General features: G+C 58.6%; 85 protein-coding genes, 3 tRNA genes, 6 pseudogenes and 2 riboswitches (1 of these 96 running past the window's edge). Of the genes and pseudogenes, 56 read left to right on the forward strand and 38 right to left on the reverse strand.

The annotated features are described in order from the left end of the window. A protein-coding gene (locus tag JAO82_RS09140) for a glycosyltransferase family protein (protein ID WP_198686076.1) crosses the window boundary here: on the reverse strand, positions 1 to 317 show its 5' portion. It extends 550 nt beyond the left edge of the window; 317 of the gene's 867 nt are visible here — the first part of the coding sequence; the start codon lies at positions 315 to 317; its stop codon lies off the left edge, out of view. A gap of 128 nt (positions 318 to 445) precedes the next feature. Here JAO82_RS09140 and miaB point away from each other — a divergent pair, with 128 nt between their 5' ends. From miaB to metK, 7 genes are all read left to right on the forward strand, one after another. Then, positions 446 to 1774 (forward strand): tRNA (N6-isopentenyl adenosine(37)-C2)-methylthiotransferase MiaB, encoded by a 1329-nt coding sequence (gene miaB / locus JAO82_RS09145; protein WP_198686077.1) that lies wholly within the window; start codon positions 446 to 448, stop codon positions 1772 to 1774. A gap of 149 nt (positions 1775 to 1923) precedes the next feature. Continuing rightward, entirely contained in the window at positions 1924 to 2682 is a 759-nt protein-coding gene (locus tag JAO82_RS09150; protein WP_198686078.1) for an outer membrane protein, read from the forward strand. A gap of 146 nt (positions 2683 to 2828) precedes the next feature. Next, positions 2829 to 3839 carry a PhoH family protein gene (locus JAO82_RS09155; protein WP_232897315.1) on the forward strand — a complete coding sequence of 337 codons (1011 nt, stop codon included), beginning with the start codon at positions 2829 to 2831 and terminating at the stop codon, positions 3837 to 3839. 66 nt (positions 3840 to 3905) lie between these two features. Next, positions 3906 to 4394: an rRNA maturation RNase YbeY gene (ybeY, locus tag JAO82_RS09160; protein WP_198686080.1), complete on the forward strand. Its 489-nt coding sequence runs from the start codon at positions 3906 to 3908 to the stop codon at positions 4392 to 4394. A 39-nt stretch (positions 4395 to 4433) separates the two neighbouring features. Further along, positions 4434 to 5321 carry a hemolysin family protein gene (locus JAO82_RS09165; protein WP_198686160.1) on the forward strand — a complete coding sequence of 296 codons (888 nt, stop codon included), beginning with the start codon at positions 4434 to 4436 and terminating at the stop codon, positions 5319 to 5321. Further along, the gene (gene lnt / locus JAO82_RS09170; protein ID WP_198686081.1) at positions 5321 to 6844 is read left to right on the forward strand and encodes an apolipoprotein N-acyltransferase; all 1524 of its coding nucleotides are present in this window, start codon (positions 5321 to 5323) and stop codon (positions 6842 to 6844) included. Before JAO82_RS09165 ends, lnt begins: the two co-directional genes overlap by 1 nt. A gap of 30 nt (positions 6845 to 6874) precedes the next feature. After that, a riboswitch (SAM-SAH riboswitch) is annotated at positions 6875 to 6923 on the forward strand. A gap of 5 nt (positions 6924 to 6928) precedes the next feature. After that, positions 6929 to 8110 (forward strand): methionine adenosyltransferase, encoded by a 1182-nt coding sequence (gene metK, locus JAO82_RS09175; protein WP_198686082.1) that lies wholly within the window; start codon positions 6929 to 6931, stop codon positions 8108 to 8110. 98 nt (positions 8111 to 8208) lie between these two features. On the opposite strand, the gene JAO82_RS09180 is transcribed toward metK, so the two are convergent. From JAO82_RS09180 to chrA, 5 genes are all read right to left on the reverse strand, one after another. Continuing rightward, on the reverse strand, positions 8209 to 9228 hold the full coding sequence (locus tag JAO82_RS09180; RefSeq protein ID WP_198686083.1) for a ribose-phosphate pyrophosphokinase: 1020 nt from the start codon (positions 9226 to 9228) through the stop codon (positions 8209 to 8211). A 267-nt stretch (positions 9229 to 9495) separates the two neighbouring features. After that, entirely contained in the window at positions 9496 to 10548 is a 1053-nt protein-coding gene (locus JAO82_RS09185) for a YeeE/YedE family protein (RefSeq protein WP_198686084.1), read from the reverse strand. A gap of 332 nt (positions 10549 to 10880) precedes the next feature. Further along, positions 10881 to 11360 carry a dihydrofolate reductase gene (locus JAO82_RS09190; protein WP_198686085.1) on the reverse strand — a complete coding sequence of 160 codons (480 nt, stop codon included), beginning with the start codon at positions 11358 to 11360 and terminating at the stop codon, positions 10881 to 10883. A 192-nt stretch (positions 11361 to 11552) separates the two neighbouring features. After that, positions 11553 to 11629 (reverse strand) — tRNA-Arg (locus JAO82_RS09195). Positions 11630 to 11848: 219 nt separating this feature from the next. Then, complete coding sequence (gene chrA / locus JAO82_RS09200; protein WP_198686086.1) at positions 11849 to 13216, reverse strand: chromate efflux transporter; 1368 nt, start codon at positions 13214 to 13216, stop codon at positions 11849 to 11851. Positions 13217 to 13409: 193 nt separating this feature from the next. Between chrA and JAO82_RS09205 the strand changes: the two genes are divergently transcribed. The 3 genes from JAO82_RS09205 to JAO82_RS09215 all read left to right on the forward strand — a co-directional run bounded on the left by JAO82_RS09205 (position 13410) and on the right by JAO82_RS09215 (position 15763). After that, a complete protein-coding gene (locus tag JAO82_RS09205) occupies positions 13410 to 14675 on the forward strand; it encodes a DUF3422 family protein (RefSeq protein ID WP_232897326.1) in 1266 nt (421 codons plus the stop codon). 118 nt (positions 14676 to 14793) lie between these two features. Beyond that, the gene (locus JAO82_RS09210) at positions 14794 to 15051 is read left to right on the forward strand and encodes a transposase (RefSeq protein ID WP_198686088.1); all 258 of its coding nucleotides are present in this window, start codon (positions 14794 to 14796) and stop codon (positions 15049 to 15051) included. Positions 15052 to 15673: 622 nt separating this feature from the next. Then, positions 15674 to 15763 (forward strand) — tRNA-Ser (locus JAO82_RS09215). Between the two features lie 489 nt (positions 15764 to 16252). Here JAO82_RS09215 and JAO82_RS09220 read toward each other — a convergent pair. The 3 genes and pseudogenes from JAO82_RS09220 to JAO82_RS09230 form a co-directional block, all read right to left on the reverse strand. Continuing rightward, a pseudogene (locus JAO82_RS09220) lies at positions 16253 to 16697 on the reverse strand (IS5/IS1182 family transposase); the annotation flags it as partial. A 354-nt stretch (positions 16698 to 17051) separates the two neighbouring features. Further along, complete coding sequence (locus tag JAO82_RS09225; protein WP_198686089.1) at positions 17052 to 18125, reverse strand: linear amide C-N hydrolase; 1074 nt, start codon at positions 18123 to 18125, stop codon at positions 17052 to 17054. A gap of 265 nt (positions 18126 to 18390) precedes the next feature. Next, positions 18391 to 18486 (reverse strand): annotated as a pseudogene (locus tag JAO82_RS09230) (IS5/IS1182 family transposase); the annotation flags it as partial. Between the two features lie 30 nt (positions 18487 to 18516). On the opposite strand from JAO82_RS09230, the pseudogene JAO82_RS09235 reads away from it, so the two are divergent. Next, positions 18517 to 18738 (forward strand): annotated as a pseudogene (locus JAO82_RS09235) (ISL3 family transposase); the annotation flags it as partial. Positions 18739 to 18858: 120 nt separating this feature from the next. Here the strand turns inward: JAO82_RS09235 and JAO82_RS14465 are convergent. Then, positions 18859 to 18924 carry a hypothetical protein gene (locus JAO82_RS14465; RefSeq protein ID WP_408635527.1) on the reverse strand — a complete coding sequence of 22 codons (66 nt, stop codon included), beginning with the start codon at positions 18922 to 18924 and terminating at the stop codon, positions 18859 to 18861. On the opposite strand from JAO82_RS14465, the gene JAO82_RS09245 reads away from it, so the two are divergent. Together JAO82_RS09245 and JAO82_RS14285 are read left to right on the forward strand one after the other, a co-directional pair. Beyond that, positions 18907 to 19863 (forward strand): haloacid dehalogenase type II, encoded by a 957-nt coding sequence (locus JAO82_RS09245; protein ID WP_232897316.1) that lies wholly within the window; start codon positions 18907 to 18909, stop codon positions 19861 to 19863. The two genes, JAO82_RS14465 and JAO82_RS09245, sit on opposite strands and share 18 nt — an antisense overlap. A 327-nt stretch (positions 19864 to 20190) precedes the next feature. Continuing rightward, positions 20191 to 20310: pseudogene (locus JAO82_RS14285) on the forward strand (integrase); the annotation flags it as partial. Positions 20311 to 20411: 101 nt separating this feature from the next. Here JAO82_RS14285 and JAO82_RS14290 read toward each other — a convergent pair. Beyond that, positions 20412 to 20558, reverse strand: a pseudogene (locus JAO82_RS14290) (IS3 family transposase); the annotation flags it as partial. Then, positions 20546 to 21201 (reverse strand): annotated as a pseudogene (locus JAO82_RS09250) (transposase); the annotation flags it as partial. The pseudogenes JAO82_RS14290 and JAO82_RS09250, both read right to left, overlap by 13 nt. A gap of 469 nt (positions 21202 to 21670) precedes the next feature. Here JAO82_RS09250 and JAO82_RS09255 point away from each other — a divergent pair. The 8 genes from JAO82_RS09255 to JAO82_RS09290 all read left to right on the forward strand — a co-directional run bounded on the left by JAO82_RS09255 (position 21671) and on the right by JAO82_RS09290 (position 29222). Beyond that, complete coding sequence (locus JAO82_RS09255; protein ID WP_198686092.1) at positions 21671 to 22825, forward strand: transporter substrate-binding domain-containing protein; 1155 nt, start codon at positions 21671 to 21673, stop codon at positions 22823 to 22825. Next, positions 22822 to 23478 (forward strand): ANTAR domain-containing response regulator, encoded by a 657-nt coding sequence (locus JAO82_RS09260; RefSeq protein WP_198686093.1) that lies wholly within the window; start codon positions 22822 to 22824, stop codon positions 23476 to 23478. The genes JAO82_RS09255 and JAO82_RS09260 overlap by 4 nt, the downstream gene beginning before the upstream one ends. Position 23479: 1 nt before the next feature. After that, positions 23480 to 24727 (forward strand): urea ABC transporter substrate-binding protein, encoded by a 1248-nt coding sequence (locus JAO82_RS09265; RefSeq protein WP_332872511.1) that lies wholly within the window; start codon positions 23480 to 23482, stop codon positions 24725 to 24727. A gap of 73 nt (positions 24728 to 24800) precedes the next feature. Beyond that, the gene (locus tag JAO82_RS09270; protein ID WP_198686094.1) at positions 24801 to 25673 is read left to right on the forward strand and encodes an ABC transporter permease subunit; all 873 of its coding nucleotides are present in this window, start codon (positions 24801 to 24803) and stop codon (positions 25671 to 25673) included. Further along, the gene (locus tag JAO82_RS09275) at positions 25670 to 26755 is read left to right on the forward strand and encodes an ABC transporter permease subunit (protein ID WP_198686095.1); all 1086 of its coding nucleotides are present in this window, start codon (positions 25670 to 25672) and stop codon (positions 26753 to 26755) included. Before JAO82_RS09270 ends, JAO82_RS09275 begins: the two co-directional genes overlap by 4 nt. Further along, complete coding sequence (locus JAO82_RS09280; protein ID WP_198686096.1) at positions 26752 to 27474, forward strand: ABC transporter ATP-binding protein; 723 nt, start codon at positions 26752 to 26754, stop codon at positions 27472 to 27474. Before JAO82_RS09275 ends, JAO82_RS09280 begins: the two co-directional genes overlap by 4 nt. After that, positions 27464 to 28177, forward strand: a complete 714-nt coding sequence (locus JAO82_RS09285; RefSeq protein WP_198686097.1) for an ABC transporter ATP-binding protein — start codon at positions 27464 to 27466, stop codon at positions 28175 to 28177. The genes JAO82_RS09280 and JAO82_RS09285 overlap by 11 nt, the downstream gene beginning before the upstream one ends. 58 nt (positions 28178 to 28235) lie before the next feature. Next, entirely contained in the window at positions 28236 to 29222 is a 987-nt protein-coding gene (locus tag JAO82_RS09290; protein WP_198686098.1) for an acetamidase/formamidase family protein, read from the forward strand. Positions 29223 to 29854: 632 nt separating this feature from the next. On the opposite strand, the gene JAO82_RS09295 is transcribed toward JAO82_RS09290, so the two are convergent. Both JAO82_RS09295 and JAO82_RS09300 read right to left on the reverse strand, forming a co-directional pair. Further along, complete coding sequence (locus JAO82_RS09295; protein WP_198686162.1) at positions 29855 to 30241, reverse strand: ArsR/SmtB family transcription factor; 387 nt, start codon at positions 30239 to 30241, stop codon at positions 29855 to 29857. Then, a complete protein-coding gene (locus JAO82_RS09300) occupies positions 30241 to 30543 on the reverse strand; it encodes a hypothetical protein (protein WP_408635528.1) in 303 nt (100 codons plus the stop codon). Before JAO82_RS09300 ends, JAO82_RS09295 begins: the two co-directional genes overlap by 1 nt. Positions 30544 to 30745: 202 nt before the next feature. Here JAO82_RS09300 and JAO82_RS09305 point away from each other — a divergent pair, with 202 nt between their 5' ends. From JAO82_RS09305 to JAO82_RS09345, 9 genes are all read left to right on the forward strand, one after another. After that, positions 30746 to 31486, forward strand: coding sequence for a cytochrome c biogenesis CcdA family protein (locus JAO82_RS09305; RefSeq protein WP_198686100.1), 741 nt, complete (start codon positions 30746 to 30748; stop codon positions 31484 to 31486). 550 nt (positions 31487 to 32036) lie between these two features. Continuing rightward, entirely contained in the window at positions 32037 to 32516 is a 480-nt protein-coding gene (soxX, locus tag JAO82_RS09310) for a sulfur oxidation c-type cytochrome SoxX (RefSeq protein ID WP_198686101.1), read from the forward strand. A gap of 48 nt (positions 32517 to 32564) precedes the next feature. Then, positions 32565 to 32981 (forward strand): thiosulfate oxidation carrier protein SoxY, encoded by a 417-nt coding sequence (soxY, locus tag JAO82_RS09315; RefSeq protein ID WP_198686102.1) that lies wholly within the window; start codon positions 32565 to 32567, stop codon positions 32979 to 32981. Positions 32982 to 33003: 22 nt separating this feature from the next. Further along, positions 33004 to 33333, forward strand: coding sequence for a thiosulfate oxidation carrier complex protein SoxZ (gene soxZ, locus JAO82_RS09320; protein WP_198686103.1), 330 nt, complete (start codon positions 33004 to 33006; stop codon positions 33331 to 33333). 106 nt (positions 33334 to 33439) lie between these two features. Beyond that, entirely contained in the window at positions 33440 to 34294 is an 855-nt protein-coding gene (gene soxA / locus JAO82_RS09325; protein WP_198686104.1) for a sulfur oxidation c-type cytochrome SoxA, read from the forward strand. A gap of 98 nt (positions 34295 to 34392) precedes the next feature. Next, a complete protein-coding gene (soxB, locus tag JAO82_RS09330) occupies positions 34393 to 36090 on the forward strand; it encodes a thiosulfohydrolase SoxB (RefSeq protein WP_198686105.1) in 1698 nt (565 codons plus the stop codon). Between the two features lie 28 nt (positions 36091 to 36118). After that, positions 36119 to 37402, forward strand: a complete 1284-nt coding sequence (gene soxC, locus JAO82_RS09335; protein WP_198686106.1) for a sulfite dehydrogenase — start codon at positions 36119 to 36121, stop codon at positions 37400 to 37402. Next, a complete protein-coding gene (locus JAO82_RS09340; RefSeq protein WP_198686107.1) occupies positions 37386 to 38426 on the forward strand; it encodes a c-type cytochrome in 1041 nt (346 codons plus the stop codon). Before soxC ends, JAO82_RS09340 begins: the two co-directional genes overlap by 17 nt. Positions 38427 to 38517: 91 nt before the next feature. After that, positions 38518 to 38952: a DUF302 domain-containing protein gene (locus tag JAO82_RS09345; RefSeq protein ID WP_198686108.1), complete on the forward strand. Its 435-nt coding sequence runs from the start codon at positions 38518 to 38520 to the stop codon at positions 38950 to 38952. Between the two features lie 465 nt (positions 38953 to 39417). Here JAO82_RS09345 and JAO82_RS09350 read toward each other — a convergent pair whose 3' ends face one another. The 3 genes from JAO82_RS09350 to JAO82_RS09360 all read right to left on the reverse strand — a co-directional run bounded on the left by JAO82_RS09350 (position 39418) and on the right by JAO82_RS09360 (position 41962). Further along, positions 39418 to 40362 carry an MBL fold metallo-hydrolase gene (locus JAO82_RS09350; RefSeq protein WP_198686109.1) on the reverse strand — a complete coding sequence of 315 codons (945 nt, stop codon included), beginning with the start codon at positions 40360 to 40362 and terminating at the stop codon, positions 39418 to 39420. Then, on the reverse strand, positions 40362 to 41270 hold the full coding sequence (locus tag JAO82_RS09355) for an MBL fold metallo-hydrolase (RefSeq protein WP_198686110.1): 909 nt from the start codon (positions 41268 to 41270) through the stop codon (positions 40362 to 40364). Before JAO82_RS09355 ends, JAO82_RS09350 begins: the two co-directional genes overlap by 1 nt. 230 nt (positions 41271 to 41500) lie before the next feature. Beyond that, positions 41501 to 41962 carry a DsrE family protein gene (locus JAO82_RS09360; protein ID WP_232897317.1) on the reverse strand — a complete coding sequence of 154 codons (462 nt, stop codon included), beginning with the start codon at positions 41960 to 41962 and terminating at the stop codon, positions 41501 to 41503. A gap of 652 nt (positions 41963 to 42614) precedes the next feature. Beyond that, positions 42615 to 42809: riboswitch (cobalamin riboswitch) on the forward strand. Between JAO82_RS09360 and JAO82_RS09365 the strand changes: the two genes are divergently transcribed. Genes JAO82_RS09365 through JAO82_RS09380 form a run of 4 tightly spaced genes read left to right on the forward strand, consistent with a single transcriptional unit; the run spans position 42810 to position 47873 of the window. Next, positions 42810 to 45098, forward strand: a complete 2289-nt coding sequence (locus JAO82_RS09365; protein WP_332872512.1) for a TonB-dependent receptor — start codon at positions 42810 to 42812, stop codon at positions 45096 to 45098. 1 nt (position 45099) lies between these two features. Beyond that, on the forward strand, positions 45100 to 45876 hold the full coding sequence (locus JAO82_RS09370) for an ABC transporter ATP-binding protein (protein ID WP_198686111.1): 777 nt from the start codon (positions 45100 to 45102) through the stop codon (positions 45874 to 45876). A 10-nt stretch (positions 45877 to 45886) separates the two neighbouring features. Continuing rightward, the gene (locus JAO82_RS09375) at positions 45887 to 46837 is read left to right on the forward strand and encodes an ABC transporter substrate-binding protein (RefSeq protein ID WP_198686112.1); all 951 of its coding nucleotides are present in this window, start codon (positions 45887 to 45889) and stop codon (positions 46835 to 46837) included. A 7-nt stretch (positions 46838 to 46844) separates the two neighbouring features. Continuing rightward, entirely contained in the window at positions 46845 to 47873 is a 1029-nt protein-coding gene (locus JAO82_RS09380) for a FecCD family ABC transporter permease (RefSeq protein ID WP_408635524.1), read from the forward strand. A gap of 122 nt (positions 47874 to 47995) precedes the next feature. On the opposite strand, the gene mntR is transcribed toward JAO82_RS09380, so the two are convergent. After that, a complete protein-coding gene (mntR, locus tag JAO82_RS09385) occupies positions 47996 to 48475 on the reverse strand; it encodes a manganese-binding transcriptional regulator MntR (protein WP_198686113.1) in 480 nt (159 codons plus the stop codon). A 143-nt stretch (positions 48476 to 48618) separates the two neighbouring features. On the opposite strand from mntR, the gene JAO82_RS09390 reads away from it, so the two are divergent. The 3 genes from JAO82_RS09390 to JAO82_RS09400 all read left to right on the forward strand — a co-directional run bounded on the left by JAO82_RS09390 (position 48619) and on the right by JAO82_RS09400 (position 50826). After that, positions 48619 to 49152: a DUF2753 family protein gene (locus JAO82_RS09390; protein ID WP_198686114.1), complete on the forward strand. Its 534-nt coding sequence runs from the start codon at positions 48619 to 48621 to the stop codon at positions 49150 to 49152. Positions 49153 to 49183: 31 nt separating this feature from the next. Next, positions 49184 to 49786: a superoxide dismutase gene (locus JAO82_RS09395; RefSeq protein WP_198686115.1), complete on the forward strand. Its 603-nt coding sequence runs from the start codon at positions 49184 to 49186 to the stop codon at positions 49784 to 49786. A gap of 536 nt (positions 49787 to 50322) precedes the next feature. After that, positions 50323 to 50826: a CAP domain-containing protein gene (locus JAO82_RS09400; RefSeq protein ID WP_198686116.1), complete on the forward strand. Its 504-nt coding sequence runs from the start codon at positions 50323 to 50325 to the stop codon at positions 50824 to 50826. On the opposite strand, the gene JAO82_RS09405 is transcribed toward JAO82_RS09400, so the two are convergent. Together JAO82_RS09405 and mgtE are read right to left on the reverse strand one after the other, a co-directional pair. After that, on the reverse strand, positions 50795 to 51379 hold the full coding sequence (locus JAO82_RS09405) for a 5-formyltetrahydrofolate cyclo-ligase (protein WP_198686117.1): 585 nt from the start codon (positions 51377 to 51379) through the stop codon (positions 50795 to 50797). The two genes, JAO82_RS09400 and JAO82_RS09405, sit on opposite strands and share 32 nt — an antisense overlap. Further along, the gene (gene mgtE, locus JAO82_RS09410; RefSeq protein WP_198686118.1) at positions 51376 to 52752 is read right to left on the reverse strand and encodes a magnesium transporter; all 1377 of its coding nucleotides are present in this window, start codon (positions 52750 to 52752) and stop codon (positions 51376 to 51378) included. Before mgtE ends, JAO82_RS09405 begins: the two co-directional genes overlap by 4 nt. 127 nt (positions 52753 to 52879) lie before the next feature. Here mgtE and guaD point away from each other — a divergent pair, with 127 nt between their 5' ends. Further along, positions 52880 to 54178, forward strand: a complete 1299-nt coding sequence (gene guaD / locus JAO82_RS09415; protein WP_198686166.1) for a guanine deaminase — start codon at positions 52880 to 52882, stop codon at positions 54176 to 54178. Here the strand turns inward: guaD and hisN are convergent. Together hisN and JAO82_RS09425 are read right to left on the reverse strand one after the other, a co-directional pair. Further along, positions 54165 to 54959, reverse strand: coding sequence for a histidinol-phosphatase (gene hisN, locus JAO82_RS09420; protein WP_198686119.1), 795 nt, complete (start codon positions 54957 to 54959; stop codon positions 54165 to 54167). The two genes, guaD and hisN, sit on opposite strands and share 14 nt — an antisense overlap. 74 nt (positions 54960 to 55033) lie before the next feature. Beyond that, entirely contained in the window at positions 55034 to 55414 is a 381-nt protein-coding gene (locus JAO82_RS09425) for a helix-turn-helix domain-containing protein (protein ID WP_198686120.1), read from the reverse strand. A 323-nt stretch (positions 55415 to 55737) separates the two neighbouring features. Between JAO82_RS09425 and JAO82_RS09430 the strand changes: the two genes are divergently transcribed. From JAO82_RS09430 to JAO82_RS09440, 3 genes are all read left to right on the forward strand, one after another. After that, the gene (locus JAO82_RS09430) at positions 55738 to 56697 is read left to right on the forward strand and encodes an NADPH:quinone oxidoreductase family protein (protein ID WP_198686121.1); all 960 of its coding nucleotides are present in this window, start codon (positions 55738 to 55740) and stop codon (positions 56695 to 56697) included. Between the two features lie 200 nt (positions 56698 to 56897). Then, the gene (locus tag JAO82_RS09435) at positions 56898 to 57647 is read left to right on the forward strand and encodes a Bax inhibitor-1/YccA family protein (protein WP_198686122.1); all 750 of its coding nucleotides are present in this window, start codon (positions 56898 to 56900) and stop codon (positions 57645 to 57647) included. A gap of 420 nt (positions 57648 to 58067) precedes the next feature. Continuing rightward, complete coding sequence (locus JAO82_RS09440) at positions 58068 to 58391, forward strand: hypothetical protein (protein WP_198686123.1); 324 nt, start codon at positions 58068 to 58070, stop codon at positions 58389 to 58391. Positions 58392 to 58435: 44 nt separating this feature from the next. Here JAO82_RS09440 and JAO82_RS09445 read toward each other — a convergent pair. Next, positions 58436 to 58525: transfer RNA gene (locus JAO82_RS09445), tRNA-Ser, on the reverse strand. A gap of 475 nt (positions 58526 to 59000) precedes the next feature. Here JAO82_RS09445 and JAO82_RS09450 point away from each other — a divergent pair. Genes JAO82_RS09450 through JAO82_RS09470 form a run of 5 tightly spaced genes read left to right on the forward strand, consistent with a single transcriptional unit; the run spans position 59001 to position 66108 of the window. Further along, positions 59001 to 59573, forward strand: a complete 573-nt coding sequence (locus tag JAO82_RS09450) for a helix-turn-helix domain-containing protein (protein WP_198686124.1) — start codon at positions 59001 to 59003, stop codon at positions 59571 to 59573. A gap of 49 nt (positions 59574 to 59622) precedes the next feature. Beyond that, positions 59623 to 62070, forward strand: coding sequence for a GcvT family protein (locus JAO82_RS09455; RefSeq protein WP_198686125.1), 2448 nt, complete (start codon positions 59623 to 59625; stop codon positions 62068 to 62070). Continuing rightward, positions 62067 to 62960, forward strand: coding sequence for a homocysteine S-methyltransferase family protein (locus JAO82_RS09460; RefSeq protein ID WP_198686126.1), 894 nt, complete (start codon positions 62067 to 62069; stop codon positions 62958 to 62960). The genes JAO82_RS09455 and JAO82_RS09460 overlap by 4 nt, the downstream gene beginning before the upstream one ends. A gap of 19 nt (positions 62961 to 62979) precedes the next feature. Beyond that, on the forward strand, positions 62980 to 65418 hold the full coding sequence (locus tag JAO82_RS09465) for a GcvT family protein (RefSeq protein ID WP_198686127.1): 2439 nt from the start codon (positions 62980 to 62982) through the stop codon (positions 65416 to 65418). Positions 65419 to 65454: 36 nt separating this feature from the next. Beyond that, on the forward strand, positions 65455 to 66108 hold the full coding sequence (locus tag JAO82_RS09470) for an RluA family pseudouridine synthase (protein ID WP_198686128.1): 654 nt from the start codon (positions 65455 to 65457) through the stop codon (positions 66106 to 66108). Between the two features lie 30 nt (positions 66109 to 66138). Here the strand turns inward: JAO82_RS09470 and JAO82_RS09475 are convergent, their stop codons facing one another. Further along, positions 66139 to 67578 (reverse strand): aldehyde dehydrogenase family protein, encoded by a 1440-nt coding sequence (locus JAO82_RS09475; RefSeq protein WP_198686129.1) that lies wholly within the window; start codon positions 67576 to 67578, stop codon positions 66139 to 66141. Between the two features lie 170 nt (positions 67579 to 67748). Between JAO82_RS09475 and JAO82_RS09480 the strand changes: the two genes are divergently transcribed. Beyond that, the gene (locus JAO82_RS09480) at positions 67749 to 68396 is read left to right on the forward strand and encodes a peroxiredoxin (RefSeq protein ID WP_198686130.1); all 648 of its coding nucleotides are present in this window, start codon (positions 67749 to 67751) and stop codon (positions 68394 to 68396) included. 107 nt (positions 68397 to 68503) lie between these two features. On the opposite strand, the gene pnp is transcribed toward JAO82_RS09480, so the two are convergent. The 6 genes from pnp to rbfA all read right to left on the reverse strand — a co-directional run bounded on the left by pnp (position 68504) and on the right by rbfA (position 73972). After that, complete coding sequence (gene pnp / locus JAO82_RS09485) at positions 68504 to 70639, reverse strand: polyribonucleotide nucleotidyltransferase (protein ID WP_198686131.1); 2136 nt, start codon at positions 70637 to 70639, stop codon at positions 68504 to 68506. Positions 70640 to 70947: 308 nt separating this feature from the next. After that, positions 70948 to 71217: a 30S ribosomal protein S15 gene (gene rpsO, locus JAO82_RS09490; protein WP_198686132.1), complete on the reverse strand. Its 270-nt coding sequence runs from the start codon at positions 71215 to 71217 to the stop codon at positions 70948 to 70950. A gap of 152 nt (positions 71218 to 71369) precedes the next feature. Further along, entirely contained in the window at positions 71370 to 71879 is a 510-nt protein-coding gene (locus tag JAO82_RS09495) for a DUF1643 domain-containing protein (protein ID WP_198686133.1), read from the reverse strand. After that, a complete protein-coding gene (gene truB, locus JAO82_RS09500; RefSeq protein ID WP_198686134.1) occupies positions 71879 to 72784 on the reverse strand; it encodes a tRNA pseudouridine(55) synthase TruB in 906 nt (301 codons plus the stop codon). Before truB ends, JAO82_RS09495 begins: the two co-directional genes overlap by 1 nt. Positions 72785 to 72836: 52 nt before the next feature. Beyond that, positions 72837 to 73580 (reverse strand): phosphodiester glycosidase family protein, encoded by a 744-nt coding sequence (locus tag JAO82_RS09505; RefSeq protein WP_198686135.1) that lies wholly within the window; start codon positions 73578 to 73580, stop codon positions 72837 to 72839. Beyond that, positions 73577 to 73972, reverse strand: a complete 396-nt coding sequence (rbfA, locus tag JAO82_RS09510) for a 30S ribosome-binding factor RbfA (RefSeq protein ID WP_198686136.1) — start codon at positions 73970 to 73972, stop codon at positions 73577 to 73579. Before rbfA ends, JAO82_RS09505 begins: the two co-directional genes overlap by 4 nt. 85 nt (positions 73973 to 74057) lie before the next feature. Between rbfA and dapB the strand changes: the two genes are divergently transcribed. Beyond that, positions 74058 to 74867, forward strand: coding sequence for a 4-hydroxy-tetrahydrodipicolinate reductase (dapB, locus tag JAO82_RS09515; RefSeq protein ID WP_198686137.1), 810 nt, complete (start codon positions 74058 to 74060; stop codon positions 74865 to 74867). Positions 74868 to 75212: 345 nt separating this feature from the next. Here the strand turns inward: dapB and cobS are convergent, their stop codons facing one another. Next, positions 75213 to 76199, reverse strand: a complete 987-nt coding sequence (cobS, locus tag JAO82_RS09520; RefSeq protein WP_198686138.1) for a cobaltochelatase subunit CobS — start codon at positions 76197 to 76199, stop codon at positions 75213 to 75215. A gap of 84 nt (positions 76200 to 76283) precedes the next feature. Then, complete coding sequence (locus JAO82_RS09525) at positions 76284 to 76916, reverse strand: J domain-containing protein (RefSeq protein ID WP_198686139.1); 633 nt, start codon at positions 76914 to 76916, stop codon at positions 76284 to 76286. Between the two features lie 89 nt (positions 76917 to 77005). Here JAO82_RS09525 and JAO82_RS09530 point away from each other — a divergent pair, with 89 nt between their 5' ends. Further along, positions 77006 to 77281, forward strand: coding sequence for a BolA family protein (locus JAO82_RS09530; RefSeq protein WP_198686140.1), 276 nt, complete (start codon positions 77006 to 77008; stop codon positions 77279 to 77281). Here the strand turns inward: JAO82_RS09530 and JAO82_RS09535 are convergent. From JAO82_RS09535 to pepN, 4 genes are all read right to left on the reverse strand, one after another. Further along, the gene (locus JAO82_RS09535) at positions 77278 to 77664 is read right to left on the reverse strand and encodes a DUF4177 domain-containing protein (RefSeq protein ID WP_198686141.1); all 387 of its coding nucleotides are present in this window, start codon (positions 77662 to 77664) and stop codon (positions 77278 to 77280) included. The two genes, JAO82_RS09530 and JAO82_RS09535, sit on opposite strands and share 4 nt — an antisense overlap. A gap of 109 nt (positions 77665 to 77773) precedes the next feature. Continuing rightward, a complete protein-coding gene (locus tag JAO82_RS09540) occupies positions 77774 to 78268 on the reverse strand; it encodes a thioesterase family protein (protein ID WP_198686142.1) in 495 nt (164 codons plus the stop codon). Positions 78269 to 78279: 11 nt separating this feature from the next. After that, entirely contained in the window at positions 78280 to 79791 is a 1512-nt protein-coding gene (gene gatB / locus JAO82_RS09545) for an Asp-tRNA(Asn)/Glu-tRNA(Gln) amidotransferase subunit GatB (RefSeq protein WP_198686143.1), read from the reverse strand. Between the two features lie 82 nt (positions 79792 to 79873). Next, positions 79874 to 82429 carry an aminopeptidase N gene (pepN, locus tag JAO82_RS09550; protein WP_198686144.1) on the reverse strand — a complete coding sequence of 852 codons (2556 nt, stop codon included), beginning with the start codon at positions 82427 to 82429 and terminating at the stop codon, positions 79874 to 79876. A gap of 107 nt (positions 82430 to 82536) precedes the next feature. On the opposite strand from pepN, the gene JAO82_RS09555 reads away from it, so the two are divergent. From JAO82_RS09555 to JAO82_RS09575, 5 genes are all read left to right on the forward strand, one after another. Beyond that, complete coding sequence (locus JAO82_RS09555; RefSeq protein ID WP_198686145.1) at positions 82537 to 82782, forward strand: hypothetical protein; 246 nt, start codon at positions 82537 to 82539, stop codon at positions 82780 to 82782. Between the two features lie 233 nt (positions 82783 to 83015). After that, on the forward strand, positions 83016 to 83792 hold the full coding sequence (locus tag JAO82_RS09560; protein ID WP_198686146.1) for a gamma-glutamyl-gamma-aminobutyrate hydrolase family protein: 777 nt from the start codon (positions 83016 to 83018) through the stop codon (positions 83790 to 83792). 245 nt (positions 83793 to 84037) lie between these two features. Next, complete coding sequence (locus JAO82_RS09565) at positions 84038 to 84487, forward strand: methyltransferase family protein (RefSeq protein ID WP_198686147.1); 450 nt, start codon at positions 84038 to 84040, stop codon at positions 84485 to 84487. 156 nt (positions 84488 to 84643) lie between these two features. Then, positions 84644 to 86218: a Re/Si-specific NAD(P)(+) transhydrogenase subunit alpha gene (locus JAO82_RS09570; RefSeq protein ID WP_198686148.1), complete on the forward strand. Its 1575-nt coding sequence runs from the start codon at positions 84644 to 84646 to the stop codon at positions 86216 to 86218. A 13-nt stretch (positions 86219 to 86231) separates the two neighbouring features. Continuing rightward, positions 86232 to 87728 carry an NAD(P)(+) transhydrogenase (Re/Si-specific) subunit beta gene (locus JAO82_RS09575; protein ID WP_198686149.1) on the forward strand — a complete coding sequence of 499 codons (1497 nt, stop codon included), beginning with the start codon at positions 86232 to 86234 and terminating at the stop codon, positions 87726 to 87728. A 66-nt stretch (positions 87729 to 87794) separates the two neighbouring features. Here JAO82_RS09575 and JAO82_RS09580 read toward each other — a convergent pair whose 3' ends face one another. Then, positions 87795 to 89099, reverse strand: a complete 1305-nt coding sequence (locus tag JAO82_RS09580) for a 3-deoxy-D-manno-octulosonic acid transferase (RefSeq protein WP_198686150.1) — start codon at positions 89097 to 89099, stop codon at positions 87795 to 87797. Continuing rightward, positions 89099 to 90106 (reverse strand): GTP 3',8-cyclase MoaA, encoded by a 1008-nt coding sequence (moaA, locus tag JAO82_RS09585; protein WP_198686151.1) that lies wholly within the window; start codon positions 90104 to 90106, stop codon positions 89099 to 89101. The genes JAO82_RS09580 and moaA overlap by 1 nt, the downstream gene beginning before the upstream one ends. Between moaA and JAO82_RS09590 the strand changes: the two genes are divergently transcribed. Together JAO82_RS09590 and JAO82_RS09595 are read left to right on the forward strand one after the other, a co-directional pair. Continuing rightward, positions 90105 to 90593, forward strand: coding sequence for a hypothetical protein (locus JAO82_RS09590; protein WP_198686152.1), 489 nt, complete (start codon positions 90105 to 90107; stop codon positions 90591 to 90593). The two genes, moaA and JAO82_RS09590, sit on opposite strands and share 2 nt — an antisense overlap. Positions 90594 to 91645: 1052 nt before the next feature. Then, on the forward strand, positions 91646 to 91886 hold a 241-nt coding region (locus tag JAO82_RS09595), incomplete at its 3' end, for a hypothetical protein (protein WP_198686153.1).

Raw genomic sequence — 91886 nt, forward strand, 5'->3', positions numbered from 1 at the left:
AAGAACAGATATTCTGCATTATAGCAGTAGTAAAGCCATGTGCCCGGTGCCGCGCGGATCACCTGGTTCACCGCATTGCACACGGCCATGGGCGGGCTGCAATCAAAGCCGATCCGATACAGGTTATCTGGCAACTCATCCGGCAACTCAAATGCGTCGGGCATCAGCGCGAGAACGGCTTTGAAGCCGCACTTCAGATGGTGGTGCAGGGTCGAGCCGATTTCGGTATCATCCTCGACAAAAACCATCGCAACCGGACCTTGGTTCAGCACCGGCTTTGCAGTCTTCAGAAAGCTGTCGATCGAGTCAAATCTCATATCCTTGCCCCTGTCGGATCGCGATCTTCTGGTTCTCCGCGGTAGAATCGGTTAACTGCATATGGAAAGCAAGCAGGCGCGGATCGGTCCCGACCGCCGTGCCGCTCCCAAGTCGGAAGCCCCTAAATATGACCACGTCCAAAAAACTGTTCATCAAGACCTATGGCTGCCAGATGAATGTCTATGACAGCGAACGCATGGCCGAAACGCTGGGCGGGCAGGGCTATGTGCAGACTGACACTCCCGACGATGCGGACATGATTCTGCTTAATACCTGCCACATCCGTGAAAAGGCAGCCGAAAAAGTCTATTCCGAACTGGGCCGGTTTAAAGGGTTGAAGTCGGCCAATCCCGAACTGAAGATTGGCGTCGCCGGTTGTGTGGCGCAGGCCGAGGGGCAGGAGATCATCAATCGCGCGCCGCTGGTTGATTTGGTCGTTGGGCCGCAAAGCTATCATCGATTGCCCGAGCTGGAAGCAAAGACTCAGAGCGGACAGAAGGCGCTGGATACCGACTTTCCCGAAGAGGACAAGTTCGAGCGGTTGAAAGCCCGCCCGAAGGCACCCCGCGGCCCGACCGCCTTTCTAACTGTTCAGGAAGGGTGCGATAAATTCTGCGCTTTCTGCGTTGTGCCCTATACCCGCGGAGCCGAGGTGTCGCGCCCGGCTGCGCGCATCATCGACGAGGCGCGTGATCTGGTCGAACGGGGCGTGCGGGAAATCACCCTGCTGGGCCAAAACGTCAACGCCTATCACGGAGTGGGGGAGGGTGGCGAATGGGGCCTTGCCCGGTTGATCCGCGCGCTGGCGGAGATCGACGGCTTGGCGCGAATCCGCTTCATGACCTCGCATCCCAATGACATGGATGATGATTTGATCGCCGCGCATGGCGATTGTGAGAAACTGATGCCCTATCTGCATCTGCCGGTGCAGTCGGGCAGTGATCGCATTTTGAAGCGCATGAATCGCAACCACACCTCCGAAAGCTATCTGCGCCTGATCGAGCGTATCCGAGAAGCACGCCCTGATATCCTGATTTCGGGAGATTTTATCGTCGGTTTCCCCGAAGAGACCGAAGCGGATTTTCAGGCCACGATGGATTTGGTCGCGGCAGTTGAATACGGGCAGGCCTATTCGTTCTGTTATTCTCCGCGGCCCGGTACGCCGGCGGCAGAACGCCCGCAAGTGCCCGCAGACGAGGCCTCAGAGCGGTTGCAGCGGCTGCAGGCGCTGCTGGCGCAGCAGCAGCGACAGGTGCAGGAGTCGATGGTCGGACGCGAGGTCGGAGTGTTATTTGAGAAACCAGGCCGCGAACCCGGCCAGATGGTTGGCAAATCTGATTACTTGCACGCGGTTCATGTGACTGACAACGATATAGAGGCTGGTGGGCTGCGCCGGGTGCGTATTACCGGGTCTGGCCGAAATTCGCTAAACGGCGAATTGGTTGACTGCAAGTGAGGATTGTCGGCAACGAACTGCGCTGAAAATAGGCAGGTTGGTACGCAAACACCTATATGGACTGGACCTTGCGCCCTGCCACTGGCTTGATAGGACTCGATCAAACTCTGGATCCGTGACACCGGACACAGACACCGAGGTGCACCCTTTTGAAACCCGCACGTTACGCATCATCTGCAATCCGCAACTGTCTGACAGCCGCCGGTTCAGTCATGGCAATTGCCTGTACCCTCGGCGGGACCGCGCAAGCCGGCAATGTCGAGCCGGTGATTGTTGAGCCTGTCGTGACAGCCCCTGCAAATCCGAATTGGGAAGGGTTCTATTTGGGCGGCAAGGTCGGTTATGCGTTTGGGGGGGAGGACCGAGTCGGATTTAGAGATCCATCGGGTACTCTGGTGGAACGCTCGGTAGGGACGCTGGAATATAGCGGTTTTAATTACGGATTGCGGCTGGGATGGCGTGGCCAGCACAATATGGCAGAACGGGCCTTCGTCTACGGCGCCGAACTAGGCTATGACCGTGGCAATGTGAAGGATTCCTTTAGCAGAGGATATTCCGCTTCTGTGGACACGAACCATGTGCTGGGGTTACGTCTGAAAAGCGGTTTCACCAACAAGTCTGGCAATACGCTATTTTACGGTATCTTGGGCTATGTACGCGGCGATTTCGATTACGCGGTTAATGGTACAACAGGTGGCGATTCCATCGATCTGGATACTTCGTTCAATACCGATGGGTATTCGATCGGTCTGGGCGTTGAGCATATGCTGAACGAGCGCTGGTCGGTCAACGCCGAATGGGAATACCTTGAGTTCGACCGCAGGCGACTTGACGACGACAGTGGCGACTTTACAACCGCGACCCCGAAATATAACAACTTGCAACTCGGCGTGAATTTTCGTTTCTGATCAGTGGCCATTCTGCTTCCGAATGTTTTCCACCAGAGGCGGTTGGGAATTTTTTGCTTTTCCGGCCGGGAATCCCCATGTCGCGTCTTGCGCTGCGTCAAGCATATTGGCACGGTCAATTAATACCATCAGAACAGGAGAGCGGATTGGCCATTGGTGCCCTGACCCCACCGCAACAACCGGACGCACCGCGTGATGTGCAGATCGAATTTCCCGACAACCGCCTGTTGATCGACCTGTGCGGCGAATATGACCGCAATCTGGCCGATATCGAACAGAAGCTGGATGTACAGATCATGCACAAGGGCAACGTGTTGTCGATCATAGGCGAGCCCGAGAAGCAAAAGCAGGTTGCCGACGTGTTGCAGGCGCTCTATGCGCGGCTTGAAGCTGGGCGCGATGTCGAAAGCGGTGACATCGACCGCGAAGTGCGCATGGGCAATGATGAGCCACAGCCGCCCAAGTATATTCCAGCCAACCAGCTTGAGATGTTCAAAGGTGACAGGGTTGAGATCCGAACACGCAAGAAGCTGGTCGAGCCACGGACCGAGGCGCAGCGTACCTATGTTAAATCTTTGTTTGCCAACGATCTGGCGTTTGGGATTGGGCCAGCCGGCACGGGCAAAACCTATCTGGCGGTGGCGGTGGGCGTAACGATGTTCATCGACGGCCATGTCGATCGGATCATCTTGTCGCGCCCTGCGGTCGAGGCGGGCGAGAAACTTGGCTATCTGCCCGGCGACATGAAGGATAAAGTCGATCCCTACATGCAGCCGCTTTACGACGCATTGAACGACTTTCTACCGGGCAAACAGCTCGCCAAACTGATTGAGGAGCAGCGGATCGAAATTGCGCCTTTGGCCTTTATGCGCGGACGCACCCTGTCCAATGCCTTTGTGGTGTTGGATGAGGCGCAAAACGCCACGACGATGCAGATGAAAATGTTCCTGACCCGTCTGGGCGAGGGGTCGCGTATGGTGGTGACAGGTGACCGCACGCAGGTCGATCTGCCGCGCGGCGTGAGTTCCGGACTGGCCGACGCCGAGCGTCTGCTAACACATATCCCGCAGATCGGATTCAACTATTTTACCGCGCGCGACGTGGTGCGCCATCCGCTGGTCGCCGCGATCATCGACGCCTATGAGGCCGATAATTAAGATGCGACTTCTTGACGCTCTCACAGCTATCTTGTGTAGCGGGTGTTTCCCGGTCACATCGCTATCATGACTGTTGAGATTGTAATCGAAGATACGCGCTGGCAGGCGCTTGATCTGCCGCGTCTGGCTGAAACCGCCGCCGACGCCACACTGATGCACCTCGGCATGGACCCGGAAGCGTGGGAAATCGCGCTGCTGGGGTGCAATGATGCACGTATCGCAGCACTGAACGGTGATTTTCGCGGCAAACCTGAGCCGACGAATGTGTTATCTTGGCCATCGCAGAACTTCGCGGCCGCACCAGATGGCGCGATGCCCGTCGCTCCCCGGGGGCCGGACCCGGAACTGGGCGATATTGCCATCGCCTATGAGACCTGCCGAAGCGAAGCGCGGGAACTGGGCAAGCCGCTGAAGGCGCATGTGACCCATCTGGTTGTGCATGGGGTGTTGCACCTACTGGGGTTCGACCATGAACGCGACGCCGATGCGGTGCTTATGGAGCGGATCGAGACGGAAATCCTTGGCAAATTGGGTCTGGATGACCCATATGTGTGATAACGGGGCGTCGATGACGCTCGATTCTGGACAGGAATGATGGAAGACGACATAGACGGAAGTTCTGGCGCGGCGCGACGCGCGCAGCCACAGGACGAAATTACCGACAGGCCCGAGGAAAAAACGGGTTTATTGGGACGGATTTTCGAGGCTTTCACACAAACCGAGAACGGTAGCGGCGACCCGGTCAACGGCGGTCGTCTGGACAACCCGTCCCACGGCATGATCAACCTGCGCCGGATGCGGGTCGAGGATGTGGCGATCCCCACTGCCGATATCGTCGCCGCTGCGGTGACGATCACCAAGGATGAACTGGTCAAACTGTTCCGCGATAGCGGCATGAGCCGGATACCGGTTTATGACGGTACACTTGATACGCCGCTGGGCTTCGTGCACCTGAAGGATCTGGCGCTGAGCCACGGGTTTAATGGCAATACCGCCGAGTTCGACCTCAGATCGATGGTGCGTCCGGTTCTGTTCGTTCCGCCCTCGATGCCGATTGGCGTGTTGCTCACCAAGATGCAGACGGAACGACGGCACATGGCTCTGGTGATCGATGAATATGGTGGCGTCGATGGCTTGGTAACGATCGAGGATCTGATCGAACAGGTCGTGGGCGAAATCGCGGACGAGCACGACACCGACGAGGACCAGACTTGGATCAAGGAGCGGCCCGGCTGCTATGTGGCCCAGGCGAAAACCCCGCTGGAGGAGTTCGAGGCCGAAATCGGCCTGTCGCTGACCGATAGCGACACCGTCGACGAGGAGGAGATCGACACATTGGGCGGTCTGGTATTCATGTTGTCGGGGCGCGTCCCGACACGCGGCGAAGTTGTGCAGCATCCTGACGGTACCGAGTTCGAAGTGATCGACGCCGACCCGCGCCGGATCAAACGGATGCGCGTGCGCCTGCCGGAACCGCGCTGATGGTCTCGATGCCGTCGCGGCGGCTGCTTGTACGGCTGTTGTTGGCGGTGCTGGCCGGGGCGCTTGCGGCGCTGGGGCTGGCGCCTGTCGGCTGGTGGGGCGTCACGCTGGCGGTGCTGCTGGGACTGCCCGCGCTGGTCTCGGGCGGCCTGAGCGCGCGGCAGCAGGGCGCGGTCGGCTGGGCGCTGGGGCTGGGCTATTTCCTGCATGGCCTGTTCTGGATCATGGAGCCGTTTCAGGTCGATGCGGCGCGCCATGGCTGGATGGCCCCCTTTGCACTGGTGTTCATGGCTGGCGGGATGGCGCTGTTTTGGGGCGCGGCCTTTTGGGGTGCGGCGCGTATCGGACGTTCCAGCGCGGGCCGAATCTGGGCGCTGGTGTTGCTATGGGCGCTCGCCAGTTTTGCGCGGGCCTATCTGTTCACCGGATTCCCTTGGGGCGCGCTGGCGCAGATTTGGGTTGATACCGATGTGGCACTATTGCTGGCATGGCTCGGGCCGCACGGTCTGACCCTATTGACACTAGCCGCCACGCTGCCGACGGGAATGGTCCTATGCGGGCTGGCAACGCCACACAGACGCGCGAACATGCCCCATTCTCTGCCGGTGCTAGCGCTTGTCCTATCGGTCGGGGCGGTCACAACGCTGCCCCCGACGGTGACGATGACCGATCACGTCGTTAGGCTGGTCCAACCCAATGCGCCGCAGAACGAGAAATGGGATCCGACGCGCATCCCTGTATTTTATGAGCGCCAGCTTGCTTACACCGCCGCGGCGCCGCGCCCCGATCTGATTGTCTGGCCCGAAACCGCGATTCCGTGGCTTCTGGATGATGCGGGCCCGGCACTAGAGGAAATTGCCGCCGCGGCGGCGGGCGCACCGGTTGTGCTGGGGGTGCAGCGCGATGAGCGTGCGCGCTACTATAACGCGATGGTCTATCTGGACGCGACCGGCGCAGTGGCCGGGGTTTACGATAAACACCATCTTGTGCCCTTCGGCGAATATATCCCCTTTGGCGATCTGGCCGCACAATTCGGTCTGCATGGATTCGCTGCGCAAGAGGGCGCCGGGTACAGCGCCGGGCCGGGGCCGGTTCAGATGCCGTTTGGAGCGTTGGGGCAGGGCGTACCGCTGATTTGTTACGAGGCGGTCTTTCCGCAGGATGTGGGCGGTGCCGGTGGGCGCGCCGATTTCCTGATCCAGATCACCAATGATGCATGGTTCGGCCAGAACAGCGGCCCCTATCAACATCTGGTCCAAGCGCGGATGCGCGCGATCGAACAAGGGCTGCCGATGATTCGCGCGGCCAACACCGGCATTTCCGCAATGATCGATCCGCTGGGGCGGGTATCGGAAAGTATTCCCCTAGGGCAGGCGGGCTATCTTGACGCCAAATTGCCGGCGCCGTTGGCGCCGACGCTTTATGCTCGACTTGGCGATATGCCAATATTGGCGCTGTTGTCGCTGGCGCTGGCGGCACTCTGGTTTCGGCAATTGCGCAAAGGGGGCGTCGTTCTGCATTGACGTCGAAGGTGAGCACGCGTAACCATTTACAACCCGTCACAACGGCTTCCTGACGTGACGGGCTAAACCCAATGGAGCACTCTCATGTCACGCGATAATTATGTCTTCGCCTCGGAATCGGTTTCTGAAGGGCACCCCGATAAGGTCTGCGATCGTATTTCTGACGCCATTCTTGATGCCATGCTGCGCGAAGAGCCCGAAGCGCGGGTTGCCGCTGAAACCTTTGCGACCACCAATCGCGTGATCATCGGGGGCGAGATCGGGTTGGCTGACAAAACCAAACTGCATCAGTACCTGGAAGGTATGGAAGACATTGTTCGCGCCTGTATCAAGGATATTGGATACGAGCAGGACAAGTTTCATCATGCCACCTGTGAGATAACCAACCTACTGCACGAACAATCTGCCCATATCGCTATGGGCGTGGACGCGGCAGAGGACAAGGAAGAAGGGGCTGGCGATCAGGGGATCATGTTTGGTTTCGCCACGCGTGAGACCGAAGCGTTGATGCCCGCGCCATTGCATTATGCCCATGCGATCCTGCGGCGTCTGGCCGAGGTGCGCAAGGATGGGACCGAGCCGGCCTTGGGCCCAGACGCCAAAAGCCAGCTTTCGGTGCGTTATCGCGACGGCAAGCCGGTCGGGATCGATTCGATTGTGTTGAGCACGCAGCATCTGGACCCGACGCTGAGCAGCGGCGACGTGCGCGCGATTGTCGAGCCTTATATCACCGAAACCTTGCCCGCGGGCTGGCTGAACGGCGACACGGTATGGCATGTCAACCCGACCGGCGCCTTCGTGATTGGCGGACCGGATGGCGACGCGGGGCTGACCGGGCGCAAGATCATTGTCGATACCTATGGCGGCGCAGCGCCGCATGGCGGCGGTGCATTTTCCGGAAAAGACCCCACCAAAGTGGACCGTTCGGCGGCCTATGCCGCGCGCTATCTGGCCAAGAACGTGGTGGCCGCAGGGATGGCAGACAAGTGCACGATCCAGTTGAGCTATGCCATCGGGATCAGCGAGCCGCTGTCGATCTATGCGGAAACTCACGGCACCGGCGAGGTGGCGCCCGAGGCGATCGAGGCCGCGATTCGCAAGGTCATGTGTCTGACCCCGCGCGGCATCCGCGAGCATCTGGAACTCAATCGCCCGATTTACGAGCGGACCGCCGCCTATGGTCATTTCGGGCGCGAGCCGGACGCCGATGGCGGATTCAGCTGGGAGCGCACCGATCTGGTAGAGGCATTAAAAGCGGCGGTTTAACCGACCGGCGCGGCTGCGCCGCACATATTTACCGGGGGTGAGGGGCACCGCCCCTCACACTCCCCGGGATATTTTCGGCAAGAAGATACAGAGGCGGTTCAGGTCGCCGAGTAGAGCGATTCGTAGATCGGGGTGAGGGTATCATCCTCGAACAGCGAGGACACCGAGGTGCCGTTCCAGATGTTGAGGATTGCCTGGGTGAAGATCGGCGCAGTCGGTACGATGCGGATGTTAGGAGCGTCCAGCACAGTCTGACTTGGCTGGATCGTGTCGGTTAGCACCAATGATTTCATCACTGAATTGCTTACCCGTTCCACCGCTGGACCGCTCATCACGCCGTGGGTGATATAGGCGTGGACCTCTTTCGCGCCATTGGCCAACAGAACCTCAGCAGCTTTGCACAGGGTCCCTGCAGTGTCGCACATATCGTCGACGATCAGGCAGGTCTTGCCCTCGACATTGCCGATGATGGTCATCTCTGAGATCTCGCCTGCCTTTTCGCGACGCTTGTCCACGATGGCAAGGGGCGAAGCGATGCGCTTGGCGAGTTCGCGAGCGCGCGCCACGCCGCCCACATCCGGCGACACCACCATCAGATCCTGCATCTGGTCCTTGAAATGGGTCTTGATGTCGAGCGCGAAGATTGGCGAGGCATAGAGGTTGTCCACCGGGATGTCGAAAAACCCTTGGATCTGTGCCGCATGAAGGTCCATGGTCAGCACCCGCTCGATTCCGGCCTCGACGATCATATTCGCCACCAGTTTGGCCGAGATCGGCGTGCGGGCCTTGGTGCGCCGGTCTTGGCGCGCATAGCCGAAATAGGGCAGCACGGCGGTGGTTCTTGCGGCGCTAGAGCGGCGCAACGCGTCGGCCATGATCAGCAATTCCATGAGGTTGTCATTGGCCGGGTTCGATGTCGGCTGGATGATGTACATGTCCTCGCCGCGCACGTTTTCGTACACTTCGACAAAGATTTCGCCATCGTTGAAACGCTCGACTCGTGCATCGACCAGACCGGTGTGAATACCACGATGGGTGGTCATGCGCTCTGTTATGGCTTGCGCAAGTGGCAGATTGGCGTTCCCGGAGATGAGTTTTGGTTCGTTGGTATTAGGCATGTGTCAGGTTCCCGGGGTAGCTGGGCGATCCTTAAGGGAATCGCGAGATTGACACCGCTTAGCACGAGCGTACGGCGGCGCAAAGAACGTGGTTCAGGGAAAGTGCACATATGGCGTGAGTCCCGGACAAGCTGAGCTTGTGGGCTCGCCAGTTGGCATTGGAATATGCTGTTCCGTTATGTCCCGAATGGCCGTTGGGGTCGTCTCAGAGGGGCCGTTGAGATTGGCCACAGTGGCAATGAGAATCTCCTTGGCATACGAGACGGGTTACTCCGCAGACGCGAAGCCTACGATCAACTGCCGCAACCCGATATAGGCACCGACAAAAATCGAAACCAGCGTGAGCGGAGCGCTGAAAGCCAGCAGCGACATGGCAGACAGGCCTTGACCCACGCTGCAGCCGGCGGCCACCACCGCGCCGAAACCCATGAGAACTGCGCCGCCGATTTGACGCCGCAATTCGCGCGGGTCGTCGCAGGCTTCCCAACGGAAATGCCCCTTGATGAGCGAACCGACAAACGCGCCTGCGAGCACGCCCAACACCGACCCGACGCCAAAGCTTGGCGCCAGTCCCGACGCCAGCATCGCATAAAGGATTGTGTCGCCCAGCGGCGCCGAGAAGGTATGCGAAACTATTGGTACGGCCTCCCAACCTTCGCGCGCCACCCACGCTGTACCGGCCCAGCCGGCGGTGATCGCAAGGCCGACGACCGCCCCCCAGAATAATGTCGAACCGGAACGCCGGACATGTCTGGGGGCCACCACCAAGGTGAGCACCAGCAGGCCGATGGCAAAGCCCAGCGGGGCCGGGGCCAGCCCGGTCATGCGCGAGAGCGCGTGTGCCAGACCCGGAAGGGCATCACCGTCGCTAAGTGGAAACATCCAGACACGTAGCTCGGCAAGGGGGCCGGAGAGGGCCACGTAAGCTGCAATACCGGTCACGAGAACGATCACAAAGCTGCGCAGATCGCCGCCGCCGAGCCGGGCCAGCGCACCGAAGCCGCAATTGCCACTGATCGCCGTGCCATAACCGAAGACCAATCCACCCAATACTGCCGCCCAAGGGTTCCAGCCTTGGGCCAGATAAGCGGGTCCGGACGCGTCCAGCCAGCCGGCCCAGATCAGGCTGAAGGTACCCAAAATCGCGACGCCAATAGCCACCCCCCACATGCGCAGGCGCAGATCGCTGCTGGAATAAAAGTAGTCTTCAAGGGCGCCTAGCGTACAGAACCCTCCAAGGCGCGCTGCAAGGCCGAGTAGCCCGCCACTTAGGAGGCCTATAAGGGCTACGACCAGCGGCTCGCCCAATATTTCAATCATGGATCTTCTCTGTCTTAGTGCCGATTAACCCGAACTTGTGATAAGCGCCATTCACGCGCCGATTCCGCAAGGGGACACTAGACCAAGTACAACCAATTGTCGCGTATGTGAAACGCTGTGCGGTAACAACTGAGAATGTTCGCGCCCAAGCCGGTGAACCCGCCAATCAATCCCATTTATCACCGAATCTGCCGGCGCTCTGGAGGTGGAGGCAGTCCAGAATACCATGAAGATTGCGCAGTTGACGATTGGGTCGCATGACCTTGAGAACCTTACGTCACTTGGCCAGCAGATCTTTCGACTGACGCGCCGGGATATGGAGAAATAGGCGTCTAAGTCCGCCTCAGGTATTCATGCAAGCGGCAGGCCGGCTTGTCGCTCCGGAGCGGTTGCACACTGATCGCGTCCCACGCGGTAAAATCGACCTTAGGGAAAAATGTGTCGGCATCGTCGATTTCGATGTCCACTTCGGAAATCAGCAGCCTGTGTGCCAGCGGCAGCATCTCTTTGTAGATACGCGCGCCGCCAATACCGTAAATACGCCGGTGGCCTTGGCCGTGCGCAAGCTCAATAGCCGCCGTGATCGACGGAACCACGACCTCGGCAAGCTCTGGATCGGAGGAAACCACGATATTGAAGCGTCCGGCCAATGGCCGCACCGGCAGGCTATGCCACGTATTCCGCCCCATTATGACCGCTCCGCCCAATGTTTCGCGCTGGAAAAACTTCAGATCTTCGGGAAGATGCCAAGGCATGACACCATCGCGACCGATGGCTCCGTTTCTGGCGCGCGCGACAATAAGTGTAATCATTATTCAGACCGCTACTGGTGATGGGATTGTTGGATCAGGATCAAAGCCGTTGTTCTCGAAATCGTCATAACGGACGTCAAAGGTGATGGCACGTTACGTTTGATTCTCAAAGTCGACAGGGGCAAAAATTGCAATCTTACGTATGGCGAAATCCGGCGAAAGGGATGGTATAACTAAAAACAGATCGGAAAATGGCGACCCGGGGAGGACTCGAACCCCCGACCAAGAGCTTAGAAGGCTCCTGCTCTATCCAGCTGAGCTACCGGGCCGTGCGCGTTCTACTACCACCATGGTATAGGGGTTGGAAGGTGGAAAAAATGCAAAAAACACTCGGATTTATCCGCCCTTGAGCTTCACTTTGCCGGGCGGACTCAGGTCCGTTCCGGGCTGTTGGGTGCTTCGTATCTGTTCTCATCGTGCCGCTGAAAGCCGCGCCACCCTTGTCGGTTAACTTTACATTCCAGTTCCGGGCGATAGCCTTAGGTGCTTCAGCTGAGGCCGATCAGCGAAAGCGCCATGCCGAGTAACGCCGAGCCAACAAGGACCGTGACTGGACCCAGCCCGAAGCGAAGCACCGCTACAAGTGCAGCCAATACCATTGCCGCAGCCGCCAGATTCACCGTAGCCCAGACCGGCACATCAAGTTTCAGACCAAAGGCCGTGAGGGGGCGCATCTCGTCGAAAATCACGTGCAGGCCGAACCAGACGGCAAGGTTCAGGATGACGCCGACTACGGCTGCGGTAATCGCGGTCAGGGCGGCGGTCAGCAACGCGTTGCCCCGCAGCCGCTCGATGAAGGGAGCACCGAGGAAAATCCACAGGAAACAGGGCGTGAAGGTCACCCATGTTGTCAGAAGCCCGCCCAGCATTGCTGCAAGCAAAGGGGGCAAGCTGCCTGCTTCGCGGAAAGCGCCCATGAATCCGACGAACTGCGTCACCATGATGAGCGGTCCCGGCGTGGTTTCGGCCATGCCAAGCCCGTCCAACATCTCGCCCGGAGCAAGCCAGCCGTAGTTCTGCACCGCCTCCTGCGCGACATAGGCGAGCACCGCATAGGCACCCCCGAACGTCACCACGGCCATTACGCTGAAGAAGCCTGCGATCTGGGCAAAGACATTGGCCGGACCCAAGCCTGCAAAGAGCATGGAGACCGGCGCCAGCCAGAGCACGAGGAACACCGCCGAGATGCGAAACGCCCAGCCACGGTTGACCTGCGTGTGCTCCGGCGACTCTTCACCCAGAAGCGTATCGGCGTCATCGACCATCTTCGCGCCCAGTTTGCCGTGGCCGCCGCCGGACTGAAACGCAGGCAGGCCTGCACGCGCACCGAAAAACCCGATCAGGCCCGCCCCCAGTATGATCAGCGGAAAGGGCACGGCGAAACCGAAGATCGCCACGAATGATGCGGCGGCGATGGCGACCATCGCCCCATTTGTCAGAGCGCGCGCACCGATGCGGATGACCGCCTGCACGACGATGGCCAGCACCGCAGCCTTGAGCCCGAAAAACAGCGCCTCAACCGGCCCCACATTGCCATAGAGCGCATAGATCCAACTGAGCGCCATGATCGCCACGACGCCGGGAAGAACAAACAGGACGCCGGCAATGATGCCGCCAAGCGTGCGATGCATCAACCAGCCGATATAAACCGCGAGTTGCATTGCTTCTGGCCCCGGCAGCAGCATGCAATAGTTAAGCGCATGGAGGAATCGCTTTTCCCCAAGCCAGCGTTGTTCCTCGACGAGGATGCGATGCATGAGTGCAATCTGTCCGGCGGGCCCGCCAAAGCTGAGCAGGCCGATGCGGGCCCAGATGCGGGTGGCCGCAGCCAGGGTTGGATATTCATGTTGCTGCATCAGTCTGCCTTTGGCTTATTGGTGGGCCAGGTGCGGATTCCTCGCCGGTATCCCGTACCCAGTGACAGAAGTCGAACTGGCGCTGTATCCCAGTTTCCAACTGAGGTGCAAAGCTGCCTTTGAACCGCCAGCATTAAGTCGTATCGGGGGAGTCCACCTCGTTCAATAACGAAAGATAGGAATGGTCATCGTGATGGAACCGCAGCGCCCAATTGAAGAACCCGCGCCCAACTGGTCTTTTCACGACGATCGCGAGACGGTCGTGACGGAACCGCATGCGCGCCCATCGATCCCGGTCGGCCCGCAGGATCTGGTTTTGCACCTTGGCCTCAAGTGCGGGGAGGCCGCGCAACTGCGATTGTTCGAAATCCTTAAAATCGACCCAGAAACGATAAACGCGCGGCACTGGATGAAGCAATGTGCGGTGTTTCGCTCGAAAGTGGAACAGCACACCGAATTTACCTCGATCACACTCCTGTTTCCGCAAACGGGTGACGATGCAAGCTGGACCGGCCTTCTTGCGGAAATAGCGGCTGTCAACGAGGTTGAGATCATCACCCTTACCAAAGTGGTGATGGAGGGGTCCTCTTGGAACGAAGATCCGTCTTCACCATCCGACAGACGGTATTACGGCGGCACGATGCGCGGCGGGATGGCAGTCCGCTCTACGCTTATTCCGGACCGGGCGGGTTTTATCACTTATCACGTCCATTCTCCCGGTGGCACCCCAGAAGCAACCGGTCGGCGGGTCCAGCGCCTCATTGAAATGGAGACTTACCGGACATTATGCTTGCTGGGTTTGCCACTGGCGAGACGGACTGGTGACCGGCTTGCGCAAAACGAGAGTCGGCTGATCAACATCGTCAGATCCATGGGCGCTGAGGGTTCGGACGATGATGAGAGGCTTTTTGAAGCGCTCTCGCGCTTACTGCAAAGCAGCAATGCAGAGCGCGCTTCGACACGGTACCGCTTTGCAGCCAGTCTCGCCTATTACAATCTGGTTCAGCACCGGTTGACCTCGCTGGAAGAGATGGAACTAGGCAGCTTGCAAACAATCACCGGCTTCGTCCGTTCCCGACTGGACCCGAGCATGGCCACCATCGAAAGCGTCGCGGAAAGGCAAAAAGTGCTGATCAATGATCTATCGCAAGCCTTATCGCTTTTGCGTACACGGATCGATCTGGGACTGAACCGGGACAATCAACAATTGTTGAAATCTCTCGATGCGCGCAACCGGCAACAGGTCTTGATTGCGCAAACCGTTGAGGGCCTGTCCGCAGTCGCTATTACCTATTATGCTGTCGGTCTGCTCTCTTATGTCCTGAGGGCGGTAGATCCTGTTATGCCGCCATATTTGCCGCACGCAATGCTCATCGCGATCTCGGTTCCGTTCGTTTTAGGAGCGGTTTGGATTTCACTCCACCGCATGCGGGCCAGATGGGACAAACATTCGAAATAAAACAGTCATAGGTGATGGTTGCCATGGCTTGATCGGGCAGTCTTTCCACGGGAGCAGAAGTGGACGCAGGATTTCGGACCAGTTGCCAAGCTCTGGCGGCTGACGACGGAAGACCCCTATGGCGACGCGGACACGCAATTCGGCTCAGTTCAAGGCTAATGTTGCGCTTGAGGCCATCCAGGCAGAATTGACGATGCCCGAACAGGCCAGGAAATACGGTATCCATCCAGCGACTATCGATGGCTGGACGGAGGTGGCGATTGAGAGCATGGTGTCGGCGTTAAGCCGGAAGGCCGAGGTGGCACCGGCAATCCCGCAGAAAGATCGGGAGAAGCTGCATGTCCCGGTGCCCGGCTACATATGTTGGCTTGGGTAAGAGGGGGAGATTGGCCAGGTGGGGTGGAACACGATATTTGTTAATAGCCTCTAGCCTTACCCACAGGGCTGGAGGCAAAGCGCGGTGAGCAGAACCCACCCCGATCTTAGCGCCCGGCGACTATGCGCGTGGCTGTTGCTGGCACGCGCCAGCCGACTTTGGCGGCCGCGTGGTGAAGACGCCGAGACTCTGACGTTCAAGGGAATCTTCGTCGAACAGGCAGTATCTCTGGCCAGGCGCTGCTTGCCCGCCTCTGGAATTCTTTCGAAGAAGTATAATAAAGGCTCACGCTGACCCTTTCACCCCTCCAGTGCATGTAAACTTGCTCTGCAGAGCCGCCAGTTCGATCTGACTATCATTTCGACCGAATGCTATTTGCGTATCTTGCGACGGATGCTCTTGACCAGCTTGTCTGCCGCGTCGTTTGATGATTCCGATATTCTGTCCGTCTTCGCCCCTTAAAGGCTGCGTTGATCCAGGCCCTTTGCAAGGATGCATGAATTTCGAGCCGTTCATTTTAGCCAAACTCATTGATAGCGCTCAAAGGAAATGTACAAAACTACGACAGTTCCTGTTTCCCGTCTTGCAATACCTGAACTGATCGTTCACATACCACGGCTATGGAGCGGTGGCCGAGTGGTCGAAGGCGCACGCCTGGAAAGTGTGTAGGCGGGGAACCGTCTCGAGGGTTCGAATCCCTCTCGCTCCGCCATAATTGCCTGCTAGGTTGTTGTTTTTAAACAAAAGCCGAAAAGCCTATCCCCCTATATATCCCCCTGCATGAACCGGATTGCTTTGGACGGTGCTGGAGCACGACAGTGCTGTGATGATCTTGGGCAAGCCGGGGACTGCTCTTGATTGCCCGCTTAGCCAGCAAACGTCGGCTTCCCGGATTTGACTGGATCTTCCAGCGATAGCCTCAGGCAGTTTCAACCGAAAAGTTGTAAATGTGGTGAAAGAGGAGCCGGTCGCCCGATGCACGCGGTCGGGCCGCTGGCGAGTAGGCGGGCTAAATCGGAGATTTTCTACATCCCTTTGGCCGCCAGTGCGGCTACGCGCATGACCCTATGGCCGCCGTGCGACTGATCAAAAACGTCCTCTTTGGCGCTGCCGGCTGATCATGCCAGGCACTTCATCGACACTGACGCCGAGAAACGACGCCATATCCTCAACAAGGATGTCGCGCTCGGCGCGCAATGGGCCGACCCGTGTAGCCCTTCAGAGTGCGTAAGCCCTTGCGCATGCGCTTGAATCGGCGGGCATGGGCGTAGCGCCCCACCTGAGCCGTCAGCCGCGGTCCAAGCCGCGTAGCTCTGACGCAGGCCGATCCCCAGTTCTTGGGCCAGCGTGACGAGCCGTTGCCGGGCACGCTCATAGGGCCGGGTGTCAGTCGGATAGGCGATGTCTTTCTCCATCACCGTGGTATCTACGATCACCTTTTCAGAGCTTCGGTGATCGATGACACCGCTGGTACGACCCGCTTCAATCGTCTTGGTCAGAAGCCATTCATCGCCTTCCTCGCCGATCCGCGTGCGCCAACGTGTCAGCGCCTCGAGCCACACCAATTCGTGGCGTATATCGATCAAGTCGGTCAGCCGTGGCCGCAAAAGATCGTCCTGCTCAGTCTCTCGGGATTTGGCTCTCATCGCGGCACCACAAATTTCAGGGTTTCTGCGGCCAGCCTACCAAACCCTGCGAATCAAGAGCACCAAGACCCCGCAAAAACACATAGAATCAACGCCTCAATGGTTGTTCGGAGTCGACTGCAAAGAGGCGCGATGGCCACCAGCCAAGCCGCACGCGTAGCCCCAAGCATAGCTCCGCGTGCGGCCTCCTACTCCACTCGCTGGGCCACCACCTTCCGGAATTTCCTGATGGCAAAGAGACTTCGCGCCCATAGTCTGGCGCAATGTCGAACGGGCCTTGGACGGATGAAAAGAGCGGGTCGGCACGCGAACGTTAAGCGCGCACCGACCCAAACGCACGTTCAGCCCTGGCGGTTAATTCCCCGACATCCAGGCAATCGGTTCCGCCGGTTCAAACTCTGCCGAAACCTCTCCGGCGAGCCTCGTGTCGCGCCCCAGCGGAATGGTTCTTGTTCCGGACCCCTCAGAGAAGTCAATGCCATCCAGGTCCACCCAAAGGACGGATGGGTCAATCACAGACTCGAAGTACCACGTCTTGTTTTCTTGATCAGCCACGGTCCGCCACAGCGTCATGGAAATGTTCGGATGATCGGGGTCTTTCATGCCTACCGGCACCCCAATCGCACGGATCAACGAGAAGGCCGCAGCGGTCGCCAGATCGTCGTCTTCATATTTCGGCGTGCTGCTCAACAGATAATCCGTGCGCACGAAGCGGTCTGCAGCATTGATGGTGCCGGGAAGAAATCGATTGCCGCCAATTGTTCTCCAATAGTTCACAAGACCCAATTGTTCATCGAAGACTGGTGAATTTGTCATCACTTTGTGGTCCCGACTGTGATGGATCTTGAGGGCACCGTCGATGTACTCGAAAATCGCAGAATCGCCACCCGCATCGGAAATCGAAAGATGCACGGCCGCTGCCTGGCCGTTGGGCAGGGTCGGTGCCACGACAGTGAAGGGGTCGTCCTCCATAGCCACAACTGCCTCGGCCACGGTGGCGAAGTTGTCGAGAAAGTATTGATTCCACGCTCCGACCGACAAGGTCGGCTTCCCAGTTTCGGCCGCGTCGCCAAAATCAGATTCGGCGAGGTACAGAACATTGGCGACCAGTCCAGCCTCGTTCATGCCATCTGCATTTGCTGCATCGTAGAAGGATGCGAAGACCGATCCGTATTTGGATGTCCACGTGATCGGATTATCGCCGGCGCCGCCATTCTGCTCCATACCTCTGGGGTACACCCAGATTGCGGTGCGCGCGGTTGGGTCGTTCCAGTCCATCCCGCGCGCGGTTATGAAGTTGCCAGCGCCGGTTTCATAGACAAGACGTGTGCATGCCTTAGCGTGCTGCAATGGTGCGAGCGTCACCGCCATCAGGGCGCAGGCAGCTGTCTGCAAGACTCTTCGGTAGGTTCGGGGGCGGGTTTTCATGATGCTTTCCTAATGAGGGAGTTCTGGATTCCGACTGAGAACTGACGGGTCGATCAGATAAGTTATAATATAATATTCGTAGGTCAATGCAGATAGCAACGAAGCCCCCCACGGGCGGCGCAAGCTGCGCGAGATTTTCGACCGCGCTGCCGTTCGTCGCGGTCCTGACCGATGTCTCGGTTGCTGACCAAGTAGTCGTTTTATCTGGGTCCGGCTCTGTTGCACAAATCGGGTGATGGCCAAGGCTCCCCTTTCCCGGACGGACTCATCCGACGGCTATCGTGACAGGTATGCCAAGTGCGGTATAGCCGTTCAGCACGGCGATACGGACTTGCATTTCTGCAACCTGGCGGTCGAAGTTCGAAACACGACAGAGCCCGCGAACGGCGAACTCCGCGTCATCGGTATCGACGACTGGGCCTGGCGCAAGGGACAGAGATACGGCACGTTGATCTGCGATCTGGAGCGACGCCGGGTTGTCGACCTGCTGCCGGACCGGGAACCAGCCACGGTCGAGGCCTGGCTGCGTGACCGCCCCGGGATTGAGGTCGTGGCCCGTGACCGCAACGGCGGTTATCGCGGCGCCGTCGCGCGCGCCTTGCCGCAGGCGCTTCATCCTCTTGTCTTATGAATGAGGTGGTTCCTGTGCGAGATTGGAGCCACTGCCCGGCACGTCATTATGACGGGCAGTGGCGGAGGTCGGACCGTTCCCCTCTTGGCCGTTATGGGCCGTCTATGAGTATGGTCGCCCCCGCTTGGTAAGCTCCTTGCCTCGCCCAAATTGAGCGAAAAGGACCAAACCAAGCTGATCCTCAAGACGCTTCATCTGCATACTAATTGTTGGTGCGCCATATTCAAACGCCCTACGGCTTCAGAGAAGTTGCCGGTTTCCGGAATGACCAGAAAACTGCGTAGTAACATTAGATCAAGCACCCAATTCATCAAACTCCTCGATGATTTCTTCAATATGTTTGTCTTTTTTATGATACGTAACGATTTATCTGTCTGGCAACACTGCCTTAAGGAGATTCCCATGAACCAGCCCATCAAGGCGATTGCCTTTGACGCCTATGGCACTTTGTTTGACGTCTATTCCGTTGGAGCATTGGCAGAGAGATTCTTCCCCGGAAAAGGGGCTGCCATCGCGTCTACTTGGCGTGACAAACAGATTGAGTACACCCGCCTGCGAACGATGTGCGACCACTACGCTGATTTTTGGCAGGTTACTGGCGATGCATTGGATTTTGCCGCTGAATTTCACGAACTGAATCTGAACACGCCCCAACGCGCCGCACTAATGGATCAATACGCCCAACTGACGGCTTTTGAGGAAAACGCTGGTGTCTTGGCGCAACTGAAAGCGGCTGGTCTCCAGTTGGCGATCCTATCAAACGGTACGCCCGCGATGTTGGATTCAGCGTTGGAGGCCTCTGGGTTGGCGGAATATTTCGATCATGTCCTTAGTGTCGACAGCGTGCGTCGTTTTAAGACCGCACCGGAGGCTTATCAAATGGGGCCGGATAGCTTTGGCTTAGATGTCTCAGAGGTTCTGTTTGTCTCTTCTAATTGCTGGGACATTTGCGGGGCCACATGGTTTGGCTACACCACGATCTGGCTCAACCGCTATAGCCATCCCTTGGAGCGATTGGGCGTCACACCGCATCGGATTGGCACATCATTGGCGGATGTTGCCGATTTCGCGAAAGAACTGGCCCTAAGCAGACGTGAACACAAGTAGTACTGGATCTCCCATGCTTGCTATCCTTTTCGAATTCAATCCACCCGCGGAAGCAGACAGGAGTAGCCGGAGATCGCCGCGAGCACTGCAATCTGGCACATCAATATCTGGAACCACTGTTCGCGTCAGGTTCTGTGCGGGCTTCCAAAGCCGAGGAAAGGCTCTTAACCGACCTCGGATGCGGCGCAGCGTTTCATGACTTGATATGGTGCAGTGTCAGCGTCGGTTTGACAGTGTGGGAGGGCAGGGTGGATTGGAGAAGCTGTCATGCGAACAGCATACTTACCCGCCATTCGCGCACTTCGCCCCGCTTGAAGCAAAGGGCGCATCGTCGGTCAGAAGCGACCGCTGAAGCCCAAACATGTCTGGGCGATCCGCGTAAGGCTTGAGCTGGCTGAGAGCCATCGAGAGCTTTCCCTGTTCAACATGGCCATCTACTCTAAACTTGTCCGTCATCATATAAAATGGGATTTCAGAGCGGCTTAAACCTTGGAGGCTCTGGCTCGTTGGTGTGAATGATTATGTGGCTTGTTTATGGTGTTGCAAGCGGCCAGATCGCCAGAGATGTGGCAGGGCCCGTTGTCGTTGAGCAACCGCGGCTTGAGGCGCACGACCGCCTGGTCGCAACCCGATTCCGCCAGGGCGAGCCCGATAGTGTCGGTCACATCTGCGGCACGCATGGTGCTGCAGAGCTTGGCGGATCATCCGGCCCCGGATCGTCGGGGGGCATGTCCTTCGCCTTCGGCTGGAAGCTTTATATCGACGCCCAAGCTTTGATCAATGTGCCATCAACCGAAAATTGCTCATCCCTCATTCGGGACATTGCTGCGCAATACCCTGCCGGGCAATAGATAAAAGTGGTGCCACCTCGCGGAGCGCCAGGATCGCCCCCTTTCGGCAGATTACTCCGAAATCGCTTGCGATCCCGGTTCTTGGAGAACACGGTTGCGACCCAAACGTTCGTCGGGAAAACAACGCCCCACGCTGTTTTCTTTTCCTCCTCACCGTCGATGCCAAGACCGACGAACCAGCGAAACATCGGGTTGTATTGCATCTGGTCCATCAACTGGCACTCGGTCGAGCGGAAAACAGGATCTGGATCAGGCTGGCCCGGATCGGGCGCTCGGGGGCAATCGAAGGGCGGTCGAAATTAGCATAGAGCGGAGCGAACTCGCCGACGAGGCCGGCAAGAGCGTCGTTGACCAGTTGTCGGAACTTGCGCAGCGGATGTCTGGCGAGAATGCGCTCCTCAAGATCGACGTAGCTGAACAGCAAACCGCTCGTTTCATCTGTCCCGCGCGTCTTGCCCCCACCACGCTCCCGACGCGGAGGAGTCATGTTCTCAAATCGAGTTCCAGAAGAGACAATTTCAGCACCTTTTTAAAGCTCCGAGTGAGAGTTTCCAGGATTTCAGCTGCTGTATATTTTAGAGAAAACTGTCGCCATTCACGCCTCTATCCACATGACATTTTTTTAAGACTTAGCGCACGACTGTTCTCGCCGACCGGCGTGAATTTGGTAAGATATCGTAAAGGGTGCCTAATTGTCCTGGCAGAGACAGGATCGCATCCGTCTGACAGCACCCCGAATTAACTAAATAGCGGTCTTACCACATTTCAGACTGCCATAATTAGACGGCTTGCCGAATCGCTTGGTTGGGGGGTAACGTTTATGTGACAGCCATGGGTTCAATGAAGAAGCCGCCGTCGTTTTACTGAAATACAGGCCGCTAAACGGCGGTGTGGCAACGATGCCTCTGCGATGCGTGACGCATCGGCAGGGGCCTTGCGTGTTCTGGGGATGGGTCATGGCAAGACTGGAACTTACGGCTGGAGTGCTGCTGTCGCGCAGTGGATCCTATGACGCGGTAAGCAACGCCATGTATGCTGGCACCGTTCTGGCCATCGACGAAATCAACCAAGATCCGGGGGCTGGGGTTTTTATAAAACCGGTGGCGGTCGATCCTGGGGGGCAGTTGGCGGGGTATGTCGACGGCGCGCGCACTTTGTTGCAGGATCACCGTCTGGAACATGTTGTCGGCTGCTATACCTCGTCCAGTCGAAAAGAGGTGCTGCCCCTGTTCGAGAAGGCCGATGCGCTGCTATGGTATCCGTCGCATTACGAGGGGTTCGAAACCTCGGAAAACATCGTTTACAGCGGCGCGGCACCGAACCAGCACATCGTTCCGCTGACGGGCTATCTCCTATCGCATTTCGGTTTGCGCGGCTGGCTGGCGGGGTCCAACTATGTCTGGGCGTGGGAAAACAATCGGATCCTGCGTGAGGCCTTGTGCGCTTCCGGTGGCAGCATTCTGGGCGAGCGGTATTTTGCCATGGGCGATACGGATCTTGAGGATCTGGTGCATCAGATCGTCGCGGATCGGCCGGATTACGTTTTCACCACGCTGATCGGCAGGTCCGGCATTACATTTTTGAAAATGTTGCGCGCCGCCTGTGACGCTGCGGGCATTGATCAGGCGCGTGAAATGCCCACCGCCAGTTGCAGCCTGTCGGAAACCGAATTGCCGCTGATTGGGGCATCGGCGGCGGGGCATCTGTCATCCTCGGTTTATTTCTCAACCATCGACACACCCGAAAATGATCGGTTCAGGCGTCGCTGGGCGGCGCGGTTTGGACATTTGGGGCATGCGTCAGCGGATGCAGAAACGGCCTATGTAGCCGTGCATCTTCTGGCGCGAGCCGCTGCCCGTGCGGGCAGCGTGCGTTTCGAGGCCGTACGCGACGCCGCGCGAGGCCTTCAGTATGACGCGCCGCAGGGAAAGATCACGGTTGACCCTGAAAACCTGCATTGCTGGATGTGCCCACGGATTGGCAGATCGCGCGCTGATGGCACCTTTGATATCGTGATGGACAGCCCCGTGGCGATCCGCCCAGATCCCTATTTGACATGGGTGAGCGATATGGGCGGAGCACGCGGGCCGGACCTGCGCGTGATTCGATGAGCCGGACAATCATCAAGAATTTTCGCGGCTTGCGGGCTTTGCTGCTAATGCACACCAGCACGGGCCGCGACACGCTGGAACGCACGTTGGGCAAGCTGGGCCTGATCGTGACCGTGACCGGTGACCTCCCCGATTGCAGGGACATTGCCGCGCGTTTCGATCTGGTATTTTTCGATGCCGACGATGGTGCGCATAGTGCATTGTGCAATGCGCAGCTGCCGAATGTCCCCATGATCGCCCTAGTCGGCAGCGAAGCGCCCAGCCACCTTGCCCGTGTCGTCCGGTTCCGCGCCGCCAGCCATATCCCTAAGCCGGTGCGCAGTTCCGGCGTGTTCACCGCTATCCTGCTAGCGGTCAACGAGCATGCGGCGCGAATGGCGCAGGAAAAGGAAATGCAATCCATGCGTCGCCGCCTTGCCGGACGGCGCTGTGTCATTGAGGCCGTGCTGGCCCTGATGAAATCGCGCAACGTCGACGAACACACCGCCTATGGTTGGCTGCGTCACGAGGCGATGCGCCTGCGGATCCCGCTAGAGACCATGGCCCGCCAAGTTCTAGGCAAGGTTGTCCGCAGCGACCGAGGTTCATCACAAAAGACCGAGCAAATCGGCGCATTGAACGACACCGACGATCAACCAACAGAGGAGAAATGAAGTGACCGACAGACATAGTAGTTTATTCGCCAAAGGTTTAATGGCCGGTGCTGCGATGGCGCTTGCCCTCGCATGTCCTGCCTTTGCCCAGGACGGCCCGATCAAGATCGGCGTTTTGGAGGATCAATCGGGCGATTTTGCCGCCGCAACCATGGTCAAGGTCCATGCCATCCAGCTTGCAGCCAAGGAAATCAACGATGCGGGCGGCATCGATGGGCGCCCCGTCGAGCTGGTGGTTTACGATACGCAATCCGACAACCGTCGTTTTCAGGAATTCATGCGCCGGGTGTTGCAATCCGACAAGGTGGATGCCGTCTTTGCCGGCTTCTCGTCCGCCTCGCGCGAGGCGTATCGACCCATCGTCAATCAGTTCGACGGGCTGGCGTTTTACAACAACCAGTATGAAGGCGGGGTGTGCGACAGCAACATGATCGTCACCGGCGCGGTGCCCGAACAGCAGTTTTCGACCCTTATCCCGTGGATGATGGAAGAATACGGGCCGAACGTTTATACCATCGCAGCGGACTACAACTTTGGTCAGATTTCAGCCGAATGGGTGCGTCAGATCGTCGAGGAAAACGGCGGCAATATGGTCGGTGAAGAGTTCATCCCGCTAGGGGTGTCGCAGTTTGGCCAGACCATCCAGAACATTCAGGCCGCCGATGCTGATTTCGTAGTAACCCTGATCGTGGGCGCGGCGCAGGCGTCCTATTACGAACAGGCGGCGGCGGCCAATGTGGGCCTGCCGATGGCATCGTCCGTCAACGTTGGACAGGGGTATGAGCACAAGCGGTTCAACCCGCCCAGTCTGGCCAACATGTATGTCACCACCAACTATATCGAGGAAATCGACACGCCTGCCTCCAAGGCGTTCGTCGAAAAGTTCCACGGGATGTTCCCCGATGAAACCTACATCAACCAAGAGGCGGCAAACTCCTATATCGCCATGTATCTCTACAAGCAGATGGTGGAACGCGCAGGCAGCACAGATCACGATGCGATCCGGGCCGTGATCGCTGAGGGCGACGTGTGCTTTGAGGGGCCGTCAGGCAACACCTGTCTGGATCCACAAAGCCAGCACATGTCGCACACGATTTATCTGGCCAAAGTAGGCGATGATCATTCGATCACGTTCCCCAAGGTCTGGGAGGATATCAAACCCTACTGGCTGGGCGAAGCGGGTTGCGACCTGACCAAGAGCGACCCAAGCGCGCAATATACGCCATCGTCGCCTCCACCGGCGCAATAACCGCCTAAGCGACAGACCGCCGGGCGGCTGACCCCGCCCGGTATTTTCCCTTGACGATCTGGGAGTATTATTGATGGCCCTGTTTCAGAGCCTATTTGGCATGTTGTATCAATTCGGTGATACCTTCGCGTTTCTGGTGATCGCCTGCGCCGGGCTGGCCGTAATTTTTGGCATGATGGGCGTCATCAATCTGGCGCATGGCGAATTCATCATGTGCGGCGCTTATGTCACCGCCAGCTTGGCGCGCGTGGGTGTGCCGTTGCCGATGGCGGTACTGGCAGGCGCGCTGGCCGCTGGATTCGTCGGCGTGATCGTCGAGCGGTTGGTGATCCGGCATTTGTATCACCGCCCATTGGATTCGATTATCGCGACATGGGGCATCAGCCTGATTGCGACGCAGGGTGTGCTGATCTTTCTGGGATCGACGATGCAGGGCGTCGGCACGCCGTTGGGCAGTGTCGATATCGGCGGGCGGTTTTATTCGATCTATCGTTTCGTGCTGATGGGCGCGGCTGTTGGTCTTCTTGGTGGGCTTTACCTGCTGTTCTATCATACTCGCTTTGGCGTGATTGCGCGGGCGACCATTCAGAAGCCGCAGATGGCCCATGCGTTGGGTGTGAACACCGGACGCATGTATGGTCTGACATTCGGGTTGGGCGCGGCGTTGGCCGGGCTTGCCGGGGGGCTATATGCGCCGACGATGACGATGGTGCCGACGATGGGCGCGACCTTTATCGTTGAAAGCTTCGTAACCGTTGTTGTTGGTGGCGCAGACATCTTTGTGGGGGCCGCTCCCGCCGTCGCGATCCTAGCGTTTATCAAGACCGGGCTGACGGCCTGGTATGGTCAATTGTTCGGGCAGATCGGCCTGCTGGTGACCGTCATTCTGGTGATCCGGGTTCTGCCCGGTGGCCTGTCGGGTTGGCTGAAGGGGACCACACGATGACCGAGACCTCCAACGGCACAGGTTCATCCCAGCCGCGCCTCGCATTTCTCAGGCGCCTTGAGGGTCCGCAGACCATGGGGCGCGGCCCGTTGTTTTGGGGGGCGGCCGCCGTCGCCGTAATGATTGCGGTCGTCTATCCGCTCATGGCGGATGCGTGGACCGTAGGGAATACAGCCTATTTTATGATCTGGACCTTCATGGCCATGGGGCTGGGCTTGGTATGGGGGTACGCAGGCGCGCTTAGCTTCGGGCAGACCGCGTTTTTCGGATTGGCGGGATATACCTATGGTGTATTGACGCTGAATTTCGGAGCCGCCTACGGGCTGACCATAGTTGCATTGCTACTGTCGGTCGCCTTGGGCGCACTGTTCGCCGTAGTGATCGGTTATTTTATGTTCTACGGGCGCATTCAGGGCGTGTTCATCGGCATTGTCACCCTGTCGGTCACACTGGTTATGGAAACCTTCATGTCCCAGACCGCCGGTCCGCAATGGCGCATTGGCGAGGCCCGTTTGAACGGGTTCAATGGCATGTCCGGCATATCGCCTTTGACCGTGCCGTGGCCAGGGGGCGATCTGGTGCTTTTTCCGGGGCCGATACTGTATTATGTACTGCTGGGCCTGCTGGTGCTGTGCTATCTTGGCCTGCGGATCCTGCTGAATTCACCGTTTGGGAATGTGTTGGTCGCAATCCGCGAGAACCCGCACCGGGTGGGGATGCTGGGCTATGATGTGCGTCTCTATCAGATGCTCGCGTTTGCCATCGGCGGCGGTTTTGCCGCCCTATCCGGCGCGCTTTATACTGCCTGGGGCCAGTATATCACACCGTCCAGCATGGGCCTAACCGCGGCTGCGCTGCCGATTGTGTGGGTGGCTGTAGGGGGAAGGCGCGATATCACAGCGACGCTGATCGGCACTCTGGCCGTGCTTTACGGTTTTCAGGCGCTGACCATCTATGGCAGTCAATATGCCCTCGTCGTCATGGGCGCACTATTGCTGTTCACGGTGCTGGTTGCGCCGCAGGGATTGGTTGTTGCGGGCATGAACCTTGTTGCGCGCCTGTTTCGGAGGGCGCAGCGATGACGAAATTGTTGCAGGTCAGCGGGCTGTGCAAGGCATTCGGCGGCGTAGTCGTGGCCGATAAGATCGACTTTTCGCTGTCGGCCGGGGCGATGCATTGTCTGATCGGCCCGAACGGCGCGGGTAAATCCAGTTTTTTCCGCTTACTTTTGGGGGAACACGCGCCTGATGCAGGCACGATAACCTTTGATGGAGATGATATAACGCACCTGCGCTCGTTTCAGCGTATCCGGCGAGGGATCTCGGTCAAGTTTCAGGTGCCGGGCATTTTCAAAGCCCTGTCGGTGCGCCAGAATCTGGAGGTTGCGTTTCAAAGTCATCTGTCCGGTTCCCAGCTGGAACAGACGATCCACGAGATGCTGGAGTTTACTGAACTGTCGCATGTCGTCGCGACGCCCGCCGGAGTCCTCTCGCACGGGCAACAGCAATGGCTGGAAATTGCCATGGCGGTCGGGGTCGAACCTAAACTCTTGCTGCTGGACGAACCAACGGCAGGCATGTCGCCGGATGAAACGCGCAAGACGGGGGATATGCTGAATGAACTGAACAATCGCGGCATCACCATTCTGGCCGTCGAACACGACATGGCCTTTGTCGAGCAGATCTCGAAACGGGTGACGGTGCTGCATTTTGGGTCCATTTTCGCCGAAGGCACCATCGCCGAAATCGTCGATCACATGGGCGTGCAGGAAATCTATTTGGGGACGGTCGATGATGGATGATCCGCTGCTTGAAATCTCGGAACTGGTTGGTGGCTACGGCGGTGAATCCGTGTTGCAAGGCGTGAATCTGACCATAAAACCGGGCGAAATCGTCGCCGTTGTGGGCCGCAATGGCGTGGGTAAAACTACCCTGATGCGCACGCTTACTGGCCTGTTGCGCCCCTCGGCCGGCACCATCCGGTTCGCCGGGCGAGACATCACCTCCGAGGGCGCGGATATGCGTGCCCGATCCGGAATCGGCTATATCCCACAGGGCCGCGAAGTGTTTCCCGAACTGACGATCCGCGAGAACCTGTTGGTGGGCGAGGGCGCCGGAAAAACACGGGGCGCGCCGGATTATGAGATGATCTATCGCTTTTTCCCCATCCTGAAAGAGCGCGCGCGCCAGCGCGCCGGCACCCTGTCCGGAGGGCAGCAGCAACAGCTGGCCATTGCTCGCGCGATGATCGGCAATCCGCGCCTGATGTTGCTGGATGAGCCGTCCGAGGGCATTCAACCATCAATCATCAAGGATATCGCGCGAAATGTGCGCACGCTGAACCGCGAAACCGGCGTTGCCGTGCTGCTCGTCGAGCAGAACCTAGAATTGATCGTGTCGCTGGCCGACCGGGGACACGCGATGGAAAAGGGCTGCATCGTGGCCGACATGGACGCGGATGAAATCCGCTCAGCTAGTGAGGTCCGCAAACATTTGACCATCTGATCGAACGCCTGTCCGGAAGATTGAATTATCCAAGATCACCAGAAAAGGAGCACGAAAAATGACCTGGCTCAGCACTTCTATCATGGCCCGTAAGGGTGTCGCGAAAGGTGTCGAAGGGGCACATCACAAGATCACGATCGAGGATCAGGGCGAATTCCACTATGTCTATGGCCCCTACGCCAAACCGGTTCTAGAGGTCGATCCCGGCGCGGTCGTGACCGTGGAAACTCACGACGCATTCGAGGGCGCCATATCAGAAGTCGTGGACAATCCATCATCGCTGTTGAATTTTCCGTTCCTCAATCCGCAGACCGGCCCAATCTATGTTAAGGGCGCTGAAAAAGGCGATGCGCTGGCGGTTAGGATCATTTCAATCAAACCGCGCGGACCGCAACCTGTCGGAACCACCTGTCTCTTGACCGAGTTTGGGGGCCTCGTCGCCACCGGGGATACCGCGCTCTTGAACGCGCCCCTGCCTGAACGGGTGAAAAAAATCAACGTGGACGAAGACGGCGTCTATTGGTCTGATACCCTGACTTTGCCCTATGAGCCGTTTATCGGCACAATTGGAACCTCGCCGCAGATCGAGGCAATCTCGTCGCTTCAGCCCGACTATTACGGCGGCAACATGGACGTGCCGGATGTCGCGCCGGGATCGATTATCTATCTGCCGGTGAATGCCGAAGGCGGGTTGCTCTATCTGGGCGATTGCCACGCCATTCAGGGTGACGGCGAACTGTGTGGCGTGGCGTTAGAAATGCCCGCGACGGTAGAAATACACATCGACCTGATCAAGGGGCACGGCAATGGCTGGCCGCAATTGGAAACCGAAGAGCGGATGATGTTCATCGGCTCGGCTCGCCCGATGGAAGACGCCGCCCGGATCGCGTATCGCGAATTGGTGCGCTGGGTCGCCGCCGAAACCGGCCAAACCGAAAGCGATGCATATATGCTGCTCACCATGTGCGGCAAGGTTCGGCTCGGAAACATGGTCGATCCAAAATACAGTTTGGGGGCCGCCATCGAAAAGCGTTTTCTCAAATAACGCTGCAAAGAGTTCTGGAGCGTTCCTCAGTCATTCAGATTCAGGAAACCTAGATTGGCTGCAATGTGGCTCCCTGCTTTGAGGCGGATTTATGGGTCACAGATGCGCAAGCCACATCCAACCGAACTGCGAACGCATGTTGTTGCGTTCGTCGATGAGGGCCACGGACACCGCGCATCGGCGCGGCATTTTCTGGTGACACCAAGGTTCGTGAACGAACTGAGTATACTGAGGCGCGAAACAGCGTCGTTTATGTCGCGGCCTCAGGGCAGTGGCGGCGGGCATGGCAGGTGAGCTATGCCCGCAAGTTGGGGGCGGTGTGATCCGGCGGCAGTTTGAATGCTGCTTGATTCCGCTTTGGAATCAATAATTTCAATAATCTCGGGCTGCGGTTAGCTCCAACGGGTTTGCGCAATTTGATTTGCGCCGACATCATCAGTTGGAACACCATGGGAAGGCCAGTTTTGCCGCGGGGCTTTTGACCAGCTTCTCAGCCGCATCCTTTGATGATCCGGGTTTCTTGTTCAAGTTCGTTCCTCGAAAGTTAAGATGAACCAGAAACCCTCCGTTGTTCAAGTTTTGAAACTGTCCGACAGCTGCTGACGTCAGAGATTACCCTCTGGTACGCGGTGTCAGCGCGTCTGTTCGTCCGACCTGCAGAATAAATCATAGACGAGTTCCATGATTTGTCGTGGGCGATGGTCTCTTAGGGAGTAATAGATCGTCTTGCCCTCCCGGCGAGGCTGGACCAGCCCCTCCAGACGTAGGCGAGCCAGTTGTTGCGAAACTGCGGCCTGCCGAGCAGAGAGAAGATCTTCAAGTTCGGTGACCGACTTTTCCCCGGTCGCGAGATGACACAGGATCATCAGTCGCCCCTCATGGCCGATTGCCTTTAGAAAATTCGCCGCCTTTGTGGCGTTATGCATCATGCGCTCGAGCTCGTCGTTGCTCGTGTTCTCGTCAAAGACCGGCAGGCCAGAATCTGTCGCTGGTTCGGGTGTTTCCGGGTGTACGTTCATCATCCTGAGAGCTCCTGCGCCTGTGCTCGCTCCATCATTTTACTTAGCAACCCCCAGAAAAAATCTTCTCCTGGATACCCCTCTATCCGCCCGACCTCTCTGCCGTCCAGTAACAGTACAAAAGTCGGCGTGAAATGTAGCTTATTCGCGAAGCTTATACCTTTGGGTGCCGTGTCTTTTATATCCATCCGGCGCAGCGGCGCGGCTTGCCCTTCAGGCGTCTTGGGGTAGATCGGTGCGATTTCTTCGTCCCAGCGAGCGCACCAGATACAGCCCGCCTCTTCCACCATGATAAGCGCCATCGCTCCGGCGGCCGCAGCATCCGGAGTTTCGGCGGAATCGGCTTGCAGAGGCTTAGACAGTAATATGAGCACCACTGTCAGAGCGGCTATCAGCGCAGTTATGATGAGCTGTCCAGAGCGTAGCATCGGATTAATTCAGTCTCTTGTTTGCGCAATATGTAATTTGAATATATGAATTTTGCAAGTCAAGATGGGGTTCCCGATGTTCGATGTAACTTTTGCCGGCGCAGCCCTCGCAGGGCTGCTGTCCTTCCTCTCGCCCTGTATCCTGCCGATCGTGCCGTTCTATCTGAGTTATCTCGGAGGTGTAAGTATGAACCAAGTTTCGGCAGAGGCAAAGCTTAGCGGGGCGGTGCGTATCCGGGCAATGCTGTCGGCGATCGCGTTTGCGCTAGGCGTTATCACCGTGTTTGTCGCGCTTGGTGCCACTGCCACTGCTTTCGGGCAGGTGGTGCGCGAATATTTCGATATCCTGCGCTGGGTGGCCGCGGCAATCATCATCGCGATGGGATTGCATTTTCTGAACGTGATTCGCATCGGCTTCCTGTATCGCCAATTCCGGGCCGACGCCGGCGAGACCTCTAACATGAGCATGGTAGGGGCTTACGTGATTGGACTGGCCTTCGCGTTTGGCTGGACACCCTGTGTCGGGCCGGTGCTGGCCGCGATCCTGTTTACCGCCGCAGGACAGGAAACCACCATGACCGGTGCGATGCTGCTCTTCGTTTATGGCCTTGGCATGACGCTGCCCTTCATAGTTGCGGCCGCATTCATCGGGCCGTTTATGCGCTGGATGACGCGGTTTCGCCGCCATCTTCCAAAAATTGAAAAGGCGATGGGTTTGTTGCTGGTCGCTTTTGGCGTTCTTATCGCAACCGATTCAATAGGTCTTATCGCGTTCTGGCTTTTGGAGACCTTTCCGATCTTCATGCGACTCGGCTGAATCCCGTGCTGTGTTGATGTGGGGCCAAGCTTGCCGTCGCCTGTAGGGACTTTTGGCTTTTGCCGCCGAGCGGGCGCATCAGGCTATACAAGGCGACATCGGGTCGGGCGAGGCGATTAGGGCCGATTGGCGTTCTTGAAACCGACTGAATCTGATAGCGAAACTCGTAGCGAGAAGTGGCGCGTCGGTTGGGGATTCTTTTCACCCTGAGATTTTCATGTCCGAGCAAGCGGGTAAGAATCGGCGGGCGGAAAACAGCGCCGTCGCGGAGGTGCCGGGCGTCATCGGCGCAGACACAACGCCCGGCAGATCACATATCGCGCCGAAAATGACCATTTTCCTAATAATATTAAGGGATTTTGGTGTCATGATAGATTACAATAGGGCGCGCGACACCCGGCGGGATGGCCAGAGGCATAGACTAATTCGCAGACGTGAATTTGAGCTTGCTTTAAGTATTCTTTGTGGCCTACGGTATACCGCAGCGATCGGAGGCACGTGGACAGCGATCGGTGGCACGTGGAAGAGAGGCATGAAAATGCGAGGGATTATGAGGCTAAGTATTGTTTCAGTGGTGAGCGTCTTGCTCGGCACGGGCATCGCCAGCGCCGAATCTGTCGACCCGACAGAGGTGCAATACGACGAGTACGGTGCCGTCGAGGCATCGCTTTCGGGCGTGCCCGGTGATCCAGCAAGCGGCGCCGAAATCATGAAGTCCAGAGCCAAGGGCAACTGCATCGCCTGTCACGAAGTAGAGGTACTTAAAGACGCGCCGTTTCACGGAGAAGTGGGGCCGGCGCTGAATGGTGTCGGGTCGCGTTGGAGCGAGGCTGAAATGCGCGGAATCGTGGCCAATGCGAAAATGACCTATGACGGCACGATGATGCCGGCTTTCTACAAGACCGAAGGCTTCATCCGGCCCGGCGACGGCTATACTGGCAAAGCCGGCAAAGAGCCTCTGCCGCCGATCCTGTCGGCGCAGGAAATCGAGGATGTTGTCGCGTTTCTGATGACGCTGAAAGAGGAATAGGCACCGCCACATAAGGCCGGTGCCACAAATGAGACCAAGGAGACCATCATGGACATTACACGACGCGAAACGCTTGCGCTGGCCGCCGGCGCTGCGCTTCTAACCGTGCTGCCGTTCCGCGCATCAGCGTCGATTGACGATCTGATAAATGAATTCACCGGCGGCGCCGAAATCGGCGAGGGCGGCTTAGAGTTGACCGCCCCAGAAATTGCCGAAAATGGTAATACTGTGCCAATCGAAGTTTCGGCCCCCGGCGCAACGGCGATCGAAGTTTACGCTGCAGGCAACCCAACACCGCCGGTCGCGACCTTCAATTTCGGCCCGTTGGCCGCGCGCCAGTCGGCCTCGACCCGGATCCGCCTTTCCGGTACGCAGGATGTGATTGCCGTGGCCAAAATGGCCGATGGTAGCTTCGTGCGCGCCACCAAAGAAGTAAAAGTCACGATTGGCGGCTGCGGCGGCTAATCCAGACACGAGGAAAACCACAATGACTACAGTTGTAAGACCCCGCGTACGGGTACCCGGCTCGGCAAGTGCAGGCGATGCTGTTACGATCAAGACCCTGATCAGCCACAAGATGGAATCGGGTCAGCGCAAGGATAGCGACGGCAATATTATCCCGCGTTCGATCATCAATCGCTTCACCTGCGACTTCAACGGCGAGAACGTGATCGACGTCACTCTCGAGCCGGCGATTTCGACCAACCCCTATTTCGAGTTTGAAGCCACAGTGCCGGAATCGGGTGAGTTCCAGTTCACCTGGTACGATGATGACGGGTCGGTCTACGAAGACACCAAATCGATCACGGTTGAGTGACGACAACTGCCACCCCGGTGCTCGTGCGCGACAGTCGCTTACAGTGCCGGGGTGGCACGCCCTTTTGAAATCGTTTTGGGGCAGGCAATCTTGAGCGAGGCATGACATGATGAAGAAAGTACTGACGGTTAGTTCTGCACTACTGATGTCTACCGTACCGGCGCTCGCCCGAGGACCGGATGACAACACTCTGGTCGTAAATGGCGAAATCGAGATGGTTACGAAGACCGAAGCGCCGGCGCATTTGGACGGGGTGCTGCCCGAGATCATTTCGGGTTGGCATTACCGTTCGGAAGAAACGCAACAGTTGCAATCAGACGATTTTGAAAACCCCAGCATGATCTTTGTCGATGATGCCGAGGAGGCGTGGAACACGGTCGAGGGGAGCTCCGGAAACTCCTGCGCTTCGTGTCATGAGGATGCCGCCGAGAGCATGGTCGGTGTCTCTGCCACCTATCCGAAATGGAACGAGGAAGCAGGGCAGGTTTACACATTGCAAAATCAGGTCAATGCCTGTCGCACAGAGCGCATGGGGGCCGAGCCTTGGGCTTACGATGCCGGCCCTGCGTTGAATATGGAAGCGCTGATTGCCAGCCATTCGCGCGGCATGCCGGTCAATGTAGCGATCGACGGACCCGCCGCCGAGACTTGGGAGCAGGGCCGCGAGATCTATTACACTCGCTATGGGCAGCTTGAACTTGCTTGCTCCAACTGCCACGAAAATAACAACGGTAACCACATCCGCGCCGACCACCTGAGTCAGGGCCACATCAACGGCTTTCCGACCTACCGTCTGCGCAACGCTGCGCTAATCGGCACACAGAGCCGGTTCCGCGGCTGCATCCGCGACACCCGCGCTGAAACCTTCGCAACGGGTTCACCCGAACTCGTGGCGCTGGAACTCTACGTGCGCTCACGCGGCAACGGTCTGTCGGTCGAAGGTCCGGCGGTTCGTAACTAACCAAACAGTCCCGCGCCGATGTAAGGCGCGGGGTTTTTCGCAACCCACGCATTCACATATGCGTATGTATTGAATCTAAGATAGAAAGAGAGCCAGAGATGATCTCCCGCCGCGATTTTCTTCAGGTTTCCATGGCAGCCTCGGCGCTAGTTGGCGCATCGGGCTTTGGCAACTGGTCCCGACTGGCCGCGCAGCAGCGGCTGACGCAGGATCAGCTGCTGGAGTTTGACAGCTTTGGCAATGTGACTCTAATCCATATGTGCGACCTGCACGCACAGCTCAAGCCGATCTGGTTCCGTGAGCCGGAAATTAACCTAGGGGTCGGTGAGAACAAGGGCCTTGTGCCCCATATTACCGGCGCAGATTTCCGCCGCCTGTACGGAATCGAAGACGGCAGCCCCAGCCATTACGCATTGACCTACAATGATTTCTCGGCTCTGGCGCATAGCTATGGCAAGATGGGCGGGCTGGATCGAGTGTCCACTGTCGTCAAGGCGATCCGCGCTGAACGCCCCGGTGCGTTGCTGCTCGACGCCGGCGATACATGGCACGGCTCCTACGGCTGTTATCACACGCAAGGGCAGGATGTGGTCAACGCGATGAACCTGCTGGAGCCAGACGCGATGACCTTCCATTGGGAGTTCACCCTCGGCTCCGAGCGGTTGCGCGAACTCGTCAATGGTCTGCCGTTCGCAGCGCTGGGGCAAAACATTTTTGACGCTGAGTGGGACGAGCCGACCGAGGAATTCCCGCCCTATACGTTCTTTGAGCGTGGCGGTGCCAAGATCGCGGTCATCGGTCAGGCGTTCCCCTATATGCCGATCGCGAACCCCGGCTGGATGTTCCCGGAATACAGCTTTGGTATCCGCGACCAGCGCATGCAGGAAATGGTCGACGAGGTGCGCGCTAAGGGTGCCGACGTCGTGGTTTGCCTAAGCCACAACGGCTTTGACGTGGACCGCAAGATGGCGGGCGTTGTGAACGGCATTGACGTGATCCTGTCGGGCCACACCCACGATGCGCTGCCCGAGCCGGTGATCGTGAACGATACGGTGATCGTGGCCTCGGGCTCGAACGGCAAGTTCATCTCTCGGGTCGATCTCGACGTACAGAACGGACAGATGCTGGGCTTCCGGCACAAATTGATCCCGATCTTCTCGGATGTGATCGAAGCCGATCCAGAGATGGCCGCCCAGATCGACGCAGACCGCGCGCCATACGAGGACAAACTGACTGAAGTCATCGGCCAGAGTGAGGATCTGCTTTATCGTCGCGGTAACTTCAACGGCACTTGGGACGACCTGATTTGTCAGGCGCTCCTATCCGAACGCGATGCCGAGATCGCCATGTCGCCCGGCGTGCGTTGGGGGCCGTCGATCCTGCCTGGTGCAGACATCACCCGCGAGGACATCTGGAACGTCACTTCGATGACATATCCCAAAGCCTACCGGACTGAAATGACCGGCGAATATATCAAGGTCGTGATGGAAGATGTGGCCGATAACCTGTTCAACCCTGATCCTTACTATCAGCAGGGCGGCGACATGGTGCGGGTTGGCGGCATGGGCTACCGGATTGACGTCTCGAAGCCTCAAGGCGAGCGGATCAGCAATCTCACACTGCTGGCCACAGGCGAAGCGATTGATCCAGAGCGCAGCTATGTGGTCGCCGGTTGGGCCTCGGTCAACGAGGGCACGGAAGGCCCCGATATCTGGGATGTGGTCGAGGCGCATATCGCCAAACAGGGCACCGTGAGCACCCCGCCTAACACCAGCGTCGAAGTCGTCGGCGCATAACTAACACTTGTAAATGAGGAGCCTGAACATGTCTGACACGTTCAAGGGTAAAGGCGCATCGCGCCGCGCGTTCCTGCGCGGTAGCGTCGCCGCCGTAGCCGGCGCGGCAGCCGCCGGAAGCGCACGGGCGGCAACGCCCGATCCGCTGATCACCGAGGTCCAGGATTGGGCCAGCGGCTTTGGCGCGCCGGTTGACGACGCGCCCTATGGTCTGCCGATCCGCTTCGAGAGCGATGTGGTGCGCCGCAATGTGCCCTGGCTGACGGCGGATACGATCTCGTCGATCAACTTTACGCCGATTCACGCGCTGGACGGCACGATCACCCCGCAAGGCTGTGCCTTCGAGCGGCACCATTCCGGTGCCATTGAGCTCAAAAAGGAAGATTACCGCCTGATGATCAACGGGCTCGTCGATACGCCGCTGGTCTTTACCTACGAGGATCTCGAACGGTTCCCGCGGGAAAATCACGTCTATTTCTGCGAATGCGCCGCGAACTCCGGCATGGAGTGGGCAGGCGCACAGCTAAACGGCGCCCAATTCACTCACGGGATGATCCACAACATGGAATATTCCGGTATTCCGTTGCGCACGCTGCTGGAAGAAGCAGGTCTCGGGGCGGCGGGTGATCTGTCCGACAAATGGGTCTATGTCGAAGGCGCTGATGCGTCGTCGAATGGCCGCTCAATCCCGATGGAAAAGGCACTCGACGACGTGCTGGTTGCGTTCAAGGCGAACGGCGAAGCGCTGCGTATGGAACATGGCTATCCCGTGCGGCTGGTGGTGCCGGGTTGGGAAGGCAACATGTGGCTCAAGTGGCTGCGTCGCATCGAAGTGATGGACGGGCCGGTTGAGGCACGCGAGGAAACCTCGAAATATACCGACCTGTTGGCAGACGGTGTTGCGCGCAAGTGGACCTGGGTGATGGATGCGAAATCGATCATCACCGCGCCCAGCCCGCAAATGCCGATAAACCACGGCCCGGGTGCCTTGGTAATCACCGGTCTGGCATGGAGCGGCCACGGGCGCATTACGCGCGTGGATGTTTCGAAGGACGGTGGCAAGACTTGGGAGACCGCGCGTCTGGCCCGCGAGAGTGAGACCAAGGCGCTGACCCGCTTTTATCTCGACACCGAATGGGATGGCTCGGAGATGCTTTTGCAGTCGCGCGCCATTGACGAGACCGGTTATGTCCAGCCGACCAAAGCGCAACTGCGCGAAATTCGCGGTCTGAACTCCATCTATCACAACAACGCCATCCAGACATGGCACGTGGATTCCAATGGTGAGGCGGAAAATGTCGAAGTATCTTAACCTGAGCGCGGCGGCGCTCATCCTCTCGGGCCTCACTGCGCCGGCGCTGGCCGACGGCTTCGGGCTGGGGCGTGAGGCGCTGCCCGAAGAAGTCGCGGCGTGGGATGTTGCTGTGCGCCCAGACGGCACCGGCTTGCCTGAAGGATCGGGCGATGTGTGGACCGGCGAAGAAGTGTTTACCGATTACTGTGCAGCCTGTCACGGTGACTTTGCCGAAGGGGTCGACAACTGGCCGCAACTGGCGGGTGGGCGAAACACGCTGACCGACGATCGTCCGGTGAAGACGGTGGGCTCCTACTGGCCCTATCTGTCGACCGTGTGGGACTATGTGAACCGCTCGATGCCATTTGGCGCGGCGCAGACCCTGAGCGCCGACGAGGTCTACGCAATCACCGCCTATATCCTTTATTCCAACGACATCGTGGGTGATGATTTCGTGCTCAGCCACGAGAATTTCCTTGATGTGGAAATGCCCAATGCTGACGGGTTCATCGTCGACGATCGGCCCGAAACGGAATACCCGTTGTTTAGCACCGAGCCGTGCATGGAGAACTGCAAGGAGAGCGTGGAAATCACCATGCGAGCCAGCATTCTTGACGTGACGCCGGATGAGGGCAATGAGGACGCGGCGCAAGACGAAGCACAGGACGAAGCCGCTGCAGCACCCGCTGCGGACGAAACCACGACCGCAGCGCTTGACGCTGCATTGGTGGCCGAGGGTGAGAACGTGTTCCGCCAGTGCCGCGCCTGTCACCAGGTGGGCGACGGCGCCAAGAACCGGGTTGGCCCGATGCTAAACGGTATCGTCGGTGCCCCTGTGGGCGCGGTTGACGGCTTCAACTATTCCAAAGCCATGGCTGAAGCCGGGCAAAATGGGATGGTCTGGACGGAAGATGAGCTGAAACTTTTCCTGGCTAATCCTCGCGAACATATGAAGGGAACAAAGATGTCCTTCGCCGGATTGCGCAAGGACGATGATCTCGCCGCAATGGTCGAGTATTTGAAATCTTTCCCAGCAGAATGATCAAGCGCGCGCCGGCCCATGCTGGCGCGCGGCTCCGGTTTCTGGCAAGCTATGCGCCATCGCTATTGCCAATGAAGGAGTTACGCCTCTCATGAAAAAACTATTTGGTCCCGTCATCGCGTTGTGTATCGCTGCGGCGCCTGCGCTCGCAGAGGATCAGGTCATCACGCGAAGCTATGACGGTAGCTATGAAGACGCGCTTTTCAGCCTTGAGAATGCGATCGTCAACCGGGGCTTGGTGATTGATCATCGCAGCAGCGTCGGTGACATGTTGGAGCGTACCCGTGCCGATATCGGCGGCGAAAAAATCTTCGACTCAGCAGATGTTTTCCTGTTTTGCTCGGCGCAGATCTCGCGTCAGGTGATGGAGACCGACCCGGCGAATATCGCCTATTGCCCTTACGGAATCTTTGTGACGAACCGTGACGGTGAGATCGAAATCGGCTATCGCAGTTACCCTGATGAATCCATGGACGCAGTTGAAGAGCTGCTTGATGAGATCGTCGCGGACGCGACCGCGTTTTAAGAGCCTGCACAGCATCGGCCCATTTGCGCTTGATACAGGCTCAAAACGACTGGGACCAAGGTTTCCAACAGCCATCTGGCATCCAGCATTGGTCCGGTGGACTTTGCGGTTATCCATAAAGGTTTGCGGGCTCTTGTTCGGCACTGCGAGCAAGCTCCGACAAAATTGGCGAGGCTTTTCCCGCCTCGCCAATTAGCGCTTTTCTCGGGCTGCGTTGCTGCGGTGTGGCCGCGATAAACCGCCCAGAACTTACCTGAAATATTTTCCGCACCACCCGCTTTTTTTTGGGGGTGAGGAAGCGGGACGAGGGGTCTCGGTCTTGCCAGCGACAAGCTCCGGATATTCAGCCCGGATTTATCGGATGATGAGGCAAGACCAATATGCTTTAGCAAGGAAGTTCAGGGCAGTAGCACGGCTATAGGACGTGTTGCCCCGACATTTCCGTTCAATCAGCGGCGCTTGCCGTCACTCCCATTCCATTTGCTCGTAAACGCGGCCCGCGTTCTTGGTGGCCAGTTCATCGAAGGTATCGAGCAGGGTATAGGGCGATTGATCGACGTAGTAGGCGTCGGTTAGGTCACCGCCCGCGTCGATATGTTCGCGGATCTGGCCGCGCAGATATTCGAGATAGCCCTTAGTGTATTTGCGCACCTGCGCCATGTTGGTTGGATGGCCATGGCCGGGGATCACATAGGTCGCGCCGAGCGGTTCGAAAGCGTTGTCCCAAGTCTCCAGCCAATCCGCAGTGTTGGTATTCTCGAAGATTGGCAGCATCCGTTCGTGAAACGCCATGTCTCCGGAGATCACCAGCGATTGCTTGGGCAGCCAGATAACGATGTCACCGGGGCTATGCGCGGGGCCGAGATGGCGCGCTTCGATTCGGTAATCACCCAGTTCGATGATGTATTCATCCTCAAAGGTCTCGGTCGGCAGGACCAGTTCGGTGCCTTCGCCCCGCTCTTTGTTGAGCCGCATCATATCGGCGAGCGATTGCGGCCCGTAGTTTTCGAATTCACGCGCGGCATCCACATGGGCGATGATCGGCACGCTCTGTTCAGCCCAATAGCCATTCCCGAGGGCGGCATGGCCTTGTCCGTTTTCATTGAAAACCGCGACAACCGGCTCGTCGGTGACGGCACGGATCTCTTCGTGCAGTGCTTGCGCCAGCCCATAGGCCCCGCCGGCATTTACAACTACCACGCCCTCGCCGGTGACGATGAAGCTCAGGTTGTTGTTGTGGCCTGCGTTTTCATATGTGGGCGCTGCGGTGGCGCCGATAGCGGACCAGACGCCGGGAATGAACTCAACCGGCTTGGAATAAAGCAGCGAGCCGGGATATTGATCGGCAATCTTCTCACTGGCTGCGGCGGGCAGGGCGAGAAGAGCGAGCGCAAAAGCGAGACGTAACATCAGATTTCCTCCGGAACAAAAATATAACCAGCACCATGTTTTTCGGCACGGCCGAGTCCGCCGGGCAGGTGGAACCCGATAAGGCGCATTTTCTCGGCGCTGATTTGATCAAAGAGACGCAGACGCGTGGCAATACCGGTTTCAGGATCTTGGTCGGCGCTTGAAGGCCAGTCCGGATGATCAAAGGCCAGATGATGATTGCCGATGGCATCGCCCACCACAAGCAGCGTTTCGCTACCTTGGTTAACCGCAAAGGCCATGTGCCCCGGTGTATGGCCGAAGCTGGCCAAGGCTGTGACGCCGGGCAGGATGTTTTCGCCGTCTTTGATCGGGGTCATGCGGTCGGCGATCGCTTCGAGTCGTCGCTTGGCCCCTATTGCAAAGGATTGCCGCTCGGCACCAATAGTGTCGACAGTATCGTCCGCGAGCCAGTAATCGCGCTCCTTAGTGCCGATATAATACTCTGCGTTGGAAAACAGTGGTTCGTCAAAATCGTCCAGCAGGCCCCAGATATGGTCAGGATGTCCATGAGTGATCACAACGTCGGTGATATCTTCAGGCGCGAGGCCTAAAGCGTCGAGCGCTGCGTCAAGCTTTCCGGCGCTGGGTTGAAAGTCGGGGCCAGCACCTGCGTCGAACAGAACCACATGATCGCCGTGGCGCAGAAGCGTCAGATTGCATTCTGGAGTCAGCGTTTCATCAGAGAGACCGTGTTTCGCGATGATCGGGGCGACATCCTGCGAGGGCAGGGCGCCGAAGGTGAGATCAACCGGGAGGGTCAAGTGCCCGTCACTGAGGGTGTCCACCCGCATTTCGCCCAAAGCCAGACTTGACCAGACAGGGCCGGCGCTGGCCAGCCCGGCGGCAGCACCCAGCCCGGTAAGTAGCTCCCTACGTGTCAGCACCATCCCGTGCCCTCCATTTCACAATATCGTATGCGAATATGTAGGAGTAGGGCGTGAATGGCAAGCTGCTCATGATGGCTTTGGGCTGTCGTTTAGCGGCAGGACGGCGGACGGCAGACAGGGCTAAAACATTGCTCGGACACCGCGCGATTGGCTTGGAAGGCTGCAAAAGGACGGTTCTGAAAAGAGGGCCCGAATTGCTGCCGGGCCCTGCACTAAATCACTTCGGAACTTCAAGGTTTGATATAGGTATAGCCTTGGGCTTGCAGATGAGCGAGTTCGGCCACCCCTGACGGGACGATATCGGATTCCCAGACATCATAAAGGTCTTCGTCAAAGCTGATATCTCGACCCTCAAGCGTGTTGTTACAAACCTCAAAGGCGACGCCCTGTGATTTCAATGAGCCGACGATAGTTTGCAAAGTATCGTCTTCGTTAGCGTTCATTAATAGGTTCACACCATTACCATGCAGCACCACCTTTAGATCAAGGTTGTCGGCACCAACCGCGTTGATATGGTTTTGTATATTGCGCATGGCGCTCTTGTAACCGGTCGACTGATCCCCGCCTTTGTCATTGATATGATATACAACTTTCTGTGTGCCATAGCCTTCCGCCACGACGTCACTGGCCGAGATAAATGAAAACGCAATCGTAGCGCTAAGCGCCACAATGAGCATGTGCAGACGAGTCAATTTTGTTTCTCCCTTAAATATCGTCGGCGTTTGTCCTATGCCGACACCCTCATCTTACATACAAGATGGTGAATGAAAACGTAAATGCGTATATGTGAATGCGAAGGCGCGACCTATTCACCTGTCGCGGTCGGAGTCTTGGCGAAGGCTCAAGACCGCTGCAGAGTGCGTTAAACCTGAAAGCGCGCGACGAAGACTTGCAACCATGCGGCGTGCTGCAGGTGAAGCGATGGCAGCCTGGTGCTGCCAAATATCAGTCGCGCCGGTCCTGGCTGCCAATAACACCGCAATTATTTGGTTTTTCCGGGACGATTAAGCGTGACTTCGTAACTCGGCTCGGGCCGCGTGAATAATTATTCGCCATTGCGGATCGATTCCAACATGACCGCATGCTGGCGCACAGCCATCAACGGTGTTTTTGATTTTGGTGTTTTGGCGCCGCTAAACGTGATCCGGCCCAAACATCGGTCCAGATCATCGAAGGACATCGGGAGCAATACTGGCTGCGCTGTCCTGTTGGGCGTAAAGTTTAGCAAATACTGTTATTGAGTTTCAGCAGTCATCGGGCGCTGCGTGTCAGCTTGTTGGCCGATCCAGCGCCCGCCTTGTGAGCGATTGGGCCGAGAACGGCGTTGACGTGTTAGAATATCACATCTATACGGCTGGCGACGGTTTTCCGATATCGGAATGAAAAGGGAATGCAGTGCGGGCGAAAAGTCCTATGCTGTAGCTGCCCCCGCAACTGTAGGCGGATAGTCTTTGCCAGAGGCCACTGGGGCGATCCCGGGAAGGCGGCAAAAGGCGCTGATCCGCGAGCCAGGAGACCTGCCGTCAGCCGTTGTCACACGTGAACACATTGGGCGGGGTGTCCGATGCGGTAACCATCGGCCCATCTGCAAGGGGTGGCGAATGGCGCGTTTACGGTGACGGTGAAGTTATCGCTGGAGCCACATTCGTGCGCAAACCGTTCCACTCTCCGCCCCCACGTCGTGACGTGTCGGAAATTCTATTTGTTCTTGCCTCCATCTCAAACCACCGCCGGAACGCGGCCCTGATTGCCTTAGCGAGTATCATCGCTTCGCCTTTAGCCGCGCAGCCGTCGGAAAGTAAGGATGCCAATGCAATCTGGCTGGGCACCATCACGCTAGATGGGGCTTCGGTCGGCTCGGGCCTTGATCTGCAGACACCGTCAAATGCGGGTAGCCGGTTGGATTTGACACCCTTTGAAACCCCTGCCAGCGTGCAAGTGATCGACAGCGAGACAATCCGCCAACGCGCCCAGCGCGACGTCAATCAGGCTATTGTTCAAAACAGCACAGGTATCAGCTTTCACGGCTCGCCGGGCAATGGTGGCACATCGTTCAGCATGCGCGGTTTCACCGGACACGGTTCGGTGACCCGGCTTTATGATGGCACAAGGCTGTATCCCGGTTCTGGCACCGTTACCTTTCCCTTCGACAGTTGGAGTGTCGATCGCATCGAAATTCTGAATGGCCCCGCCTCGGTGTTGTATGGCGAGGGCGGTGTTGGCGGTGCGATCAACATCATCCCCAAGAAGCCACTGACCGATTACAGCCGCAACGAGATCCGCACGACGCTTGGCACCGACGGCCAGCGCGGCGTGGCATTCGGCAGCGCCGGACCGCTTAACGAGGCGCTCGCCTATAGTTTTGATATCAGTGGCAATGCTTCGGACGGATGGCTGGATCGCAACCCCACATCAAGCCTGTCGTTCTCCGGCGCGCTGCGTTGGCAGTTGACCGACGATCTGTCGCTCACCTTGTCACATGCTTACAGCGACAATCAGCCCGGCACCTATTTCGGCACGCCACTGGTGGATGGCAAGCTCGACACGCGGGTGCGCTATCGCAATTACAACGTTGCGGATGATCTGGTGCGCTTCAAGGATGGCTATACCCAGCTGCAGGCCGAATGGAGGCCTGCTGACAATATCACCTTGAAAAGCAACACTTATTACCTGACCAGCGACCGCAATTGGCGCAACGTTGAAGGCTACAAGTTCAACACTGAATCTGGCAAGGTGGACCGCAGTGTCTACATCGCGATCAACCATGATCTGGAACAGGTCGGTCATCGCACCGATGCCACGATCACGACCACGCCGGGCGGGATGGAAAACACCACGACCATCGGTTTCGATGTGAACCGGATCAGTTTCAAGAACACCAATAATTCGCCCTATGAAGGTTATTCGGAGGTTGATTTCCTGAACCCAGAGCCGGGGGTTTTTGGCCCTCATACGCTGACAACCAACACCGATACGACCACAAACCAATATGCATTATTTGTGGATAACCGGCTGAAAGTGAACGATCAATGGGCGGTGGTCGGCGGTCTGCGTTATGATCATTTGCGCGTCAGCCGTGTCGCTCCGGCCTTTACCACAGATTTTGATTCCCTCAGTTGGCGCCTCGGGCTGGTTTATAATCCGGTCCCGGATGTTGCGCTCTACGCGCAATATTCACGCGCCGCCGAGCCGATCGGCAATATGCTGTCGCTGCGTGACGACTATAAAGATCTGAAGCTGACCACGGCGCGTCAAGCAGAGGTCGGCGTGAAATTCGCCTTCCTTGACGGCCGCGCCGACGCGACCCTTGCGGCTTATCGCATTGTCAAAAACGATCTGCTGGCGCGCGATCCCGATGACCGAAGCGTCACCAATCAAATCGGCCAGCAAAGCTCAAAAGGACTCGAGGCTGCCATCGGTCTGGAGGTGACGCCGAGCCTGCGCATCGATATGAACGGGGCGTTGGTGTCCCCCCGTTATGATGATTATATCCAGTCTGAAACAACCGACTATTCGGGCAGGCGCCCGGCCAATACGCCGCGCCGGGTTGCCAATATCTGGGGGTCTTGGGGCTTTGCCGAGGGCTGGACGGCGCGGGCAGGGGCGCATTACGTGGCCGAGGCTTACACCAGCGACAATAACTTAACGACCCGCCCGTCTTACACGCTGGTCAACGCCGGGCTCCAATGGGCTCCGCGCGAAAATATGACGCTCGATCTGAATATCTACAATCTCACCGATCGAATCTATGCCAGTTCGGGCGGCGCGACCCAATGGTTGCTCGGCGCGCCGCGCAGTGCCTCGCTCGACCTTCATATCCGGTTTTAACATGGCGCTGGATCTGCAGGTGCGCGACCTGTCTTGGGGGCCGCGCCCAGACCGGCGGATCATCGAAGCGATCAGCTTTGATGTCCCGGCCGGATCGACCACGGTGATTGTCGGCCCGAATGGGGCCGGCAAATCCACGCTGCTGCGCAGTATCTACCGGCAAAACCGCCCCACCACCGGGAAGGTACTGGTCGGCGGGCGCAATATTTGGCGGCTCTCCATGCGTGATGTCTCGCGCCTGATCGCGGCAGTACTGCAAGAGGTTGCGCCGGATTTCTCCTTTACCGTGCGTGAAGTCGTTGCAATGGGCCGCATCCCCTATTGCCGGGGGCTTTTTGCGCACGGCAGGGCCAATGAGCAGATCATCGAAAAAGCATTGGCCGACTTTCGACTTATTGAGTTCGCAAACCGTTCCTTTAGCAGGCTTTCAGGCGGTGAAAAGCAGCGGGCATTGCTGGCGCGCGCGATCGTGCAAGAGCCCCAACTGCTGATTTTGGATGAGCCGACCAACCATCTGGATATCCGCCACCAGCTAGAAATCATCGAAATGCTGAAACGTCTGAACCTGACGGTTCTGATCACGCTGCATGATCTGAATTTGGCCGCGTCTCTTGCGGATCAGGTGCTGGTCATGCGTCAGGGTCGGATCTGCGCAATTGGCCCGCCACTGGCCACATTGACGGCGCAGACCATTCGCTCGGCTTTTGATGTCGAAGCCCATATCGACCACCATCCCCGCACCGGAAAGCCGCGCCTGTCCTTTGATCTGTCTCCTTGAAAGCTTTGCAATGAATTATCTGGTTTTACTGCTTTCCACCGCCGTCCTGTTTCTGGCGGCACAGCCTTCTTTGGTTAACGCCTTTCCACTCACAGTCATCAGCTGCGACCGTGAGATGACCATGGTCTCCCCACCAGAGCGCGCGATCGCCCATGGTTCTAATCTGGTCGAAATCATGATGGCCCTGGGGCTGGAAGATCGGATGCTGGGCTATACTGGGCGCATTAACATCGACGAAACGGAAGGGCTGTATCCAGGCGTAACACAACTGCGCCAGCTTCAGCGCGACACGCCCAATCTGGAAATGATTTTGGATGCCGAGAGCGACTTTTATTTTGCCGGTTGGAGCTATGGTATGCGCGTCGGCGGAGAGGTCACGCCAGACAGCCTCGCCCGCTATGATGTCCCGGTCTATGAACTGTCAGAATCCTGTATCAGGCTGGGCCAGAAAAATGGCGCAAGCTTCGATTACCTGTACCGCGACCTCGAAAATTTGGCAGCAATATTCGGCGTCCCCAACCGCGCTGAGGCCTTGATTTCGGACTATCGCAATCGGCTTGAGAAGGTGCTGGCACAGGTCGCTCAGCGCGAGCATTGGCCACGTATTTTTGTCTATGATTCCGGAGAAAAGGTTCCGTTCACGGCCGGCGGATTTGCCATGCCGCAGGCGATTATCACAGCTGCCGGGGGCGAAAATATCGCCGCAGATATCGACAACAGTTGGGTGCGCATCGATTGGGAAACCGTGGCTGCACGCGACCCGGAGGTGGTTGTGATTGTCGATTACGGTGCGATTACCGCTGCAGAAAAAATTACATATATTAAAGAACACGCAGCCCTTTCTCATATTTCCGCCGTGAGAAATGACCGTTTTTTGGTCCTAAGTTATAGTGATCTGACGCCCGGGCCTCGCAATATTGATGCGGTTGAGCGATTAGCTGATTTTCTGATTGCGGGCTGAACGGGAGGTGAGGGCATTGTCGAGCTGGCGTTTTATCGTGATCTGTATAATCGGCGTCGTTCTCTGCCTGTTATCGATCACGCTGTCGGTTAGTATCGGCTCGACCAAGATCCCTGTTCGTACGGTCTGGTCTATTGTGCTGCATAAACTATCCCTGACTTCGGTTTCGCCGGATTGGGGTTTGGGGCGCGAAAACATCGTGTGGAATCTGCGACTGCCCCGCGCGCTGTTGGCCGCATTGGTCGGGGCGGGCCTTGGGGTCGCGGGTGGCGTGATGCAAAGCGTGACCAGAAATCCTCTTGCTGACCCGCACTTGTTGGGGGTCTCGGCCGGAGCAGGATTTGGCGCCAATCTGGCCATCCTGTTGGTCGGAAATTTATTAGGTGTGTTGACGGTACCGCTGTTTGCCTTCGCAGGCGCGCTGGCGGCTACTTTTGTCGTTGTTTTGGTGGCGGGATTCAGCGCCAGCATAGGGCCCACGCGGCTGGTGCTGGCGGGGCTGGCGGTGTCCTTTGTTATAGCGGCTGGCAGCAATGTGCTGATCATGCTGGCGGATCCGCGTGCGATCAGTTCGGTAGTGTTTTGGATGTTAGGGAGCTTCGGTTTCGCGCAATGGAACAATCTTTTGATTCCAGCCGTCGCCTTGCTGTTCAGCCTAATCGTTTTTTTCCGTTATTCGCAGCAGCTCAATGCCTTGGCGATGGGCGACGAGAGCGCGGCCACGCTGGGGATAAATGTCCGCCGTCTGCGGGTTCTGATCCTCACCGTCAGCGCCCTTCTGACGGGGGTCTTGGTGGCCTTTTCCGGTATGATTGGTTTTGTCGGCCTGATGATGCCACATATCGCGCGGTTGCTGATCGGTGGGGACAATGGCCGGGTGCTTCCAGCCAGTGCTTTGCTGGGTGCAATCTTCCTTGTGCTGTCAGACGTTGCTGCGCGAAGATTGACAGCCCCAAACGACATGCCCATCGGCGTGGTAACCGGATTGATCGGGGGGCTCTTCTTTATAGCTCTGCTGACCCGGTACCGCGAGTAGCAAAAGCGATCACGGCAGCGGGCAAATCCGATTGAACGCAATATGCCCTAAGCTGCCAAAAACCACTCGGCGAATCGGGGGAGCAGCACAAATATCGGCCCGTTCTGCAGCGCAACGGCTTGTTATATGGCGGTTGTTTCCGTTGCTGCAGAGCCTCGATCCACGAAACGTGCAAAAGCCGCCAAGGTTTCCTCGCTGACGTGGTGCTCGATGCCTTCGGTATCGGCTTCGGCGATGTCCGGGTCAACGCCGAGCGCAATCAGAAAATCACGCACCAGAACATGTCGGCGGCGCGATTCCTGGGCGATTGTGCGGCCTTTTTCCGTCAGCACGAGTGGCTGATAAGGCGCGTCTTCGATCAGGCCATCGCCGACCAGACGCTGTACGCGGTTGGTGACCGTTGCGTTTGACACTCCGAACCGCTCGGCCAGATGGCTGGTGCGCACATCATCTTGGACCCGCGCCAGCTCGGCAATCATTTCCACATAATCCTCAACGATCTCGCGACGGTGGGCGTCGCGCACCCGTTTGAAGTTATGCGCGTGTTTTTCAGCGGACGGAACATCCGGGTAAGGGCAGGGGGGATGGGGTTTGGTCTCCATGCAGACATCCTACCCATTAGACCGTGCGGATACAATATTTAGCTTCAGCTAAGAATCTGATTGACTCATTTAGCCGAGGCTAAATATATTGCCCGTGGGCTCGACGAGATCGGGTCAGAACGGATCAGGTAAAGGAGTGGTTCATGTCCGATCTACGCCAGGCCGCACCCCCACAGGTTGCGGATTTTCAAACAACATATGCGACCGATCGGAATTGGCAGCATCTTATGCGCACCGCAAATACTGCCTATCAATGCGGTGATCAGGTTGCCGCCCTCGGCTATTATCGAAACGCTCTGCAAGAGGCGGAACGATTGATTGCATGTGCGGAACGTTGCAACGGCCCTGAAGCCGCGGCGATGATTCTGGTGATCTCGCACCACAATATTGCCCAATTGGCTGCTGAATCGGGTCATTGGGATCTTGTCCGGCAGCATTATCAAGAGCCCTTCGACCGTTTGCTGGCCTTGGCAAGCCTCCCCACGACTCCGAACCAGTTGCGGCAAGCCTGCGTTGAGAACCTCAAACAGGCCACCATCGCATTGGCCACACATCTGCAGACTAGCGGCGCTCCCGGTGAAGCCGTTGCTCGGGTAATCAATAGGGCGCGCTGCGTGGTGTCCGCTCCATCCGACAGATCCGAAAGGCCCGCTCCGGCCAGACCACGTTTCTCATAATCCTAACCATCTGCTCAAAGAAGGAAGTTAAATGTTTTCGCTCCCCGAATTGCCCTACGCCATGGATGCGTTGGCACCCTCGATGTCTGCCGAGACGCTGGAGTTTCATTTCGGCAAACATCACAAGGCCTATGTCGACAAGCTGAATGAACTGATTTCTGGCACCCCGCTTGAGGGGCTTCCATTGGAAGATGTGATCCGTAAATCCGCTGACGATCCGGCACTTGCACAATTGTTCAATCAGGCGGGTCAGCATTGGAATCACACCCATTTTTGGATGGGGATGCGCCCCGGCGGAGGTGGTGCCATGCCCGGGCATTTGGAAAAGCGCCTCATCACGGATTTCGGCTCCATCGAGGCGTTCCGCGCGGAATTCGCGCAGGCCTGTCTGACGCAGTTCGGATCGGGATGGGGCTGGCTGGTTTTTGACGGCGACAAGCTGTCTGTCACCAAGACGCCGAATGCGGAAACGCCGATCACCGAGGGTCATGCCGCGCTACTGACCTGTGATGTGTGGGAGCACTCTTATTACATCGATCACCGCAACCAGCGCCCGAAATATGTTGAGACCTTCCTGAATGATTTGGTCGACTGGCAAGTGGTTGCTGACCGATTAGAGGCCGTGACCGGGTGAGCCGGAGGCCATTATTTTAAGCATTCAAGTCAACGCCGGGACGATCTGATCGTCGGGAAGATTGTCCCGCCGTTGGCACCGCCCCCACAGCGGGGGCATGCCGGAATGGGTTTAGCCCAGCGCCACAATCGGGAACACGATTGTTCATTCACGAAAAACCATCCACTACACCCCGCTGAGTTGATCGCGGTCTCCTCTGGCGCGTGGGACGGCGTAGGCTTTCCGGTGTCAACTGCCCCAGTGCGCAAGCATCCATTTTCAAAGTTCACCGAACTTGTAGGCGGCCGAGCGCTCGTAGAGGGAAACGACCCTTCCCGAGAATATTCATTTTGGCCGCGATGGCAGGGTTATGGAAATCCGTTTCCGGCATATAAGACTAGCGTGTTGCGTTTGAGTGGAGTCAATTTTTCGCCTGCCGTCATGCGGTAGCGGTTGCGCAGAAAAGGCATTCATAACAGCGGCCAAATTCGTTTGAACGCAACATGCCTTAAGCGTATCCGCCGAATGTTCGTGCGGAGATCAGGAAAGCTCGTCGTATGTTGAGCCTCTTACGCCACTTCTTTGGGCTGTCGCTGGTGGCGATCCTTGCGGCTTGCAGCGATGGTTCAGCGGTTATCGAAGCTCGGGTTGAGGAGAATGCGGGACCGGATAATTTCGAAGTGAGCCGATTGCTTGATGATATTCGGATGCAAAACCGGCTACCCGGTCTAAAGCGGTCGCCCCGGCTGGATGTCGCGGCCCGTCGGCATGCCACCGATATGGCGCGCAACGGGTTCTTCTCGCATCAGTCTCCTACGACAGGGGCTGTCGGCGAGCGGGTATCGGCAAGCGGCTATCAGTGGTGCTTCGTTGCGGAAAATATCGCGCGTGGTCAGCGAACGGAAGCGGTTGTGCTGAACTCGTGGTTGCGCTCACCGGGCCACCGCAAAAACATCCTGTCTAAGCGGGCAGAGGAGTTTGGCTTTGCAAGGGCGAGCGAACCCGGAGCCGCCCAGAGACCGGTCTGGGTTATGGTTCTTGCGGGGCGCCGGTGCCGTTGAAGTTTAACACGCGGCTTTGCGTGACCAACATGTCGAGCGGCTGATCCGTCGGCTCAAGCGGAAGTGACTCGGCTTCCTGTTGGTCAAAGGCGAAGCCGATGGCCAGCGTCGGGCGACGCTGGCGCAAGAGTTCAAGCGTGCGGTCGTAAAAGCCTCCGCCATAGCCCAGCCGCCCGCCATAAGCATCGAAGGCGACCAGTGGCACGATGACCAGTTCCGGTTCGAAGAATTCGGGTTCTGCCGGAATTGCCGCGCCGAAAGGGCCATCTACCAGCGGCATATCCGGGGTCCAGCGGGCAAAGTTCAGCGGCTGATCGGGACCGGGGATTACCGGTATGCCGACCGGCCCATGGGCAGCCGCTTCGGCCATGGCGGGCAGGGGGTCGATCTCGGTGCGGATGGGCAGATAGCCCGATAGCGGCATGCCGCGATAGCGCGCGAGCACCGCAGCAAGATGCGCTGCTGCATCCTTGCCGCTGGCCGCATGGGCCGTTTTGCGCCGTGCGAACGCGTCTTTGCGGGCTTTGGTTTTGTCTTTGGTCAAATCAGTCATAACAGTACGACCGTAGCAAGCCCGAGGAAGATGAAAAAGCCCATAATATCAGTGGTGGTCGTGACAAACGTTCCCGATGCCAGCGCCGGATCTACGCCGACTTTCTCCAAAACCACCGGCACCACAGTTCCGACAAATCCGGCGATAATCATATTGCACAGGAGCGCGACGCCGATCACCGCACCCAGCATGGGCGAGTGAAACCACAACATGCCGACCGTTCCCAGCACGGTGGCGAAGACTAAGCCGTTTAACAGACCTACGGTCAATTCACGCCGCACCACGCGCCACACATTCGATCCGGTCAGATCGCGTGTGGCCAGGGCGCGCACCGTCACGGTCAGCGATTGGGTTCCCGCATTGCCACCCATCGAGGCAACGATGGGCATGAGGATCGCCAGCGAAACCAGCGCGGCAATCGACGCCTCGAATTGGGAGATCACCAGCGACGCACAAATCGCCGTGCCGAGATTGACGCCAAGCCAGGGAAGGCGCCGTCGGGACGTTGCTGCCACCGTGTCTGAAAGCGAGCTTTCCTCGTCGACACCGGCCAAACGCAAGATGTCTTCTTCATGCTCTTCGTCCAGTATGCTCATCGCGTCGTCAATGGTGATGACACCAACCAACCGCCCGTCGTCATCGACCACAGGGGCCGAGATCAGGTGATACTGGTTAAAGGTATAGGCGACATCGCCTTCGTCCTGCGTAGCCGGGAAAATCTGGAAGGACTCCGCGGCGATATCGGCCAGCCGAGTATCGCGGCGCGAGCTCATCAGCTTGCCCAGCGTCACGTTGGCCACAGGCCGCAGGCGTGGATCGACCAATACTACATGATAGAACTGTTCGGGCAGATCATCGGCACGGCGCAGATGGTCGATCGCCTGACCAACGGTCCAGTGTTCGGGGGCCATCACCACCTCGCGCTGCATCAGGCGGCCGGCGGAATATTCCGGATAGGACAGAGACTGCTGCACAGCGACACGATCCGAATCCTCAAGTGCGTGCAGAATGGCCTGTTGCTGCGGGTGCTCCAGGTCCTCGACCAGGTCCACGACATCGTCGCTTTCCATGTCGCGCACCGCCTCTGCCAGAACCTGTGGCGTCAGCAGGCCGATCACCTCTTCGCGGATGTTGTCGTGAAGTTCCGACAGGATCTCGCCATCAAATTCACGATCATAAAGACGGATCAGACGAGCCCGGTCATAGGGGCCGATCTGTTCCAGCAGGTCGGCGATGTCGGCCGCGTGCAGCGGCTCCATCAATTCAATCAGCTTTTGCCGGTCGTTGGTTTCCACCGCATAGAGAATCGCAGCCACGGCCCTGCGATCCAGGGGGTGCGCCTCGGTGTCGGGGTGGTCGATCTGGTCGTTCATGCGCAATTCTCCGCCGTTCATTCCGTAGATAGGGGAAGGCGGCGGAAAATAACAATGGCAATAGCGCAATTTACCTTGGCCAGCCCCGGCGGTAGTCTGGCGTATGGACCAGATGAAAAGGCGCGACATGACGGAAAAGACGATCCTGACAGGGCAGGTGCTATCCTTTGACGGCTGTCCGTTCGACGGGGAGGCGACTGCGGCGGCACAGCTGGACGAGGCGATCTGCATCCAGAACGGACATATCGTTGCCGTGGGGACTGCGGAGCGCTTGAAGGCCGATGCCCCCGGCGTGCGCGTCGTTGATCATGGTGCGCGGGTCATCATGGCCGGGTTTGTCGATGCCCATGTGCATTACCCGCAGACCGCGATCATCGCCAGTTGGGGCAAGCGGCTGATCGACTGGTTGAATACCTATACCTTTCCCGAGGAGATGCGGTTTGGTGATGCCGATTATGCCAGCGAAATCGCCAATCGCTATCTGGATCTGACGGTGGCGCATGGGGTGACCACCATGTGCAGCTATTGCACCATCCACCCCGCAAGCGTCGAAGCGTTTTTCGGGGCGGCTCAGGCCCGTGGGCAGCGCGTGGTGGCGGGCAAGATCTGTATGGATCGTAACGCGCCCGAGGGGCTGCGCGACGATGTGCAATCGGCCTATGACGACAGCAAGGCGCTTATTGCACGCTGGCACGGGGTGGACCGATTGGGCTACGCGATCACGCCACGATTCGCGCCGACCTCAAGCCCCGCGCAATTGTCGGCGCTGGGGGCGCTGTGGCGCGAACATCCCGATTGCCTGATGCAGACCCATCTGAGCGAACAGGTCGATGAAATCGCATGGGTGCGCGAACTTTACCCGGATGCGCGGGATTATCTCGACATATATGAAACCCACGGGCTGCTGGGCGCGCGGGCGGTCTATGGCCACTCCATCCATCTTGAACCACGCGAGCGTGACCGACTGGCCGAGACCGGCGCCGCGTTGGCGCATTGCCCGACCTCTAACAGCTTCATCGGCTCGGGCCTGTTCGACATGACGGGGCTGATCGCGCAAGGTCAGCGCATCGGGCTGGCCAGCGACACCGGTGGCGGATCGTCGTTCTCGATGCTGCGCACTATGGCAGCGGCTTACGAGGTGGCGCAGTTGCGCGGCCATGCCTTGCATCCGGCGCAGCTGCTGTGGCTGGCCACCGTCGGTTCGGCCCGCGCGCTGCATCTGGATCATCTGATCGGCAATGCGGTGGTCGGAAACGAGGCGGATCTGGTGGTGCTGGATCTGGCCTCAACCCCGGCCATCGCGCAACGCGCCAATCGGGCCGGGGATATTTGGGAGGCGGTGTTCGCTACGATTATGATGGGCGACGACCGCGCTATTGCTGATGTTTGGATTGGCGGCAAACAGCGTGCGCTTATTCGGGCGTAACCCGCAGCAGTTCCAATGCCGCCTTGTGCAATGTCGGGTTCGCCGCTGCCAGCACCCGACCGCCGAGTTGCGCAGGACCGCCACGCCAATCGGTCACGATACCGCCCGCCGCCTCGATCACCGCGATGGGTGCCTGAATGTCATAGGCATTCAGCCCCGCCTCGATCACAAGGTCGATATGCCCGGCGGCCAGCAACGCATAGGCATAGCAATCCATGCCGAACCGCGTCAGCATCACGGTCTCGCTGACTCTTTCAAACCCTGCGCGTTCGTCAGCAGAGCCGACGCCGGGATAAGTTGAAAACAAGATCGCATGATCCAGAGTTTGCGTCGCTCGGGTTTTCAGTGCCCGCCGTTCCTGCCGAGCGACCAGTTCCGCCATCCCGCCAGCGCCGATGAAGCGCTCGCCAGTATAGGGCTGGTCGATGACCCCCAAGAGCAGCCCGGTATCATCCGACAGCGCGATCAGCACACCCCATGTCGGCGTGCCACTCAGAAAAGCGCGGGTGCCGTCGATCGGGTCAAGTACCCATAGTCGGCCGCTGGCACCGTCCACCCGTCCGAACTCTTCGCCCCAGACGCCATCCTCAGGACGGTGTTGTGCCAGCAGATCGCGCATCGCGGTTTCCGCAGCGCGATCTGCGATAGTCACGGGGTCGAAACCTTTGGTCCATTTGTTATCGGCAGACAGATCGGAGGAGCGAAAATGCGGCAAGATCGCCTTGCGTGCTGCATCCGCCAGCAGGTGGGCGACTTCAAGATCGGACAATACATTATTCATGCGCCGGAATTGCCAGCTTGTGTCATGAGATGCAAGCTGGGGCTTCGGGGCAGGGGCGATGAGGGAACCGGGAATCAGGCCACGTCGCTTAGCACACGCGCCAGATCAAACAGTCGACGACGCTGGTTTTCGGGAATGGCGTAGTAGGACCGCACCAAATCCAGCGCTTCCTTGTCTCCCAGCAAATCGGCGGGAATTGTGCCTTTTTTCCCGGCACTTGCGGGGCGTTCTTCATCCTCTTTTAGCCCATCAAAGAAGAAGCTGACAGGGACATCCAGCGTATCTGCGATATCCCACAGACGAGATGCGCTCACACGGTTTGCGCCAGTTTCGTATTTCTGGATTTGTTGAAATTTGATCCCGACCTGTTCGGCCAGTTGTTGCTGCGTCATTCCAATCAGCCAGCGCCGATGGCGAATGCGCTTTCCGACATGGACATCTACTGGATGGGTCATCGTAGGTTCCTCTGTTATCGTCCAATGCGGACCATTGCGCGCGACCGCAGTGATCGCGCTTTTCATAGGTATGGCAGGCCGATTAGAGTCCCCACTCTCGACCCTCACTCACCGCTGGCCAGTATCGCGTTTATCTAGGGTTAGTTCAAGAAAGTTGTTTCCCGTAAGCTGTATGTTGCTTCCGGTTGTATGTGCGGTATAGACGCTACACTGTTGACGATAATGCAGGTTTTTCGCTCTCGGTTGAATCGCAGATCGCGACAATTTGATGTAATGACGAGAGTTGAGAGCATATAAGCGAGCGCCAGAAAAAGGATTTCGCGATGCAAGCCTATCGCATCACCGCGCCAGCCTCCGCACCGCAACTCTGCGAGGTTCCAATTCCGTCGCCGGAACGGGGTCAGTTGCGGGTGGATATTCGCGCCTGTGGATTGAACTTTGCCGATCTGCTGATGATCAAAGGCACCTATCAAGACACGCCACAACCGCCGTTTACGTTAGGAATGGAACCGGCGGGTGTCGTCACTGCTGTGGGCGAGGGGGTCAAAGGGTTCGCCGTTGGTGACCGGGTAATGATCTATGGTGGGCAGGGCGGGCTGGCTGAGCACGGAGTATTTGACTCCGTTCGCGCAGTTCATCTTCCGAGTGCAATGAATTTCGACGATGCCGCCGCATTCCAGATCGCCTATGGCACCAGCCATCTGGCACTGGATTATCGCGCCCGGTTGCAATCCGGCGAGACCCTGCTGGTCACCGGGGCTGCAGGGGGCGTGGGCCTGACCGCTGTGGAAATCGGTAAGCTGATGGGCGCGCGGGTGATCGCACAGGCGCGCGGGGCCGATAAGCTTGAGGCTGCCCGCAACGCTGGGGCCGATCATCTGATTGACGCGGACTCCGGGGATTTGCGCGAGCAATTGCTGGACCTGGGCGGGGTTGATGTGGTCTACGACGCGGTCGGCGGCGATGTGTTCAAGGCGGCATTCCGGGCCTGCCGCCCCGAAGGCCGGTTGTTGACCATCGGTTTCGCCAGCGGAGAGGTGCCGCAAATTCCGGCCAATCACTTGCTGGTCAAGAACTTGTCGGTGCTGGGGCTTTATATCGGCGGGCTGGTCAAGACCCGCCCTGACGTGGTGCGCGAGAGTCTGCAAACCCTGTTGGGTTGGTATGCAGAGGGCCGGTTGAAGCCCCATATCAGCCACATTCTGCCGTTGGAGAGTGTTGAAAAAGGGTTGGATCTGCTGCGCCGCCGGGCCTCGACCGGAAAAGTGGTCATCCGGACCTGATCGGCGCTCGGCGGTAGTGTCGATGTTGGGTTCAACCACCATCCTACGCAGTGGCAAGTGCGGAAATCATTGTTTCAGTCAAAATGAACGTGAATAAGCTGATCTGAATACTTGATTTAGATGCCAGGTTTTCCGATATTCAGCACAACGCTGGCGGAAGACACTCGGTCGGCAACAGAAATACCTGTAGGAGAACGCAAATGGCTCAATTCGACACCCACCGGACCACCGGTCACACGGCGGCCGGCGCGCGCGGTGCCGTAATCGACGAGGGGCTGCGCGCCCACATGAATAAGGTCTATGCGACCATGTCGGTCGGCACCCTGCTGACCTTTTTGGTCGCTTGGGCCGTTGGCACATCGCCCGCGCTGCTGTCAATATTCCGTGATCCTGCCACCTTGCAGCCAAATATCCTCGGCTGGATCGTCATGTTCGCGCCACTGATCATGGTGTTTGCGTTCAACTCGGCGCTACAGCGCATTTCCGCAGCAGGTGCGCAGCTTTTCTTCTACGCATTCGCGGCGATCATGGGCCTGTCGATGGCGTGGATCTTTGTTGCCTTTACCGGCCTGTCCATTGCTAACGTATTCCTGGTGACTTCAATCTCGTTTGCGGGGCTGTCGCTGTTCGGCTACACCACCAAAAAAGATCTGTCCGGCATGGGAACCTTCCTGATCATGGGCGTGATTGGCCTGGTCGTGGCGATGCTGGTCAATCTGTTCCTGCAATCGCCCGCTATCATGTTTGCGGTCTCTGTACTCGGCGTGCTGATCTTTGCGGGCCTGACAGCCTATGACACCCAGAAGATTAAAACGACCTATCTGCAACATGCGCACAGCGGCGACGCCGAATGGCTGGGCAAGGCAGCGATCATGGGTGCGCTCAGCCTCTACCTTGATTTCATCAACATGTTCATGTTCCTGCTGAGCATCTTTGGAAACCGAGAGTAAAGCGGGCCAAACGCAAGCCTAAATACAAAACCCGTCAAGCCTTTGCTCTGGCGGGTTTTTTTGCGCCATCCTGCGATATGCTCACATTAGAGCATATCGGCCCTGATCGGTTTCAGGATTTTCAAGGCGCTCTGTCTGTGATTTTCTTCTGCGGAGTCAGATATGGGGGTCAAAGATGGGTAAGCCGCATCCTTTTTGCCTCGCGCAGCTGGCCGAGCGCGGGCTCACTCGCGAAGAACAGGCAGCCAAATGCGGCATGCTCAGAGGATCACCGATTTACTCGGCGAGTTCTTGAGTTCAGAATCTTGAGGCCATGCTGTGAATGAGTTTGGCCAAGGGCCGGTTTTGAATATGATTTGTGGCCTCACCGCACAGATCGACATTCGCAAAGCGGCAAGAGTGGTCGGTACGCTCCTATAGGTGATCGACTTTGACGGCGAGCGGATCGTCACGACCTCGACCCGCACCAATCTTGGTAGTCGCCGCCAATGGTTCCTCTGCACTGCAGGCGATCGGCGCTGCGCGATCATTTACTGGCGCGGCGAGGGACCCGCAGCGCATCCCTCCCTGCAAGAGCTGTCACCGGAGTCGCTGTTCCAGTTTCCGGTTTCCGAAAGCGGACGATCGTTTGTTCAGGGCGGTGGACAGGAGCAGCCATCACTTCCGCAAACTTATCGCGGTACCGCCATGTTCCAGCGCCTTCCGAGACGGACCGGGACATGGTGGGGGATATATCGGGGATAGGTTTTCTTGCGGTCGTTTGAAAACAATAGTTTGGCATAGGCCTTTGGCGGAGAGACAGGGATTCGAACCCTGGGAAGGCTTGCACCCTCAACGGTTTTCGAGACCGCCCCGTTCGACCGCTCCGGCACCTCTCCGCGGGGTCTGGTGGGACCACTTAATCGGGATCAAGCCGCGTGACAAGGGGGTACCTTGGAATAATCGCACTAGGGTTTCCTTGACGTAGAAAGCTATACGAGGCAATCACCATAGCCGCCGCTCGGAAACCCGTCGTAATCGGGAACACTTTGTCTAAACACGTGAGAAACTGGGGTGGTCGGAGTGCCCGAGAGATACAGTTGCTAAATATTCGGGCGGACCATTTCAATGGGCAGTCTTAGCGCCACCATCGCCCAGGCCCTGATGTGGCCGTACAGTCGGGCCGAGCATGATATCCGATCCCGAACCTCTTTCAGAACCGCTCTGGCCCTGAAGATCGCAGGTTGCCGTAAGGAAATGTAATGATCCGGGAAGAAACAAGTTGCGCTTCCGGGCGCAAACAAACTTGAGCTTGCTCGAATCGGCACTGCATTGCATCGTGAAAATATTCCTATTTATTTCACGACGAAGCAGATGCACCGCCCGTTTTCCAGTCAACCTTGTAGTCTTGGCGCTGATCTGCGCGCGCTGCGCAAGACGCGTGGTCTGACGCTGGCGCAATTGGCACAGCGGCTGGGGCGGTCGCTGGGCTGGCTCAGCCAGGTTGAACGCGATCTGTCGGGGCCGTCGCTTGAAGATCTGCGTGAAATTGCGGCGGCGCTGGATGTGCCGCCGTCCATGTTGGCGACACAGAGCCGCGCACCTGAGCGAGAGGCGGGTTTTATCGTGCGTCAGAACGGACGCCGTCCGATTGGCAAACGCATCCCCGGGCTTGGCGAAGAATTGCTGTCCCCCGATCTCACCGACAGTATTGAGGTGGTTCATTCTACGTTTGCGCCGAATAGCCGCCTGCCGCAGCCAATCAGCCGCCCAACACAGGAAGTCGGCTATTTGGTGAGCGGGTGTCTGGATCTGACCATCGCCGAGCGGTGCTTCACGATCCATCCGGGCGACAGTTTCCGTATTCGCGGCGAGACGTTCCAGTGGAGCAACCCTTATGACCAGCCGGCTGTGGTGATCTGGATCATCGCCCCGCCGATCTATTGATGCCGCACCGGGCGATTTTTGAACTCGGCGCAGTCGGGAGGAGAAAGCGATGAGTGAATTGACAGAGACCGCGCGGGTTGTGGTTATCGGTGGCGGTGCCGTCGGGGCCTCGGCCTTGTATCATCTGGCTTTGGCAGGGTGGTCCGATTGCGTGCTGCTGGAAAAAAACGAGCTGACCGCAGGCAGCACCTGGCACGCGGCGGGCAATGTGCCGACGTTCTCGACCGCGTGGTCGGTGATGCACATGCAGCGCTATTCAACCGAACTCTATCGCCGTCTGGGCGACGCGGTGGAATACCCGATGAACTATCACGTCACCGGCTCGCTGCGCCTTGGGCATTCACCCGAACGCGTGCAAGAGTTCCAGCGCGCGCGCGGCATGGGCCGCTATCAGGGTATGGATATGGAAATTCTGAGCCCGAGAGAGGCGCAGGCGCTGTATCCGTTTCTCGCGATCCACGATCTGGCGGGGGTGCTCTACGATCCCCATGATGGCGATATCGATCCGGCGCAGCTGACTCAGGCGCTGGCCAAGGGCGCGCGCGATCTGGGCTGCCGCATCGAGCGGTTTCGCCCCGCGACCGGAATCAGCCGTAAGGATGGCGAATGGATCGTCCACACGGCCAAGGGTGATATCCGCTGCGAATATGTGGTCAACGCCGCTGGCTATTACGCACAGCGGGTGGGCGAATGGTTCAAGCCCTTCGGCGGGCGCACGGTGCCGATGATGGTGATGAGCCATCAATACATGCTAACCGACGAGATCCCCGAGATCGCCGACTGGACGCGTGACCACGGCAAGCTGCCGCTGCTGCGGGATGTGGACAGCTCTTATTACCTGCGGCAGGAAAAGACCGGGCTGAACCTTGGTCCTTATGAGCGCAACTGCAAGGCCCATTGGGTCTCACCTGACGACCCCATGCCCGAGGATTTCAGCTTCCAGCTTTACCCTGACGATCTGGAACGGCTGGAATGGTATATCGAAGACGCCATGGCGCGGGTGCCGCTGCTGGGCAGCGTCGGCGTCAATAAGGTCATCAATGGCCCGATCCCCTATGCGCCCGACGGTCTGCCACTGATCGGGCCAATACCGGGGGTGCCCAATGCGTTCGAGGCTTGCGTGTTTACCTTTGGCATTGCACAGGCGGGTGGGGCGGGAAAGGTGCTGGCCGAATGGATCGTTGAGGGCGCGACCGAGTGGGACATGTGGGCCTGTGATCCGCGGCGCTATACTGCCTATGCCGACAATGATTATTGTATCGCCAAGGGGATGGAGACCTATGGCCACGAATACGCCATGCATTTTCCCTGGCACGAATGGCCCGCCGGGCGGAACCGGCGGTTGTCGTCCCTGCACGATCGGTTGAAGGCAGCGGGCGCGCAATTCGGACCCTATAACGGCTGGGAGCGGGCCAACTGGTTTGCGCAGCAAGGCGACGATACGTCCGAGGCGGCAACCCAGACCTGGGACCGCTCAGGCCCGTGGGAAAAACGCATTCGCGAGGAATGCCATGTGGTGCGCGATGGCGTCGGCGTAATTGCGATCAGCGGTTTTACCCGGCTCAAGGTCGAGGGGCCGGGGGCGCGCGATTTCGTCGACGGGCTGACCGCGTCGCGTCTACCGGAACCGGGGCGCATCGGGCTGGCCTATTTCCCCGACCATCGCGGCCGTATCCTTACCGAGTGTTCAGTTATGGTGCATGGTTCGGACGAGGTCGGCCTCATCACGGCCGCCGCCGCGCAATGGCATGACGGCGAATTGTTGCGGCGGCAGGCCCCAAAGGGGATCACCGTCAGCGATCATTCCGACGCGGTGGAATGTCTGCTTGTAACCGGACCCAAGACGCGCGAGATCCTCGAGCCGCTGACCGAAGGCCACGACCTGATGGCGCCTTGGCTATCGGTCAGCATGACGGGCAAGGTTGCGGGCGAGGATTGCGCGCTGATCCGCGTCTCTTTTGCTGGCGAACTGGGCTGGGAGATCCATTGTGCGCCCGATAGCGCCGGGACAATCTGGGATGCGTTGCTTGATGCGGGGGTAAAACCCTTTGGCATGTATGCGCTGAATTCTCTGCGCCTCGAAAAGGGCTATCGCGCGTGGAAGGGTGATCTGACCAGCGATTACACCTTGCTTGAGGGTGGGCTGGATCGTTTCATCAAATTGGACAAGCCGCAGGATTTCCCCGGCAAGGCGGCATTGCTGCACGAGAAACAGCAGGGCAGCCCCAAGCAGTTCGTGACATTGATCGTCGATGCCGATACAGCGGATGCGCCCTCGATGTCGACGATCTGGCATGAAGGCGAGATCGTCGGAGAAACCAATTCCGGCGCGTGGGGCTACCGTGTCAATGCTTCAATCGCGCTGGGCATGATCCGCAGCGATCTTGCGCTACCGGGCACCGAGGTCGAGATCGAAATCTACGGCGATCGCTGCCGCGCCATCGTCCAGCCTGATCAGCCGCTGTGGGATGCAGATAACGAAAGGCTGCGCGCATGAGCGATATCATTCTTCTTGATGGCGGCATCGGACAGGAACTGGTCAAGCGGGCAGGCGATCCGGCAACGCCGCTCTGGTCCACACGGGTCATGATGGATCAGCCGGATATGGTCGGTGAAGTGCATTCGGATTATTTTGCCGCGGGTGCAACTGTGGCCACCACCAATACCTATGCGCTGCACCGCTCGCGGCTGGAGCGGGCCGGGCTTGAGGATGACCTGCCGGCGTTGATCGACATTGCCGTCACGCAGGCTGAAATGGCGCGCAGTAAACATGGCGGGCGCATCGCCGGCGCACTTGGTCCGCTATATGCATCCTACCGTCCGGATCTGACGCCTGATCCGGACGACGCCGCGCTGAAATTTCGTGAACTTGTGCAACTGATGACCCCGCACGTCGATCTGTTCCTGATTGAAACCCTGTCCTCGTTGCAAGAGGCCGAAGGCGCTTTGCGTGGCACCCAAGATTGCGGCAAACCAGTCTGGCCGGCGCTGACGGTGCAGGATGACGACGGCACCCGCCTGCGCTCGGGCGAGCCTTTGGCCGAGATCGCGCCGCTGATCGACCGGTTTCGCCCCGAAGCGGTGCTGCTGAACTGCTCGCGCCCCGAGGCCATTACTCAGGGGCTGGATCATCTGAAGCCACTTGGCCGCCCCTTCGGCGCCTATGCCAACGGCTTTACGCATATCACACAGGCGTTCCTGCAGGACGCGCCGACGGTCGACGCGCTTGAACAGCGGCAGGATCTGACGCCAGCAGCCTATGCCGATTTCGCGATGGACTGGGTAGAGCAGGGCGCTACCATCGTCGGTGGTTGCTGCGAGGTCGGCCCCGCCCATATTGCGGAACTGGCCCGACGCCTGCGCGCCGCCGATCATCGCATCGTCTGAGGCCGGAAAGGACAGCATCATGCCCGATCTTCCCCAAACGGCCCGCGTGGTCATTATCGGCGGTGGCATCGTCGGCTGTTCGGTCGCCTATCACCTGACCCGGCTAGGATGGCGTGACGTGGTGCTGCTGGAACGCAAGCAATTGACCAGCGGCACCACATGGCACGCTGCCGGGTTGATCGCGCAACTGCGCGCCACCGCCAACATGACGCGGCTGGCGAAATACAGTCAGGAACTTTACGGCGAACTTGAGGCGGAAACCGGGATTGCCACCGGATTCCGTCGGGTCGGTTCGATCACCGCCGCGCTGAGCGGCGAGCGGCTGGAAGAACTGCGCCGGCAGGCGGCGATGGCGCGGGCCTTCGGCGTTGAGGTCGAAGAGATCGCGCCGGACGACATTGCTGGGCGCTATCCGCATCTGAACATTGACGGCGTGCGCGGCGGGGTCTGGCTGCCCAAGGACGGGCAGGGCGACCCCGGCAACATCACGTTGGCGCTGGCCAGAGGTGCCCGCCAGCGGGGGGCGCTGATTGCCGAGCACACCAGCGTCACCGGCCTGACCCGCGACGGGCGGCGCATCAGCGGGGTTGATTGGCAGGGGCGCGAAGGGGGTGGCCATATCGCCTGTGACGCAGTGGTGAATTGCGCGGGGATGTGGGGCCACGAGCTGGGCCGCATGGCTGGCGTCAACATTCCGCTTCAGGCCTGCGAGCATTTCTATATCGTCAGCGAACCGATTGCCGGGCTGGGTCCGCTGCCAGTGCTGCGGGTCCCGGACGAATGCGCCTATTACAAGGAGGATGCGGGCAAGCTGATGCTTGGCGCGTTCGAGCCTTTGGCCAAGCCATGGGGGCCGATCCCGGCGGAATTCGAGTTCGACGAATTACCGCCGGATTTCGACCATTTCGAACCGATTCTTGAGATGGCAGTGAACCGGATGCCGATGCTGGGGCAGGCGGGGATCCACACCTTCTTTAACGGACCCGAAAGTTTTACGCCGGACAATGCCTATCACCTCGGCCTCGCGCCCGAAGCCGACAATCTATGGGTCGCCGCCGGGTTCAATTCGGTCGGGATCCAATCGGCCGGGGGCGCGGGCATGGCACTGGCGCAATGGATGGAGGACGGCGAAAAGCCATTTGATCTGGGTGATGTGGACATTTCTAGAATGCAGCCGTTTCAGGGCAACCGTCGCTATCTGCGCGAACGCGCCAGCGAAACCCTGGGGCTGCTCTATGCCGATCACTTTCCCTTTCGGCAGAAAACCAGCGCACGCGGCATCAGGCGCAGTCCCTTCCACGCGCTACTGGCCGCGCGCGGCGCGGTATTTGGCGAATTGGCCGGATGGGAGCGCGCCAACTGGTTCGCGCGCGAGGGGCGAGAACGCGAGTATCGCTATAGCTGGAAGCGCCAGAATTTTTTTGCCAATGTGGCCGAAGAACTGGCAGCCCTGCGCACCGGCGTCGTCATCTATGACATGTCGTCTTTCGGCAAGCTGCGCGTCGAGGGACCGGAGGCCGAGGATTTCCTGAATCATGTCTGCGGTGCCAACATGGCGGTGCCAGAAGGCCGGATCGTCTATACCCAGTTTCTGAACCCGCGCGGCGGGATCGAGGCGGATGTAACCGTGACCCGCTTGTCCGAAACCGCCTATCTGGTGGTGACACCCGCGGCCACACGGCTGGCCGACGAGATCTGGCTTCGCCGCCATCTGGGTGAGCGGCGCGCGATCATCACCGATGTGACAGCGGGCGAGGGCGTGCTGGCGGTGATGGGGCCAAAAGCACGCGAATTGATGCAGGCGGTCTCACCAAATGACTTCTCGAACAGCGCCTTCCCCTTCGGAACGGCGCAACAGATCGAACTCGGCCTTGGCCTCGCGCGGGCGCACCGCATCTCCTATGTGGGCGAACTCGGCTGGGAAATCTATGTCAGTGCCGACATGGCCGTCCATATATTTGAAACGCTCTGGCAGGCGGGGCAGGAACTTGATTTGAAACTGGCTGGGCTGCACATGATGGATTGCGCCCGGATGGAAAAGGGGTTCCGCCATTTCGGCCATGACATCACCTGCGAAGATCATGTGCTTGAGGCCGGGCTGGGCTTTGCGGTCGAGACTGGCAAGCCTGCATTTATCGGTCGCGAGGCGGTGCTGCAAAAACGCGAGGCAGGACTTGACCGTCGGCTGGTGCAGTTCCGTCTGCGCGACCCCGAGCCGCTGCTCTACCACAACGAACCGATCCTGCGTGACGGACAGATTGTCGGCCATCTGACATCCGGTGCCTACGGGCATCACATCGGGACGGCGCTGGGCATGGGCTATGTGCCCTGTTCGGGCGAAAGAGCGGCCGATCTGCTTGGCTCGACCTACGAAATTGACGTCGCGGGTACGCGCGTGGGGGCAGAGGCGTCGCTGGCGCCGTTTTATGACCCGAAATCCGAGCGCATGCGGGCCTGACTTGCCCTTGTTGTAGCGGAACATTAGGCAGGCGCAATGCAACCGGGTTATGAATACGCGCCACCTGACACGCCGCTTCACATCCTGCACGAGGATGCGCACTTGATCGCGGTGAACAAGCCGTCGGGCTTGCTGACTGTGCCCGGCAAGGGCCCAGCCTTGCGCGACTGCCTGATCGAGCGGCTGCGCGAAATGTACCCGGAAATATTGCTGGTGCATCGGTTGGACCGGGACACATCCGGCGTGATCGTCTTTGCCCTGACGCGCCATGCGCAGCGCCATCTCAGCCTCCAGTTCGAGCGCCGGCACGCGAAGAAATCCTATCTGGCACATCTGACAGGGCAGTTAACGCCGGAAAGCGGCACCGTCGATTTGCCGCTGACCGCAGATTGGGAAAACCGCCCGCGCCAGATGGTTTGCCACGACCGGGGCCGCAGCGCGCAGACTGATTGGCATGTGCTGCGCCACGAGGGCGACACGACCCAGGTGCGTTTGATTCCGCATACCGGGCGCAGCCATCAGCTACGGGTGCATATGCAGGTGCTGGGCCATCCGGTGCTGGGGGACCCGCTCTATGCCGGCACAGCGGCGGCGGCGCATCCGCGCCTGATGCTGCATTCCGAAGAACTGAGCCTGCGCTGCCCCGGCACCGGCGCCGAAATGACATTCCGCGCCGACAGCGAGTTCTGAAACCGGGTCGCGGCGAGACCTCTGTTTCGCCTATTCCGATGTCCAGCCGCTGACGGCTTTGACCTCGAGAAAATCCAAGATCCCCCACAGGCCGCCTTCACGACCATTGCCCGATTGTTTCATTCCGCCAAAGGGCGCTCCGGCCCCACGGCTCTGACCGTTCATCTCAATCATCCCCGACCGCAGGGCACGCGCCATGCGGTTGGCGCGGGCCGCATCCTGAGTCTGAACGTAGTTGGTCAGACCATAGGGCGTGTCATTGGAAATCTCGATGGCCTGCTGCTCGGTCTCAAAGGGGATGATCGACAGCACCGGCCCGAAAATCTCCTCCCGCGCGATGGTCATGTCATTGGTCACATCGGCGAAGACGGTCGGCCTGACGAAATACCCCTTGTTGTACCCTTCCGGACGACCGGTGCCACCGGTGACAAGGCGTGCGCCTTCGTCGATGCCTTTCTGAATCAGATTCTGAATCTTGTTCCATTGGACCTCGTTCACGACCGGGCCGATATGGCGTCCTTCGTCATGGGCGGTGCCGATTTCGACCGCTTGGGCCACCTGTGCGGCGGTGTCGACGGCCTGATCATAGATCTCGCGCTGGACCAGCATGCGGGAAGGGGCATTACAGGATTGGCCGGTATTGTTCATCATGTGCATCACGCCGCGTTTCACGGCCTTGTCGTCAGCATCGGCAAAGATCACGTTGGCGCCCTTGCCGCCCAATTCGAGATGCACTTTTTTCAGCGTTTCGGCGGCGTTTTTGGAAATCGCTGTGCCGGCACGGGTCGAGCCGGTAAAGCTGATCATGTCCACATCGGGATCGGCCGAAAGCTGGCTGCCCACACCCGCACCATCGCCGTTTACCAGATTGAACACGCCGGACGGAAAACCGGTTTCGTCCATAATTTCGGCAAAGATGATGGCATTCAGCGGGCTTTGCTCAGACGGTTTCAGCACCATCGTGCACCCAGCAATTGCCGCTGCGCCGACCTTGAGCGTGATCTGGTTCATCGGCCAGTTCCAGGGCGTGATCAGCGCCGCAACGCCAACCGCCTCGTGAATGATGCGGCTGTTAGGAGCATGGTCGCCCAGCGGTTGCTCGAACTCGAATGTCTTGGCGGCACGCAGAAAGTTTCCGAGATGATTAACGCCGGCGGTGACCTGCTGTGCGCGCGCCATATCGATGGGTGCGCCCATTTCCATGCTGATCGCGCGCGCCAAATCTTCGTAGCGCGTTTGGTAAACCTCAATCAGGTTTTCGACCAGCGCGATCCGTTCCGCAGCGGGCGTGGCCATCCAGCCGGGCAGGGCGGCCCGCGCGGCGGCAACCGCGGCATCGGTATCTTCCTTGCCGCCCAGCGAAATGACCGCGCAGGGGGCTTCGGTCGACGGGTCGATGACCTGAAAATCGTTGGGCAGCGCCGGGTCAACCCATTTTCCGTTGATATAGAACTGACGTTTCTCGATCATCGCGATGTCTCCGCTATTGCATTGGCCCGGTGCGGGACCGGGATTCGGCGGCACTTTGTCACCGGCGCGGGTCAGGGGCAAGGGAGGGGATGTAAGCCGCGCTAGGAATGATTAAGTATGGGTTCGTCACGAGTAGACCATATAAAAACCACTCATTAAAGGAGAGCGCCATGAGCTTGCGTATCAACGACACGGTTCCGAATTTCACGGCCGAGACTGATCACGGTCAGATTCAGTTTCACGACTGGATCGGTGACAACTGGGCGATCCTGTTTTCCCACCCCAAGGATTTTACACCGATCTGCACCACCGAATTCGGCGCCACTGCACAGATGGAAGACGAATGGGCCAAGCGCGGCACCAAGGTAATCGGGATCAGCGTGGACGGCGTCAAGGAGCATAAGGAATGGAAGGGCGATATCGAAAAGGTCGCAGGCGCACCGGCCAATTTCCCGATCATCGCCGATGAAGGGCTGGAAGTTTCCAAGATGTTTGACATGCTTCCCGCCGATGCCTATCTGCCCGATGGCCGCACCGCCAATGACAGCGCCACTGTCCGCGCCGTGTTCATCATTGGGCCGGACAAGAAGCTCAAGCTGTCGATGACCTATCCGATGAATGTGGGCCGTAACTTTGCCGAAATTCTGCGCGCGCTTGACGCCTTGCAGACCGCCGCGAAAGAGAACGTGGCCACCCCGGCGAACTGGCAGGTCGGTGAGGACGTCGTTATCCCACCATCCGTCAGTGACGAGGACGCCAAGAAGAAATATGGCGAGTTCGAATCCGTCCTGCCCTATCTGCGCAAAACGAAGCTTTAATTATTAACACAGGGGCGCCTTAGGTGCCCCTGTCGCTCAGCTATACGGTAAGCGCCATATCAGCTTACGAAGACGCGCCCGGAGCCGGGCCGGGCGCGTTGTTGAGTTCAGTTTTCGGCGGTTTCGTCCTTGCGGATCTCCTCGCCGGTCTCTTGATCGACCATCTTCATCGACAGGCGGACCTTGCCGCGGTCGTCAAAGCCCAGCAGTTTGACTTTGACCTCCTGACCCTCTTTCAGAACATCCGACGGGTGGTTCAGGCGGCGGTTTTCGATCTGGGACACATGGACCAGCCCGTCGCGCTTGCCGAAGAAGTTCACGAAGGCGCCAAAATCAACGATTTTCACCACTGTTCCGGTATAGACCTTGCCGGCTTCGGGCTCGGCCACGATCGAGTGGATCATGTCATAGGCCTTCTGGATCGCATCAGCATTGGGCGAGGCGATCTTGATTGTGCCCTCGTCGTTGATGTCCACCTTGGCACCCGAGGTCTCGACGATCTCGCGGATCACCTTGCCGCCCGATCCGATGACTTCGCGGATCTTGTCGGTTGGAATCTGCATGGTTTCGATGCGCGGCGCGTGAACGCTGAACTCGCCCGCGCCGGTGATCGCCTTGCCCATCTCGCTCAGGATATGCAGCCGGCCGTCTTTCGCCTGAGCCAGCGCCTTTTCCATGATATCGGAGGTGATACCGGCCACCTTGATGTCCATTTGCAGGCTGGTGATCCCGTTTTCGGTACCGGCCACCTTGAAATCCATGTCGCCGAGGTGATCCTCGTCGCCCAGAATATCGGACAGGATGGCGTAAGAGCCGTCCTCTTCAAGGATCAGGCCCATGGCCACGCCAGCCACGGCACTTTTCAGCGGCACACCGGCATCCATCATCGCGAGCGAGCCACCGCAGACCGACGCCATTGAGGACGAGCCATTGCTTTCGGTGATTTCGGCAACCAGACGGATGGTATAGGGGAAATCGGTGGCAGCAGGCAGAACCGCCTGCAGCGCGCGCCAAGCCAGTTTCCCGTGTCCGATCTCACGCCGACCGGGGCCGGACACGCGGCCAACCTCGCCCACCGAATAGGGGGGGAAGTTGTAATGCAGCATGAAGTTCGATTTGAAATTGCCATGCAGCGCGTCGATGAACTGTTCATCATCGCCGGTGCCCAGCGTGGTCACGACCAGCCCCTGTGTTTCACCACGGGTGAACAGCGCCGACCCGTGGGTACGCGGCAGCAGGCCGGTTTCGCAGACAATTGGGCGAATTTCGTCGCTGCGGCGTCCGTCGATCCGCTTGCCGGTTTTGACCACATCGCCGCGCAGAACCGATGCTTCCAGCTGTTTCAACGCCGAGCCGAGGTTTTCGTCCTCAAGCTGCCCCTCGCTCAGCGCTTCCTTGATCGCTTCGCGGGCAGCGGCAACGGCGGCGGTGCGCTCCTGCTTGTCAGTGATCGCGAAAGCGGCGCGCATCTTGTCTTCGCCAGCCGCTTTCACCGCGTCATACAGCGCCGAGTAATCGGCGGGCTGGAAATCGAACGGCTCCTTTGCGGTTTCCTCGGCCAGCGAGATGATCAGGTCGATCACCGGCTGGATCTGCTCATGCGCGAATTTAACCGCGCCCAGCATTTCGGCTTCGGTCAGCTCATAAGCCTCGGACTCGACCATCATCACGGCGTCTTTGGTGCCCGCGACCACCAGATCAAGACGCTGTTCCGGGTTCAGGCGCAGGTCTTGCATGTCGTCGACGGTAGGATTCAAGACATATTCGCCATCCGAGAATCCGACCCGGCAGTTGGCAATCGGCCCCATGAAGGGCACGCCCGAGATTGTCAGCGCCGCCGAGGCAGCAATCATTGCCACCATGTCGGGGTCATTGACCAGATCATGGGACAGCACGGTGCACATCACCAGAACTTCGTTTTTGAAACCGGGCACGAACAGCGGACGAATCGGCCGGTCAATCAATCGGGCGGTCAGCGTTTCCTTTTCGGTGGGGCGTGCCTCGCGCTTGAAGAAGCCGCCGGGCACCTTGCCCGCTGAGTAATATTTTTCTTGATAATGTACGGTCAGCGGAAAGAAATCCTGACCGGGTTTTTGTTCGCGGGCAAAAGTCACGTTGGCCATGACCGAGGTTTCACCCAGCGTGGCAATGACCGAGCCATCTGCCTGACGGGCAACCTTGCCCGTTTCCAATGTGAGCGTTTCTTCGCCCCATTGCATCGATTTCGTCGTTACGTTGAACATCTACGTTTCCTAAATCGGCCATTCGGCCATTGCTTAGGGGGCGAATTCCCCCTGACCCCGGTATCTTCTTTGTCAAGCGCTGGGGTCCGGGCGCCGGATTTCAGATTGCGTCGACATACCGCAGATTGACCGTGATGGAAAGCGCTTGCGGACGGTCAAGCATCACATTGCCAGTGATGGGCGAGCAGGGGAGAGGAAAGCAAAAACCGCGCCGGGTGGGCGCGGTTTCGGTGTCTTGCGGTTACTTGGTGCCGGATCGCAGAGTGTCCTTGCTTGCCCGCTTGTCGGCACGCGTCGATCTGCTCAGCTTAGCGGCGCAGGCCCAGACGTTTGATCAGGTCCTTGTAGCGGGCCTCATCCTTGGCCTTGGTATAATCCAGCAATTTGCGGCGTGTTGCGACCATTTTCAAAAGGCCACGGCGACCGTGGTTGTCTTCCTTATGGGTCTTGAAATGCTCGGTCAGAGTGGCAATGCGCGAGGACAGGATCGCAATCTGCACCTCGGGCGAACCGGTGTCGCCTTCCTTGGTTGCAAATTCTTTCATCACGCGTTGTTTTTCTTCGGCGGTAATCGACATCGGGGTCTCCTTGGTTAGGGTTTGTCGGAATGGCTCTGGCCGGGATGTCGTCCAGCACAGGCCCGTGGAGGGAACCGCTTCAGACCGGCATGGGGCCGAATCCGTTGCGGCTGCGCGCCTATAGACGGTATTTTCCGAGGTGGCAAACGGTTTCAGGGGAGCCAGAGTTGGGGTTGCTGCGAATAGGGCAGGTAAAGCGGATGTTTGGGATGACCCGCCTTGCTGAGACCGAGGTGATAGATTGGCTTGCCGCTTTGGTGCAAAAGATCTGCGATCTGCGGGCCGCGATCCAGATGGGCGCCATGCGTGCCCCAAGCCGCAATAGTCTGTTCGGCCCAGTCTAGACCGTCAAGAATTGCGGCGTCATTGGCAGGCCCGACCGGGTCCGCAGCCGCGCGCATGGCGCGGGGGTCGGTGTCGCGCCAGGCGAATATATTGGTCACGCGAAACGCGCCAAATCCTAATGTGCGGGCGCGCCGTTCGCAGCGCTCGACGGTGGGGTCGTTCTGCATTTCGGTCGCAGTCGAGGGGTTCAACATCACGAAATGCGCGCGTTTTCCGCGCGCGTCCCACACGCGCGTCAAACTATAGCGATAGCGTTCGCAATCCGAATAGATCGCGGTTGATGGCGCATCGCCTTTGGTGTGGGTACGGGTGATCATCAGGTGTTGAACACGCGGCTGGGGTGCAATTCGCCCGCCTTGTAAGTGCCGACAGCCAGCGCACGCCCATCGAGCGAGGCCCAAGCCTCGTCGCCGTATTCCACATCCGCGGCGATCACGAGGCCGGGATTGCCATTGCGCAGACGGGCGGCACCTTCGGGCGTGCAGCGCACTTCAGGCAGGTCCGAAAGCCCGGTTTCCAGCGGCAGGATATGGGAATCAAGTTCGGGTGTGCGCGCGAGTGCCTCAACCTGCTCGAGCGTCAGGCCGTCTTCGGCATCGAACGGCCCCGACCAGATCCGGCGCAGTTGGGTGACATGGCCCAGACATCCCAACGCCTGCCCCAGATCGCGTGCGATCGAGCGCACGTAACCGCCCTTGCCGCAGGTCATTTCCAGCGTGACGTGATCCGCGTCCGGGCGGTCGGTCAGCAGCAGTTCCTCGACCCAGAGCGGGCGGGCAGCGATTTCCATCTGCTCACCGCCACGGGCGCGTTTATAGGCGCGTTCGCCATCGATCTTGACGGCCGAAAACTGCGGCGGGACCTGCATGATGTCGCCAACGAACTGCCCTAGCGCCGCCTTGATCGCGTCATCCGTGGGGCGCAGATCACTGGTGGCAGTCACCTCGCCCTCGGCATCGTCGGTATTGGTTTCCTGACCCAGCCGCACGGTGAATTCATAGGCCTTAAGCGCATCGGTGATATAGGGCACGGTTTTGGTTGCCTCGCCCAGTGCAATCGCCAACACCCCGGTCGCATCGGGATCAAGCGTCCCGGCATGGCCTGCCTTTTTCGCATCCAGCGCCCAGCGGACCTTGTTCACAATCGCGGTCGAGGTCGGCCCGGCCGGTTTGTCGATCACCAGCCAGCCGGAAATATCGCGCCCTTTTTTCTTGCGTGCCATCATCCATTCCTTGTCGATAAGCACGGTCGCCTAGCCGATGGTGCTGCGCGCGTCAATCGCGCGGCACGGTCACCCCGACCACCGGACCCATGGCAAAGCCAAGATCCTTGCGCTTGATCACCGGGGCATAAAGCCGTGAAATATTGCCGTCGAAATAGAGCGCGTTGGGGATCTCTAGCGCGTCGCGAAAAAAGCTGCCAAATTCATGAAAGGTGACGGAATTGCGCGAGATCACGAACACTGCGCGGCTGCCGTCAGCACTGGTTCCGACACCGTTGCGAATATAGCGCGAAGTGCTGTCGATCAGGAAACGCGGGTGCAATTCACCGTTAATCACCAGCATCGGGCCGGATTGTGTCGCGTGCCGGCATTCGGGGGCTTCATCAACAAAGGCCAATGTCTCGAACACATCGGCGCGGTCATCTCTGATGCAAAAGACGCCATTGGGCAGCAACCCGAAATTGCCCGGCCCCGAATCGGAAATCACGCGCATTTCCTCGTTGCCGTTTTCGACATATAAGCCGACCGGCGCGCGGTCGCTGTGATACATGCCCGCATTCATTGCGAACGCAAGCTTGCGCCCCTCAACGGCCAGCGCTGTTTCGATGGTCGAGAACTGTCCTAGAACAGTGCCCGAATCGTCGCGTAAAAACAGCCGCAAATCGGCGTTTTCCGCGTCCACAATACAGACTGCATAGCCATTGCCCGCATATTCATGATTCTGACAGTGGACCGGGTCGCCAGCGGCGGCGGTCGCCAGCAAAAGCAATAGCGCGGCGACCCCCGCTCGGATCATTTCTCCAGATCGCGGCGGACCGCCTCCTGATTCAGCAATCGGCGGGTCTCGTCCATCTGGTCAAAGGTCTTGTCCAGACGAAAACGCAAGTCGGGCGCAAATTTCAGCGCCAATTGCTTGGCAACTGCGCGGCGCAATTCGTTCTTGTTATCAGCGAGCAGACGCACAACGCTATCTTGACCTTCTCCGCCTAACGGCAGGACATAGGCAGTCGCCACACGCAGATCGGGCGAAACCCGCACTTCGCCCACGGTGATCGACATGCGGCTTAGGTCAGCATCGTGGAGGTCGCCGCGCGCCAGTACATCTGACAGCGTGCGCCGGATCAGTTCGCCCACCCGCAGCTGACGCTGCGTCGGGCCGGGTCCATCATGGAATTTGTTCTTGGCCATGGCGCTGACTTAGGCGTTAACAGAGGTTTTGCCAAGCGGGCATTGATTGGATACTCAGCAACCATCTGTGAGGAAAGGGCGTAACATGACACAACTGCCGGGAATCGTTATCACCGGGGCATCGGGTCGCATGGGCCAGATGCTGATCCGCACCGTTGCGGGCAGCGCAAAGGCCCGGCTTGTGGGCGCGGTCGAGCGCACCGGCCACAGCTGGATCGGTCAGGATGTCGGGGTTGCGATGGGCGGTGCAGAACTGGGTGTATCGGTGACCGCAGACGCAGCGGACGCGTTTTCAAAGGCGCAGGCAGTGATTGATTTCACCGCCCCCGAGGCGACACTGGACTTCGCCGCCTACGCTGCGCAAGCGGGTATCGTGCACGTGATCGGGACGACGGGGTTCAGTGACTCGCAATTGGAAGCGTTAAAACCTGCAGCGCAGGCCGCGGTGATCGTGCGCGCCGGTAACATGAGCCTTGGCGTGAATCTGTTGACTCAACTGACCCGCAAGGTTGCGGCGGCGCTGGACGAGGATTTTGATATCGAGGTGGTCGAATCGCATCACAATCAAAAGGTTGATGCGCCATCGGGCACCGCGCTGATGCTGGGGCAGGCCGCTGCCGACGGGCGTGGCGTTGCGCTGGCGGATGTATCGGATCGCGGCCGCGATGGCATTACAGGAGCGCGCAAGCGCGGCGACATCGGATTCGCGGTGATCAGAGGCGGCGATATCGTGGGCGAACATGATGTGATGTTTGCCGCCGCTGGCGAGCGTATCATCTTGCGGCATATTGCCACCGACCGGTTAGTCTTTGCCCGCGGCGCGCTGAAGGCGGCGGTGTGGGGGCAGGGTAAGACCCCCGGCGAATATGACATGATCGATGTGCTGGGGCTGTAGCAAGGCACAGTCAGGTTTTGGGGCGGCGCAAACCAGCGCGTCGCCCATCAAGGGCACCCTTGTCTTGAACAGCGATCCGCATGGGCGGAGTGCTGTTTGCAGAGATAGAGGGCAGTCCGCTGCCAAAAAAGCCGGCGGACTACCGTGACCTTACCCGCAGACAATTGATTCGGTCCCGATGGCCGCATGAGACATTGTGGCCGCGCGTGCCTGCACTTGCCCGTAGCCCGTTCGAAGCGGCCATCGTTTCAGCAGTTCCATCTCCTTATTACCGGATGGTCGTCCTCATCGGCCTTCGATCTGGCGCCGGTCTCGGTCACGCCGCAGGGGCGCGCGAGGACGCGGTCAGGCGACGCTTACGCTTGCGGCACTTTCGGGCAGTTCCTCGTCGAAACAGCGCTGATAGAACTCGGCCACGGTCTGGCGCTCCAGTTCGTCGCATTTGTTCAGGAAGGACAGACGGAACGCGTAACCGACATTGCGAAAGATCGCGGCGTTCTGCGCCCAGGTGATGACGGTCCGCGGGCTCATTACCGTGGACAGGTCGCCATTCATGAAAGCTGTACGTGTCAGGTCGGCGACCGTAACCATCTGGCTGACGATCTGACGGCCCTTTTCGGTGTTGTAATGCGGAGATTTGGCCAGAACGATCGCGGTTTCACCGTCATGGGACAGGTAGTTCAGTGTCGCGACAAGGCTCCAGCGGTCCATCTGGGCTTGGTTGATCTGTTGCGTCCCGTGGTAAAGGCCCGTGGTGTCGCCCAGACCCACGGTGTTGGCGGTCGCAAACAGGCGGAAGTAAGGGTTGGGCGTGATGATCTCGTTCTGATCCAGAAGCGTGAGCTTGCCATCATGCTCCAGAACCCGCTGGATCACGAACATCACGTCGGCCCGGCCAGCATCATATTCGTCGAATACGATGGCGGTTGGGTTACGCAGTGCCCAAGGCAGGATTCCCTCGTGGAACTCAGTCACCTGTTTGCCATCGCGCAGCTTGATCGCATCTTTTCCGATCAGGTCGATCCGGCTGATATGGCTGTCGAGGTTCACCCGGACTGTCGGCCAGTTCAGCCGCGCTGCGACCTGTTCGATGTGGGTGGACTTGCCGGTGCCGTGATAGCCTTGGATCATCACCCGTCGATTGTATGCGAATCCGGCCAGAATTGCCAAAGTGGTGTCGGGGTCAAATTTGTAGGTGCTGTCGATCTCTGGCACCCGCTCCGTGCGCTCGGCAAATCCTTTGACGCGCATCGACGTGTCGATTCCGAACACCTCCGAGACCGAGATTTCCTCGGTTGGTTTCGCGTTGATGTCGATCATGCCATCAGCCATGGGCTGCATCCCTTTCGTACTGTACGCTGCGCGGCGCGCTATAATTGCCTCGTCGTGCAACAATTGCTGCCCAAGGGCAAGAGATCAGTCCTTGAAATTTCGACTGGCCTTCAGCTGATCCCAAGCCCAGACTACCAGTTGCAGCTGTTCTTCCTGACTGCGGTCGCCGCCGTTCATGTCAGGATGCAGCACCTTGATCAACGCCTTATAGGCGCGGCGTAGGTCGGCTTTAGTCCAATTGTCCTTGGCCTCAAGAATTTCGATCGCGCGCCGTTCGGTCGGGGGCAGGCGGCGCCCACTGGCCGCACCCGGTCTCCGACCGGGATTGCGTGTGGCATTTTCGCCTAGAACCTGATGCGGGTCTTCGATTCCCAAACGGGCCCAAGCCCGTGCCTCAGGGTCGCCCATGGGCCGGGTGGTGCGTTCCCACACTTTGTCGCTGGTTTGTTGGGCGTTGATTTCAGCCTCGGTGGTGCCATCGAAAAAGTTCCACTTGAGGTTGTATTCCCGGACGTGTTTCTGGCAGAACCAAAAATAGTCGTCCAGTACATCCGGTGCCTTGGGGGCGCGATAGCGGCCCGGCTCCACGCAGCCCTCGGCTTCGCATTGACGTACCGATGTTTCAGATTCACCCGACATGCCCCGTCGGCCGCGGGGGTTCTTTTTTTTGGCGGATGACACTGACATGTCAAATCCGAACGGGTCTGGTTTTGTCACGGCCTGCTCCTTATTGGACACGTCTTTAAGATTCGGATCACACAGTCTAAGCTAAAGAACGTAAGTTAACAGAGGGTAGGGCAGATATATTGACGCACTCTAATCCGACAAGCGTAACCACGCAGATCCGCCAGCGCCTGGAGCACGCCTTTGCGCCCCATGTGCTGGACGTGGTTGACGACAGCGAAAGTCATCGGGGTCATGCGGGATTTCGTGAAGGTGGCGAAAGCCATTTCAACGTTCGCATTCGTGCTGGCATCTTTGAAGGTCAGTCACGCATTGCGCGCCATCGTGCGGTGCATGACGCCCTTGGTGCGGATCTGATTTCACAAATCCACGCGCTATCACTGGATATAGGCACTTAGCTGTCCTGTTTTTTCGCGGGCGCAGCGATCACAGGATCCTTGCGCCCATCAGCGAGCGGAGGTGATCCGCCGCTTCGCTCTGGGGTGTTAAGGGTTGGTGCCCCTGCGGCGGCGGGCCCTTCGAGTTTGCGGGGCTGGAATTGCGCCGCGTCGCCTTCTTGGGGGCGGCGGAATATCAGCAGGCTGCGCATGTTAACGCTCGAGCCAGTAAAGCCGCTGCGTTCCGTGCTGGGCAGGGTCTCCGCGCGCTGGAATTCCCAGCCCGCTGCTGCCATCTCATTGAGCGCAGCCTCGATGGATCGCGCGAAACGTCCTTCGGGCGTTTTCACGCTGCGCGTCTTCTCGCCCCGGTCAGGGGCAGGTATGACCTTGTATTCGTACATTCTATAAGCCCTGCGGGAGCGTCATGTCATTGATGTTATTGTGTTCTCTGGGGGTGTCTGCCTACCGATATGGTCACGCGTATAGTTTTTGCAATACGGGTTCCTAAATTCACCCGTCGGTAGCGATTTTACGCTTGAGACCGATCGGGCGGCCCGCCGACGCTGGTATGCCCAAGGGTTCATGTGCCGTTTTCATGGCGGCAAGCCGTTGGTGGATGTCGGGCGGAAAGGGGGCGACCTTGGGTCCAGACTGGTCGATATGCAGGCCCAGAGCTTCACCGGTGGCGGCCAGCCAACCGTCCTCGTGATAAAGCTCCTGCCAAGTGTGGAATTTGCTATTGTCATGGTCGAGCAGGCGCAGATGCACCCGCACCCGGTCGCCCTCGTGCAGTTCGCGGCGATACCGGATCTGAAACGCGCCGGTATAGGTGGTGAATCCGCTGGTCGCGGCATATTCGGCACCAAAGCCGAGATAGGCATAGGCTTCGTCGGCGCAGCGGTCGAACAGCAACGTATAATAAGCCATATTCATATGGCCGTTATAGTCGATCCATTCGGGCTGGACGGTCATCACGCTAGAGATGAACGGGGCGGGAATAGTCATCAAACTCTCCGTCACTCGGCCAGCTTTTGCGAAACCAATTGGTTGACCACTTTCGGGTTGGCCTTGCCGCCGGTCGCTTTCATCACCTGTCCGACGAACCAGCCGGCAAGTCTCGGATTGTCCTTGGCCTTTGCGACCTGTGCCGGATTTTCGGCGATGATCTTGTCGACTGCGGCTTCGATCGCGCCGGTGTCAGTGACCTGTTTCATGCCGCGATCAACCACGATCTGCGCCGGGTCGCCGCCATCAGTGTAGACGATTTCAAACAGATCCTTGGCAATCTTGCCGGAAATATCGCCTTTCTGGATCAGGTCGATAATGCCGCCCAATTGGGCCGGCGACACCGGGCTTTCAGCGATTGGATGGCTCTCTTTTCTAAGCCTCCCGAACAGTTCGTTGATGACCCAATTCGCCGCCATCTTACCATCGCGCCCCTTAGCGACGGCCTCGAAATAGGCGGCGGATTCGACATCGGCGGTCAACACGCTGGCATCATATTCGGTCAGCCCGTAATCGCCCATGAAGCGGGCCTTTTTTGCGTCCGGCAGTTCGGGCAGGCTGGCTTTGATCTCGTCCACCCAAGCCTGTTCAAGCTCCAACGGCAGCAGGTCGGGATCAGGGAAATAACGGTAATCGTGCGCCTCTTCCTTTGAGCGCATCGACCGAGTTTCGCCCTTGTCAGGGTCAAACAGGCGGGTTTCCTGCTCAACTTCGCCGCCGGCTTCGACGATGGCAATCTGCCGACGGGCCTCGACTTCGATCGCTTGCTGGATGAACCGCATCGAGTTCATGTTCTTGATTTCACACCGCGTGCCCAGATGGCTGAAATCTTGGGTTTCTTGATATTTCTCGTATGCGCCGGGCCGGCAGATCGACAGGTTCACATCGGCGCGCAAGCTGCCGCTTTGCATGTTCCCATCACAGGTGCCCAGATAGCGCATGATCTGGCGCAGTTTGGTGACAAAAGCTGCGGCCTCTTCGGGGCCGCGGATGTCGGGGCGGCTGACGATCTCCATCAGGGCCACGCCGGTTCGGTTCAGATCGACGAATGACATGTTCGGATCCATGTCATGGATCGACTTGCCAGCGTCCTGTTCGATGTGAATCCGCTCGATCCGCACCAGACGGGCGACGCCGGGGGCGATGTCCACCAGCACTTCGCCTTCGCCCACGATCGGGTGGTAAAGCTGGGAGATCTGATAGCCCTGCGGCAGGTCGGGATAGAAGTAATTCTTGCGATCGAAAGCCGACCACAGGTTGATCTGCGCGTTCAGCCCAAGCCCGGTGCGCACAGCCTGCTCGACACAGTATTCATTGATCACCGGCAGCATGCCGGGCATGGCCGCATCGATGAAAGACACGTTCGAATTTGGCTCGGCGCCGAACTCGGTTGAAGCACCGGAAAATAGTTTCGCCTTGGATGAAATCTGCGCATGCACCTCGAGCCCGATGACCAGTTCCCAGTCATGTTTTGCTCCGGCTATGGTTTTGGGCTTTGGGGCTTCGTAGGTCAGATCCAGCATGGGCGAGTGCCTTTTTCATCCGTAAAGGGGGTTGGGCGCGTTCTACGGCAGCGCGCCCAGCGGGGCAAGTGGGCGTGGCGACTCAGGCCGCCGCCTTGATCCGGGTAATCATCTCGGTGACATCACCCGACAAATCCGGGGTGGCCGCGATCCGGTCTAGCTGTGCGCCGATCAGCGCCTGTCGGCTGGCGTCATAGCGCCGCCAGGTCTGAAACGCGGTACACATACGCGCGGTGGTTTGCGGGTTCACCGGATCAAGCCGGATCAACCAGTCGGCCAGCAGTTCATAGCCTGACCCGTCGGCGGCGTGGAACCCTGCGTGATTGCCCGTAAGCGCCCCTAGCGTGGCCCGAAACCGGTTCGGGTTCTTCCAGTTGAAATCGGGGTGTTTGGTCAGGGCCCTTGTGACCGCCACGGCGCGGTCAGGCGTAGCCCGCGTAATCTGCAGTGCAAACCATTTGTCGATCACCAACCGGTCATCCTGCCATTGGTCATAGAATGCGCCCAGTTCGAGTGCGCCCTTATCGACCTCTAGCAGGCAAGACAGCGCGCCGAGCTGCAGGGTCATATTGTCTGCTTGCGCGTATTGCATGGCAGCGAGGCTGCCGTCATCCAGCCGGGACATTAGCGCCAGAGCCGCGCCATAAAGTGCCCGCTTGCCGGACTGCACGGCATCCGGCTTATACTCTTGCCGCACGATGTTGGCATCCAGGATGGTGGGCAGGTTTTCGCGCAGCTGCTCAGCCATCGCCTGTTTCAGCGACTGGACGGCATCGTAAATCGCAGCCGGGTCCGGGGTGAGGCCGCGATCGGACATGAACAGCGCCAGTTCTGATTGCGTCGGCAATTCCAGCATCAGCGCACGATAGGCGGGGTCCAGCGCCTTGTCGCGCAGAACACTCCGAATGCCGTCAAGATATCTGGTATCCGGCGCGCTGCCCTTTGTGGCCATGGCACAAAGTGTTTCACGGGCCAGCGCGCGACCTGCCTCCCAGCGATTGAACGGATCAGTGTCATGGGCCAGCAGGAAGGCGCGCTCGTCGTTGTTGCTGTCACGTTCCAGGATCACGGGGGCCGAGAAATCGCGAAGGATCGAGGGGATGGGCCTGCTGGCCAGCCCCTCGAAAGTGAAGCTCTGCGTCGCCTCGGTCATCTCCAGCGTTTGCGTCTCCAGCACTTCGTCGCCATTGGCATTCAACAGACCCACATCGATAGGAATGACCTGCGGCTGGGGGTCGGGACTATAGCTTCCTGGCGGAGTATGTTGGGTGAAAGTCAGCGTGTAGCTACCTGATCCATAAGTCTCTTTGACAGACAGGCGCGGCGTGCCGGCCTGTGAGTACCAGCGTTTGAACTGGGTTAGGTCGCGCTCGGTTATGTCTTCGAACACAGCTAGCCAATCCTCGATGGTGATGGCCTGACCATCATACCGGGCGAAATACAGTTCCAGCGCTTCTGCATAAGCACTGTCACCGACAAGACGTTTAAGCATGCCGATTACCTCGGCACCCTTTTCATAGACCGTGGCGGTATAGAAGTTGTTGATTTCCTGAAAACTCTCAGGCCGAACCGGATGGGACAGAGGGCCATCATCCTCAGGGAACTGGCGCGTACGCAGGTCGATCACATCGCTGATCCGTTTGACCGGTGCGCTGCGTATATCGGCGGTGAACTGAGCATCGCGAAACACCGTGAGTCCCTCTTTGAGGCATAGCTGGAACCAATCGCGACAAGTGATCCGATTGCCGGTCCAATTGTGAAAATACTCATGTGCGATAATGCTTTCGATCCGCTCAAAGTTGGCGTCGGTACTGGTTTCCGGGCTGGCGAGAACAGCCGAAGAGTTGAAGATGTTCAGCCCCTTGTTCTCCATCGCGCCCATGTTGAAATCATCGACGGCGACGATGTTGAACACGTCCAGATCGTATTCGCGCCCGTAAACCTGTTCGTCCCACTGCATCGCCCGTTTCAACGCACTCATGCCAAAAGCGCATTTGCCCTCGTCACCGGGACGCACCCATAAATTCAGATCGACTTTGTTGCCGCTGGCAGTCATAAACCAATCAGAGTGAGCCACGAGATCGCCTGCGACCAGCGCGAATAGATAGGAGGGTTTGGGCCACGGATCATGCCAGATCGCGTGGCCGGTGCCGACCGTCTGCGGATTGCCGTTGGACAGCAACACCGGGTGCGGGCCTTTGATCTCAACCGTGAAAACCGCCATGACGTCGGGGCGGTCAGGGTAATAGGTGATCTTGCGGAATCCCTCAGCCTCGCACTGGGTGCAATACATCCCGTTCGAGACGTATAAACCCTCTAGCGCGGTATTGTTCGTTGGGTCGATCTCGACCTCGGCCTCCCAGATAAAGCTGCCCTCGGGCACTGGGCAGCTCAGGCCTTCATCACTTATGTCCGGTTGAATGTCCTGCCCATCGATACGCGCATTGATGAGCGTAAGATCCTTGCCATGCAGAAAGAACTGTTGAGCGGGCGCGTCGGGGTTGGGGCGAAATGCGATGCGGCTGATGACGCGAGTTGCATGTGCAGCCAGATCAAAGGTCAGATGGACGCTGTCGATCAGCCAGCCAAAGGGCGTGTAGTCCGACAAAAAAATAGTCTGTGGTGTCGAATCTTTCATTGGCCTTCTCCAGCAATGGAACCATTGGTGCTGGCCGACGTTAAGTCCGCAGCAATCCGGGTGCAACCTGTGTGCATCGGGTTGTGAGACGGTCAAGGAAGGTGAGTATGTCGGCGCCGAAGACAGATATCGAGAAACAAACCCGTCGCCATCGCGCAGCGCTGATCGGGATGTGGGTGGCGGTCGGTCTGGCGCTTGGGTTGTTCGTGATCTGGCTGGTCTGGGTTTTTGCCTATCCTGCGCCGGAAACCGATGCTCGGGCCATTGAGGCACAGGGCGAGGCAGAAATCACCGCACCAGCCGAACCGGTCACGCCTGAAAGCAAGGCAGACCCGGCCCCTGCGGAACAGTAAGGAAACACCGAGATAGTAACCAGTACCTTTTTAACCAGTATATTAACCAGTACCTGTTTAACCAGTGAAGGGTCATGCAATTTACTTGCATGACCCTTTAACTTTCGAGCGGGCAGGTTTGTGAGCTCCCAGTGATCAGGCAAGCAGTTGTTCAGCGATGTCGTAACTGAGGAGTTTATTTGCGCGCTCAAACCGCTTATCTATGAAGCAGTATTGCACAGGATCCTGTTTTCATGCGTCCGATTGTCGGCATCATCAGCAACTCTTACCTTGTAAACGACGAATACCCGGCCCACGCAGGGGGCACCATGAACTCCGAAGCTGTGGCCTGTGTCTCGGGCTGCCTGCCGCTGTTGATCCCGGCCGATCCACGATTTGTTTCCATAGACGAATTGCTGCAGACATGTGACGGCTTTCTGCTGACCGGCGGGCGGCCTAATGTGCATCCCGAGGAATATGGCGAAGCCGAAACCAGCGCCCATGGTGATTTCGATCGGGCGCGCGATTCGATTACTTTGCCGCTGGTCCGGGCCTGTGTGGCACGCGGGCAGCCGTTCTTCGCGATCTGCCGGGGCTTTCAGGAACTGAACGTGGCCATGGGCGGAACGCTGCATCCCGAAATTCGCGATCTGCCAGGTCGTAACAACCACCGCATGCCGCCCGATGGCACGCTAGAAGAGAAATTTGCCTTGCGCCACAGAGTGACGTTGACCGAGGGCGGGCTTTTTAATCGCCTCCTCGGCCAGACCGAGATAATAACCAACACGCTGCACGGGCAGGGCATCAAGACCGCGGGAGAGCGTATCGTGATCGATGGTCAGGCTTGCGATGGCACCCCCGAGGCAATTTATGTCGAAGGCGCCAAGGGCTTCGCATTGGGCGTTCAATGGCATCCCGAGTGGAACGCCGCAAACGATCCGGTATCGCGGCCGCTGTTCGCCGCCTTTGGCGAGGCCGTGCGCCAATGGGCCGCGGGCAAACCTGCAGAAGCGGCGAAAAAAATCGCTTAAAATAAGTGACTTGTGCGTGTTTCTTATAGTTATGCGCGAATGTGGTCCACCGTATTTATATTGACTTGGCGGTGATCCTAACGCATGTCGAGACGGGGACATTTATAATGTGCGACCATTTTACCTCCGATCCGCATGTATGCGCCCATGCCAAGGAGACGACGTCAATGAGCAGGGTTGGACATGCAATGGGCGTGCTTTGAAAATTATTCTATACCGGGGTCGAGTGGTTTTGAGGTGTGGCAGTGAAGTGGATTGATCTGCCGCCTATCTGGCTGATTTGTTTCAGTATCATGGCAGGCGTTCAGGTAAAATTCTATCCGCTTGGCCTGAGCTTCGGAGGTCATTGGGCGGATTTTGTCGGGGGAATATTAATCGGGGGCGGCATATTGCTGATACTACTGGCGGTTTCCGAATTCCGTCGACATCGCACCACGATAATGCCGCATCGCACCCCGGAGACGTTGATACAGTCCGGTATTTTCAGCCGAACACGCAACCCTGTGTATCTGGGCGATGTGATGGTTCTGGCAGGTTTGATCATTGTTTTCGACGCCGTCCTGTCCTTGCCCCTGATCCCGCTCTTTGTCTGGGTGCTGGAGCGCCGCTTCGTCCTGCCGGAAGAAGATCGGATGCGCCGAGAGTTTCGCCTTGATTGGGCGCGCTATGCCCACAAAACGCGCCGCTGGCTATGATCCGCACATTCACAGTCGGTGTGTCGTGGTATACAATATACTTGACGCTTGTGATCTATGGAACTGCGCGATAGGAACAGCTTTAATGATACATTCATTATCAACGATACATTCATCTGCCATGTGTTTAAGAGGCTTCAATAGGGGGGCGAATAGGTGAAGATAGGCACACCAAAAGAAATATTCGAAGGTGAGGCGCGCGTCGCCATGACACCGGAAAGCGCAACGGCGCTGCAAAAATTGGGTCATCAGTGCATCATCGAAGCCGGCGCTGGCGTGGCGGCTGGTTTCTCGGACCAGCTATATGAAGCGGCCGGTGTCGAGATTGCCCCAACCGCTGAGGCGCTGTTCGAGTCCGCCGATGTCGTGACCAAAGTACGCCCGCCCACCGAGGCCGAGGTTGAGCGTTTGCAAAAGGGGCAGACGTTGATCTCGATGTTCTACCCTGCAGCCAACGAAAACCTGATGAAGCAGGCAGCCGAACGTGGTGCAACCGTGGTTGCCATGGATATGGTGCCGCGTATTTCCCGCGCCCAGAAAATGGACGCGCTGTCGTCCATGGCCAATATCGCAGGCTATCGCGCGGTGATTGAGGCCGGCAATAATTTCGGCCGTTTCTTCACCGGTCAGGTAACAGCGGCGGGCAAGGTGCCCCCGGCCAAGGTGCTGGTGGTGGGTGCAGGTGTTGCCGGTCTGGCAGCGATCGGCACCGCGACCAGCCTCGGCGCGATCACCTACGCCTTCGATGTGCGTCCGGAAGTGGCCGAACAAGTGGAATCGATGGGCGCCGAGTTCGTCTATCTGGATTTCGAGGAAGAACAGCAGGACGGTTCGGGCACCGGTGGCTATGCTGCGCCCTCATCCCCCGAATTTCGCGAGGCGCAGCTGGCCAAGTTCCGTGAACTTGCGCCGGATATCGACATCGTGATCACCACCGCACTGATCCCCAACCGCGAAGCGCCGGAACTCTGGACCGAGGACATGGTGCAGGCGATGAAGCCCGGCAGCGTGATTGTCGATTTGGCAGCCGAGCGGGGCGGTAACTGTAAGTTGACCGTGATGGACGAAAAGATCGTCAGCGAAAACGGCGTGACGATTATTGGCTATACCGATTTTGCGAGCCGAATGGCGACGCAGTCCAGCACGCTTTATGCCAACAATATTCGCCACATGCTGGCCGATCTTACACCTGAAAAAGACGGTAGTATCGTTCACGACATGGAAGACGACGTGATCCGTGGCGCAACGATCACCCATGACGACGCGGTAACGTTCCCGCCGCCACCGCCCAAGGTGCAGGCGATCGCCGCGGCACCGAAAAAACCGGCGGCCCGCGAACTGACCGCTGAAGAGAAACGCGCAAAAGAGGTTGCGGCGTTCAAAGAGGCAACCAAACAGCAGGCGATCATGCTGGGCATTGGCGCTGCGGCGATGCTGTTCATCGGCGCCATCGCGCCGGCCAGCTTCCTGCAGCATTTCATCGTCTTCGTGCTGGCGGTCTTTGTTGGCTACCAAGTGATTTGGGGGGTGGCCCATTCGCTGCACACGCCGTTGATGGCGGTGACCAACGCGATTTCGTCAATCATCATCCTCGGCGCGCTGATGCAGGTCGGGTCGGGTTCGTGGCTGGTGATTCTGCTTGCCGCGATATCGGTATTTATGGCCGGAATAAACATCTTCGGCGGTTTCCTCGTGACACGGCGCATGCTCGCCATGTTCCAGAAGAGCTAAAGGGAGCAGGGCAATGGAATTTGGATTCACAACTGCGGCCTATGTGGTCGCCGCCGTTCTCTTCATCCTGTCGTTGGGTGGGTTGAACAATCAGGAAAGCGCAAAACGTGCGGTCTGGTATGGCATTGTCGGCATGGCGCTTGCCATCATCGCCACATTGTTCGGCCCCGGATCTGGGCTTTGGGCACTTTCGCTTGTGCTGATCGCGGCCGGGGGTGTCTTGGGCTGGTATGTCGCCGTGCGCGTGCAGATGACCGAGATGCCCCAACTTATCGCTGCAATGCACAGTCTCGTCGGTCTGGCCGCGGTCTTCGTGGGCTTTAATACCCATGTCGAGATCGGTCGCGTGGCGGCCGCTTTTGCCGCTGCCGACGTGCCTTTCCCGCTGGCCGAAGGGGGTGCGCATCTGGTCAACGCCGCAGCGGCGGCACTGACCGATGGCTTCCACGGCTTCGCGGCCGTTGTCAGTGAAAAGACCACAGCCGAAATTTCGGTCCTGCGGATCGAGCTGTTCCTCGGTATCTTCATTGGGGCGATTACGTTCACCGGCTCGATTGTCGCCTATGGCAAGTTGGCGGGCAAGGTGAGCAGTGCCGCGACCAAATTGCCGGGAGGCCACGGGCTGAATGCTGGTGCGGCGGCGATCTCGCTGCTCTGCCTGATCTGGTATTTCAACACTGGCGGGTTCCTGCCGATCTTTGTGATGACGCTGGCTGCGTTGTTTATTGGCTATCACCTGATCATGGGCATCGGCGGCGCAGACATGCCGGTCGTCGTGTCGATGCTGAACTCTTATTCCGGTTGGGCCGCGGCCGCGATCGGGTTCAGCCTGGGCAATGACCTGCTGATTGTGGTTGGTGCGCTGGTGGGGTCCTCGGGTGCGATCCTGAGCTACATCATGTGTAAAGCGATGAACCGCCAGTTCGTCAGCGTGATACTCGGCGGATTTGGCGGCAGTTCCGGCCCCGCCGCCGAGATCGAAGGCGAAATGGTGGCGATCGATGGCGATGGGGTTGCACAGGCTCTGAACGATGCTGACAGCGTGGTAATCGTACCGGGCTATGGCATGGCGGTGGCGCAGGCGCAGAACACGGTCAGCGAGTTGACCAACAAGCTGCGCGCCAAGGGTAAGGAAGTGCGTTTTGCAATCCATCCCGTCGCGGGCCGTCTGCCGGGCCACATGAACGTGCTGCTGGCCGAGGCCAAGGTGCCCTATGACATCGTGCTGGAGATGGATGAGATCAACGACGATTTCCCCGAAACTGATGTGGTGATCGTGATCGGCTCGAACGACATCGTTAACCCAGCAGCGCAGGACGATCCCAACAGCCCCATCGCCGGGATGCCGGTACTGGAAGTCTGGAAAGCCAAGCAGGTGTTCGTTTCAAAGCGTGGGCAGGGGACCGGATATTCCGGCATCGAAAACCCGCTGTTCTTCAAGGACAATACGCGGATGCTTTATGGCGATGCCAAGGATAGCCTGAGCGCGCTGCTGCCATTGGTCGACTGATATCGGTAGCATTAAAAAAAACAGCCCTGCCGGATTTTTCTGGCGGGGCTTTTTTCTTTCCGGCTTTCAGGCCTCGCCCAGTCGCAATGTCTCGCACAAGAGATCCACGACGGCGTCCAGTTCCTCGGAACGTGCGGCGGTGAACTCACGCGCGGCGTCGCGGGCACTCTCCAAAGCGGCAGGATCATCCAGCCATTGCCGGATCGTCCCGGCGAGCGACGACGCATCTTCAACGAAGGTTGCAGCGCCGCAAGCGGTCATAGCGCTATAGGTTTCGGAGAAGTTATTTACATTTGGGCCGCTGGCCACCGCCGCTCCGGCTTGCGCCGGCTCGAACGGGTTGTGCCCGCCAATCGGCCGCAGCGACCCTCCCAAAAATACGCGCGGACAGAGCGCGTAGAACGTTCCCGTCTCGCCCAGCGTGTCGGCCAGATAAACCTGCGTACCACGATCCGGCAGCGCACCTTGGCTGCGGCGCCTGCAGGTCAGGCCGGCCTCGGCAATCAGCGCTGCAACCGCGTCGCCCCGCTCCGGGTGACGGGGCATCAGCATCAGGCAAAGCTGCGGATAGTCGCGCAGCAGCATACGGTGCGCCGCCAGCACGGTTTCTTCTTCGCCTGCATGTGTCGAGCTGGCCAACCAATGCTTCCGTCCGCTCAAAGCGTTTTGCAATGCAGTCAAATCATCGGCGGTGACGGGCAGGGGGGCTGACATCGCCTTGAGATTGGTGCCCACGCGGAGCCGTTCTGGATTGGCACCCATGGCCCGCAAATTTCCGGCGGTCTCGCGATTCTGGGTCAGTATCAGCGAGAACTGGTCCAATATGAACCGGGCCGTACGTGGACGCTTGCGCCAGCCTGTGACCGATTTTTGCGACAGGCGCGCGTTTAAAAGCGCCAGCGGAATACCGCGTCCAGAGGCTGTCGTCAGTATCACTGGCCATAACTCGCTCTCCACAAACACCCCTGCATCGGGTTGCCAGTGGCTCAGGAACCGGCCGACCGGTCCGGGTGCATCAAGCGGCGCGAATTGGTGCAGGCAGCGCGCTGGCAGGCGCTGCGCGATCAGTCGGGCCGAGGTCGCGGTGCCCGAGGTGATGAGAAAATGTACATCCTCTAGCCGTTCGCCCATCCGCGCGATCAGGGTCAATACCGACAGGCTTTCACCGACGCTGGCGGCATGAAACCAGATCACGCGGCCCAGCGGACGGGGCTGGCTGGCATTGCCCAATCGCTCGTGCATACGAAGGGGCGAGACGTCGTGCTGGCGCAGCTTGCGCGACACCATCTGCCATGCCAGCGGCGCAAGCATTCCGGTGGCCGCGCGGTAGACTCGGAACAGCGGCGTTGGCCCGGAGCGGCCGGATGACATCAGCCGCCCGTATGGCTCATGTGGCGCGACATCTGCCCGTCGAGACGCTGGCGGGAATAGTCGAAATCGTGGCCCTTGGGCTTGTGTAGAATCGCATTGCGGATTGCGTCGTGCAGCGGCAGGTCACTGTCGGGATGTTCGCGCAGGGCAGGGCGCAGATCGGCCTTGTCCTCTTGACCGAGACACATGAACAGCTCCCCCGTGCAGGTCAGGCGCACACGGTTGCAGCTTTCGCAGAAATTGTGGCTGAGCGGTGTGATGAAGCCGATCTTCTGACCCGTTTCCTCCAGCCGCACATAGCGCGCCGGTCCGCCAGTCCGTTCGGCCAGATCGCTGACGGTATAGGCACTCTCGTATTGCGCCCGCACGTCTTTCAGCGACCAATATTGCCCGATGCGGTTCTCGTTGCCGATATCGCCCATCGGCATGACCTCGATCCAAGTCAGGTCCATGCCGCGCTCGGCGCACCATTCGGTGAGCTTGGGCAGTTCCTCTTCGTTGAAACCTTTGAGCGCAACCGTGTTTATCTTGACCCGCAGCCCGGCCTTCTGGGCCGCATCGATGCCGCGCAACACTTGCGGCAGGCGGCCCCAGCGGGTTACGTCGGCGAACTTGCCCTCGTCCAGTGTGTCAAGCGAGATATTGATCCGCCGTACCCCTGCCGCGGCCAAATCGTCGGCATACCGTTCCAGCTGCGAGCCGTTGGTGGTCAGCGTCAGCTCTTTCAGCGCGCCTCTTTCCAGATGGCGCGACATGTCGTTGAAAAAGGTCATGATTCCGCGCCGGACCAGCGGTTCGCCCCCGGTGATGCGCAGCTTTTCCACCCCTAGGTCAATGAACGCGCTGCACATGCGGTCGAGTTCCTCAAGCGTCAGCAGTTCTTTCTTGGGCAGAAAGGTCATGTTCTCCGACATGCAATAGACGCAGCGGAAATCACACCGGTCGGTGACGGAGACGCGCAGATAAGTGATCGCGCGCGCGAATGGATCAATCAATGGGGTATTCATGACGGAGATGGTAATGTTTCGCCCCGGCGGCGACAAGGGGGATGTGACAATTGAAACAGGGCAGTGTAATGTTTTCGCCATGAGGCTTTTACTCCTGCTTGCGCCGCTACTGCTGTTCGGCTGTGACACGTTGAATGATACTGTTGCTTCGTCAGCCCCTGCAGCCGAACCCAAGGCGGCAGGCAAGGTAGAAGCTGAGTCTGACAGAACCTTGCCCCTGAGCGGGGCTGAGTCCGGCACCGCACGGCGCACCGTGGCCAGTTTGGGCGATCCGGGACGGGCCGGCATGTGGCTGGAAACTCCGCTGGTGCAGAAGGAAACGCCGGGCCGCGTTCGCGTGGTTTCCAGCGGTGTCAGTGCCTCGGTCACACTGATCCCGATCAAGGGGGCCGCCACAGCAGGCAGCCGACTTTCGCTTGCTGCGATGCGTGGTTTAGATGCCCCATTGGGCGATCTCATCCAGTTGGAAGTCACCATCGGCAAATGACCCTGCAGCCAAGATCCAGCATTAACCTATTGTCGGGCATATACTTTGACCTAAGTCAGCAAAATTCGTGGTTTTCGCCCACGAAGTCGGCAATCAGGTTAGGGGCAACTATGCAGCGCTTGCCGTTGGGCAGGTTCTCTAGATTAGCGCGTTTTGGGAGCTGCAGATTTCGACGAGCGCCCGGTGGAGGATGGCAATGCCGGCGTCACGGGCGGCGGTTTGTCTGCGAGTGTTTTAGAGGCTGGTTTATGGAAGCCGGTGGCGAGCTGCACCAGCGCGCTCGCAATCAAGCCGATACTTCCAGCCATGCAGTACAGTAGTAAGGAAAACCGGACCGACGCTCCGAAGAGGAGTGCCGCGAAAAATGCGGTACCCCCTAGAATTATGCCGATCAGGATATTTCTCACCATTCGAGTACCTCGATGGGGAGCGTTATAAAGAAAGCCTATCGAAACCAGAGCTTTAGCTGGTTTCAGATATGGACACTTCTGGAAACGTTCCGCACCTATGATAGCGAACTGACAACGGTGAGAAAAGCACGCATGCACATTTCATCCTGCTTTTTTCCGCATTGACGATATTGCTTGTCCGTTACGAGTGCGACCACATCGCGCGCATGAGCGCAGGCGGACTGTGCGAGCACCCCTTGGGCGACCCGGGTGTGGGGGCGGAAAATGGTACCTTGTCGGCATGAAGATGGTAGCGGTAGCAACCCTTTATTAAATTGCAGCGAATGTTTCAAAAAAACTCGCTGTTTTCGCCGAAATCTGCTATGGTCAAAGAAACCACTTTGCGAAAACGATAGACGTCGTCACCGAAGGTCGGGATCAGCAGCCCTGTTGCGGAAAACCCTTTCACCAAGGTCTGGATCGGCCTGACTACCAATTATTTCCGAGCTATTTCGGCAGGTCGGTAGTGACGATAGAATTCGGGCGTTTCAAGGACGATTTGATTAACGGCTTCCGGAATTGGCAATGAAGTTTTTTCTTTGACAACCAGAGATAGCCCGATGGCGATCGCTGTTGGGTATATGCAACGAGTGGAGAGTGGACGTGTTCAAATCCGATGATTTCAGCGGGCCGTCCCTGGACGATCTGGTTTGGACCATTGAGGGCCCGACCGGGGTTGCTGGCTCGGTCGGGACGGATGCCAATGATGCCTATCTGGAACTGGTGACCCCAGACGGCAATTATGACGCCTGGCGGACCAATAATGGCGCGCGGGCGATGCAGGCGGTGTCGGACGAGGATTTCCAGGTCGAGACCCGGTTTCTGACCACCCCGAGCGAGCGGT

The organism is Pontibaca salina, from assembly GCF_016307205.1.
GTDB lineage: Bacteria > Pseudomonadota > Alphaproteobacteria > Rhodobacterales > Rhodobacteraceae > Pontibaca > Pontibaca salina.

Excerpts from the sequence above, each read along its gene's own strand:
- JAO82_RS09495 (WP_198686133.1), bottom strand. The coding sequence starts at position 71,879 with ATGATCACCCGTACCCACACCAAAGGCGATGCGCCATCAACCGCGATC.
- JAO82_RS09400 (WP_198686116.1), top strand. The coding sequence starts at position 50,323 with ATGTTGAGCCTCTTACGCCACTTCTTTGGGCTGTCGCTGGTGGCGATC.
- truB (WP_198686134.1), bottom strand. The coding sequence starts at position 72,784 with ATGGCACGCAAGAAAAAAGGGCGCGATATTTCCGGCTGGCTGGTGATC.
- JAO82_RS09540 (WP_198686142.1), bottom strand. The coding sequence starts at position 78,268 with ATGACTATTCCCGCCCCGTTCATCTCTAGCGTGATGACCGTCCAGCCC.
- JAO82_RS09345 (WP_198686108.1), top strand. The coding sequence starts at position 38,518 with ATGAAAAAACTATTTGGTCCCGTCATCGCGTTGTGTATCGCTGCGGCG.
- JAO82_RS09210 (WP_198686088.1), top strand. The coding sequence starts at position 14,794 with ATGGCGACGCGGACACGCAATTCGGCTCAGTTCAAGGCTAATGTTGCG.
- JAO82_RS09355 (WP_198686110.1), bottom strand. The coding sequence starts at position 41,270 with ATGGTGCTGACACGTAGGGAGCTACTTACCGGGCTGGGTGCTGCCGCC.
- JAO82_RS09465 (WP_198686127.1), top strand. The coding sequence starts at position 62,980 with ATGCCCGATCTTCCCCAAACGGCCCGCGTGGTCATTATCGGCGGTGGC.
- ybeY (WP_198686080.1), top strand. The coding sequence starts at position 3,906 with ATGACTGTTGAGATTGTAATCGAAGATACGCGCTGGCAGGCGCTTGAT.
- rpsO (WP_198686132.1), bottom strand. The coding sequence starts at position 71,217 with ATGTCGATTACCGCCGAAGAAAAACAACGCGTGATGAAAGAATTTGCA.
- pepN (WP_198686144.1), bottom strand. The coding sequence starts at position 82,429 with ATGAAAGATTCGACACCACAGACTATTTTTTTGTCGGACTACACGCCC.
- JAO82_RS09555 (WP_198686145.1), top strand. The coding sequence starts at position 82,537 with ATGTCGGCGCCGAAGACAGATATCGAGAAACAAACCCGTCGCCATCGC.
- soxZ (WP_198686103.1), top strand. The coding sequence starts at position 33,004 with ATGACTACAGTTGTAAGACCCCGCGTACGGGTACCCGGCTCGGCAAGT.
- soxB (WP_198686105.1), top strand. The coding sequence starts at position 34,393 with ATGATCTCCCGCCGCGATTTTCTTCAGGTTTCCATGGCAGCCTCGGCG.
- JAO82_RS09405 (WP_198686117.1), bottom strand. The coding sequence starts at position 51,379 with ATGACTGATTTGACCAAAGACAAAACCAAAGCCCGCAAAGACGCGTTC.
- JAO82_RS09165 (WP_198686160.1), top strand. The coding sequence starts at position 4,434 with ATGGAAGACGACATAGACGGAAGTTCTGGCGCGGCGCGACGCGCGCAG.
- JAO82_RS09390 (WP_198686114.1), top strand. The coding sequence starts at position 48,619 with ATGTCCGATCTACGCCAGGCCGCACCCCCACAGGTTGCGGATTTTCAA.
- lnt (WP_198686081.1), top strand. The coding sequence starts at position 5,321 with ATGGTCTCGATGCCGTCGCGGCGGCTGCTTGTACGGCTGTTGTTGGCG.
- moaA (WP_198686151.1), bottom strand. The coding sequence starts at position 90,106 with ATGAATACCCCATTGATTGATCCATTCGCGCGCGCGATCACTTATCTG.
- pnp (WP_198686131.1), bottom strand. The coding sequence starts at position 70,639 with ATGTTCAACGTAACGACGAAATCGATGCAATGGGGCGAAGAAACGCTC.
- JAO82_RS09285 (WP_198686097.1), top strand. The coding sequence starts at position 27,464 with ATGATGGATGATCCGCTGCTTGAAATCTCGGAACTGGTTGGTGGCTAC.
- mgtE (WP_198686118.1), bottom strand. The coding sequence starts at position 52,752 with ATGAACGACCAGATCGACCACCCCGACACCGAGGCGCACCCCCTGGAT.
- JAO82_RS09255 (WP_198686092.1), top strand. The coding sequence starts at position 21,671 with ATGGCAAGACTGGAACTTACGGCTGGAGTGCTGCTGTCGCGCAGTGGA.
- JAO82_RS09395 (WP_198686115.1), top strand. The coding sequence starts at position 49,184 with ATGTTTTCGCTCCCCGAATTGCCCTACGCCATGGATGCGTTGGCACCC.
- gatB (WP_198686143.1), bottom strand. The coding sequence starts at position 79,791 with ATGCTGGATCTGACCTACGAAGCCCCAAAGCCCAAAACCATAGCCGGA.
- JAO82_RS09505 (WP_198686135.1), bottom strand. The coding sequence starts at position 73,580 with ATGATCCGAGCGGGGGTCGCCGCGCTATTGCTTTTGCTGGCGACCGCC.
- JAO82_RS09450 (WP_198686124.1), top strand. The coding sequence starts at position 59,001 with ATGCACCGCCCGTTTTCCAGTCAACCTTGTAGTCTTGGCGCTGATCTG.
- JAO82_RS09375 (WP_198686112.1), top strand. The coding sequence starts at position 45,887 with ATGAATTATCTGGTTTTACTGCTTTCCACCGCCGTCCTGTTTCTGGCG.
- JAO82_RS09425 (WP_198686120.1), bottom strand. The coding sequence starts at position 55,414 with ATGACCCATCCAGTAGATGTCCATGTCGGAAAGCGCATTCGCCATCGG.
- JAO82_RS09535 (WP_198686141.1), bottom strand. The coding sequence starts at position 77,664 with ATGTACGAATACAAGGTCATACCTGCCCCTGACCGGGGCGAGAAGACG.
- JAO82_RS09560 (WP_198686146.1), top strand. The coding sequence starts at position 83,016 with ATGCGTCCGATTGTCGGCATCATCAGCAACTCTTACCTTGTAAACGAC.
- JAO82_RS09480 (WP_198686130.1), top strand. The coding sequence starts at position 67,749 with ATGAGCTTGCGTATCAACGACACGGTTCCGAATTTCACGGCCGAGACT.
- JAO82_RS09455 (WP_198686125.1), top strand. The coding sequence starts at position 59,623 with ATGAGTGAATTGACAGAGACCGCGCGGGTTGTGGTTATCGGTGGCGGT.
- JAO82_RS09185 (WP_198686084.1), bottom strand. The coding sequence starts at position 10,548 with ATGATTGAAATATTGGGCGAGCCGCTGGTCGTAGCCCTTATAGGCCTC.
- JAO82_RS09205 (WP_232897326.1), top strand. The coding sequence starts at position 13,410 with ATGGAACCGCAGCGCCCAATTGAAGAACCCGCGCCCAACTGGTCTTTT.
- JAO82_RS09470 (WP_198686128.1), top strand. The coding sequence starts at position 65,455 with ATGCAACCGGGTTATGAATACGCGCCACCTGACACGCCGCTTCACATC.
- JAO82_RS09435 (WP_198686122.1), top strand. The coding sequence starts at position 56,898 with ATGGCTCAATTCGACACCCACCGGACCACCGGTCACACGGCGGCCGGC.
- hisN (WP_198686119.1), bottom strand. The coding sequence starts at position 54,959 with ATGAATAATGTATTGTCCGATCTTGAAGTCGCCCACCTGCTGGCGGAT.
- JAO82_RS09340 (WP_198686107.1), top strand. The coding sequence starts at position 37,386 with ATGTCGAAGTATCTTAACCTGAGCGCGGCGGCGCTCATCCTCTCGGGC.
- miaB (WP_198686077.1), top strand. The coding sequence starts at position 446 with ATGACCACGTCCAAAAAACTGTTCATCAAGACCTATGGCTGCCAGATG.
- soxC (WP_198686106.1), top strand. The coding sequence starts at position 36,119 with ATGTCTGACACGTTCAAGGGTAAAGGCGCATCGCGCCGCGCGTTCCTG.
- dapB (WP_198686137.1), top strand. The coding sequence starts at position 74,058 with ATGACACAACTGCCGGGAATCGTTATCACCGGGGCATCGGGTCGCATG.
- soxY (WP_198686102.1), top strand. The coding sequence starts at position 32,565 with ATGGACATTACACGACGCGAAACGCTTGCGCTGGCCGCCGGCGCTGCG.
- rbfA (WP_198686136.1), bottom strand. The coding sequence starts at position 73,972 with ATGGCCAAGAACAAATTCCATGATGGACCCGGCCCGACGCAGCGTCAG.
- JAO82_RS09260 (WP_198686093.1), top strand. The coding sequence starts at position 22,822 with ATGAGCCGGACAATCATCAAGAATTTTCGCGGCTTGCGGGCTTTGCTG.
- JAO82_RS09430 (WP_198686121.1), top strand. The coding sequence starts at position 55,738 with ATGCAAGCCTATCGCATCACCGCGCCAGCCTCCGCACCGCAACTCTGC.
- JAO82_RS09460 (WP_198686126.1), top strand. The coding sequence starts at position 62,067 with ATGAGCGATATCATTCTTCTTGATGGCGGCATCGGACAGGAACTGGTC.
- chrA (WP_198686086.1), bottom strand. The coding sequence starts at position 13,216 with ATGCAGCAACATGAATATCCAACCCTGGCTGCGGCCACCCGCATCTGG.
- guaD (WP_198686166.1), top strand. The coding sequence starts at position 52,880 with ATGACGGAAAAGACGATCCTGACAGGGCAGGTGCTATCCTTTGACGGC.
- soxA (WP_198686104.1), top strand. The coding sequence starts at position 33,440 with ATGATGAAGAAAGTACTGACGGTTAGTTCTGCACTACTGATGTCTACC.
- JAO82_RS09225 (WP_198686089.1), bottom strand. The coding sequence starts at position 18,125 with ATGAAAACCCGCCCCCGAACCTACCGAAGAGTCTTGCAGACAGCTGCC.
- JAO82_RS09305 (WP_198686100.1), top strand. The coding sequence starts at position 30,746 with ATGTTCGATGTAACTTTTGCCGGCGCAGCCCTCGCAGGGCTGCTGTCC.
- mntR (WP_198686113.1), bottom strand. The coding sequence starts at position 48,475 with ATGGAGACCAAACCCCATCCCCCCTGCCCTTACCCGGATGTTCCGTCC.
- JAO82_RS09300 (WP_408635528.1), bottom strand. The coding sequence starts at position 30,543 with ATGGCGCTTATCATGGTGGAAGAGGCGGGCTGTATCTGGTGCGCTCGC.
- JAO82_RS09280 (WP_198686096.1), top strand. The coding sequence starts at position 26,752 with ATGACGAAATTGTTGCAGGTCAGCGGGCTGTGCAAGGCATTCGGCGGC.
- metK (WP_198686082.1), top strand. The coding sequence starts at position 6,929 with ATGTCACGCGATAATTATGTCTTCGCCTCGGAATCGGTTTCTGAAGGG.
- JAO82_RS09190 (WP_198686085.1), bottom strand. The coding sequence starts at position 11,360 with ATGATTACACTTATTGTCGCGCGCGCCAGAAACGGAGCCATCGGTCGC.
- JAO82_RS09290 (WP_198686098.1), top strand. The coding sequence starts at position 28,236 with ATGACCTGGCTCAGCACTTCTATCATGGCCCGTAAGGGTGTCGCGAAA.
- JAO82_RS09475 (WP_198686129.1), bottom strand. The coding sequence starts at position 67,578 with ATGATCGAGAAACGTCAGTTCTATATCAACGGAAAATGGGTTGACCCG.
- JAO82_RS09575 (WP_198686149.1), top strand. The coding sequence starts at position 86,232 with ATGGAATTTGGATTCACAACTGCGGCCTATGTGGTCGCCGCCGTTCTC.
- cobS (WP_198686138.1), bottom strand. The coding sequence starts at position 76,199 with ATGGCTGATGGCATGATCGACATCAACGCGAAACCAACCGAGGAAATC.
- soxX (WP_198686101.1), top strand. The coding sequence starts at position 32,037 with ATGAGGCTAAGTATTGTTTCAGTGGTGAGCGTCTTGCTCGGCACGGGC.
- JAO82_RS09180 (WP_198686083.1), bottom strand. The coding sequence starts at position 9,228 with ATGCCTAATACCAACGAACCAAAACTCATCTCCGGGAACGCCAATCTG.
- JAO82_RS09295 (WP_198686162.1), bottom strand. The coding sequence starts at position 30,241 with ATGAACGTACACCCGGAAACACCCGAACCAGCGACAGATTCTGGCCTG.
- JAO82_RS09275 (WP_198686095.1), top strand. The coding sequence starts at position 25,670 with ATGACCGAGACCTCCAACGGCACAGGTTCATCCCAGCCGCGCCTCGCA.
- JAO82_RS09270 (WP_198686094.1), top strand. The coding sequence starts at position 24,801 with ATGGCCCTGTTTCAGAGCCTATTTGGCATGTTGTATCAATTCGGTGAT.
- JAO82_RS09590 (WP_198686152.1), top strand. The coding sequence starts at position 90,105 with ATGACGGAGATGGTAATGTTTCGCCCCGGCGGCGACAAGGGGGATGTG.
- JAO82_RS09580 (WP_198686150.1), bottom strand. The coding sequence starts at position 89,099 with ATGTCATCCGGCCGCTCCGGGCCAACGCCGCTGTTCCGAGTCTACCGC.
- JAO82_RS09370 (WP_198686111.1), top strand. The coding sequence starts at position 45,100 with ATGGCGCTGGATCTGCAGGTGCGCGACCTGTCTTGGGGGCCGCGCCCA.
- JAO82_RS09350 (WP_198686109.1), bottom strand. The coding sequence starts at position 40,362 with ATGTTACGTCTCGCTTTTGCGCTCGCTCTTCTCGCCCTGCCCGCCGCA.